This window comes from Jannaschia pohangensis, assembly GCF_900113875.1.
In the GTDB taxonomy this organism is placed as follows: Bacteria; Pseudomonadota; Alphaproteobacteria; order Rhodobacterales; family Rhodobacteraceae; genus Jannaschia; species Jannaschia pohangensis.
Genome location: NZ_FORA01000001.1, coordinates 112,361 through 226,806 on the forward strand (window position 1 = coordinate 112,361; position 114,446 = coordinate 226,806).

Genomic DNA, 114,446 nt, shown 5'->3' on the forward strand with positions numbered 1-114,446 from the left:
GTCTCGGGCACGGGCTCAAGCGTCCGGCCCTGCATTTCTGCGGCGGCCAGACGCCCGGCCAGCAGGCCCATGGCAGCGGATTCGACATAGCCCTCCACGCCCGTGATCTGCCCGGCAAAGCGGATATGGGGCTTCGATTTCAGCCGCATCTGATCGTCGAGCAGCGTGGGCGAGTTGATGAAGGTGTTGCGGTGGATGCCGCCCAGACGGGCGAAAGACGCCTCCTGCAAACCGGGAATCATCTTGAAAACAGAGGTTTGCGCGCTGTACTTCATCTTGGTCTGAAATCCGACGATGTTGTAGAGCGTGCCCAGCTTGTTGTCCCGGCGCAGCTGCACCACGGCATAGGCCTTGTTGGTCGGGTCGTGCGGGTTGGTCAGGCCGACGGGCTTCATCGGGCCGAAGCGCAGCGTCTCCCGGCCCCGCTCGGCCATCACTTCGATCGGCAGGCAGCCGTCGAAATAGCCAGCGGTCTCGCCCGGCTTGAACTCGGTCTTCTCTGCCGCGAGCAGGGCGTCGATAAAGGCCTCGTATTGGTCGCGGGTCATCGGACAGTTGATATAGGCGGTCCGCTCTTCCTCGGTCTCGCCCTTGTCATAGCGCGACTGCATCCAGGCGATGTCCATGTCGATGCTGTCGTAATGCACGATGGGGGCGATGGCGTCGAAGAAAGCCAGGCTGTCCTGACCGGCCTCGTCGGCGATGGCCTGCGCCAGCGCGCTGCCGGTGAGGGGGCCGGTGGCGACGATCCAGTGCCCGCTGTCGGGCAGGGCGGTCACCTCTTCGTCCACCACCTCGATCAGGGGATGGGAGCGCAGGCGCGCGGTGACGGCCTCGGCAAAGGGGTCGCGGTCGACGGCCAGCGCGCCCCCCGCCGGCAGGCGGTGCTTATGGGCCATTTCCATGATCAGGCCGCCAGCCGCCCGCATTTCCCAATGCAGAAGGCCCACGGCGTTCTGTTCGTCGTCATCCGACCGGAACGAGTTGGAGCAGACCATCTCGGCCAGCGACCCGGTGCGATGCGCAAAGGTCCCGACCCGGGGCCGCATTTCGTGGATGGTCACGGGAACACCCGCCTCTGCCGCCTGCCAGGCCGCTTCGGATCCGGCCATTCCGCCGCCGATGATGTGCAATCTGTCCGTCATGGGGCTGACATAAGCCGCAAGGTCGCGCGGGGGAAGCCCATACGAAAAAAGCCGCCCTGAAGGCGACTGCGACAAAGGGGCGAGACCCTTCGGATGTCCGCTCGACTGTCCGCAAGATGCTCCCCCGGCGGGGGCGTTGGTCGCCCTTCGGAGGATCGGGTGGCATCCATCCTGCTGCCCGACTTGGTCTTGCCACTCTGTCCGGCCTAGACTGTTGCAGACGCCGAATGCCAGTTCGATTTGTGCAAAGCCGGGATTGGCCGCGTCACTCGCTCGCCAGCTGCAAATGGTGCGGGCGCGGGGTGCAGAACCAGTCGACCACCGCCCGCAACGTCGCATCCGAATGCCGCGTCTCATGGTAGGTGATCCAGAGTTCGCCCGGGATGTCGTTCCCCGGCAGATCGGCCAGCACGAGGTTGTCGCCCGGACTGACCATGTAGTCGGCCAGCAGCCCGGGCAGTCCGGTGGCCCGCACCATGTCGAGCGCCATCGGCATCTCCTCGACCCGGAAGCGTGGCTTCGGGGCGGCCTCGGCATAGATATCGCGCAGGACATCGGCGTCGGGATAGCGGTGCGACAGGCCGATCCACTCGCCGTTCATGACGTGATCGCGCCCGTGATATACGCGCAAGGAGAAGTCCCGGAACTTGCGCGCCTTGAGCCGCCCGCCCTCGGGGCGGCCGACGCGCACCTGGATATCCGCCTCGCCAAGTCCTTGGGAATAGGCCTTGTCCGTCAGGGTCAACATGACCTGCGGCAGATATTCAGAGAGTTCGCCCGTGCGCGGCAGAACGAAATGGCTATGAACGGCGGGCGGGGCCGAGATCTCGATGGCGACCTGCTGGTTGGCCTGGCCCGCGTGCATGTTCACCAGTTCGGCGCGCAGCTTCTGGTCCAGTTCGTCGGCGATGCCGGCCAGCGCGGTAGCCACCTCGGTCGCGACGAATCCGGTACCGCGCTTTTCGAAAAGCGGCATCGACAGGTCCTGGCTCAGACGCTCGAGACGCCGCGACACCGTCGCGACGTTGGTATTCAGATAGCGCGCAGCCGCAGACATCGTGCCATGCCGCGTCATCGCCAGAACGAATTTCAGATCGTCCCAATTGTCCAGATTCATCGACGCCTCCGAGAAGTCCCACCCCTCGTAACTGCGTTGTGTCGTCCTTCTAATGCAGAACAAGTGTAAATTGATATAGCGGATTTGCGTTTGCTCAGTGACCCAAGGTCACCCCCGGATCACTCCGCGCCGTCTTGCACCTCATCCTCGGACTGGTCGGCCACGCGCGCGACCGACACGACCTTTTCGCCCTTGCGGGTGTCGAAGACCTTGACCCCGCCCGCCGACCGCGATCGGAAGCTGATGCCGTCCACCGGGCAGCGGATCGATTGGCCGGTGGATGTGGCCAGCATGATCTGATCGTCCATGTCCACGGGGAAGGATGCGGCGATCGGGCCGCCGCGCGCGGCCTTGTCCTGCGCGCTGACCCCCATGCCGCCGCGTCCGCGCACCGGATAGTCGTGGCTGGACGACAGCTTGCCCGCCCCGCCTTCGGTGATCGTCAGGATCAGATCCTCGGCTGCCGACATCTCGGCATAGCGGTCCGGGCTGATGGTGGCGTTGGCATCCGCCTCCTCATCGACCTCGACCTCTGCATCGTCGGCCAGACCCGCCATGGCGCGGCGCATCTTGAGGTAGGCGGCGCGCTCGTCGCTGGTGGCGTCGAAGTGACGGATCACCGCCATCGAAACCACGGCATCGTTCTTGCCCAGCCTGATCCCCCGCACACCGGTCGAGGCGCGCGAGTTGAACACCCGAACGTCCGTCGCCGGGAAGCGGATGGCCCGGCCCGACCGCGTGACCAGCATCACATCGTCGTCGTTCGAAGCGATCCGCGCATTGATCAGAGACCAACCCTCGCTCTCGCCCTCGAACTTCATCGCGATCTTGCCGTTGCGCATGACATTGGCGAAATCCGACAGCTTGTTGCGCCGCACCGTGCCGTGGTCGGTGCAGAAGACGACCTGCAATTCGTCCCAGTGATCCTCGTCCCGGTCGATGGGCATGATCGCGGCGATGCCCGTGCCCGGCTCGATCGGCAGCAGGTTGACCAGCGCCTTGCCCTTGGCCGTGCGCCCGCCCTGCGGCAGGCGCCAGGTCTTGAGCTTGTAGACCATTCCGTCCGTCGTGAAGAACAAAAGCGGTGTATGCGTGTTGGCCACGAACAGCGTGGTGACCACATCCTCGTCCTTGGTGGCCATACCCGCCGTGCCCTTGCCGCCGCGCTTCTGGCTGCGGAACTCGGCCAGCGGGGTGCGCTTTGCATAGCCCGTCTCGGTGATCGTGACGACCATGTCCTCGCGCTCGATCAGGTCCTCGTCGTCCATGTCGCCGGACCAGTCGGTGATCTCGGTGCGGCGCGGCACGGCGAACTGATCGCGCACTTCGCGCAATTCGTCCGAGATAATCGACAGGATGCGCGCGCGCGACCCCAGAATTTCGAGGTATTCCTTGATCTTGGCCGACAGCGCCTCCAGCTCGTCGGTCACCTCGCTCACACCCAGCTGGGTCAGACGCTGCAACCGCAGATCCAGAATGGCCCGCGCCTGAATCTCCGACAGGTTATAGGTCCCGTCTTCGTTCGGCTTGTGGGTCGGATCGTCGATCAGCTTGATATAGGGCAGGATCTCGCCCGCGGGCCAGCGCCGCTCCATCAGCTTGGCCCGTGCCTCGGCGGCATCGGCGGACGCCCGGATCGCGCGGACCACCTCGTCCACATTCGACACGGCCACGGCCAGACCGCACAGAACGTGACTCCGCTCACGCGCCTTGTTCAACTCGAAGGCCGTGCGGCGCGCGATGACTTCTTCGCGGAACGACAGGAAGTTCGTCATGAACGCCCGCAGCGTCAACTGCTCGGGCCGTCCGCCATTCAGCGCCAGCATGTTGCAGGCGAAACTCGTCTGCATCGGCGTGAAGCGGAACAACTGGTTGAGCACCACCTCCGCCGTGGCATCGCGCTTCAACTCGACGACCACGCGCACGCCGACCCGGTCGGATTCGTCCTGCACGTGGGAAATGCCCTCGATCCGCCTGTCCTTGGCGGCTTCGGCGATGCGTTCGATCATCGTGGCCTTGTTCACCTGATAGGGGATCTGATCGATGATGATGGCCCAGCGATCCTTGCGGATCTCCTCGACCCGGGTGCGGGCGCGCATGATGACGCTGCCCCGACCTTCCAGATAGGCTTTGCGGATGCCGCTGCGCCCCAGGATTATGCCGCCGGTCGGAAAGTCCGGGCCCGGCACGTATTCGATCAGCTCTTCGGACGACAGGTCCGGGTTTTCGATTAGGGCAAGGCAGGCGTCGATCACTTCGCCCAGATTGTGCGGCGGGATGTTCGTCGCCATGCCGACCGCAATGCCGCCGGCCCCGTTGACCAGCATGTTCGGAAAGCGCGCCGGCAGGACCGACGGCTCCATGTCCTTGCCGTCATAATTTGGCACCATGTCGACGGTGTCTTTTTCGATATCGGCCAGCAGGAAGGCGGCGGGCTTGTCCATCCGAACCTCGGTATAGCGCATGGCCGCCGCGTTATCCCCATCCATCGACCCGAAGTTGCCCTGACCATCGAGCAGGGGCAGCGACATGGAGAAATCCTGCGCCATACGCACCAGCGCCTCATAGATCGCGCTGTCGCCATGCGGGTGGTATTTGCCCATCACGTCGCCCACCGGACGGGCCGACTTGCGATAAGATTTGTCGTGGGTATTCCCGGTTTCGTACATCGCATAGAGGATGCGGCGATGGACCGGCTTCAACCCGTCGCGCAGGTCGGGAATCGCTCGGCTGATGATGACTGACATCGCGTAGTCGAGGAACGAGGTGCGCATCTCGCTGACGATGCTGACCTGAGGGCCATCGTGATGCATCACGCTCCGCGCTGGCTCTTCGTCTTCGTTTTCAGGGGTTTGCGGGTCGTCGTTCATGCGATTCCTGGCCTTCGGCTCGATCCATATCTTGTTGTCGGTCCTTCTATCATCCCCTGCATATGGGCTCAACGCCCTGTTGCCGCCTTGCCATTGCAGCCGCGGAAGCCGAGTGCCAACAAACTGATTTCATTGACTGTTAATATGTTGGTGGCAGGTTGTCTTCAGGGGGGGTAAATCAGAGGTGATCCATGACGCCTGAACCGACCGAAACCGAACTGATGCTCAAGGGTTATGGCCTGACCACGGCCCAGATGTTCTATCACATGCCCGACCATCCCCATGTCCTCAATACCTTCATCTGGCAGGATTATGATCTCGCGCCCGATCATGCGCGGCTGTTCAAGTTCATCGAGTACTGGGGGCAGGAGATCGACGGCCCGCTCCATTCCGTCCGCTTCAGCCATCGCAAGCTGATCGCGCCCGGCGAATGGCGCAACGTCGTCGGAGAGTTTACCATTCATTAGGAAAAGTTAATCAAAATAAACGGTTACCCGTGGGTAACCCGGCGTGTTGCCGCCAGCACCCAGATTCCGGCCAGGGCCAGCGACAGCACGCCGTTCCAGCCCGCCATCGTCAGGCCAAGCTGCCAGACGATGTCGTCGCACATCACGATGGTATCCGCGATCTCGGTCGACAGCAGGTCCGCGGCACTCAGGGAACTGAGGTCGCCGCCGCCGGTGCAACTGCTCGGCCCGTCCCACCACTTCTGTTCGACGCCTGCGTGGAAGAACCCGATCCCGCTGGTGATCAGCGCCGCAACCCCCGCCAGCGCCGCCATCGCGCGCGGCGCCACCCCGGCCAGGGCCGCAACCCCGAGCAGGATCGCCGCCGCATGGGGCCAGCGCTGCCACAGGCACATGGCACAGGGCGCATAGCCCGCCAGCTGAAACAGGAAGGCGCCGCCCAGAAGGCCGATGTGGCCGGACGTCGCCAGCGCGATGAGACGGGTCATAGGAACCTCAATAGCAGGAACGCCCCGAACAGCAGGACCATGAACAGCGTGAACATAAGGCCCAGACGCCGTTCGATGAAGTCCCGGATCGGCGCGCCGAATTTCCAAAGTAGCGCCGCCACCAGGAAGAACCGCAGACCGCGCGCGACGATGCTGGCGAAGATGAACACCGACAACGACAGGCCGGTCGCCCCCGACAGGATCGTGATGACCTTGTAGGGAAAGGGCGTGATCCCCGCCATCAGCACCGCCCATGCGCCCCAGTCATTATAGTGGGTGCGGAAGGCCTCGAAGCTGTCGGCCTTGCCAAGCGCGGTCAGGATCGGCTCGCCCAGAGTCTCGAAGGCGTAAAAGCCGATGCCGTATCCCAGGACGCCCCCCAGAACGCTGGCCACCGTGCAGACCCCCGCGATCAGCCAGGCGCGATGCGGCGCGGCGAGGATCATCGGGATCAGCAGGATGTCCGGCGGGATCGGAAAGACCGAGCTTTCGACGAAGCTGACGATGGCGAGAACCCACAATGCATGCGGGTGCGCGGCCCAGGCCAAGGTCCAGTCATAGAGGCGGCGGATCATGGGTTGCCGGTTTCACGGAACCATCGCAGGGTCAAGAACGATTGCTTGGACGACAGCGGGGGGACCGACATGCGGTGGCAAGGACGACGCGGAAGCAGCAACATCGAGGACCGCCGGGGCAGATCCCGGTCTGGCGGCGCAAGTGGCGGCGTCGGCGGGCTTGGCATCGGTGGCCTGCTTGTCGTGCTGGCGGTCGGTTACTTCTTCGGCATCGACGTCTCGCCCCTGTTGCAGGGTGGCGGGGGCGGAACGGTTCAGACCTCGGCCCCCAGTCGCGCGCCGAGCGCCGCCGAACAGCAGGAAGCGCAGTTCGCCTCGGTCGTGCTTGCCGATACGGAGGAAGTCTGGGCCGACGTGTTCCGGCGTCAGTTGGGCGAAGCCTACCGCCCGCCGACCCTCGTTCTTTACTCGGGCGTAACCAGCAGCCCCTGTGGCGGCGCTTCGGGGGCGACGGGTCCGTTCTATTGTCCGGCTGACCGCAAGGCGTATCTGGACACAGCCTTCTTCCAGACGATGGAGCGTCAGCTTGGCGCGCGGGGCGATTTCGCGGCGGCCTATGTGATCGCCCACGAGGTCGCCCATCACGTGCAGAACGAATTGGGCATCCTGGGCCAGGCGAACACGATCCGCGCCCAGTCGAGCGAGGCGCGGGCCAATCAGATTTCCGTCCGGATCGAGCTTCAGGCCGATTGCCTGTCGGGCATCTGGGCGCGCGAGGCGCAGGCGCAGTTCGGCTCGCTCGAGCGTGGCGACATCGAAGAGGCCGTGAACGCCGCGCGCCAGATCGGGGACGACACCTTGCAACGCAACGCCGGGCGGGTGCCGATGCCGCATACCTTCACGCATGGCACCTCCGAACAGCGCGCGCAGTGGTTCGCCACCGGCTTCCGCAGCGGGGCGATCACGGACTGCGACACCTTCTCGGCCAGCCGTCTCTGAGCCGGTCCGGACGATCTTAACCAAGAGTTTGTTGACCTTCCCGGGCGCCGGGATTAGGGGATCCGGGCGTTGCCCGTGTGGCGGAATTGGTAGACGCAGCGGATTCAAAATCCGCCGCCGCGAGGCTTGCCGGTTCGAGTCCGGCCACGGGTACCACATCACGATTCTCGCCCCCTGATACGGGGGGCGAATCGTCGTTTCTTTCGAAACCGTTTCAATTCCCGCCTAATTGCTGCCCCAATTCAGTTGCTGCGGCGGAAACACTCCATTTTTCAGGCATCGCAATTCCGCCTTATTTGGTTTCCACAGGGGAAACAGTTCATGGCGGAGCGGACGCGCGCGCGGCGGGCGAAAAAGTCGGTATGCTACTGCTTACGATGGGGAAATGCGGGGCTCGGTTCGTCGCAACTGTCGAATCAAATGGCCTCCCCAAGGCCGGGATCGTTGCTTTGGTGGCGACACAAAAAGGGCGCGGTTGCCACATTATGGTTAACATTGCCCCAAACTTGGCTTTATCCCGGTTCAAAGTGGCGGTTTTTTGCCGCAATCCTCTTTCGCGTGGCCCTTCAATCGGTTAAAAATCTGTTACGCCCATCACTGGGGGGCGATGTCTGCTGGTCACGGGGGCGGCCGCACTTTTGGAGCACCGGAGAGGTGTGTTGATGACGTGCGGGTGCATGGCTTGGGGGTCGTGCACGGGGGTCTGCCGACCCAAGCGCGAAACCTTCGACACAGTTCACCCGATCTGGCCAAACGTGCGTCCGCCTGAAGGGCACATATTTTAGCAGCGCATCGTTCCGCATTGGGCCCGTGTAACCGGACCGAATGGAGATGCCGTCATGACGACGACGCCCGCGAGCAAGCACCAGAAGGGTGCCGTCACCGAGACAGTCTCGGTCCTGGATCAGTTTAATCTCTGCCGATCTGCCGCGCGGCCTGCGCGCCACGGCGCGGCATAAGGAGCCATTACAATGACCAATCGTACCACGATCGATTTCAACAATCTGAGCACCGGCACCATTGTGAACGGCCAGTATTCGGGTCAGGGCGTCACCATTTCCAGTGGGAACCCGCACAATCCGGTGATGATCTTCAATACCGCGCATCCGACGGGCGGCGACACTGATCTGGCCACGTCGAACCTGGGCAAGGTCCTGATCCTGTCGGAAGACCGCGATTCCAGCGACCCCGACGACAACGCCGGTGGCGGAACGTTCCGGTTCGACTTCGAGGACGAGGTCACGGTGCATTCGCTGACGGTTCTGGACGTCGAGGAAGGCGCCTGGATCAAGGTTTACGACGAAGACGGAAAGCTTCTGAAGCAGATCGACGTGCGGACCGCGAACGGTGCACAGAAGAACGTTCACATCAACGTCGAGGGCGCGGCCTACATGACGGTCGAGCTTGGTGGATCGGGTGCGGTCGACAACCTGTCGTTCACGCCTGCGCCGCAGCCGGACGGTGTCGTCAACGGCACCGCCGCGGGCGAGCTGATCGATCTGACCTATGTGGACGCCGAGGGCGACCGCATCGACAACAACGACGCCCTTGGTGTCGAAGGCACTACCGGCGATGCCGATCTGGTGCTGGCCGGTGATGGCAACGACACCGTCTATGCCGGCGTGGGCAATGACATCGTGCGCGGCGAAGGCGGGAACGACCTTCTGTTCGGCGAAGATGGCAACGACACCATCGACGGCGGCGACGGCAACGACGTGATCGATGGCGGTGCGGGCAGGGACCTTCTTCTGGGCGGGGCTGGCAACGATTCCATCTATGGCGGCGACGGATCGGATACGATCAAGGGCGGCGCTGGCGATGACCGTATGGAGGGTCGCAACGGCGGCGACCGGATCGAGGGCGGCGACGGCAACGACCTGATCGTCGGCTATGACGCCGTGTCGGTGAACACCGGCAACGTCGCGGTCGAGGAAGACGACGGTGCCAGCGACACCCTGTTCGGCGGGGCCGGCAACGATTCCATCTATGGCGGGGGCGGCAACGACGAGATCTGGGCCGGGTCGGACGACGATCTGGTCGAGGGCGGCGATGGCGATGACTGGGTGCATGGCGAGGACGGCAACGACACGCTGAACGGCGGTTCGGGCAATGACATGCTGTTCGGCGACAAGGGCAACGACCTTCTGAATGGCGGGTCGGGCGACGATGCGCTGAAGGGCGGCGCCGGCAATGACACCGTGAACGGCGATGCCGGCAACGACACCATCATGGGCGAGAGCGGTGCCGACCGCCTGTCGGGTGGTGACGGCAACGACCTGATCGATGGCGGCAGTGACAACGACACGATCTTTGGCGGGGCTGGCAACGACACGGGTCTCGGCGGCGGCGGAAACGACGAAATCTGGATGGGGTCGGGCGACGACAGCGCCGATGGCGGTGACGGCAACGACTGGATCCACGGCGAAGCCGGTGACGACACCCTGAACGGGGGTGCCGGTAACGACATGCTGTTCGGCGAGGGCGATGACGACCTTCTGAATGGCGGCGACGGCAATGACACCCTTGAGGGTGGCACCGGCAACGACACGCTGGTCGGCGGTGCGGGCGCGGACATGATGGGTGGCGGCGACGACCGCGACACCTTTGTCGGCGTGACCGCAGGCGACATGATCGACGGTGGCGAGGGCGGCGACGACTTCGACACGCTGGACCTGACCGGGGCCAATGCGGCGGTCGAGTTCGATCCGACGAACCCCGAGAACGGGACGATCTTCTTCCTCGATGACGACGGCAACCGGACCGGTGAGACGGCGAAGTTCGTCAACATCGAGAACGTGATCGGCGCGGTCGATGAACGCGACGGCATCGTGTCGGGGACGGACGGCGGTGATCTGATCGACGTCAACTACACCGGTGACCCCGATGGCGACCGCGTGGATGCGAATGACGCGATCCTGCCGGGCGAGACGGGCGACGACGACATCATCGAAGCGGGTGCCGGCGACGACACCATCCTGGCCGGTGAAGGCGATGACGAGATCGACGCAGGCGACGGCAACGACAGCGTTCTGGCCGGAAACGGCGACGACCTGGTCGAAGGCGGCGAAGGCAACGACACCATCTTCGGCGAGAACGGCAATGACACGCTGAACGGCGGGGCCGGTGACGACCTGATCCAGGGCGGCCGCGATGCGGACCTGATCTCGGGCGGTGACGGCAACGACACCATCCGCGGCGACGGCGGCAACGACACCCTCGATGGTGGCGACGGCGACGACAGCGTCAGCGGCTCGGCCAACGACGACGTCATGTTCGGCGGGGCAGGCAACGACACGCTGTCCGGTTCGGGCGGCAACGATGTCGGCAACGGCGGTGACGGCGACGACGACATCCGCGGCGGCAACGGCGACGATACCGTCAGCGGAGATGCGGGCAACGACACCATCAGCGGTGGCGAAGGCGACGACATCGTCAACGGCGGCACGGGCAACGACGTTCTGAGTGGCGGCGACGGAGCCGACATGATCGACGGCGGCGACGACCGCGACCTGGTCATCGGTGCGACCGCAGGCGACATGATCGACGGTGGCGAGGGCGGCGACGACTTCGACACGCTGGACCTGACCGGGGCCAATGCGGCGGTCGAGTTCGATCCGACGAACCCCGAGAACGGCACGATCTTCTTCCTGGACGACGACGGCAACCGGACCGGTGAGACGGCGAAGTTCGTCAACATCGAGAACGTGATCGGCGCCGCGGATGAGCGGGACGGTATCGTGTCGGGCACCGACGGCGACGACAAGATCATCGGCGGCTTTGTCGATGCGAACGGCGACGCGGTCGACGGTGGCGACGCGCTCCTGCCGGGTGAAGTCGGCGACGACGACATCATCGAGGCGGGTGCCGGCGACGACATGATCGAAGCGGGCGCAGGCAACGACGAAGTCGACGCGGGCACCGGCGACGACATGGCTGACGGCGGCGCTGGCGACGATTTCATCGACGGCGGCGACGGCAACGACACGCTGACCGGCGGCACCGGCTCCGACACGATCGAGGGCGGCACCGGCGACGACAGCATCAGCGGCGGCGAAGGTGCCGACGTCCTGTCCGGTGGCGACGATGCGGATGTGTTCTTCGGGATTACCCCGGGCGACGTCATCGACGGTGGCGAAGGCGGCAACGATGTCGACACGCTGGACCTGACCGGCCTGAACGTGGTGGTCGAGCTGGACCCCGATAACCCCGAGAACGGAACGATCTTCTTCCTCGACGACGACGGCAACCCGACCGGTGAGACGGCGAAGTTCGTCAACATCGAGACCGTTTCCGGCGCCCCCATCCGGGACGGCATCGTGTCGGGCACCGACGGCGATGACAAGATCATCGGCGGCTTTGTCGACGCCGATGGCGACGCGGTCGACGGCAATGACGCGATCCTGCCCGGTGAATTCGGCGACGACGACATCATCGAGGCGGGTGCCGGCGACGACATGATCGAAGCGGGCGCGGGCAACGACGAAGTCGACGCGGGCACCGGCAACGACATGGCCGACGGCGGCGCGGGCAATGATTTCATCGACGGCGGCGAGGGCAACGATACCCTCGGCGGCGGGTCGGGCAATGACACGCTGGACGGCGGGGTCGGCGACGACTCGGTCTCGGGCGGCGAGGGCGACGATGTTGTCCTTGGCGGCGACGGCGAGGACACGCTTGTCGGCGGGTCGGGCAACGACTCCCTCGATGGCGGTGCCGATGACGACAATCTGACCGCAGGGTCGGGGAACGATACGGTTCTTGGCGGTGACGGGAACGACACCATCAACTCGGGCCCGCGTGGAACATCGGATCTGGGCTATCCCGGTCTGATCACCCCCGATGCCAACCCCGAAGACGATCGCGACTTTGTCGACGGTGGTGCGGGCGACGACGTCATCTTTACCGGCGACGACCGCGATACGGTCATCGGCGGAACCGGCAACGACACGATCGATGCGGGCAAGGATGCCGACGAGGTCACCGGCGGTGAGGGAGACGACCTGATCACCGGGGGCGAGGGGTCCGACACGATCGACGCGGGCGACGGCGACGACACCGTCTTTGGCGGCCTTGGCCCGACCTTCCCCGACGAGATCAACATCCGCGATGACGAGGGCGACCTGGTCACCGACAATGGTCGCGACCTGATCGACGGTGGGGCCGGCAACGACCTCATCTTCGGCGAGGACGATGACGACACGTTGATCGGTGGCACCGGCAACGACACGCTGGATGGCGGCATCGACGATGACCTGCTTGACGGTGGCGAAGGCGACGACAGCCTGATCGGTGGTCAGGGCGACGACACCATCACCGGCGGCACCGGCAACGACACCGTCATCGGTGGCGACGGCATGGACATGATCGACAGCGGCGACGACCGGGATGTCATCCTGGGCGCCACCACCGGCGACATGATCGATGGCGGATCGGGCGGCGACGACTTCGACACGCTGGACCTGACCGGGTCGGACGTCGATTTCATCACCTACACCTCGGACGACCTTGAGGATGGCATCATCACCTTCAACGACGGCACCACTGCCAAGTTCGAAGATATCGAAGCTGTCATCCCCTGCTTCACCCCCGGCACGCTGATCGCGACGCCGAAGGGCGAGGTTCCGGTCGAAAGCCTGCAGGTCGGCGACCGGGTCATCACCCGCGACAACGGCATCCAGGTGATCCGGTGGGTCGGGTCGCGCGAGCTGCTCGCCTCGGACCTGGAGGTGAACGGAGCCTTCCGCGCGGTGAAGATCGGCCAGGGTGCCCTGGGCCACGGTCTGCCCGAGCGCGACATGATCGTTTCGCCGCAGCACCGGGTGCTGATCGCCAATGACGAAACCATGCTCTACTTCGACGAGCGTGAGGTTCTGGTGGCGGCCAAGCATCTGGTCGGTCGGCCCGGCGTGGAGCGGATGGCGGCGGCGGATGTGACCTACATCCACGTCATGTTCGACAACCACGAGGTCATCCTGTCGGATGGCGCCTGGACCGAGAGCTTCCAGCCCGGCGATCACTCGCTCAAGGGTCTGGGCCGGGCGCAGCGCGAGGAGATCTATGCGATTTTCCCCGAACTGCGCGATCAGGAAGGCCGTGACGGATACACGGCCGCCCGCCGGATGCTCAAGCGGAAGGAAGCGGAGCTTCTCGTCAAGTAATATGCAGCAACGGTTTTGCCGTCCCGCACCAGCGGGTCGGCGTCTCCGGCGAGGGGGGACGCAGGGTAACCTGTGTCCCCTTATCGTTTGTGGTGCGCGTCAATCGTGCTAAAGGCCTGAAAACAACGACACACGCGGGGAGGGATCATGCGGCGTCTGCATTTCTATGTGATGGGGGCGATCGCCCTTCTGTTCGGTCTGGCGAGCATCGCGGAGTACGTGATGGTGTCTTACGGCCTCCGGCTCGGCTGGCTCGCGTCCTATCCGCCCGAACAGATCGAATGGTTGTCGTCGCTACCGGCCTGGGTGCACGGGGTCTGGGGCGCGCAGGCGTTGCTGGCCTTGGTGGGGGCGCTCTGCCTTCTGGCGCATCTTCGACCGGCGGTCTGGATGCTGGCATTTTCGTTCCTCAGCCTCGCGGTGCTGGCGCTTTGGGCCGTGGCCTTTGCGCAACCGGGGCTGATTTCGGTGACCGGCGGCGGGACGACGCCCTGGATCGTCATCGGCTGCGTGCTTCTGCTGAACCTGTTGCTTTATGTCTATGCGCGTCAGGAAAAGCAGCGCGGCGAGGTTCTCTGAGGCCGGGTTTACGGGCCGGGGATGGGCTGATAGTCCATCCCGACAGGAACACTCGGGTATCGCATAACCATGACGGCACGCCTTCAGATCGACGGCCTCTCGCGGCATCTGGGCGGGCGCAACGTGGTGGATGGGATCGATCTGTCCGTCGCGGCGGGGCAGGTGACCTGTCTTCTGGGGCCATCGGGCTGCGGCAAGTCGACGACGCTCCGGATCATTGCGGGCGTTGATCGCCAGGACAGCGGGCGTGTGACGCTGAATGGTCGGGTCGTGGCGGATGACCAGATTCACATGCCCCCCGAGCATCGCGGCGTCGGGCTGATGTTCCAGGATTTCGCGCTTTTCCCGCATCTGTCGGTCGCGGCGAACATCGGCTTTGGCCTGCCCCGGGATGCGGCGTCCGATGCGCGGGTGACCGAGCTTCTGACGCGGATCGACCTTGTGGGATACGGGGCCAAGCATCCGCACGAGCTGTCAGGGGGCGAGCAGCAGCGCGTGGCACTGGCCCGTGCGTTGGCGCCCCGGCCCAAGGTGATGCTGATGGACGAGCCGTTTTCCGGCCTCGACAACCGGCTGCGCGACGAGATCCGGGATGCGACGCTGTCGGTCCTGAAGGAGGAGGGGACGGCGGTCCTTCTGGTAACCCATGAGCCAGACGAGGCGATGCGGATGGCCGACGAGATCGCCTTGATGCGCGACGGGCGGATCGTCCAGCGCGCGGCGCCCTACAACATCTACAACGCGCCGGCGGACCGTGCCGCGGCAGCGTTTTTCTCGGATATCAATACGTTGACGGGACGGGTGAACGGTGCGTTGACCCAGACGCCCTTCGGTCAGTTCCTGGCCCCGGGCCTGCCCGAGGGGACGGAGGTCGACATCGTCTTTCGGCCCCAACATGTCAGGCTTGATTTCGACCGGGGCGGGCGTGGTCCGAACCCGACCGCCTCGGAGGGCACGCCCGCGCGCGGCACGGTGGAGCGCGCGCGCTTCATGGGCAAGGAAAGCCTCGTGGAATTCGTGATGGACGATGGCACATCGCGGGTGACGGCAACGGTGCCCGCGGTGTTCCTGCCCAAGGCCGGAACCGTCATGTGGCTGTCGATTCGGCGCGACCGCTGTTTCGTCTTCCCCCACGACTGATCACATGTGCTGACCGGAAACGTGCGAAAACCGCCCGGGGGCAATCGGGCGGTTCACAAGGTCGGCCATTTGGTCGGAAAGGCTGTCAGCCGCCCCAGGTGCGGACAGAACCGCAATCGACATGGGTGAAGTTCGAGCCGGAGTAGCGGCCCACGCCACCGCCGCCACAGGATGCCGCGGCACGGGCCACCTGAGAAACCGAGCGGGAGTTGAGACGGATATCCGCAGCTTGACCCTGCATGTGAAGGGAGTTGCGCGCCACACCGCCCGAACGGGACCGCAGCGCCGCGTTGGTCGCGGGCGACCGATAGCCGGACAACAGCATGAAGGGGTCATTGGCATCGACCAGACGGTGGGTCGCGGCGATGATGTCGATGGTGCGGTTGTCGATGGCAGCCACTTCGTTCCGGCGCCAGTCGCGGAAGAAGAAGTTCACCTCGCGCAGGGCTTCGCGGACATAGTCGCCCTCGACCCAGTAGATCGTGTCCATGCTTTCGCCGGTCCGGGCGTTGTACATCTTGATGCGGCGAATATCGCCACCACCCCGAAGGAAACCCGCCGCATTGGCATAGGTCGGTGCCGCCGCCACTGCGGTCGCCGCGAAAGCCGAGAGAAGTCCGCGCCGGGTAAGCCCCGGCGTTGTGCCCGTTTTATTGAGATCAGTCACGTTTTGCCCCGTTCACTGTCATTGGACCGTCTTTGCGGCCTCAGTTGCCTCATCCCCATGTGACTTGATTGATGTGGCATAACTTTGGCGATTCTCTAATCAATGGCCGTTTTTGCGGCGGTTTGGGCAGATTTCCGCCCATGCAACGGCAGGGTGGAACCTTTCGCGAAGTTGTTGCGCCCGTGTCTACAAGAAGAATCTTTGGAAATCGTGAATGGACAGCCCGGCCCGTGTTGTTACCGTCACTCCGAAGATTCTTTGAAGGGTTTCCCATGCGTTGGACGTCGTCGTTTGTTCTTGCCACCTTGCTGTCGTTCACCGCCCCGTTGGCATCGACGGCGCTGGCCGCACCCCTGGTCACCCCCCTGCAACAGGCCGTCGCCCAGGCCGCGTCCGAGGACGAGGCGATTGCCGCGTTCTATCGCAGCCGCAACTTCGCGCCGATCTGGATGGGCGACGGGGCCGAACATCGCCGGGCGGCATTCCTCTGGGCACTCGATCAGGCCGACGATCACGGATTGCCGACCAGCCGCTATGACGCCACCACCATCCGCGCCGATTTTGCCGCCGCGACCGACGCCGCGCGCCGGGGTGCGCTGGAAGTGGAGATGACGAAGCGGTTCCTTCGCTATGCGCAGGACGTGAGCTCCGGCGTGCTGGAGCCCAAGCGGATCGACCCGACCATCGTGCTCGAGGTGCCCAAGCGCGATTGGCTGGAGCAGATCACGGCCTTCACCGACGGCGATCCCTATGCCTTCGTGCAAGGCCTCTGGCCGACGTCGCCGAACTACACGCGCCTGCTCCGGGAAAAGCTGCGACTGGAAGAAATGCAGCTTGCCGGTGGTTGGGGCGCGACGGTTCCCACCGGGACGCTGGCCCCCGGGTCCGAGGGCGATGCCGTCGTCAGTCTGCGCAACCGCCTGATCCGGATGGGATATCTGCGCCGTTCGGCGGTTGTCGCCTATGACGCAGAGATGGAAGCGGCCGTCCGCGCCTTTCAGATCGACCATGGGCTGACGCCCGATGGCGAAGCCGGCGCCTCGACCATCGCGGCCGTCAATGTCCCGCTCGAAGACCGGATGGGGCAGATCCTGGTGAACCTGGAGCGTCAGCGGTGGATGAACAAGCCGTTGGAGTCGCGCCATATCCTTGTGAACCTGGCCGAGCAGCATGCCTATGTCTATGACGAGGGCAAGGTCACATTCGACACGGTGACCGTGGTCGGGGCCAATACGCCCGACCGCCGCACGCCCGAGTTCAGCCACACGATGACGCATATGGTCATCAACCCGAGTTGGTACGTGCCCCGGTCGATCACGGTGAACGAATACCTGCCCGCGCTCAAGCGGGGCGGGGCGCGTCATCTGGAAATCTCGGGGCGCAATGGCCGCGTCAATCCCGCGAATATCGATTTCAGCCAATACAATGCGCGCAACTTCCCCTTCAGCCTGCGTCAGCCGCCGGGGCCGCGAAACGCCCTTGGTCGCGTGAAGTTCATGTTCCCGAACCAGTGGAACATCTATCTGCACGACACGCCCGCGCGCGATCTGTTCAGCCGCGACCAGCGCACGTTCAGCCACGGATGTGTGCGGATCGGACGCCCGCTGGAGCTGGCCTATCACCTGCTGGCCCCGCAGTCGGACACCCCCAAGGCGGATTTCGACCGTATCCTGGCCACCGGGCGTGAGGCGCGGGTGAACCTTGAGAATCCGATCGGGGTGCATCTGGTCTATTGGTCCGCCTGGGTCACGCCGACGGGGCGCGCCAACTATCGCGGCGATCCCTATGATCGCGATGGCCGGGTGTTGCAGGCGCTCCGCGATGCCGGGGTGGAATTGACCGGCTCGCGGAGTTAAGTCGCTGGCCGGGGGCAGATCCGTCCCCGGAGGTCCGCCCGTGTTCACACTCGCCGAGATTGCCGAAAGCCTGGGCCATCCCGTTGTCGGGGACGCCTCTGTCGTGCTGCGGCGCGTGGCCGAACCGCAGGCGGCGGGGCCCGACGATCTGGCGCTTGCGATGTCGCCTGCCTATGGCCCCGCGCTGAGCGCCGGTGCGGCGCGGGCGGCGATCCTGTGGGACGGGGCCGATTGGCAGTCTTTCGGGTTGGCGGGCGCGATTCTGGTGCCCCGGGCGCGCTTGGCGATGGCGGGGATCACGGCGGCGCTGGACGCCGGGCCGCGCGTGAAGATCGGCGTGCATCCCTCTGCAATCATTGAAGACGGTGCAGAGATCGGTCCCGACTGCGCGATTGGTCCCCATGTGGTGATCGGGGCGAATGCCCGGGTCGGCGCGCGCGCGCGGATCGGTGCGTCGGTGACGATTGCCGAGGATGCGGTGATCGGCGATGACGCCCTGATCTATCCGGGCGTGCACATCGGCGCGCGGGTCCGAATTGGCGACCGCTTCGTGGCGCAACCGGGCGCGGTGATCGGTGGCGACGGGTTCAGCTTCGTGACGCCCGAGGAATCGGGGGTGGAGCGTGTGCGTAAGACCCTGGGCGATCAGGGCGAGCTGCGCGCACAAAGCTGGCAACGCATTCATTCGCTCGGCGCGGTGACCATCGGTGACGACGTGGAGATCGGGGCGAATACGACCATCGACCGGGGCACCGTGGCCGACACGACCATCGGGCGGGGCACCAAGATCGATAACCTCGTCCACATCGGCCACAACAACCGGATCGGCGCCGATTGCCTGATCTGCGGTCAGGTCGGCATGGCCGGCGGATCGACCGTGGGCGACCGCGTGGTTCTGGGCGGGCAATGCGGCGTCACCGACAATATCACCATCGGCAACGATGTGGTGGCGGGCGGCGCGACCAAGATATTCACCCGCGTGCGCGACGGCGAAGTCATTCTGGGCAGTCCGGCGGTCAAGATGGAAACCAACATGGCGATGTACCGGGCGTTGCGCCGCCTGCCACGTGCGTTGGAGCAATTGTCGGACCTTCGCAAGATTGTCATGGGCGGGGTGCAGGGAAAGCGCGATGACGACTGACACGCGCACCCGTATCCACCAGATCATCGCGGAGCAGGCGATGATCGACGTCTCGGACGTATCCGATGACGCGGTGCCCGCCGACCTCGGGATCGATTCCATGGGCGTGGTCGAGGCGATCTTCGCCATCGAGGAAGCCTTCGACATCCAGGTGCCCTTCAACGCCAATGCGCCCGACAAGACGGCCTTCGACCTGTCCAGCGTGGGCAGTATCGTCGCGGCGGTGGAGCGGCTGGTGGCCGAGCAGCGGGGTTGATGCGCCGTGTCGTGATTACCGGGGCCGGGACGGTCAACGCCCTGGGGCGGGATGTGCCCGCCACCCTGGCGGCCATGCGCGGGGGGGTCTGCGGCATCGGCCCTCTCGACATTCGGGACGTCGACCGGCTGGCCATCCGGATCGGGGCGCAGGTGCGCGACTATGACGAAAGCGCCCATTTCAACCGCCAGCAGATCGCGCTTTTTGACCGCTACACCCAGTTTGCCGTCCTTGCCGCGCGCGAGGCTTTGGCACAGTCGGGGCTGGAAGTTTCGGGCGATCTGGCGGCGCGCGCGGGTGTCATTCTGGGCACCTCGGGCGGCGGTCTGAACACCCAGGACGAAAATTACCGCGCCGTCTATGAGGAAGGGAAAAACCGCGTCCATCCCTTCGTCGTGCCCAAGCTGATGAACAACGCGGCGGCGGCGCATCTGAGCATGGAATACGACCTCCGGGGGCCGTCGTTCACAGTCGCCACCGCCTGCGCCAGCAGCAATCACGCCATCGGGCAAGCGTTCCAGTTCGTGCGCGCCGGATTGGCCGATGTCATGGTGACCGGAGGGTCCGAGGCGATGCTCTGTTTCGGCGGGGTGAAGGCCTGGGAAGGATTGCGTGTCATGTCGCGCGACACCTGTCGCCCGTTCTGTGCCACGCGGTCGGGCATGGTGCAGGGCGAGGGCGCGGGGATTTTCGTCCTGGAAAGCTATGACCATGCGCGACGCCGCGGGGCCGACATTCTGGCCGAAGTGGCGGGGATGGCCATGACCTCGGACGCGGCCGACATCGTCATGCCATCGCGCCAGGGGGCGGAGCGGGCCATGTCGGGTGCCTTGCGCGATGCGAGGCTGAACCCCGAAGACATCGGCTATATCAACGCGCATGGCACGGGCACGGCTGCCAACGACAAGACCGAAAGCGCCGCCGTCGCCCATGTCTTCGGCACCCATGCGGACCGTCTGGCCATGTCGTCGACCAAGTCGATGCACGGGCATTGCATCGGGGCGACCGGGGCGATCGAGCTGCTGGCCTGCATCATGGCGCTGCGCGACGGGGTGATCGCGCCGACGGCCAACTGGCAGGAGCCGGACCCGGAATGCGCGCTCGACATCGTGCCCAATGTGGCGCGGGACGCGAAGGTGACGGCGGTTTTGTCGAACGCCTTCGCCTTCGGCGGCATGAATGCGGTTCTGGCGCTGAAATCGGTGTGAGCGAACGAAAAAGGCCCCGGCGCGAACCGGGGCCCGAATGCAGTCTGGGCCGAAGACCTATTCGGCGACTTCGACGGCGGCCAGACCGGCGGTGAACCCGACCAGCGACATGGTGACCTCGGCTCGCTGATCGGGGGCCAGGGCCGGAACAACGACCAGGGTCGCCTTGGCGCCCCGTTTGAAGGCGGCGATGTCTTCGGCGTTGAAGCCCATCCGGCTGTAGCAGCCCGACGTGTCACAGAAGCTGAAGGGATAGCGACGCGGCTGGCCACCGTCGATGGTCATGGTGACCTGAGCGGTCAGCAGCGTTTGCAGCGGCGTCAGGACCGTGGCCCCGGCCACGATTTCCCCACCATCCGGCACGTCGAAGAAGTTGACGTCGGCGGTCGGATTGCCCTGCTGGTCGGCCAGACGCTGATAGAGCTGGCACGGGTCGACCTGGCCTTCGGGCGCGCGCAGGCAGCGGACTTCCCAGTCGCCATGCTCTTCGCGGACGTAGATTTCGGGTCCGCCACCCTGGGCGCCGCCAATGGCCTCGCCGGTCGACAGGTCGCCGCCGGGGGTCACCGGGGCGGGGGCGGGCGCTTCGGTTTCGGGCGCCGCCTCGGATGTGGGGGCTTCGGTCGGTGTTGCGGTATCCTGCGCCCAGACGGGGGCGGCCATCGCGATGGCGGCGGCAAGAATGGCCGCGATGCGGGTCGAGGCGCGGGCAGTGGTCGTGGTCAAGGTCGCTCTCCTGAACAAATACTCGCGACGCGTTTAGCATGGCTTCGCGGCGAGGTGCAGGGGGGATCGTCGTTTCGGCGTATGTCCTCCGTCCGGGCCTAACCGGATGGATGAAGAACGCCTCGCAAGGTTGCGCCGACAATAAGAAAAAGGGCCCGGTTAGAGGCCCTTTCCCAATTATTTTTTTCTCTCCCCGTCGGACTGGCCGACTTGATGTGGCAGACCCTAAGCAGCGCATCTGGGTCCGTCAACAGGGATTTCCGCCGACTTGAACCTTTCCGGTCCGGGATCCTGGCCACGAAAAAAGACCGCGCAGAGGGAGGTCCGCGCGGCCAGTTCGACAGGGAGGTGAGCCGCCGACCGCGCATTGTGCGGGGCGGCTCGGGACTGGTATGGCATGCGGAGGTTAATTCGGAATGAACGGAGACGTCATGGACGAGATGGAGGGCCGCATTTTTCTGGGCGGCGGCGGCGAAGGCTACGGCACGCCGCAGGGGTTGCGTCTGGATTATGCCAACCGACACGGGTTGATCGCGGGCGCGACGGGCACCGGCAAGACCGTGACGTTGCAGGTTCTGGCCCAGGGGTTCGCGGATGCGGGCGTGCCGGTCTTCCTGTCGGATGTGAAGGGCGACCTGTCCGGTCTGGCCCGGCCCGGGTCCGACACCCACAAGCTGCACGGCCCCTTCACCGAGCGGGCGGCGACCATCGGGCTTGACCTGACCTATGCGGCGGCGCCCGTCACCTTCTGGGATCTCTGGGGCAAGGCGGGCCATCCGGTCCGCACCACCGTGTCCGAGATGGGGCCGTTGTTGCTGGCCCGGCTTCTGGACCTGACGGAGGTGCAGGAGGGCGTTCTCAATATCGCGTTCCGCGTCGCCGACGAGGAAGGCCTGGCCCTTCTCGATCTCAAGGACCTGCAATCCCTGCTGATCTGGGTGGGGCAGAACGCCGATACCCTGTCGCTGCGCTATGGCAATGTCGCGTCGTCGTCGGTCGGGGCGATCCAGCGGTCGTTGCTGATCCTTGAAGGGCAGGGCGGTGATCTGTTGTTCGGGGAACCGGCGCTGGAATTGTCCGACCTGATGCGCATCGCGCCGGACGGGCGCGGCTATATCAACATCCTGGCCGCCGACCGCCTGATGGGGGCGCCGCGCCTTTATCCGACGTTCCTTTTGTGGTTGCTTGCCGAACTTTTCGAGCAGCTGCCCGAAGTGGGCGACCCCGAAAAGCCCAAGCTCGTGTTCTTCTTCGACGAGGCGCATCTGTTGTTCGACGGCGCGCCCAAGGCCTTGGTCGACAAGGTGGAGCAGGTCGCGCGGCTGATCCGGTCCAAAGGCGTCGGCGTCTATTTCGTCACCCAGAACCCCGAGGACATCCCCGAGGACATCCTCGGCCAATTGGGCAACCGGGTGCAGCACGCCCTGCGCGCCTTTACGGCCAAGGACCGCAAGGCGCTCCAACAGGCGGCACAGAACTACCGCGACAACCCGCGTTTCGACATCGAAGATGCGATCCGCGAGGTCGGCGTGGGCGAGGCTGTGACCTCGCTTCTGGAGCGCAAGGGCATTCCGGGAATGGCCGAGCGCACGCTGATCCGGCCGCCCGCGTCGCAACTGGGCCCGATCACCGAGGCGGAACGCGCCGCCGTCATGGCCACGTCGCCAGTGGCGGGTCGCTATGACGTGGCCGTGGACCGCGACAGCGCTTTCGAGGTACTCGCCCGCCGTGCCGACGAAGCCGCCAAGGCCGCCGAAGCGGCAGAGGCCGCCGAGGACAAGGCCGACGCGGAGGAACGGGAGCACAAGGCCGGCCGCCGCTATTCGGGCACGTCGGTCGGCAAGTCCACCACCCGCAGCCGCAGCAGCCGGGGCGACAGTGTCGGCACCGCATTCGCCAAGTCCTTCGCCCGTTCCATCGGATCGCGGGCGGGGCGGACGCTGGTGCGCGGGGTGCTCGGCAGCCTGTTCCGGGGGCGCTGATGTTTCCGGGGTTTCAGGAGCAGCGGATCGCCACGCCCGAGGGCGAGATTTTTGCCCGTATCGGCGGGTCGGGGCCGCCCCTTCTGCTGCTGCACGGCTATCCCCAGACCTCGGCCATGTGGCATCTGGTGGCCCCGGACCTGGCGCGCGACTACACCGTGGTGGCCGCCGATCTGCGCGGCTATGGGCGCAGCTTTGTCCCGGCGGCGCAGGACGATCACGCCCAGATGTCCAAGCGCGCGATGGCCGCCGACATGGCGGCGGCGATGGCGGCGCTTGGCCACGACCGCTTCCGCATGGTCGCCCACGACCGGGGGGGGCGGGTGGCGCACCGGCTGGCCGCCGACCATCCGGACCGCGTGCAAAGCCTGACCGTTCTGGACATCGCCCCCACGCGCGAGATGTATCGCGATGGCGGCTTTGCCTTCGCCCAGACCTATTGGCACTGGTACTGGCTGACCCAACCCGCGCCGATGCCCGAGCATCTGATCGGGGCGGACCCGGCATGGTACTGGAAGATGAAGTGCAAGGCCCTTGGCGCGTCGATCTTCGCCCCCGAGGCGGAGGCGGAGTATCTGGCCGCCTGGACGCCCGAGGTGATTGGCGCGTCCTGCGAAGACTACCGCGCGGCGGCTACCATCGATCTGACCCATGACGATGCGGATGTCGCGGCGGGCCGCAGGCTGGCGATGCCGGTGCAGGCCCTCTGGGGTCTTCGCGGCGCGATCGAGCGGCATTTCGACTGTCTGGCCCTTTGGCGCGAACGGGCGGACGACGTGCAGGGACAGGCGCTGCCGGGCGGGCACTACCTGGCCGAGGAACATCCCGAGGACCTGCTGGCGGCCTTGCGTCCCTTTCTGGCGGCGGCCCCCGCATGATCCTGCGCCCCCCGCGTCCGCGCGACGCCGCCGAGATCACGGCCATCCAATCCGAAGGGCTGGCCACCGGCCATGCGTCGTTTCGGGAGATGCCGCTGGATTGGGACAGCTTTCATGACGGATATCCGCTGGCCGTCGTGGCCGAGGATCAGGGCATCGTCGTCGGCTGGTCGGCGCTGTCGGCCACGTCGACGCGCGACGTCTATGCCGGTGTGGGCGAGGTCAGCACCTATGTCAGCGCGCGCGGGCAGGGGCGGGGCCTGGGCCGCGCATTGCTGCACCGTCTGGTGACCGAGAGCGAGGCGCAGGGGTGGTGGACGCTGATTGCGCAGATCTTCCCCGAGAACGTGGCGAGCCTTGCCCTGCACCGGGCCTGCGGCTTTGCGCCTCTGGGGGTGCGGCGGGGTCTGGGGCGGATGTCCTATGGTCCGATGTCGGGGACCTGGCGCGATGTCGCCTTTCTGGAGCGGCGAAGCGCGGTGGCGGGGCAGTGACGGCGCCCGGTGGTGACGCCGCCCGCCGGGCCCGGGCGGTTCACTCCCATTCGATGGTTCCGGGCGGCTTGGACGTGATGTCGTAGGTCACCCGGTTGATACCCTGCACCTCGTTGATGATGCGGGTCGCCGTTTCGCCGAGAAATTCGTGGCTGAACGGGTAGTAGTCCGCCGTCATGCCGTCGACCGAAGTCACCGCGCGCAAAGCGCAGGCGAAATCATAGGTGCGCCCGTCGCCCATCACGCCGACCGTTCGCACGGGCAGGATCGCGACGAAGGCCTGCCAGATGGCGTCATAGAGGCCATGGCGGCGGATCTGGTCGATATAGATGGCATCGGCCTGGCGCAGGATCTCCAGCTTTTCGCGGGTGATCTCGCCGGGGCAGCGAATGGCAAGGCCGGGGCCTGGGAAGGGATGGCGCGCGATGAAATGGTCGGGCAGACCCAGTTCGCGGCCCAATGCGCGCACCTCGTCCTTGAAGAGCTCGCGCAGCGGCTCCACCAGTTTCAGGCCCATCTTTTCCGGCAGGCCGCCAACGTTGTGGTGCGACTTGATGGTGGCCGACGGGCCGCCCGAAAAGCTGACCGATTCGATGACGTCGGGGTAGAGTGTTCCCTGGGCCAGGAATTCCGCGCCATCGATCTGGTTGGCATATTTCTGGAAGACGTCGATGAAGAGGCGGCCGATGATCTTGCGCTTGGTCTCGGGGTCGCTGACGCCCTCGAGCTCGCCCAGGAACAGCTCCGATTCGTCGGCGTGGATCACCGACAGGTTCATGTGGTCGCGGAACATGCCCACGACTTCCTCGGCCTCGTGAAGGCGCAGAAGGCCGTGATCGACGAAGACGCAGGTCAACTGGTCGCCGATTGCCTCGTGCAGAAGGGCGGCGGCCACCGAACTGTCGACACCGCCCGAAAGCGCGCAGATGACGTTCTTGTCGCCCACCTGATCGCGGATCGCGGCGATGGCCTGTTCGCGGTAGCCGGCCATGGTCCAGTCACCGGTGAAGCCCGCCAGTTTGACGAAATTCTCGTAGAGCTTTGCGCCCTTCGGGGTGTGATGCACTTCGGGGTGGAACTGGACGGCAAAGAAGTTGCGCGACAGGTCGCCCGTGATGGCGAAGGGCGCATTGGGAGAGGTGCCGAAGACCTCGAACCCCGGGGCGATGCGGCTGACGTGATCGCCGTGCGACATCCAGACCTGTTCGCGATTCCCGGCCTCGAACCAGCCATCCAGAAGCGGCAAGCTGCCTTTGGGTACGACAAAGGCGCGCCCGAATTCCGCAGTGCCGCCCCCGCCCGAGATCTTGCCGCCCTCGACCTTGCCGCCGAGCATTTCCATCATGACCTGCTGGCCGTAGCAAATGCCCAGAACCGGCACCCCAAGCTCGAACACAGCGTCGGGCGGGCGAGGGGAATTGGCGTGGACCACGCTTGCCGGCCCCCCCGACAGGATCACCGCCAGCGGGGCGAAGTCGCGCAGGAAGGCGTCGGTCACCTGCTGGAACGGGTGGATTTCGCAATAGACGTTCAGCTCTCTCAGGCGGCGGGCGATAAGCTGCGTGACCTGGCTGCCGAAGTCGACGATCAGAAGGCGTTGATGGGCGGGTGTATCCATAGCGGCGGGATAGGCTCCGGCGCGGGGCGTGGCAAGACCCGTCACGGGGCGCGCGCGGGGCATATGTCGCCTTTGGCCGCTTCGGGCCGCAAACGTGCGCTTTCCGGATGCGGCGGGGGGCTATCTGATCGCCACGGGCATCGGAAAAGGGGACCCTCATGGAGGACGGTGTAGCGACACGTGGACGGCGGGGCGGCGGCGGTGCTGCGCGTCGGGCCGAACGGACAAGCGGCAAGATCACCCAGGCGGGGTTCATCACTCGCAACATCCCCGATTACGAGCCATTGACCGAAGAGGCGCTGGAGATCATCGAGGCGAATGCCGAAGTGATCCTGGAAGAGGTCGGCGTCTGCTTCCCCGAGAACGAGGCGGCCCTGGCGCTGTGGCGCGAGGCGGGGGCCGACGTCGACGGCGACCGCGTCCGCCTGCCGCGCGGGTTGGCGCGCAACCTGTGCAAGACCGCCCCGAGCCAGTTCACGCAGATCGCCCGCAACCCCGAACGCAACGTCGAGATCGGGGGGCGCAACCTGGTGCTGGCCCCGGTCTATGGCCCGCCCTTCGTGCGCGACGCGGGCGGCCGGCGCTATGCCACGATGGCCGATTTCGAGAAGTTCGTCCGCCTGGGCCACATGTCCAAATGGCTGCACCATTCCGGCGGCACCGTCTGCGAGCCGACGGATGTCGCGGTCAACAAGCGCCACTATGACATGCTGATGGCGCATATGACGCTGACCGACAAACCCTTCATGGGGTCGGTGACCGAGCCGTCGCGCGCCCGCGATTCGATCGAGATGTGCGACATCCTGTTCGGCGGGCTGAACGACCGGACGGCGATGGTCAGCCTGATCAACATCAACTCTCCGCTGACGTTCGATTCGATCATGATGGGCGCACTCGAGGAGTACTCCCGGGCCAATCAGGCCTGCATCATTTCGCCGTTCATCGTGGGCGGGGCGATGGCGCCGGTGTCGGTCATCGGCACCCTGACGCAGGTTCTGGCCGAAGTCATGGTCGGCGTCGCCTATAGCCAGCTGATCCGCAAGGGGGCGCCGGTGATCTTCGGGGCCTTCGTGACCTCGATCGACATGAACTCCGGTGCGCCCACCTTCGGCACGCCCGAAGCCGCGCAGATCACCTATGGCGCGGGTCAGTTGGCCCGTCGCATGGGTCTGCCGTATCGCAGCGCGGGGTCGTTCAACGGCTCCAAGCTGCCCGATGCGCAGGCGGCCTACGAGACGGCGAATTCGCTGAATGCAGGGCTTTTGGCGGGGGTGAACTTCATGCTGCACGCCTGTGGCTGGCTTGAGGGGGGTCTGGTCGCCGATTTCGAGAAATTCGTGATGGATGCCGATCAGCTTGGCACGTTGCACAAGATGGCCGAAGGCATCGCCATCGACGAGAATGCGCAGGCCATGGGGGCGATCCACGAAGTCGGGCCGGGCGGTCACTACCTGGGCTGCGCCCATACGCAGGCGAACTTCAAGCAGGCTTTCTGGAAGACGGACCTGTTTGATTACAAGCCCTTCGAGACCTGGGCCGATGAGGGTGAGCGCGACACGCGCGCGCTGGCCTCCGTCCGGATCGAGAAGATGCTGGCCAATTACGAGCAGCCCTATCTCGACCCGGCGGTGCGTGAGGCCTTGATGGACTATGTCGCGCGCAAGAAGGCGTCGATGCCTGACGCATTCATGTAAGGCGGCGGGTCACGCCTGGCGGAAGGCCCGCGCCTCGGCCAGGAGCGCCACCAGAATATCGACGTGCCGGGCAAAGCTGTAGGTCTTGTCGGCGGTCTGGCGGCGGCGTTCCAGCGCGGCTTCGATCGGGATCAGCTTTTCAAGCGCGGCCCGAGGCGTGGCCGGGATCGCCGCGCGCAACATGCGCCGCAGATCGCGGCGGCGTTCGTATTGCATGGCTCCGTGGGCGGCGGCATCCACCAACAGGCCGGGGCGGCGCAGGGCGGCAAGTTCCTTCGAGACTGTGCACATCGGGGCAGACTTTCTTGCGTTTCGGAATGCCCGACCATCGCTCGATTTCGACCCGTGTTGCGCAACTTCCCGGAGGAGAGAACGCTGTGTCTCAGCCGTTTACACTTTGGAAACATTTGTTGCCAGAACGTGGATGATTAACTTCTTGGTAACCAATCCAAGCGACTTCTGATCGAGTTTTCCACAGGATGAATCCCCGGAGTTCTCGATGACCGCCCGCTTTGATGTCACTTCCGCTCGTTTGCCGGGATGGGTCCCCCCATCCGTCCGTGCCTATGTGGCGCATACGTGTGAAGGACGACCCCTCAGAGACGTGGCCGAAGAGTCAGGCTGTGCTGCCTCGACGGTCCTTCGGCAGGTGCGGCGCATCGAGGCGCGCCGGGATGATCCGATGGTGGACGATTTGATGGAGCAGCTCGCAGAGGCCGCCATCGAAGGTACGCATTCCCCTGACGCGAAGGACCGCCCCCCAATGTCTATGATGCCTCAACGTTCGACACTGATTGACGATGATACGCTGAATCACGAAGCGAAGCGCGTGTTGCGTCGCCTGTGCGAAGGCGACGCCTTTCTTGCCGTTGGCCAAGGGATGCCCCAGGCGGCGGTCCTGCGCGACACCGGCGAGACGCCGACCCGCACCGCGACCTTGCCCAAATCCGTGGCCCAGGCCTTCATCCTCAAGGATTGGGTGTCGTGCTACAAGGCGGGCCGGGTCACCCAGTACCGCATCACCGAAGCGGGTCGTGCCGCCCTCAAGCGGTTGCTCAGCGACAGCCTGTCTGCCCGGGTCGAAGCCCGCGGCATGGCCGAATCGCCCAGTCCCTTCCTGACGCAGCACATGGAAATGGGCGAGCGGGTCTTCACGGCGCGCAGCGGTGACCAGACGTTACGCGTGAACCTGTCGGAATCCCCGCTCGGCAGTCTGGCCCGCAAGAAGGACCGCGACGGCAAGCCGTTTCTGTCGATGGATCTGGTCGTCGCGGGCGAACGTCTGCGCGAAGATTTCGAAAGCGCCCAGATGGGCCCGCGTGTCGGCCAGAACTGGGAGCGGTTCCTGACGCCCGGCGGTCGCGGCCAGATGCAGCCGGGCAGCCCCTGCTCGGGCCCCGAGGAGGCGCGGACCCGCGTCTCGGATGCGCTGCGCGATCTGGGGCCGGGCTTGGCCGACGTAGTGTTGCGCGTCTGCTGTTTCCTCGAAGGTTTGGAAGCCTGTGAAAAGCGCCTTGGTTGGGCGGCCCGGTCCGGCAAGATCGTGCTGCGGATCGCGCTTCAGCGGTTGGCGGCCCATTATGACGGGCGGCACCGCTAAACCATCAACTCCGCAAGCAGCCGGGCCTCGCGCCCGCGCAGGGCCGGTCTTGCATCGGGCCCGAACGACGTATGCCGTAGACGCGGGAAGAGGGTCATGACTTCTTCCCGCGCGGCCTCGTCCAGTGACGAAAGCGCCACGACACCGGGATGGAAGCTTTCGGAGGGGATGCCCTCGGACAACACGATCTCGTGAGCGTCGAACAGGATGTGGATGTAGTCGACCATTCCCCCTGTCTGCCGCGTGACGCCCGGACAATCCGAGAGCGACAGGGCAGGGGCCAGCACCTCGTCCAGACCAAACAGGACTTCGGCCAGACCGGACGTCAGCAGCAGCCGGTGCTGCGGGCTGACGGTCAGGGGGCGACGATTGCCAAGCGCGCCGGTGTCGATGCGCACGGGGGCGAGGGGCCCTAGCGCCGACACCCGGGTGCGGCCGATCCAGCGGATGGGTTGCAGCCCGTGGTCCAGCGTCATCACCCGCGCACCGACGCGCAGCGCCTCGATGGGGCGTTTGCCCGCCGCCGTGACGATCAACGTCCCAGGCGTGAAACAGGTTACCACCTCGAACCCGGTGAACCGGGTGGAGGTGCCGTCGTCCCAACTGATGATCCCGTCACCGCCCCCCTCGTGGACGATGTCGCCGTTCTCGACCATCAGCCGGTCATGGCCCCCGCCGCCGTCGATACGGATGACCCCCGGTCCGGCAATCCGGGCCACGTCATCGCCGTCGCCGAGCGATATGTCGGACACGGTTGCCTCGGGGCCGATGGTCACCTGATCCGCACCGTCACCCGTCTCGATCGCTCCGGCGTCCGCATGACCGGCAAGCGTGACGCGATCGTCGCCCGCACCGGTGTCGATGGTGCCCTCGACGCGCGCCTGGGCCGAGATCGAGATCCGGTCGGCCCCGTCACCGCCAAGGATGTCGCCCTCGACGCGCCCCGAAGTCATCGTCAGCCGGTCGTTCCCGTCCCCCAGATCGACATTTCCCGCGACCGCCGAGCCACCGCGCAACAACACGTCGTCATCGCCGCTCGCGGTGGTCACATCGCCCGCGATGTCGAGGCGGCTCAGGTCGAGGGTGTCGGCGGCGTCCGTGCCAGTGATCTGCAACGCTTCGGTCAGGACGCGCGTCTCGATCAGGAAGGGGTTTTCCTGAAGGCTGTCGATGTCCGTATTGCGCAGGATCACGTCATCGAGGCTGGAGGCGCGGACCTCGGCGATGATGTCTTCGCCGAGGTCCGGCGACAATTGCCCGAAGGTCTCGTCCGCCGAGGCCGTGCGGAGGAACTGATCGCTGATGATGAAGGTGAAGAGCGGGCCCATCAGGGTGCCGTCGACGTTGTCTTCGGCAAGGCCCCCGACCCAGAGGTCGACACTGTGGACGGTGCCATAGACCGCGGCCAGTTGCGCCTGCAACTCCGGGTCGGAGGTGATGATCGAGAAATCGGTGGGGTCCAGCGTCTCGGGATCGATGTCGCCCAGAAGGGCCGCGCGGACGTCGACATAGCTGCCCATGCCATGGTCGCCCGCGCGCATCAGGTTCAACGCGGGCAGGGAAAACCCCGATACCCCCGCCGGGGTCGCCAGAAAGAAGTTCAGATCGTCGATGACCTGGGTGTCGAGTTCCTCGGCCGATTGCCCGGCCTGACCGCGCAGAATCGCGTCGATTCCCTGTTCGCGCACGATCCCGACGTTGAAGAACGAGTCCATCAGGCCCAGGTGCCCGCCGTCGGCCTCTGTCCCGTCTTCGTTCAACCGCTCCAACCGGGAGGCGACCATGGTGTGCCCGAAGCGGAAAGCAGCGGTCGAGAATTCGAGCGCGACCTGACCGTTGGCGTCGGGGTCGTGGTCGATGTCGTCGGGCAGCGTCTCTCCGATCAGGAGGGGGAGCCATTCTTGATAGGTGATCTGCTGGATGGTGAACTCGACGATTTCGCGGGCACCCTGGTAGAGCTGCTCGTCGGTCCAGTCGGGGTGTTCCTCGGCCAGCCGCTCGGCCCAATAGTTGTGTTCGCGCACGAACAGCGTGTGCAGCGACAAAAGGTTCGGGTTTTCGTTGGCGCGGATGTCCCCGGCCAGATAGACCGCGTCCGGCCCCTCGGTGTCGCCCGCCATGACGGTTTCCGGCGTCGCCTGGAGCAGCAGATCGTGGTCGGAGCCCGGATCATCCGTGACGCGCATCCGCCCGCCCTCGAACTCCCGCAGGTCCGCCTCGCGCCCGGCGTTGGAGCCATAGACCATGCTGGCGTCCATCTGCCAGGTGACGGCATTGCCGAATTCGCGCGGACCATCTTCGCCGGTGCCGTCCATCACTTCGGAGCGCCCGACACCGTGCGGGAAGGCCGCGTTCTCCATGATCTCGTCATGGCCTTCGGGGGTCAGGCTCAGGTCGTGGTCGATGAACTGGCCCCAGGTCGTAAACAGGGCACTGACGTTCATGTCGTTCGGGATCGATCCGTCCTGATCGAAGATGCGTTGCGCGACTTCCATCGGATCGACGCCGCTGACCACCTCGCCTGCCCCATCGGCATAGCGGGCCTCGGTCAGGCGGGGCAGTTGCTCGAGCTGTGCCAGAAATGGACAACGCGCGACCAACGCGGTCGCATCATCTGATGCCGACATACCCGAAACCCCATACACACGTGCCCCCACGCGCGATGCAAACCTAGCAGATCACGGGTTCGTGATGAAGGTTCCAGTCTGGAAACGGTCGGTTTCCCGCACACGCAAACGCCGCCCGGTGGGGCGGCGTTCAGGCTTGTCTTGGTGGCAGTCGTCAGCGGTTTTCGACGTCCACGTAATCACGCTGCGTCTCGCCGGTATAAAGCTGGCGGGGGCGACCGATCTTGAGGGCCGGATCGCTCAGCTGTTCCTTCCACTGCGAAATCCACCCGACCGTCCGCGACAGGGCGAAGATCGGGGTGAACATCGACGTGGGAAAGCCCATGGCCTCGAGGATGATGCCCGAATAGAAATCGACGTTCGGGAAGAGCTTCTTCTCGGCGAAATACGGATCAGCGAGGGCCTGTTTTTCAAGCTCCTTGGCGACTTGCAGGATCGGATTGTTCTCGACGCCCAGAAGGTCCAGCACCTCGTCCGCGCTCTCCTTCATCACGGTCGCGCGCGGGTCGAAGTTCTTGTAGACCCGGTGCCCGAATCCCATCAGGCGGAACGGATCGTCCTTGTCCTTTGCGCGGGCGATGTATTCGGGGATGCGGTCCACGGTGCCGATTTCGTTGAGCATCTCGAGGCAGGCCTGATTGGCGCCGCCATGTGCCGGACCCCAGAGACAGGCGATGCCGGCGGCGATGCAGGCGAAGGGGTTCGCCCCGGACGACGACGCCAGACGCACCGTCGAGGTGGAGGCGTTTTGCTCGTGGTCGGCATGCAGCGTGAAGATGCGGTCCATCGCCCGGCTCAGGATCGGATCGACGACATAGTCTTCGGCCGGGACCGAGAAGCACATGCGCAGGAAGTTCGACGCATAGTCGAGATCGTTGCGCGGATAGACGAAAGGCTGCCCGATCGAATACTTGTAGGCCATCGCGGCGATCGTCGGCATCTTGGCGATCAGGCGGATCGAGGCGACCTCGCGCTGCCAGGCGTCATTGATGTCGGTGCTGTCGTGATAGAAGGCGGACATCGCGCCCACAACGCCGACCATGGTCGCCATCGGGTGGGCGTCGCGGCGGAACCCGCGGAAGAAGTTGTGCATCTGCTCGTGGATCATCGTGTGCTGCGTCACACGGTTCTCGAAATCCTCCAGCTCCGCGGCAGAGGGAAGATCGCCGTAGAGCAGCAGGTAGCAGACCTCCAGATAGTGGGACTTCGCGGCGAGCTGGTCGATGGGATAGCCGCGGTGCAGCAAGACGCCTTCGTCCCCGTCGATGAAGGTGATCGCGCTCTCGCAAGCGGCGGTGGAGGTGAAGCCCGGGTCATAGGTGAACACACCCGCCGAGCCATAGAGTTTGCGGATATCGATGACGTCCGGACCCACGGTCGGGGAATGCACCGGCAGGTCATAGGTCTTGCCATCAAGCGTCAGCGTTGCCGTCTTCTTCGAGTCTGCCATGTCAGTCCTTTCGCATCGGCCCTTCGGTCGAGACCGACCTACAACCTGTTGAATTCGTGCAGGATACCCTGCGCATATCGGGCGCCTGGCCCGTCAGTGTCCCGTGTCAGTCCCCAGAGGATGGCGCGGCAGCATCTTCGAGCCTTGCCAGCGTTTCCTCTCGTCCAAGGACCAGCATCATGTCGAAGACACTCGGGGTGGCTGTGCGCCCGGCAAGGGCGGCGCGCAGGGGGGCCGCAAGCTTGCCAAGACCCAGGTCCTTTGCCCGGGCCAGATCACCCACGACGGTCTCCAATACGTCGCGTGTCCAGCTAGCATTTCGCAGGTGCGGCGTCAATTCGTGCAGTATGCCACGGGATACCGAATCCAGCGATTTCGCGGCATTGTCATCGGGCGTGACGGGACGGTCGCGCAGCACGAAGGCCGCGCGCTCGACGACCTGAGGCAAGGTCCGGCAGGCGTCCTTGACCACCGGGACAGCGCGGGCCAGCCGCTCTGCGTCTAGAGGCGCGCCACCCACGCGGTCGTTCCACTCCAGCGTGGCGGCCACGACATCCGCATCGGCCATGGCGCTGATGTGCTGGCCCGACAGGTTCTCCAGCTTCTTGAGGTCGAGCCGCGCGGGCGCCCGCCCGATCCCCTCCAGATCGAACCACTCCCGCGCCTGCGCATCGGTGAAGAATTCGTCGTCCCCATGGCTCCACCCAAGCCGGGCCAGGTAGTTGCGCAGCGCCTGCGCCGGAAAGCCCATTTCGGCGTATTCCTCGACGCCCGTGGCCCCGTGCCGTTTGGACAGCTTCTTGCCATCGGCTCCGTGAATCAGCGGGATATGCGCCCAGACCGGTTGCGCCCACCCCATTCCGTCGAAGATCTGTGCCTGACGGGCAGCATTGTTGAGATGATCGTCGCCGCGGATCACATGGGTCACGCCCATGTCGTGATCATCGACCACCACGGCCAGCATATAGGTCGGCGTCCCGTCCGAGCGCAGCAGGACCATGTCGTCCAGTTGATCGTTGCGGAAGGTCACATTGCCCTGCACCGCGTCCGCGATGACGGTCTGCCCTTCCCGGGGGGCCTTGAGGCGGATGACGGACGGCGCGTCGGGATGGTCGGCCTCGGGCACATCGCGCCAGGGCGACTGGAACAGGGTCGACCGCCCCTCGGCCCGCGCGGCCTCCCGGAAGGCCTCGATCTCGGACTGGGACGAGAAACACCTGTAGGCGTGGCCGGATGCCAGCATCGCATGGGCGACCTCGGCATGGCGGGGCGCGTTGTCGAACTGGCTGACGACGTCGCCGTCATGGTCCAGACCCAGCCATTCAAGACCCGCCAGAATGGTCTGCGTCGCCTCGGGGGTGGAGCGTTCGCGGTCCGTGTCCTCCACCCGGAGCAGGAACCGGCCGCTGTGGCGGCGGGCGAACAGCCAGTTGAAAAGCGCGGTCCGCGCGGTGCCGATGTGCATCGTTCCAGTCGGCGATGGGGCGATGCGGGTCACGACGGGTTGGGTCATCAGGCGTCCTTGGCTTGGCTCATGTCAGTCGCAGGAGTTGGTTAACGATTTGTAAACCGGAGAGCCTGCATGATCATCCGGGGTGATAGGCACCCCGGTCAGAGAGGGCAAGGATGCACCCCAGTGACGTCGCACCGCCTGCGCCGCCAAGCCTGTGGCTGCGGGCGGTCGAGCTTTGCCATGGTCTGCGCGGGCACCGCCTGCCGTGGGCGGCCTTGGCTTTCGGCACGGGCGTCGGTCTCTACTTTGCCCTGCCGGTCGAGCCGGGTCCGGGGACGGTCGCGGCCCTCTCGGCTTCGGCGCTCGCGCTTGTCCTGCTCGGCTGGCTCACGCGCGCGTCCGTCGGCCTTCTGGCCCTGATGGCGGCCGTGGTCCTGGCCGGGGTGCTTGTGGCGCAGTTCCGCACCCAGATGGTCGCGGGGCCGGTCCTGTCCTTCCGCTACTACGGGGCTGTCGAGGGCCGGATCGTCATGATCGACCGCTCCGCCTCGGGCGCGCCGCGCCTGACGCTGGACCAGGTGCGCCTCGACCGCTTCGCGCCCGATGAGACGCCGCGCCGCGTCCGCATCTCGCTCCAATCGGACAGCGCGATCCCGAAACCCGGCACCCGTGTGATGACCACCGCGCATCTGTCGCCGCCTTCGGGTCCGACCGAACCGGGTGGTTTCGACTTCCAGCGGCACGCGTTCTTCCTGCAACTCGGCGCTGTCGGCTATAGCCGCGTGCCGCTCCTGCGGGCCGAGGCGCCGACCCCCAGTCTTGCGATGTGGGTGGAACAGGTCCGCAAGTTCATCGGGGACGGGTTGCGCGCCCGGATGCCGGGCCAGGTCGGAGAGGTCGCCGCCGCCATCACCACGGGCGACCGCGCGGGCCTGTCCGACGATGTGACGGTGGATCTGCGCGCCTCGAACCTGGCGCATCTTCTGGCAATTTCCGGTCTGCACATGGGGCTTCTGGTGGGCTTTGTCTTCTGGTCCGTCCGGGGCGGTCTGGCCCTGTTTCCGCGCATCGCGTTGGTCCATCCGACGCGGGCCTGGGCGGCGGCGACGGCCCTGCCGTTTGCCACCGCCTATCTGTTTCTGTCCGGCGGGTCGGTCGCGACACAGCGCGCCTTCGTCATGGCCGCCGTCATGCTCGGCGCGATCCTGATCGGGCGGCGGGCGCTGTCCATCCGAAGCGTGGCCATGGCCGCCATTCTGATCCTGCTGTGGCATCCCGAAAGCCTCGTCGGCCCCGGATTCCAGATGTCCTTCGCCGCGACAGGCGCCCTGGTTCTGGCCTTCGGGGCCATCGCGCGGTCGGACCGGGCCCACTGGATGCGGGGCTGGCGCGGCGCGGTCATGGCGCTGCTTGTCTCGTCCATCGTCGCGGGCCTTGCCACCGCACCGATTGCGGCGCTGCATTTCAACCGCCTTGGGCAATTCGGCGTGCTGGCCAATGTATTGGCCGTGCCGATGATGGGCATCCTGGTGATGCCATTGCTGCTCGTCGGATTGCTCCTGTGGCCAATCGGCCTCGAAACGATACCGCTGAAGGTGGCGGGATGGGGCATCGAGTGGATCCTTTGGGTCGCGGATTTCGTGGCGGAATTGCCCGGCGCGGTGACAACCGTCCCGGCACCTGTCTGGCAGGTGTTGCCCCTTCTGGGCCTGGCCCTCGGTGTCTTGGGCGCGGCGCGCAGTCATGTCGGGCGCGGCATCGGCGTCGCCGTCATGGGAGCTGCCTTCGTCGTCTGGGCCCAGAGCGACCGGCCCGACCTGCTGATTTCCGACGATGGACGCCTGATCGGCGTGGCGACGCCTGAGGGGCGCTGGCTGAATCGGGACAGCGGAGTCGGCTATGTGGCTGGTGCCTGGTTGGAGAATGACGGGGATCCGGGGTCGCAACCCCTTGCCGCAGCTCGCGATCAACTGTGGCCCGTTGCCTGGCCGCCCATCCATGCCGCCGCGACACCGGGCCAGGCAGAGCGCGCGGTCGAGGCCTGCCGCCGTGCGCCGGGCCTGCTCATTCTGCCTGACAAGTTGGGTGCGCCGGTCCCGTCCTGCGACGTCTATGACATCGACAGGTTGCGCCAGACCGGGGCCGTTGCCATCCGGTTTTCCGACATGGGTCCGCAGGTCGTGACCGCGCGGGAGATGCAGGGGCAAAGGCCCTGGAGCACGCCTTGACAACACCGGGTACGAAAAAACGGGCGAAGTCACCTTCGCCCGCGTCTTCGTTCCTGACTTGAGCCGGTCAGTAGCTGCGGATCAGACCGACCAAACGGCCCTGCACCCGCACCTGATCTTCCTTGAGGAGGCGCGTTTCATAGGCGGGGTTCGCGGCTTCGAGGGCGATCATCCCCTTGACGCGGCGATACCGCTTGAGCGTCGCCTCGTGACCTTCGACCAGGGCGACGACGATGTCACCATTGTCGGCCACGTTCTGCTCCCGGATCACGACGACGTCGCCATCGTTGATCCCGGCCTCGATCATCGAGTCACCCTTGACCTCCAGCGCGTAATGCGCGCCACCCCGACCCAGCATCTGACCGGGAACGGCCACGTGGTGCGAGACTTCACTGATGGCTTCGATCGGGACACCGGCGGCGATCCGGCCCATGACCGGCAATTCGGTCGCATCGACCTGAACCGGCATCGCCCGTGTTGGCGCGGGGACGGATGCACCGCCGTCGCCGTCGATCACACGCGGAACGAACCCTGCCGCCCCCAGATCGTCGGGCAGGCGCGTGATCTCGATCGCGCGGGCCCGATGTGCCAGCCGCCGAATGAAGCCCCGCTCCTCCAGCGCCGTGATCAGTCGATGAATCCCGGACTTGGAGCGCAGGTCCAGCGCATCCTTCATTTCGTCGAACGAGGGCGGCACACCGTCCCGCTGCATCCGTTTGTGAATGAATTCAAGAAGATCGCGCTGTTTCCGAGTGAGCATTTGTCCTGTCCCATCTGGCAGCCGGTCCGGCCGGTCACCCTCCGTTCTAGTTAGGTTCCTGTTTTGTGTCAACAAAAACAGAACATCGGGGAACATGCGTCAGGATAGGATCAATCGGGGAGGTCGATCACGGCTTGCAGGAACCCCGTCTCGCGCGACGGATCGTTCGGCGGTCGGACGATCAGGCAATCGGCGCTCGCCAGCCGCGACAGAAGGGCGCTGTCCTGCGACGTGACGGCCCGGCAAGCCCCGGCCTCGACCCGGGCGCGCATATAGTGTTGGCGCGGTCCGTTCGCCGTCAGCGGCGCGCCAAGAGGCATCAGCCTCGTGACAGGATCGGGCGCGAGGCCCAGCATCTTGCGCAGCATAGGCAGGATGAAGATCACGCCGCAAACCATTGCGGAAACGGGATTTCCGGGCAGGCCGACAAAGGCCTGTTCGCCAAGCCTGCCCGCCAGAAGTGGCTTGCCGGGCCGCATTGCGACCTTGTGGAACGCGAGGTCCAGGCCCGCGTCGCCCGCGACCTGCGCGACAAGATCGTGGTCCCCGACAGATGCGCCGCCGATGGTGATGACAAGGTCCGCGCCGCCCGCCAGCCGCAGGGCCATCGCAAGGCTCTGCACCGTATCGCGCGCAAGCGGCAAAAGGCGGACTTCCGCGCCCTCGGCCTCCAGCATCGCGGCGAGGCCATAGCCATTGGACGCCGTGATCTGACCCGGGTCCAGCGCCTCTCCGGGGTTGCGCAATTCGTCACCGGTCATCAGGATCGCAACCGTGGGGCGGCGGACGACGGGTAGGGTGCCATGCCCCATGGCGGCCAACAGAGCGATGTCGCGGCTGCCAAGACGGCGCGGTGCCGCGAAGGCCTCCCCCTTGGCGAAATCGCCCGCTGCCGGTCGGATATTCGACCCGGACCCAAGGTTTCCGGACAGGGTGATCCGGTCGCCGTCGCGACTGACATCTTCCTGGATCACAACGGTTTTCGTGCCTTCGGGCGCAATAGCCCCGGTAAAGATCCGGACCGCCTCGCCCTCGGTCACCGGAGCGGAGAACGGTCGACCTGCCGCCGACTCGCCGATGACGCGAAAGATATCGCCGGGCGCTGGCTTGGCGGAAGACACGGCATAGCCATCCATGGCCGAAGCGTCGAAGGGCGGCTGGTCGTGCCGGGCTTGGACAGCCTGTGCCAGAACGCGACCGGCCGCGTGTCGCAGGCCCACGTCTTCTGCGGACAGGGGGTCGACCAGGTCGAGCAGATGCGCCGTCGCCTGTTCGACCGTGATCACGGAGCCGGGGCCTTCCAGTCGCCGGACTTGCCGCCCGTCTTCGACAACAGCCGCAAACCCCCGATTTCCATGTCTTTCTGCACGGCCTTGGCCATGTCATAGACGGTAAGACAGGCGGTGCTGACGGCGGTCAGCGCCTCCATCTCGACGCCGGTCTTGCCGGTCGTCGCGACTGTTGCCGTGACGCGCAGGCCCGGCAGAGCGTCATCCGCCTCAAGCTCCACAGCGACCTTGGCAATTGGGAGGGGGTGGCACAGCGGGATCAGGTCAGAGGTTCGCTTTGCCCCCATGATCCCCGCCAATCGGGCCACACCGATGACATCGCCCTTTGCGGCCGTCCCGCTTTCAATGATTGCAAGGGTTTCCGTGGACATCTTCACCCAACCGGTGGCCACGGCAACGCGCTTGCTGTCGGCCTTGGCCGACACGTCGACCATATGCGCGGCACCTTCCGCATCGAAATGCGTGAGCCCGGTCATCGATTGGCCACAAGCGGATTCGACAGCAGGGCGCGCGTGGCGGTGGCCACGTCGTCTTGCCGCATCAGACTTTCGCCGATCAGGAAGCAGCGGGCTCCGTGCCGGGCCATGTCGGCCAGGTCGTCGGGCGTGTTCAGGCCGCTTTCGGACACCAGAAGCCTGTCTTCGGGCGCGCGTCTTGCAAGGGTGCGGGTGACTTGAAGGTCGGTCACAAAGGTATTGAGATCGCGATTGTTGATCCCCAGAAGGCGGGATTTGAGCCGCGATGCGCGGTCCAGTTCCTCGACGTTGTGGACCTCGATCAGGGCATCCATGCCCCATTCCGTCGCCGCCGCTTCCAACTCGGCGGCCTGCGGGTCCGACACGCTTGCCATGATGATCAGGATGCAATCGGCGCCAAGGCTCCGGCTTTCGGCGACCTGCCAAGGGTCATAGAGAAAATCCTTGCGCAACACCGGCAGGTCGACCTCGGCACGGGCGGCGACCAGATAGGCATCGTCCCCCTGAAACGACGGCCCATCGGTCAGGATCGACAGGCAGGCGGCCCCACCCTCGGAATAGGCGCGGGCCAGGGCGGGCGGGTCGAAATCGGCCCGGATCAACCCCTTGGACGGGCTGGCCTTCTTGATCTCCGCGATCAACCCATAGCCCTCGATGCTGGCCTTTTGCAGCGTGTCACCGAAGGGCCGGACGGGCGGCGCGGCGCGGGCGGCATCTTCGATGTCGGCTTGACTGCGCTCGGCCTTGCGGGCCGCGACGTCTTCCAGTTTGTAGGCCTTGATGCGCTCAAGGATCGTCGGCGTGCTCATGCTGCGGCCTCCTGGGTCAGGCGGGCAAGGGCCTGGACCTTGCCCAGGGCCGCGCCGGTGTCGATGGATCTGGCGGCAAGGTCGACGCCTTCGGGCAGGGTGGTGGCCCGGCCCGCGATGACAAGGGCGGCGGCGGAATTCAGAAGCACCGCATCGCGGTAGCCGCTGGCCACCCCGTCCAGCAACGTGCGGAACGCCTTGCCATTGGCCGCGGGCTCCCCGCCCATGATCGCCTCGAACGGGTGGGTCGGAAGGCCCGCGTCGTCGGGTGTGATCAGGCGTTCGGTCACCGCGCCGTCCTGCAGGATCGCGACCGAAGTCGGCCCGGCGATGGAAATCTCGTCGGTGCCGTCGTGCCCGTGGACAAGCCAGGCCGTGTCGGACCCGAGCGCGCCCAGAACCTCGGCCATGGGGCGGATGAGGTCGGCGGAGAATGCGCCGGTCAATTGACGAGTGACCCCTGCGGGGTTGGTCAGCGGGCCGAGAATGTTGAACACGGTCCGCGTGCCCAGTTCGCTGCGCACGGGCATCACGTGGCGGGTGGCCGGGTGGTGCATCGGCGCCATCATGAAGCAGATGCCGACCTCGGCCAGCGCGCGTTCGGCGACATCCGCGCCGAGCATCACTTCGATGCCCATCTGGGTCAGCACATCCGCCGCGCCCGATTTGGACGACAGGTTGCGGTTGCCGTGTTTGGCCACCGGGACGCCCGCGCCCGCGACCACAAAGGCCGTGGCGGTCGAGATGTTGAGCGTGCCCTTGCCGTCGCCGCCCGTGCCCACGATGTCGATCGCGCCGGCGGGGGCGGTCACCCGGTTGCACCGGGCGCGCATGGCCGCGGCGGCGGCGGTGATCTCCTCGACCGTCTCGCCCCGGGTGCGAAGCGCCATCAACAGGCCCGCGACTTGGGCCGGCGTGGCGTCGCCGTCGAACAGCGTGGCGAAGGCGGCCTCGGCCTCGGCCGGGGTCAGGGGGCGGTCGGGTGCGACATTCAGGATGGATTTCAGGTCAGTCATGCGGCCACGGGCATCAGATCGATGAAGTTGCGGATCAGCGCGTGACCGTGTTCGGACGCGATGCTCTCGGGGTGGAACTGAACGCCGTGGATCGGCAGGTCGCGGTGGCGCAGACCCATGATCATCCCGCTTTGCAGCTCGGCATTGACGATCAGGTCATCGGGCAGGCCATCACGCTCGACGGTCAGGGAATGATAGCGCGTCGCATTGAACGCGGACGGCAGGCCCTTGAAGACGCCGGTGCCGTCGTTCTGCATCCGGCCAAGCTTGCCGTGCACGATTTCACCGGCGCGGACGACCTTGCCGCCGAACGCCTGGCCGATGGCCTGATGCCCCAGACACACGCCGAACAGGGGCGTGCGGGTCTCCGCGCAGGCCTGCACCATGGCAAGGCAGATCCCGGCCTGATCCGGGTCGCAGGGCCCGGGCGACAACAGAACCGCCGCCGGATTGAGCGCCATGGCCGCCTGCACATCCATCGCATCGTTGCGCACGACCTTCACCTCGGGGCCCAGTTCGGCGACATAGTGGACAAGGTTCCAGGTGAAACTGTCGTAATTGTCGATCAGCAGCAGCATGCCAGTCCTCGCATCCCCATAAGATATATTGCGCCTCGCCCCGGCTTCCGGGTTATACAGGACCAAAGGCCCGGCGAAAGGGTCAAGGCAGAGGCGTCCGAGGGGTTTTGCGATGTTCAAGGGTCTGTTGCTTGGATCGGTGAGTGGTTTGGCATTGTCAGGCCTGTTTTTGGCGGCCGTCTCGCTTGTCGCGCCGCCTCCGGCGCAATTCCCGCAACGCCCCTTGGCCGCACTTCCCGAAGCACCCACCCTGCGCAACCAGGCCGAGGCAACGCCCGTTGTGCCCGAACCCCTGCCGCAACGTGTCGCCGCCGTTCCCGCGCCCGCGCGTGACCCCGCGCCGCGCGGCGCGCAGATCGCCGAGGCCGCCGTGCCCGAAAGCGTGGCCATTCCCCAGGCCAGCCAGTTCAACCGCCCGCGCGAGGATGGGGCCTTCGTTACCCCCACCACCGACAGTCAGCCAAGCAGCGTGGCGCGCGCCGCCCTTGCCCGACCGGTCGCTGTGTCGGTCGCCATCGACGGGCCTGCGCCGCAAACCCGAAGCGCCGATCAGCCGTCATTCGGCACGGTCGCAACGCTGGCCGCCGCCCCCGAAGCCGGAACCGCGCCCAACCTTCCGTCGCCACTGACCGGAGCCGCGCCCAAGACCTTTGCCGAAATCGCCGCGCCCGATCCGGAAACGGACGCCATCCCGGTGCCCCAGCCCGCCGAGGCGTTCGTCGACCCCGTGAAGGCCGCCGAAGTCCTGGCGCTTGAGGATGCCAAGGAGGCGGCGGGGCCGGTGCTGGACCTGGCGCAGGCCCTCGTCCCCGAGCGGCTCCAATTGTCCACCTTGCCCACCGACGTCTCTCCCACGCAGTCGAACGGCGTGCGGCTTGTGACCGGCGACGAGGTGGTGCGGGTGCAACCCGGATCGTCGGGCGTGACCGAATCCGCCGAACTTCCGGCCGAAACGGCGGCGCAAGGCGCCCAGATCACCATCGGCGAGCCGCGCCGCATCATTCTGGACAGCGAACGTCGGGCACAGGAAAGTGCGGCGGACGAAAGCGGGGCCATTGCCGCCGCCGTCACCGCGAGCGGCGCGCCGAACGCCCTGCGCGACAATGCCGCCGATTTCGATGCCAGCGACGAACGCCCTCGGTTTGCGCTGATCCTGATCGATGATCCGGCCGGCGGAGTGGACCGCAAGGCGCTGGCGGCGCTCGACATGCCGGTCACCTTTGCCGTCGATCCGACGCGTGCGGATGCGGCGGCCGTTGCCCGCGTGTATCGGGACGCGGGGCACGAGGTCGTGCTTCTGGCGGATTCGCTCGTGCTTTTCGGCACACCCCAGGATGTGCAGATCGCCGTGACCGGGGCCATGGCCGCCGTGCCGCAGGCCATTGGTGTCCTCGACAGCGCGGATGGCGGGTTCTCGGGAGATCGTGAGGCGCTGGCCAGCATCCTGCCGTCCCTGTCCGAAGCTGGCATGGGCTTTGTGGCCTTTCCCAGTGGCCTGAACTCCGGCGTGACGACCGCCGCCAAGGAAGGCGTGCCGACCGCGACCGTCTATCGCGCCATCGACGACGAAGACGAGACTGCGCCGCGCATCACCCGATTCCTCGACCGCGCGACGTTCGAGGCGGTGCAGGACGGCAGTGTGATCGTCGTCGGCCGGACCCGCCCGGATACGCTGGCTGCGGTTCAAAGCTGGCGGCTTGGCAATCGCGCCGAAAGCGTCGTGGCCGCCCCCCTGTCAGCAGTCCTGACCGCCGAAGACTAGGGTCGTAGACCGCGGCGGCTCAGCTCGCCGTTTCCGGCAGGTCGATGCGCGCCACCTGTTCGGCGATCGGTTCGACCGACAAGGGATGGGTTTCGTCGGCATGGTCCGCCGGATCCCCGAGCGGTTGCCAGACCCGGTTCTTGAAAATCTCGAGCGCCGCGAAATGTGCTTTGTAGCCCATCTTGGGCGACCCGGGCACCCAATAGCCCAGATAGACATAGGGCAGCTTGGCTTCCTCGGCGATGGCGACATGGTCGAGGATGATATGCGTGCCCAGACTGTCGTGGGTCATGTCCGGGTCATAGAACGAATAGACCATCGACAGCCCGTCATCGAGCACATCGGTCAGGCACACGGCCCGCAGGATCGGGGTGCCGCCGGTTTCGCGCGGGCGGTCGTCCCAATACTCGATGACGCGCGTGCGGATCGGCGTCTCTTCGATCATGGCGGCGAATTCGAAGATATCCATGTCCGCCATGCCGCCGTCGGCATGACGTGCGGTCAGGTAGCGGCGGAACAGGGCGAACTGCGCCTCGGTCGCCCAGGGCGACGTGATCTCGCGGCGCAGATGCGCGTTGCGGTTCAACGTCTTTCTCTGGGACCGGTTCGGCTTGAAATCGGCGACCCGCAACCGCGCGGACAGGCAGGCGGTGCAATCGGCGCAGGACGGGCGATAGAGCACGTTCTGACTGCGCCGGAATCCCTGTTTGGAGAGCTTGTCGTTGAGCGCTGCGGCACCCGATCCCTGCAATGCCGTGAACAGCTTACGCTCGCGCCGACCCTCGATGTAAGGACAGGTCTGCGGCGCCGTCACGTAGAACTGCGGCGTCAGCGGTAGGCTGTGGCGCATGGGTTGGGAAACTTTCGCAGCTGCTGTCTTGGGGGAGCCTAGACGAGCGGCCCGGGGCGTCAACGAAAAACACCGTTTCGCCCCGGGGTCGGCTGCTGTCGTCAGAGATCGGCGGGCCGGTTGATGGCTGCGGTGCCCAGGACGAGGTCGGTCAGGCTCTGGCGACGACCGGTCGCAAACATCGCGACGACCGAGGCCAGCATCGGCAGGATGAACACCATCGATGCGTAATAGCCCGCAACGTGCAGGACCGCGTCCCTTGTGTCGAAGCGGAACCCGTCATGGCCGCGAAATTCGATTCCCATCAGGCGCATGCCCCAGGTGGCGGAGCGGTTCGACAGGGTGGCGGTGCGGTAGACAAAGCCGATGGCGACAAAGACGATCGGCCACAGAAAGAACGCGAGGGTGAGCGTGAAGATGCCCGCGAGGATCGTGAAGAATGTGATCAACGCCACATCGACCACCCAGGCGAGAAAGCGCTTGGACAGGATGCCGCGATAGAATTCGGCCTCGTCTACGGGATCAGGCAGTGACGTGGTGGAGATGGCGTAAGTCATTGTTCCAGCTTGTCCTTGAAGGGAAGGGCCCCGCCCGGTTGCGCGGGCGGGGCTTTGGGGTCAGGCGTCGGACGAACGCTCGTCCGTGTTCTTGGCGCGGTCTTCCATGAACTGGTCGAATTCGGCCTTGTCCTTGGCTTCGCGCAGACGTTGCAGGAAGGACTCGAAGGCCTCCTGTTCGTCTTCGAGGCGGCGCAGCATGTCAGCCTTGTAGCTGTCGAAGGCGGCGTTGCCGCTGGTGCGGAAGCGGGCGGGTGTCATACGCCGGGTGTTGCAGGACATCATGGATTTGTTGCCGGAAAACATGCGTTTGCTCCAGATCATATAGGCGACAAGGGCGAGGCCGACGGGCCAGAAGAAGATGAAGGACAGGACCGTCAGGGCAATCCACGCGCCCTTGCCGCGCGCATCGAGCCAGGCCTCGGTCTTCGACAGCCAGTTCCCCGAGGGGGCGGCGGTGGCGTAGGCGGGTGAAGGGGTCATGGGTCTCTCCGTTGTGACGAACCAATGTGAATGTCTTTCACATGAACAGAGATGGGAGCCGCAAACCCCTGCTGCAAGGGCTGTCGGGCCAAAAAGTTAACAGGCTTCACATGTTTTTCGGATTGTTTCGGAAAATCAGTGAATTAGGCGATTCGAACGGGCTTCGTGTCCGATGCGAAAACATGTCACCCGGCGTACACCCCCTGTACACCCCCCGTACAGACGGGGGGTTTTTGCCCCGGCCCGTTAACCTGCGTTTCAATTCGTCACGACAGTCGGAGCAGGGGGCGGGTCAAGTCCGAGCGGCGTCGGTGCGCAAGGCCGGAAGGAGCGGGGCCACCAATACCGCGTAGAAGGCCAGGTTGCCGACGATGTTGAGCGGCGCGCCCGCCATCACCGAGGCCGTGCTGTCCAGAATGAGCCAGGCAGTGAAGCCGGTCATGGCCGCACCGACCACGGCGCGGGGGGCGGCCCGGAGTGCGGCGCCCGACAATTGCCAGAGCGTCACGGCCCAGCCGCAGGTGATGCCCCCCGCGATGGCCAGCACCAGCCGACCCTCGGGCGTGACCAGACCTCCGGCGCCGTTGCGGGGCCAGGTGACGATATCGACAAACAGATGGATCAGCCCGGACAGGGCGGGCAGGGCGGCGAGGGCGGTCAGAACCCCGAACCCCCCGATAATCGCGGCCGAAATGCGCAGGCGGGTCGAAAGCGTGAGAGATGACATGGAAACCTCCGTCGGTTGGGTGGATGGCCCCGGACTCGCCCAGGCCGGGTCAGCGGCGCAATTCCCTCGGAGGTAAGCGACAGGCGGTGCGCTTCGCGGTAAAGAGGGCGCATGAACGATTTCGGACCCGAATTGCGCCGCTGGCGTGACCTGCGGCGGTTGAGCCAGCTGGAGCTGGCGATGGATTGCGGCGTGTCGCCCCGTCACCTGTCGTTTCTGGAAACCGGGCGGGCGAACCCGAGCCGGGACATGATCGAACGACTGGGCGGCGCGCTGGATGTGCCTCTGGAGGGGCGCAACGCGATGTTGCAGGCGGCGGGCTTTGCGGCGCGCCACCCGGTGTCGGACCTGTCGGCGGATCACATGGCGCGGGTGCGCGAGGCCACGCTTCGGATCGTGGACCGGCACGCGCCCTATCCGGGGATGGCGTTCGACGCGGATTGGCGGCTGGTGCGGATCAACGCCGGAGCCGCGCCGATGCTGGCCCCGCTGGGTGTGGGCGAGGGGGACAGCCTGCTGGCGCCGCTGCTGCGGCCCGGGCTTGCGGCGGCGTTCATCGAGAATTGGGACGCCGTGGGCGCGCATCTGCTGCACCGTCTGCGGGCCGAAGTGCGCAGCGGCGGGCCGCGTCCCGCCCTGACCAAAGCGATGGCCGCGCTGGAGGCGGACCCGGTGGTACAGCGCGGGGCGTCACAGGTGACGGACGTCGATCCGGTGATGCCCACGATCTATCGCGCGGGCGACATGCGCCTGGCGTTCTTTTCGACCCTGCTCACCTTTCTGGGTGCGCAGGATGTGGCGGTGCAATCGCTGCGGATCGAATTGCTGTTCCCGGCGGATGCGGAGACCGAGGCGACCTATGGTTGGGCCCGCGGGACGGATCAGTAGCCGCGCCAGATCCAGCCGCCGCCAAAGACGCGCGTCCCATCGAGGTCGTAGAAGACGCAGGCCTGCCCCGGAGAGACGCCTTCCTCGGGGGTGAGGAGTTCGACTTCGGCGAATCCGTCGGCCTTGGGGCGCAGAATCGCCTCGCGCGGGGGGCGGGTGGAGCGGACCTTGACCCCGATGTGCCATTCCTGACGCGACGTCAGCGGTTCGTCCCCCAGCCAGTTGATTTCTTTGAGGGGCACAAGGCGCGTGGCCAGTTCCGATTTCGGACCGACGATGACCTGCCGCGCCTCGGGGTCGAGCCGGACGACATAGAGCGGGTCGGTCAGACCCCCGATGCCCAGGCCCCGACGCTGGCCGATGGTATAGTGGATGACGCCGTTGTGGCGGCTGAGTTCGCGGCCCGTCATATCGACGATAGCCCCGGGTTCACCCGCCCCCGGGCGCAGTTTTTCGATCACCGCGGCATAGTCGCCGTTGGGCACGAAGCAGATATCCTGACTGTCGGGTTTGTCGGCCACCGGCAGGCCGTAGCGCGCCGCCAGCGCCCGCGTCGCCGCCTTGTCGGGCAGATGCCCGAGCGGAAAACGCAGAAAATCCAACTGATCTTCGGTGGTCGAGAACAGGAAATACGACTGGTCGCGGATGGGGTCGGCGGCGCGGTGAAGTTCGGCCTTGGCGCCCATCTTGCGCTGGATGTAGTGGCCCGTCGCCATGCAATCGGCGTCGAGGTCGCGGGCGGTTTCCAGCAGGTCGCGGAACTTGACCCGTTCGTTGCAGCGGATGCAGGGCACGGGGGTCGCGCCGCCCAGGTAGGCGTCGGCGAATTCGTCGATCACCGCCTCGCGGAAGGTGTTTTCGTAATCGAGCACATAATGCGGAAAACCCATGGTTTCCGCGACCCTGCGGGCATCGTGGATGTCGCGGCCGGCGCAGCAGGCCCCCTTTTTCGCGAGGGCCGCGCCATGGTCGTAGAGCTGGAGCGTGACGCCCACGACGTCATAGCCTTCCTCGGCCAGTTGGGCGGCCACGACCGAGCTGTCGACGCCGCCGGACATGGCGACGACGACGCGGGTATCTGCGGGGGCCTTGGCGATCCCGAGGCTGTTGACTTGGGTGTCGAGGGACATGGGTTTCTCCGGCGGAGGTCGCGGTCAGATATAGGAAAATCCGAACTATTCACAAGGCAAGGCTTCACCCGCGCTTAACCGATTGCCGCCAAGACCGCCTCAGATTGAACGGCAAGCCGAATGGAGGGCGCCATGTATCTGAGGAAAGGGCCCGGTCCCCGCATCGTCACGCTGCCCGATGGGACGCAGATGACGCGCGCCGATCTGCCACCCGATGGCACGACGCGTTGGGTCGCCCGTCGCAAGGAAGCGGTGGTGCGCGGGGTGCAGGCCGGGCTTCTGACGCGGGAGGAAGCGATAGAGCGCTATGAGTTGTCGGACGAGGAATTCGACAGTTGGGAACAGGCGATGAATTCGCATGGGACGAACGGGTTGAAGACGACACTGCTTCAGCATTTCCGACAATCTTAATTTGTAAGTTTTTCACGCCCCGTTCATAGTAACGATAAGTTAACCATTTGGGCGAATGCTTGGCGAAGTCCCTGAGACCCTCCCGGAGAGAGCCATGAGAATCCTGCTCGTCGAAGACGACCCCACGACCTCCAAGAGCATTGAAATGATGCTTGGTACTGCGAATTTGAACGTCTATTCCACCGATATGGGGGAAGAGGGGATCGATCTTGCGAAGCTTTACGATTACGACCTGATCCTGCTTGATCTTAATCTCCCCGACATGAACGGGCACGAGGTGCTCAAACAGTTGCGGATGAGCCGGATCGAGACGCCGATCCTGATCCTGTCGGGGTCCGACGATACCGAGAACAAGATTCGCGGCTTCGGGTTCGGTGCCGACGACTACATGACCAAGCCCTTCCACCGCGACGAGCTGATCGCCCGCATCCACGCGATCGTGCGGCGGTCCAAGGGTCATTCGCAGTCGGTGATCCGCACGGGCAGCGTGGCGGTGAACCTGGACGCGAAATCGGTCGAGGTTGACGGCAAGTCGGTTCACCTGACCGGCAAGGAGTACCAGATGCTGGAACTTCTGAGCCTGCGGAAGGGGACGACCCTGACGAAAGAGATGTTCCTGAACCATCTTTACGGCGGCATGGACGAGCCGGAACTCAAGATCATCGACGTTTTCATCTGCAAGCTGCGCAAGAAGCTGGCCGAGGCGACGGGCGGTGAGAACCATATCGAGACGGTCTGGGGCCGGGGCTATGTGCTGCGCGACCCCGAGGAGACGTCTGGCGCAAAGCGACTCGTGAGCGCCTGACGGCAATCAGGACGGGTCGACCAGCCCGGGCGTTCCATACAGAATACGATCGACAAGGCGTGCCGCCGGGACAATGCTCCGGGCGGCACGTTTGTTTTTGCGGATGTCGGTTTTGCGGATCGCCGCGCGCCAGACCTGCGAATCGGTGGAAAGCGCGGCGTGCGGGTCCTATCACGAGGCATCGAGAGTGGGGGACCGGCCATTGGCAGAGCAGCATCAGAAACCCGGTGGCCCGACCGACCCGGTCGATACGCTCGACGAAGCCACGGCGAAGGCGGAACTCGACCGGCTGGCCGCTGAACTGGCCCGGGCCAATGACGCCTATCACCAGGCGGATGCGCCCATCATCGACGATGCGACCTATGATGCGCTCAAGCGGCGCAATGCGGCAATCGAGGCGCGCTTCCCCGACCTCAAACGCGACGACAGTGCGACCGATCAGGTCGGCGCGGCCCCGGCGGATGGCTTCGGCAAGGTCCGGCACGCCATTCGCATGCTGTCGCTCGGCAATGCCTTCGAGGATGCGGACGTGCTGGATTTCGATGCGCGCATCCGCCGGTTCCTCGACCTGGGGCCGGACACGCCGCTGGCCTATACGGCCGAGCCCAAGATCGACGGGCTGAGCCTCTCGCTGCGCTATGAAGGTGGCGATCTGGTCCATGCGGCAACGCGGGGCGATGGCGCGGTGGGCGAGGACGTGACCGCCAACGCCCGCACCATCGCCGACATTCCGACCCGTGTCGCGAATGCGCCCGACGTTCTGGAGGTGCGCGGCGAGGTCTATATGTCCCATGCCGATTTCGCCGCCCTGAACGCGTCACAGGAGCAGAAGGGCGGCAAGGTTTTCGCCAACCCGCGCAATGCCGCCGCGGGCAGCCTGCGCCAGCTCGATGCCGAGATCACGCGGGCGCGCCCGCTTCGGTTTTTCGCTTACGCCTGGGGCGAGCTTTCGATGCCGCTGGCCGAGACGCAGTCGGGCGCCCTCGCGCGGCTGGCGGACCTGGGCTTCGTGACCAACCCCGAGACGGCGCTGTGCGGTGACACGGGCGAGATGCTGGACCGCTACCGCGATATCGCGGCGCGGCGGGCGGAATTGGGCTATGACATCGACGGCGTCGTCTACAAGGTCGACGACCTGGCGTTGCAGGCGCGGCTCGGCTTTCGGTCGACCACGCCGCGCTGGGCGATTGCCCATAAATTCCCGGCCGAAACCGCCTGGACGCGCCTGCTTGGCATCGACATTCAGGTGGGCCGCACCGGCGCTCTGTCGCCCGTCGCACGGCTGGAGCCGGTCACGGTGGGCGGCGTCGTCGTGTCGAACGCGACGCTGCACAACGAGGACTACATCGGCGGGCGCGATTCGAGCGGCGAGGCGCTGCGTGGTGGCATCGACCTGCGGGTCGGGGACCGGGTCGAGATCTATCGCGCGGGTGACGTGATCCCCAAGGTGCGCGATGTCGATCTGTCGGCGCGACCCGAGGGTGCGACCGCTTTCGACTTTCCGCACCTCTGCCCGGAATGCGGCAGCCCGGCCCTGCGCGAACCGGGCGAAAGCGTGCGCCGCTGTTCGGGTGGCCTGATCTGTCCGGCGCAGCGGGTCGCGCGGCTCAAGCATTTCGTGGCCCGGGGGGCGATGGATATCGAGGGTCTGGGCGACAAGGAGATCGAGCGGTTTCACGACCTCGGCTGGGTTCAGGCGCCGGCCGATATCTTCACCCTGCGGGCCCGCCATGGCACCGGGTTGCAGACCGTCGCCAATCTGGAAGGCTGGGGCGAAACCTCGGCCAGCAAACTGTTCGCGGCGATCGACGCGGCCCGGTCGCAGGAATTGTCGCGTGTTCTCTTTGGCTTGGGCATCCGGCACCTGGGCGAAGTGGCCGGGCGCGACCTGGCGCGGCACTTCGGGTCGTGGGAGGCCTTTGTCGCCGCCGTCGACGGGGCCGACCCCGCTGCCCGGGCGTATCGCGCCGCCGAAGAGGCGGTGATCGAAGAACGTCAGGCCGCCGAGGCCGAAGGGCGGCGCGCGAAACTGGCCGACGTCCGCGCGCCGATCTGGGCAGAGGTTCCCGACGACGCGCGCGCCGCCTGGGACGATCTGACCGGGATCGACGGGGTCGGCGCGACGCTGGCGCTGGCCATCTGCGATGCCCTGTCGGCCCCGGCAGAGCGCGCGGCCATCGACGCCCTGCTGCGGGAATTGACGCCCAAGGCCCCCGACGCCATCGCCACCAGCAGCCCGGTCGCGGGCAAGACCGTCGTTTTCACCGGCACGCTGGAAAAGATGACGCGCAGCGAGGCCAAGGCCCGTGCCGAGGCTCTGGGCGCTAAGGTGTCGGGGTCGGTGTCGGCCAAGACCGACATCCTGGTCGCGGGGCCCGGGGCCGGGTCGAAGGCGACCAAGGCCGCCGAGCTGGGGATCGAGACGCTGGACGAAGATGGCTGGCTCGCCCTGATCGACGGCGCATGAGCAGTCGGCCCGAGCTGCTGTTCCCGCTGTTCGCCGGGCTGGAAACCCTGCCCGGTGTCGGGCCGAAGACCGCCAAGTTGTTGGCGAACCTGCACATTGCGACACCGAAGGACCTGTTGTTCACGCTGCCGACGGGGGGCGTGGACCGCGCGCCGGTCGCATCGGTCCGTGATGTCGTGCTGCCGGGGATGGTGACCGTGCCGGTCACGGTCGGGCGGCACAATCCGCCGGCCCGGCGCGGGCTCCCGTACCGGGTCGAGGTCGAGGACGCGAAAACCACGTTTCAGGTGGTGTATTTTCGCGGCTCGGCGGATCTGCATGCGCGCGTCTTGCCGACAGGGCAGAGGCGGATCCTGTCGGGCAAGGTGGAGCTTTATGACGGCGTGGCACAGATGGCGCATCCGGATCATGTTCTGGTGGAGGGGGAGCGTTTGCCCGCGTTCGAGCCGGTCTATCCGCTGACGCAGGGGGTCACGGGCAAGGTCATGGGCAAGGCTGTGGCGGCGGCGCTGATGCGGTTGCCCGATATGGCGGAATGGATCGACGGGGCATTGATGACGGAAAAGGGCTGGCCCGCGTTCGGCGATGCCCTGCGTCAGGCGCATCATCCGGAAGACCCCCGGGACCTGTCCGCCGGGACGGTGGCGCGGCAGCGGTTGGCCTATGACGAGCTCTTTGCGCATCAGTTGACGCTGGCCTTGGCCCGGGCGTCGGATCGGGCGCGGCCCGGGGTCGCGACCGAGGGGGATGGCCGGTTTCGGGCGCGGGTCCTGAAGGCGTTGCCCTATCGGCCGACGAACGCGCAGACGCGCAGCATCGAGGAGATTGCCGCCGACATGGGGCAGGCGCGGCGGATGAACCGGTTGCTGCAGGGGGATGTCGGGTCGGGCAAGACGCTGGTGGCCTTGATGGCGCTTCTGACGGCGGTCGAGGCGGGCGGGCAGGGCGTGATGATGGCCCCGACCGAGATCCTGGCCCGGCAACATGCCGAGGGGTTGCGGCCGCTGGCCGATGCGGCGGGCGTGGTGCTGGAGCTGCTGACCGGGCGCGACAAGGGGCGGGAGCGGCAGGCCAAGCTGGACGCGCTGGCCGCCGGGGACATTCACATCCTGGTCGGCACCCATGCGGTGTTTCAGCGTGATGTGGTTTTTGCCGATCTGCGGCTGGCTGTGATCGACGAACAACACCGCTTCGGCGTGCGACAGCGAATGCTTCTGGGTGACAAGAATGCGGCCTGCGATGTGCTGGTGATGACGGCGACGCCGATCCCGCGGTCGCTGGCGCTGACGCAATATGGCGACATGGACCTGAGCGTGCTGGACGAAAAGCCGCCGGGGCGGACGCCGGTCGTCACCTCGACGGTGCCGGTCACGCGGATGGATGACGTCGTGGCGCGGTTGCGATCGGCGGTGGCGGACGGGCGGCAGGCCTATTGGGTCTGCCCGCTGGTCGAAGAGTCGGAGGTCGTCGACACGACGTCGGCGGAGGAGCGGTTCCGGTCCCTGCGCGCGGCCTTGGGCGAAGGGGTCGTCGGGCTGGTGCACGGGCAGATGGCGCCCGCCGACAAGGATGCGGCGATGGCGGCCTTTGTGGCGGGGCGGACGAGCGTTCTGGTCGCCACCACGGTGATCGAGGTGGGGGTGAACGTACCGAATGCGTCGATCATGGTGATCGAGCGGGCGGAGACCTTCGGGTTGGCACAGTTGCATCAGCTGCGCGGTCGGGTCGGGCGGGGGGCCGCGGCCTCCACCTGCCTGCTGCTGTACAAGCCGCCCTTGGGTGAGACGGCGGAGGCGCGCTTGCGCATCCTGCGCGAGAGCGAGGACGGGTTCCGGATTTCCGAGGAAGATCTGGTGCTGCGCGGGGCGGGGGATGTCATCGGGACGGCGCAGTCGGGCTTGCCACGGTTCCGTGTGGCCGATCTGGAACGGCAGGCCGGGCTCATGGAATTGGCCAGCCGGGATGCCCGCGCGCTTCTGGCGTCGGACCCGGGGCTGGAGGGGGCGCGGGGCAAGGCCGCGCGGATGCTGCTGTGGCTGACCGAACAGGACCGCGCCTTGCGACTTTTGTCCGTTGGTTGAGGACGATAAGCGGAACAAATGCAGTTTGTTCGCTAATGTTCTTAAAAAGTTCTTTACTTCGGAAAGCCGGTGTGAGAACAAAGTGACAACAGAGCAGCAAGCAAGGAGGTCAAAATGGCCCGCAAGTTCAAGAACACCTGGACCCGCATCGAGCGTGATCCGATCACCGACGTCCTTGGTGGGATCTGGCTCGTGACCTTGCTGCTGAGTCTTCCCTATCTACCGGGCTTTTTGGCCTGACACCCCCGTTTTCTGCCCGCATCCCTTCGCTTTCGGATTGATCCCAGGTCTCCCCATTCCCCAGATCAGTCCGCGGTCGTCGAACTCCCCCGTGCGATGACCGCGATGCCGAGACGATTTCTGCCCCGAAATCCGGCCACTGCCCGAGCGTTTTCCGGGATGCAACTTCACCCGCCGCCTCCGACATTCGGAGTGCGGCGGTTTTTTTTCAGGTCCGATAGCCGAGGCGCAGGCCACCCCAATGGCGGCCGCGCACCATGATCGGGACCGAGATATCCTTCATCATCACCATGCCTTCGGCGCCCATGTCCCGGCGGTAGACCTGCATCAGGAAGGGCGCGCGGTTGGCACCGGCCCTTTGGCCCGTCCGGTCGTTGAAGATGCGACGGTTGCGCGAATTGGCCGCGTTCCACGCCGGGTCGCTTGTCTGCGGTTTCGAGAAGCGGGCATTGTGCGTCGCGATGTAGCCGTGACGATCACAGGGCGCGCAGAACGTGGTTCGTTCGTCGTAGTTCAATGCCTCTTCGATGATCTGCGGGACGACGCGGTCGGTAAAGGCGGTGTGCGGGGCCATGTGCTGCTGCGGATTGGTCCCGGGGATCGGATCGTGCCGCAGATCGAAGAGCGCAGCCGCCGTGATGCTGCCATCCGACAACCCCGCCTCGAAGGCGGCTGAAATCCGGGCCGCGACCGACTTTGCATGGTCGATGAATCCCCCGTCTGCCTTTGACGGCTCGACCTCGGCGGCCCGTTGCAGAAGGGATTCGCAACTGTCCATCATCTGCCCGGCCCGGTTTCGCGCCTCGCTCACGTTGGTGGCCATCTGGCGGGCGCTCGATTCGATGATGTCGCTGCTGGCGCGCGCCTCTCCTTCGGATTTCACGAGGCGGGTGACCGTCGCGTCCATGTCTTCGATCCGGGCGCGGGCGGCGGTCATGTCGGCGGCGATCCCCTCGACCGAGGTCCTGGTCTGTGCAGCAATCGCCATGCCCGCGGTGAACTCGGGCGCCATCGCCTCGCTCTCCTGGCGCATGTCGCGGGTCCAGTCCTCGAGCGAAGCAATCGATGTGGCGATTCCCGAAGCCGCGACGGCGGTCTTGCGCGACAGGTCGTTGACCGCCTCGGCCACGACGGCAAAACCACGTCCGGCCGCCCCCGCGCGCGCCGCCTCGATCGACGCATTGACGGCAAGAATGTTCACCTGTCGGGCGATGCGGGCAATTTCGCGGTTGCTCGCCACGATCTCGCGCAGGACCTGGTCCAGTTTTTCGGTGCGCGGCGCGATGCTGGCCCCCCATTCGGACAGCCGACTGTAGCGCGCGCCATTGGCAGTAATCGCCTCCAACCGCTCCTGCGCCGCCTTTTCCGTGGCCTGCGCGGTGCCGTGCAATCCGACGAAGCCCGTCTTGAGGGTGTCGATGGCCGCCTCGACCGCTTGCCCGGCACTGCGCAACGTCTCGAGCTGGACGAGGTTTGCCTGGGCGGTCTGATCGATACCGTCGATGAACGCATTGAGATCGCTGACCAGATAGCCGAGCGGCGCGATCTGGTCGGTAAGACTGCTGTTGTCGGCCAGCTCTGGGCGCGCGATTCGGGTGACGGTCTGTTGCATGAAACCTCCGGCTTTCCGGCGGCGTATCAGTCACGTCTTACTGCGCAGTTAATGTGCGCCCGGACATTTCGGTCAAACCTTCGACCGCAGCCTCGAGCGCGAGCAGGATCGAGGCGTGCCGATTGCGATAGTCGCGCGCCGGGAGCAATACCTCGAGGCCCTCGAAGGGCGCGTCTGGCACCGGGCCGTCCGACTGCAGCATCGCGCGCAGCTGATCGCGCGCGGCGACCACATTGTCCAATGTCTGCCCGACGATCACGCGGCCCACAACCGACGCCGCCGCCTGACCAAGGGCGCAGGCCTTCACGTCCTGCGAATAGCCGGTGATGCGGTCGCCGTCGGTCGTCAGCGATACGGTGACGGTCGACCCACAAAGCGGCGCCCGCCTGCGCACCGTGGCATCGGGATTCGCCAGAGGCTCGGTCGCGGGCATGTCGGCGGCCAGCGCCAGAATGCGCCCCGAATAGAGCTTGATGAGGTCGACGTCGGACATCGGGCTTTCCCTGCGTGGCCAGGACCCTTAGGTAGCGGTCCGGTCCCCGTTTGCAAAGGTGCGCCCCATGACCTTCGACCCTGCGACCCTGCGGTATGATGACCGCGGCCTGATTCCCGCCATCGCCCAGGATCACGCGACGGGCGAGGTTCTGATGATGGCCTGGATGAATGCCGATGCCGTCGCCCGGACGCTTTCGACGGGGCGCGTCACCTATTGGTCGCGGTCGCGGCAGGCGTTCTGGGTCAAGGGTGAGACGTCCGGACATGTGCAGCGGCTGGTGGAATTGCGCCTCGATTGCGACCGCGATTGCCTCCTGCTCAAGGTCGATCAGACGGGGCCTGCCTGTCACACGAACCGCCGGGTGTGTTTCTACATCCGGGTGCAGGACGGCCAGGAAGTGGAGTTGATGGCGCCCGAGGCCTAGAGAGCCTTCCGAAAACCCCAGAAGGTCGGGGCGTTGAAGGCGTAACCCGCTGCGACATATGCGGATTTCGCGGTTTCGTTTCCCACGTGCGCGCCGATGACCATATAGCTGCATCCCCGGGCGCGTGCGCTCGCTTCGGCGGCGGCAATCAGGCGTCGGGCATGGCCCTGGCGGCGGAACCGGGGATCGACGAACAAGTGGTGCAGGTCGGCACCTCGTTCGCCGTCTTGCGCCTTGGCGTGCCGCTGCACGAGGGCGTAGCCGACCAGGGGCGCGCCGACCCCGACCCCCCAGAACCAGTCGTCGTCAAGATCGCGGGACAAGGTCGCGACCGTGGCCCCGGACACGTCCCCGTGGTGGGCGGCAAGGCCCTGAACCAGCGGCAGCAGTTCGGCGGCGTCCAGAGGGGTCAGGGGGCGAGGCGTCATTCCGCAGGAAGGCCATTCGCCGCATCCGAATACAAGAATATTGACTTGAACCGTTAGCGCTAACGGTGCATTTGATCAGGTAGGAGGATCAGCCATGCCACTCGACAGCCGCCTCGAAGCCATTACCGACCGGATCCGCGAACGATCCCGCGACAGCCGCGAAGGCTATCTCAGACGGATGCGCAATCAGGCGCAGAAGGGCCCGCGTCGGGCGCATCTGACCTGTGGCAATCAGGCCCATGCCTATGCCGCCATGGGCGACCAGAAGGATGATCTGGTGGCCGAACGGATGCCCAACATCGGGATCGTGACGGCCTACAACGACATGCTGTCCGCCCATCAGCCCTATGCCGACTATCCCGACCGGATCAAGGCCGCCGCCCGCGCCGCCGGGGCCACGGCGCAGGTCGCGGGCGGGGTGCCCGCCATGTGTGACGGCGTGACCCAGGGCCAGCAGGGGATGGAGCTTTCGCTGTTTTCCCGCGATGTCATCGCGCTGGCCGCCGGCGTGGCGCTGTCACACAACACTTTCGATTCCGCGCTCTATCTGGGCATCTGCGACAAGATCGTGCCGGGTCTGGTCATCGCCGCCGCCACCTTCGGCTATCTTCCCGGTCTTTTCGTGCCGGCCGGTCCCATGGTTTCGGGAATGCCCAACGAAGAGAAATCCCAGGTGCGCCGCGACTTTGCCGAGGGCAAGGTGGGGCGCGAAGCCCTGATGGCCGCCGAGATGGCGTCGTACCACGGGCCCGGTACCTGCACCTTCTACGGCACCGCGAACACCAACCAGATGTTGATGGAGTTCATGGGGTTGCACCTTCCCGGTGCGTCCTTCGTCAACCCCGGCACACCGCTGCGCGATGCGCTGACCGACGCCGCCGTCAAACGCGCCGCCGCCATGACCGGGCTTGGCAACGACTACACCCCGGTCTGCGACGTGCTGGACGAGAGGGCCTATGTAAACGGCCTTGTCGGGCTGATGGCCACGGGCGGGTCCACGAACCTCGTGTTGCATCTGGTCGCCATGGCCCGCGCGTCGGGGGTGCAGCTGACCTGCGGCGACTTCGATGCCGTGTCCGAGATCACGCCGCTCATGGCGCGCGTCTATCCCAACGGGCTGGCCGACGTGAACCATTTCCATGCGGCGGGCGGGCTGCCCTTCATGATCGGGCGGCTGCTCGATGCGGGGCTCCTGCACGAGGACGTGCAGACCTCGGCGGGCAAGGGGCTTTCGGCCTATGCGCAGGATCCCAAGCTGTCGGGTGACCGCCTGACCTGGGAACCCGGCCCGCGCGACAGCCTCAACGACAAGATCCTGCGCACCCCGACCGAGCCCTTCGCGGCCTCCGGTGGTCTGAAGCAGGTTCATGGAAATCTTGGCCTCGGTGTCATGAAAATCAGTGCGGTAGCGCCCGAACTTCATGTGGTCGAAGCCCCGGCCCGGGTGTTTCACACCCAGGATGCCGTCAAGGAAGCCTTCAAGGCCGGAACCCTCGACGGCGATCACGTCATCGTCGTCCGCTATCAGGGGCCGCGCGCCAACGGCATGCCTGAACTGCACGGCCTGACTCCGATCCTGACCGTCCTTCTGCAACGGGGCCACAAGGTCGCGCTGGTGACCGACGGGCGGATGTCGGGCGCCTCGGGCAAGGTGCCGGCTGCGATCCACGTCGCGCCCGAAGCACTCGACGGTGGTCTCATCGCCAAGGTCGAGGATGGCGACATCATTCGCGTCGACGCTGCGGGCGGTCGTCTTGACGTTCTGACCGAGGGGGTCGCCGACCGCACGCCGGTGCAACCCGATCTGTCGGGCAACGAGTTCGGCTTGGGTCGCGAGCTGTTCAGCATCTTCCGGTCCACCGCCGGACGCTCCGACACCGGGGCAGGTGTGGTCATCTGATCTTCTCTGCTTCACAAATACTCAAATCCGACGCCAGCCAGAGGCCCGCCCATGACCCCGCAAGACCAATCGAAAGCCGCCCGCGACATCGCCGGGCGCGCGCCCGTCATACCCGTTCTGGTGCTGGACGATGCCGCCCATGCGCGCCCCCTGGCCGAGGCGCTGGTCGCGGGCGGATTGCCGGCCTTGGAGGTGACGCTGCGCACGCCTGCGGCCCTCGACTGCATCCGCGCCATGGCCGAGGTGCCGGGCGGCATGGTCGGTGCGGGCACGCTGCTGACCCCGGCGGACGTCCGGGCGGCCAAGGCGGCGGGGGCGACCTTCGGCGTGTCGCCCGGTGCGACCGACATCCTGCTCCAGGCCTGCATCGACGAAGATCTGCCGCTTCTGCCAGGTGCTGCCACCGCGACCGAAGCCATGGTCCTGCTGGAAAAGGGCTTCGACATGCTGAAGTTCTTCCCTGCCGAGGCCTCCGGCGGCGCGCCCGCGCTCAAGGCCATCGGCGCCCCCATTCCCCAGATCACCTGGTGCCCCACGGGCGGTGTGAGCCTGGCCAACAAGGCGGGCTATCTTGGTCTGTCAAATGTCATCTGCGTCGGCGGCTCTTGGGTGGCGCCGGCCGACAAGATGGCCTCGGGCGACTGGGCCGGGATCGAGACGCTGGCCCGCGAGGCCCGCGCCTAGTCCACCCCTAGACCAGCAAGGGAAACCGGGCGCGCAGCGCCGCCTTCAGGTCGGCGGGGAAATCGGCGGGGTTCGGCCCTGCCATGATCTCTTCCCGCCGGGCCCGGGCCCGCGCCACCAGATCGGGCCGCCCGGCTTCCGCCCATTCCTTCGGGCTGCGCCGACAGCCGAGCGTGGGATAGACGTATTCGCTCTGCATCACAGACAGGGTCGATTGCGTGCCAAGGTAGTGCCCCGGCCCGCCAATGCAGACCTGCCGCATCGCGTCGAGCGACAGGCTTTCCTCCGTCACCTCCACGCCCCGCACACAGCGCAACGCCGCGCCGATCATGTCGTCCCCGAGGATCAGGCTTTCGGGGCAGAACCCCATGAGCGAGCCGTGCATTCCCGCCGCCTCATAGACCATGTTGAGGCCCGCAAGCCCCGCCATGACGTCCGACATCCCCTGTTCCCACCCCGCCTGCATGTCCGGCAGCTTCGCGTCCGCCATCCCGGCCGCCGCTCCGCCGGGCAGGCCATAGAATCGCGCCATCTGCGCACAGGCGGCGGTCAGCAGGGCCTGTTCGCCCGACCCGCCCGACATCGCCCCGGTGCGCAGGTCCGACACGAAGGGCCAGGTGCCGAAGATCGCCGGATGCCCGGGCCGCAGGGCGTTCACATAGACCACCCCGGCCAGGCATTCCGCCACCGCCTGCATCACCGCGCCCGCCAGCGGGGCCGGTGCCGTGGCCCCCGCCTGTCCCGCCGACAGAAGGAGGACGGGAAGGCCGCCGTGGATGCAGGCCTCCATCACCTGACAGCTCTCGAAGGCGAACCGCATCGGCGGGACCACGAAGCAGTTGGAATTGCTGACGAAGGGGCGCGCGCGGAACGCCGCCTCGCCGCCCGCCGCGGCATAGAGGTAGTCGAGGCACATCGGCACAGTCTCGGCGCTGCAAAAACTGGTGCCGACGTGCTTGGTCGTCCCGGTCAGGCAGGCGTTCAGCGTGTTCAGGTCCAGACACTGATCGTTGGGCATGTCGCGCGCGACCATGGGCCGTTGCAGGAAGTGGATGTTGTCGAGCGCCTGGACCAGCCGCGCCGCCTCGTGCAGGTCGGCAAGGCTGCTGTCGCGGTAATCGCCGGTCAGGGCATCGACCACGCTGACCGCGGCCCCCGCCGTGCCGAAATGGACGCGCGTTCCCGACAGGGTCAGGTCGTGGGCCGGGTCACGGGCGGCCAGCGTGATGTCCCGGGCGGCGAGCGCCAGCATCTCTTCGACCACGTGGCGCGGGAACCGCAGCCGACCGTCATCGCCCAGAATGGCCCCGACCCGCGTCATGGCGGCGACGCCCGTGGGCGGGGCACCGGACAGGCCTATCTCCTCCAGCGCCGCCAGGGCGGTTTCGTGGATGCGGGTCACCTGCGCTTCGGTCAGCGGGGCATAGCGCCCGCCCGAAAGCCCGGGTCGCACGGGCCGCAGATCGTCGGGCAGGGCGGCGGCCCGCGCGGCCTGTCGCGCGGCACGTCCACCGGACCGATGGGGTTTGTTCATTGGGCTCTCCGTGGGATCAGGGCAGGGGCGAACTCAATCGCCCGCTGGCCGACCCCGGGCCGCACGACCCCGCCGCGCTCCGATGATGCGCAGGACAAGAAGATATGCAGTCGCGGTTTCCATGGTCGAAGGATGTCGCGGGCGGGCCTCCCCGTCGCGCCCGTTTGCGACGCGCGCGGGGTTCACAACAGGTCGCGAATGACCTCTGCCGTAGCCATCACGTCGTCGCGCGTGCAATCCCAGGTGCCACAGGTGAAGCGGATGACGAACCGCCCGGCATGGCGCGTCTGGGTCAGATAGATGCGCCCGTCCGCGTTGATCCGCGTCAGCAGCGCCTCGGTTGCCGCATCGCCCTGGGTCAGCGCGAAACTGAACAGGGCAAGGCGCGGGTCGGTCACCACCTCGACCCCCGGAATCTGCGCCAGAACTCCGGCCAGCTCTTCGGTCCAGGCGACGTGGTTGCGCAGCCGCGTCCGCAGGCCGTCCAACCCATAGGCCCGCAGCACGAACCACAGTTTCAGCGCCCGGAACCGCCGCCCGAGCGGCAGGGTCCATTCGTTGAAATTGGGCGCGCCTTCGCCCTCCAGCGTCTGAAGGTAGTCGGGGCGCAGCCCAAGGGTGTTGATCTGGGCCACCGGGTCGCGCAGGAACTGCACCGCGCAATCGAACTGCGCGCCCAGCCATTTGTGCGGGTTGAAGACGATGCTGTCGCACCCCTCGGCCCCCGCCCAGAGGGGCCGGAACTCGCGGCAGATCATCGCGGACCCGGCCCAGGCCGCGTCGACATGGGTGTAAAGGTCGTGGTCGCGCGCCACCGCCAGACCGGCGGCGATGTCGTCGAAGGCCCCGACACCCGTCCCGCCCGAACAGAAGACGACCCCGATGGGCAGGCGCCCCGCCGCCTTGTCCGCCTCGATTGCCTGGCGCAGGGCCTCCGGGTCCATCGACAGGTCGTCGCGGGTCGCGATCTTGACGAGGTTGTTCTGGCCGATTCCCGCCAGTCGCGCGGCCTTGTCCACCGACGAATGGGTCTGCGCGCTGGCATAGAGGCGCATCACCGGCGCGCCCGACAACCCCTCGGTCAGCCCGCGAAAGCCAAGCGCGCGTTCCCGCATCGTCAGCACGGCACAGAAGGTCGCCGTGGTCGCGCTGTCGTGGATCGTGCCGGTGAAATCCTCCGGCAGGGCAAGGGCGCGGCGCAGCCAGACCATCATCGCCTGTTCCAGCTCGGTCGCGGCGGGCGAGGTCTGCCACAGCATCCCCTGCGCCCCGATCCCCGCGATCAGCTGTTCGGCCAGCATCGACGCGGGCGAGGCATTGGCCGGGAAATAGGCGAAGAACCGGGGATGCTGCCAATGGGTCAGCGCATCGGGGATCAGCCGCGCGAAATCGTCCCAAATGGTCTCCATCCCCTCGGGCGTCTCGGGCGGCGTGTCGGGCAATTGCGCCAGAAGGTCACCGGGCCGGATCTGTGCCCGCACGGGCCGGTCGCGCAGGCCCGCGTGGTAATCGCGCACCCAAAGGGCGGCGCGCGCGGCCCAGTCGGGCAGGACGTCGTGGTTCATTTCGCCTTGCCGCCCGCCGCCAGATAGCCGTCGACCTCGCCACTGCCGATCCCGCCCAGATTGCTGAAATCGCCGACCCCGAACATCGACCGTCCGGCGTCGCGGATCACCTGATGCGTGGCCCGCGCCAGCGCGGAGCCGAGCGAGATGCGTGCCACCCCTGCCTCTGCGAATTCCGCCTGCGTCACTTTTGTCCAGGGTCCCGCCGCCAAGGCGTTGACCGGGGCCGTGACGGCGGCGGTGATGGCGCGCAGGTCGGCCATCTCGCCTGGCATCGGGCAATAAAGCACATCGACGCCAACCGCCTCGAAGGCCTGCAACCGGCGGATCGCCTCCTTCAGATCATAGGCGCCGTGCATCACCCCGTCGGCCCGGGCGCAGAACATGAAATCGCGCGGCGCGGCCTCGGCCGCCGCCTGCATCCGCTCCACCGACAGGTTGAAATCATAGGGTGTGCCGTCTCCCGCCACATCCTCGATGCAGCAGCCCGCCAGCCCCGCCGCCACCGTCCGCCGCACCGTTTCGGCGCAATCGGCGGGCAAGGGGCCGAACCCGTCCTCCAGATCCGCCGACACCGGCACGGGCACATGGGCCGCAAGGTCGACCGCATGGGCGATCGCCTCGTCCCGCCCGACCCTGCCGCCATCGGGCAGCCCGCGCGTGAAGGCATAGCCCGCCGATGAGGTGGCAATCGCCTGCGCCCCCAGGGCGACCAACATGCGCGCCGACCCCACGTCCCAGGCGTTGGCCAGGATGAAGGGCGCGCCGGGTTGGTGCAGATTGCGGAAAGATGTCATCGGGAAAGCTCCTGAGCAAAGGTGAGAAGGGTGTCGAGCGCGGCCAGCAGATCGTCATCGGGCAGGGTCAGCGCCAGCCGCACATGACCCGCCGCCGCCGCGCCGAAACTCTCGCCCGGCATGACGGCCACATGTTTCGTTTCAAGAAGTTGCAGGGCGAAGTTCACGCCGCTCAACCCGGTCGCGCGCACGTCCAGCATCAGATACATCGCCCCGCCCGACGGAATGACGCCGACCGCCTGCTGCCCCGCGATCCGCGCCAGGCACAGGTCGCGCCGCCTGCGGAAGGGTGCGGCCACCCCGGCCTCGAACCCCTCGCCAAGGGTCAGCGCATGGAGCGTCGCGTCCTGGATGTATCCCGGCGGGCCATAGGTGGTGGTATTGGCCAGCGCCGAAACCCCGGCGATCACCGCCTCGGGCCCGATCAGCCAGCCGATCCGACTGCCCGTCATCGCGTGGCTCTTGGACATGGACCCCGCGACCAGAACGCGCTCCGCCATCCCCGGAACGCTGCGAAGGCTGCGGTGCGGGCCGGTCCAGCATTGGGTGTCGTAAACCTCGTCCGACACCACCCACAGGTCGCGGTCACGGGCGACCCTCGCAATCCCCTCCAGAACCGCGTCCGAATAGACCGCGCCCGTCGGATTGTTGGGCGAATTGATCAGGAGCGCGCGCGCCGCCCCGGTGCAGGCCACCAGAAGATCGGCGGCGCGCGGTTGAAACCCGTCTTCGGGCCGCGCGGGCACCGGCACGGGCCGCCCGCCCGCCGAACGCACGGTGCCCGGATAGCTGGTGTAATAGGGGTCGGGGAACAAAACATCGTCCCCCGGATCGATCCCGGCCATCAGCGCTGCGAACAGCGCGAATTGCCCGCCCGGCACCACGGCCACATTGTCGCGCGTCGTCGGCACGCCGGTCCGCGCTGCCACCCGCGCGGCAATCGTATCGCGCAGGGCCGGGCTGCCGGTCAGATGGGCATAGCCGGTGTTGCCGCCCCGGGCCGAGGCGTCCATGACCTCCAGAATGGCAGGGTCGGTGCGGCGGTCGTGTTCGCCGATGGTCAAATCCAGCACGGGCACCCCCGCCGCCTTCATCTCGCGCGCACGGTAATAGACCGCCCAGCCGTTCCCGCCGGCGGTCAAGGTCTGGATGCGCGTGGAAAGCCGTGTCATGGCCGCCACCCGACACCCGGTGCGCGGCGGTGTCAAACCCTTGGCAGACGGATCGCCGCGTGCTAGGCGGCGCGGATGGGCCACTGCTTCTGCATCATTTGCATTTCGACCGCCCGCTGAGGATTTCGGCGGGCATGGGTGCCCGCGTGTCCGTCCCGGCCCATTTCCGCACCACTTGAGGAGAGGCCCGGATGACACGGACCGACAGCATTCCGACCCTGCGCCTGCGCAATTCCCTGACCCGGCGGGTCGAGGATTTCGTGCCCATCGACCCGTCGAATGTGCGCCTCTACCTCTGCGGGCCGACGGTCTATGACCGCGCCCACCTAGGGAATGCGCGCAACGTGATCCTGTTCGATCTGCTGACGCGGCTTCTGCGCCACGACTACGGCGCGGACGCCGTCACCTACGTGCGCAACGTCACCGACGTCGAGGACAAGATCAACGAGCGCGCCGCCGAAACGGGCCGCGAGATCCGCGACATCACCGACGAGACGCTTGGCTGGTTCCACGACGACATGGGCGCGCTCGGCAACCTGCCCCCCGATCACGAGCCGCGCGCCACCGACTACATCGGCGAGATGGTCGAGATGATCGAGGGGCTGATCGCCTCCGGCCACGCCTATGCCGCCGAGGGACATGTGCTGTTTTCGGTCGGCTCCTACGAGGGCTATGGCAAGCTGTCGGGCCGCTCGCTCGACGACATGATCGCGGGCGCGCGGGTCGAGGTCGCGCCCTACAAACGCGACCCGATGGACTTCGTCCTCTGGAAACCCTCCGCCGATGACGAACCGGGGTGGGAGACGTCGATCGGCTACGGCCGCCCCGGCTGGCACATCGAATGCTCGGCCATGTCGAAGGCCCTTCTGGGGCCGTCCTTCGACATCCACGGCGGCGGCAACGACCTGATGTTCCCGCATCACGAGAACGAGCGCGCGCAATCCTGCTGCGCTGATCCCGGCGCGGGCTTTGCACGGGTCTGGCTGCACAACGAGATGCTGCTGGTCGAGGGCAAGAAGATGTCCAAGTCCTTGGGCAACTTCTTCACCGTGCGCGACCTGCTGGACAAGGGCGTCCCCGGCGAGGTGATCCGCTTCGTTTTCCTGTCGACGCATTACTCCAAGCCGATGGACTGGACCGATGCCAAGGCCCGGGAGGCGGAGGCGACCCTTCGCAAATGGCGCGCCCTGACCGAAGAGGGCGGCACGCCGGATGAGGCGGCGCTGGCCCATCTGCGCGACGACCTGAACACGCCCGGCGCCATCGCCGAACTCCACCGCCTGGCCAAATCCGGGGAGGGGGCAACGCTCGCGGCGACAGCGGCCGTGCTTGGGCTTCTCGGCGACGACATGGGGGCATGGGTCGGCGGTGGCGACGATGCCACGGTCGAGGCCATCCTCGCCGCTCGCCTCGCCGCCCGCGCCGACCGCGATTGGGCCCGCGCCGACGCTCTGCGTGACGCGCTCGTGGCGGCAGGGGTGGTGGTGACCGATGGCAAGGGCAAGGGGTGGGAAGCCGGTCCCGGTTTCGACCCCGCCAAGCTGGAGGGCGTCTTGTGATCACAAACACGTCCGACGTAGATCACCCGTGGATCACCCGTTCTGAATACCTGGATCGGAGGCCCCGATGACCGAACGTCTCTACCTCTACGACACCACGCTGCGCGACGGGCAGCAGACGCAGGGCGTGCAGTTCTCGGCCTCCGAAAAGCAGGAGATCGCGTTGATGCTCGACGCTCTCGGCCTCGATTACGTCGAAGGCGGATGGCCCGGCGCGAACCCCACCGACAGCGAGTTTTTCGACGCCCCGCCCACCCTTAAGGCCAAGCTCACCGCTTTCGGCATGACCAAACGCGCAGGCCGGTCTGCGGACAATGACGACGTTCTGGCCGCCGTCCTGAACGCAGGCACGGGGTCGATCTGTCTGGTCGGAAAAACCCATCCGTTTCACGTCAGGACGGCCCTTGGCATCACGCTGGAGGAGAATCTGGAGGCCATCCGCGATTCCATCGCTCACCTCGTAAGCAACGGACGCGAAGCGCTTTTCGACGCCGAGCATTTCTTCGACGGCTATGCCGACGATCCCGCCTATGCCACCGATTGCCTGCGCGCCGCGCTTGACGCCGGGGCCCGTTGGGTCGTGCTGTGTGACACCAACGGCGGCACCATGCCCGACCGGATCGCCGAAGTCGTCCGCGAGGTCATCGCGGCGGGCATCCCCGGCGACCGGCTCGGCATCCACACCCACAACGACACCGAACAGGCCGTCGCCGGATCGCTTGCCGCCGTGCAGGCCGGCGCGCGCCAGATCCAGGGCACGCTCAACGGTCTGGGCGAACGCTGCGGCAACGCCAACCTGACCAGCCTCATTCCCACGCTCCTGCTCAAGGCCCCCTATGCCGAGGCTTTCGCCATCGGCGTCACCCGCGAAAACCTGCCGCGCCTGATGACGGCCTCCCGCCGTCTCGACGACATCCTGAACCGCGTCCCCCGCCGCGAGGCGGCCTATGTCGGCGCCTCGGCCTTTGCACACAAGGCCGGGCTGCACGCCAGCGCGATCCTGAAGGACCCGACGACCTATGAACACGTCCCGCCCGAGACCGTCGGCAACCAGCGGATCGTGCCCATGTCCAATCAGGCGGGCCTGTCCAACCTGCGGTCCCGTCTGGCCGAGGCGGGGCTGACCGGCGACGACACCCAGATGCGCCGCATTCTGGAGCGGGTGAAGGCGCGCGAGGACGAGGGCTATTCCTATGACGTGGCCCCCGCCAGTTTCGAGATCATCGCGCGCGAAGAGCTTGGGCTGATGCCCGACTTCTTCGAGGTCAAGCGCTACCGCGTCATCGTGGAACGGCGGAAGAACAAGCACAACAAGATGGTCACCGTGTCCGAGGCCGTCGTGGTGGTGAAGGTCGACGGCGAAAAGCGGCTGTCGGTGTCCGAAAGCATGGATGCCACCGGGTCCGACCGTGGCCCCGTCAACGCGCTGTCCAAGGCGCTGGCCAAGGACCTCGGCCCCCTTCAGGACCGGATCGTCGACATGCGCCTCAAGGACTTCCGCGTCCGCATCATGCAGGGCGGGACCGAGGCCGTGACCCGCGTCATCATCGATCACGAGGACAGCGCGGGCCGCCGCTGGTCTACCGTCGGCGTGTCGCCCAACATCGTCGACGCCAGTTTCGAGGCGCTGCTGGACGCCGTGCGCTGGAAGCTGTGTCAGGGGTGATGAGCGCCTTCTGGACCATCCACACCGGCCTTTTGCGCGAGGGGCCGGGGACGCCCGCCGAGGTGGCCTGGGCCTGCGGTCACGCCGATATCCCGCTTGCGGGGCGCATCTGCGACGTGGGTTGCGGCCCGGGCGCGGACCTGGCCACCCTCCGTCGCGCCGTGCCCGAAGGGTCCGTTCTGGGCCTGGACCGCCATCTGCCCTTCGTCGTGGACGCCGCGCTGCGCCACCGCGACGATCCGGGCATCGCCGTCAAACGCGGGCTTCTGGTGGCGCGCGACGGCCTGCCTGATCCTGCATCCGAGGGGCCGTTCGACCTGATCTGGTGCGCGGGCGCGATCTATTTCGAGGGGGTCACGGCGGCGCTGCAGGCCTGGGGTCCGGCGTTGACTGCGCGGGGCTGCGTCGCCTTTTCCACCCCTGTTGTCGCTGACCCTGACGATGCGGAGGCCGTCGCCTTCTGGGGCGGCGACCTCTGGGATACCGACGCGACACTGGACGCCGCGATTGCCGAGGCGGGCTTTGAGACGATCGCCCTGGGGCAGGTCGACGATACCGGGTGGGAGGCGTATTATGCCGCCACCGAAGCCCGCTGCGCCGAGCTCGACGCCGTGGCTGACGCCGAGCTGCGCGCCGCCGTGGCAGAGACGCGGGCCGAAGCATCCGATTGGCGACGCCTGCGCGGGCGGCTTGGCTATGCCCTGCGCGTGGTGCGGCCCGCATGAGCGGCGCGGATGACCTGACGGCCTGCGCGGGCCTTGTCGCGCGCGGCGACCCGGTGCGGTTCCGCGCGACGATGGCCGCGCCGGTTGCGCTGCGCCGGATGCTCTTCCCGCTTTATGCCTTTAATCTGGAAGTGGCGCGCGCGCCCCGCGTCACGCAGGAGCCGCTGATCGCCCAGATGCGCCTGCAATGGTGGGCCGATGCGCTGGAAGAGATCGCGGCAGGCGGCAAGGTGCGCCGACACGAGGTGGTGACGCCGCTGGCCGATGTCCTCGACTCGCGGGCGGCCGACGCGTTGCAAGCGGTCGTGACCGCGCGCCAGGCCGATGTGGAGCGTGATGTGCCGGTCGACCTGTCCGACGTTCTGACCTATGTGGACGGCACCGCCGGGGTTCTGATGCGGGTGGCCGCGCGTCTGGCGGGTGAGCCGCGAGAGGAGGCCGCGGCCGCAGCAGGCCGGGCCCAGGGGATTGCAGCGCTTCTGCTTGCCGTGCCGACCTTGGCCGCCGAGGGGCGGCACCCCCTGCCGCACGGTGACCCGTCCGACTTTGCCGCCCGTCTGGCGCGGGAGGGGCGGGACGGCATCTACCTCGCGCGGACGATCCCCGTCGCACCCGCTGCGCGGCCCGTGTTCCTTGGCCTGACCGAAGCGGAGGCGACCTTGCGCCGGTTTCAGGCCGACCCAAGTCTGGTGCTGGAAGACAGACCCCGCGAGCCGGGGTTCGGCGTCCGGGCCGGGATGGCGATGCGCGCCCTGCTCAACCGCGTCTGATCAGGCCTTTTCGGTGCGCAGATAGCTGCGCATCCCGTAGATCAGGGGCGACCCTTCCTCGGACGCGCGCACCGCGCGCACGGCGCCGATGATGACGTAATGGGTGCCGATGGGATCGACCGCCTGGATCTCGCAATCGAACCCCGCCAACCCGTCCAGAACCGGCGCGCCAGTCTTCAGGGTGTCGAACGCCAACCCGGTGAACCGATCCGCGCCCGTCGCGTCACCGCGCCCGGCGAAGACGTCGGCGATGGCCTGTTGCCCGGTGTGCAGGACGTTGACGGCAAAGCACTTGTTTTCAAGGATCGCCGGGGCGGCCGACGCCGTCCGGTTGACGCAGATCAGGATGGTGGGCGCATCGCCGTCTGCCGACACGCTGGTCATGGCCGACACCGTCACACCCGCGCGCCCCGCCGGACCGTCGGTCGTCACCACGCTCACCGTGGCGGCGGCGCGGGACATGGCGTGGACGAATTCGTCGCGCAGCGCGCGCGGAGCATCTGACTGTGTCATGGCGTTCACTTAACCCATGGGGACCGGGAGTCGAGATGCGCGGGGGCTTTTCCTTGTGCCATCGCTCCGGCTAGGTGGAAATGCACCAGACGGAGGAACCCCATGGCCCTGCAAGACGCCCGCGATCAAGTGGACAACGCCTTTCGACGCGACGACCCCCGGGGCCTGAGCTTCGAGAATGCCTTCGGCGGCGCGACCTCGGCATTCCGGCGCAAATACACGCGGGACCTGACCGGCTATGACCTCGCCATCACCGGCGTACCCTTCGATCAGGCGGTAACGCATCGCCCCGGCACGCGGTTCGGCCCCCGTGCCATCCGCGAGGCAAGCACTCTGCAACCCTTCGATCCGCCATACTACTGGGATTACTCGCCCCTGGATGAATTGGCCGTGGCAGACTTTGGCGACCTCGGCTTCGACTACGCCAAGGTCGCGGAATTCCCCGAGGCACTGCGCCAGCATATCCGCGGCATCCTGGGGCAGGGGGCGGGCTGCATCTCCATGGGTGGGGACCACTACGTCAGTTTCCCGATCCTTCAGGCCCACGCAGAGGTGCACGGGCCCCTCTCCCTCATCCAGTTCGACGCCCATTCCGACACCTGGCCCGACGACGACATGACGCGGATCGATCACGGCACGATGTTCTACAAGGCGGTCAAGACCGGTGTCATCGACCCCGCGACCAGTGTGCAGGTCGGCATCCGGACGGTGAACCCCGACACCCTGGGCGTCACCACCATCGACGCGCGCGCGGTGCACGAAGCCGCCCCGGGCGAGGTCGCGGCCCGCATCAAGGCGGTGGTGGGGGATCGGCCGACCTATCTGACCTTCGACATCGACTGCCTCGATCCGGCCTTCGCACCGGGAACGGGCACGCCCGTCTGGGGCGGGCTGTCGAGCGGTCAGGTCGCCGCGATCCTGCGCGATCTGGCAGGCATCAACCTGGTCGGCGGGGATGTGGTCGAGGTGTCGCCGCCCTATGACACCACCGGGGCGACGGCGATTGCCGGGGCGCATATCGTGATGGAACTGATGTGCCTCTGGGGCTGGACACGGCGCAAATAGGCGCCCGTCAGACGCTCGGGGTCGCGGGACAGGCGCGGAAGGTGGCGACGGGTCCGGCGGCCTCTGCAAGGTCGATGCGCACGGAGACATCGCCCACGGTAGCGGTCGCGGTCGTATTCGCCTCCAGCCCCGACAGGACGTTCCCGAACCCGCTGTCGGTCACCACAATCCGCGTGCCCTCCACCCGGTGCCGGTCGGTGGAAATGGTGAGCGGGGACGCCCCGTCGAAACGGATGGCGAAGACGGGGGCCTCTGGCCAGCCCTGCGGGCGCGTCAGCGTCAGGGTATAGAGGCCCTGCGAGGGGTCGAAGGTCACCTGTGTGTCCAACCCGAAGGCCGCCTGCGACAGGGTGCAGATCGGGGTCGGCGCAAAGCTCCAGGCCTGCGCGCCACCCGGCAGGACGATCAGAGAGGCGAGGGCGAGCGACAATCGCATGCTGCCCACGGTATCCCCACGTCCACGCCCTGCCAAGCGCCGCAAACGCACTTCAAAAAATCCTGCTTCTCTGCTTCACAAATACTCACGGCGCCGCCCCCCGTGCGCCGCGCCACTCGGGTCGGCGCGCCCAAGCCAACGCGCCCGCACAATCCGGCCATGCGCGGCTGCGACCGCCGGGCCACTGGCGCGGGCGGATCGGTTGCCCTAGATGTCACCACAACACCCGATCCGGAGACGCAAGATGCCCCGCGACCTGAAAATTCCCGCCGAACGCCACCCCGAAAAGGCGCGCAGGCCCGACAATCCGCAGCCCAGGAAGCCGTCCTGGATTCGCGTCAAGGCCCCCGTGGGCGAAGGGTATCGCAAGACCGCCGCGATCATGCGCGAGCACAAGCTGGTCACCGTCTGCGAAGAGGCGGGCTGTCCGAATGTCGGCGAATGCTGGTCGCAGGGTCACGCCACGATGATGATCATGGGTGAGGTCTGCACCCGCGCCTGCACCTTCTGCAACATCGCCACCGGCAAGCCGCCCGAGGCGCTGGATGTGTTCGAACCCGGTCGGGTGGCGGATGCGGTGGCCAAGCTCGGCCTGAACCATGTGGTGGTCACCTCGGTCGACCGTGACGATGTGGAGGACGGGGGCGCCGAGCATTTCGCCCAGACCATCCGCGCCATCCGCAAGCGCGCGCCGGGCACCACGATCGAGATCCTGACCCCCGATTTCATCCGCTGCGACCCCTCCGCGCTGGAGGTCGTGGTCGCGGCGCGGCCCGATGTGTTCAACCACAACCTCGAAACCGTGCCGGGCCTATACCCCGAGGTTCGGCCGGGCGCGCGGTACTTCCACTCCCTGCGCCTGCTCCAGCGCGTCAAGGAGTTGGACCCGTCGATGTTCACCAAGTCGGGCATCATGGTCGGCCTGGGCGAGGATCGTCAGGCTGTGTTGCAGGTCATGGACGACATGCGCGCCGCCAACATCGATTTCCTGACCATCGGGCAGTATCTGCAACCGACGCCCAAGCACCACGCCGTTGACCGGTTCGTCACGCCCGAGGAGTTCGCGGGCTACGAAAAGGCGGCCTGGGGCAAGGGGTTCCTGATGGTGTCGGCCACGCCGCTGACCCGGTCGTCCTATCATGCGGGCGATGACTTCGCCCGGCTGCGGGCGGCGCGGGAAAAGGCGCTCGGCAAGGCCTGATCGCCGCGCCCGTCCGGGGCTGCCCCCGGACGGCAAGTTGGCCTCAGCTGGGTGAGGGGTAGGCCTGTTCGCCGTGGATGGCGAGGTCCAGGCCCTCCTGCTCGGTGTCCTTGCTGACGCGGATCGGGAAGATTGCCTTGACCGCGAAGACGATGACCAGCGTCACCACGGTCGTGAACGCGCCCACAACGGCGATGCCGCCCAGTTGCGCGGCCCAGGTTCCGGCCCCGAAGACCGCGATCATGATCGTTCCGAAGATGCCGCCGACCCCGTGGACGGCAAAGACATCCAGCGTGTCGTCGATCTTGAGCAGGTTGCGGATCAGGTTGACCGCCTCCTGGCACAGGACGCCCGCGACCGCCCCGATGATCAGCGCCTCGATGGGTCCGACGAAGCCCGAAGCGGGCGTGATGGAGGCCAGGCCCGCGATGGTGCCGGTGACGATCCCGACCAGCGACGCCTTGCCGTATTTCATCCGCTCCCACAGGGCCCAGCTGAGCGAGGCGGTCGCTGCCGAGATATGCGTCACCGTCAGCGCCAGGGCCGCGCCCCCATCGGCGGCAAGCTGCGAGCCGCCGTTGAAGCCGAACCAGCCGACCCAGAGCATTGCCGCCCCGATCATGACGAAGCCGGGGTTGTGCGGCGGCTTCGACTTGTCGAGGCGCGGACCCAGGACCACCGCGACGATCAACGCCGCCAGACCCGCCGTTTCGTGCACGACCAGACCGCCCGCGAAATCCCGCACGCCCGTCTCACCGAACAGACCACCATCCGCCAGCAGGCCGCCGCCCCAGATCCAATGGGCCACGGGCGCATAGCAGAGCAGCATCCAGAGCGCCGAAAAGGTCAGGACAAAGCCGAAGCCGACCCGCTCCACATAGGCGCCGACGATCAGCGCGGGGGTGATGATTGCGAAGGTCATCTGGAACGCGAAGAACAGGACCTCGGGGATGGTGCCGAACAGGGTGTCGCCGTCGATCTCCAGAAGGAACGCCTTGCCCAGTCCGCCCCAATAGGCGTTGCCGTCGCCAAAGGCGATGGAATAGCCAACGGCGAGCCACAGCACGCTCATCAAACAGGCGATGGCGTAGCAATGCATGAAGACGCTGAGAACGTTGCGCGAGCGGACGAGGCCCCCGTAAAACAGCGCGAGGCCCGGCAACGTCATGAACAGCACCAGTGCTGTCGCGACGATTATCCAGGCGGTGTCGGCTCCGACCATGTTCGTGTCTCCCTCGGATATGTTTCGGGGAGGGGTGATGGGTTCGGTTCGCCGGATAAAGCGGCACTGTGCGTCAGACCTGCCTTAATATGCGGCATTTCACGGAATGACTGAATTTTGGACGTTTCTGATGATGAAGCGGCGAAAAAACAGGCGAAATGGAATCACGCTATTCGATCGGAGCCTGCGCCTTGAGGTAGGCCGCGATTGCCCCCCGGTCGTCGTCTGACAGGCGCGACAGATTGGCCACGACAGATACCATGTGGCCCCCCACGCTGTCGAAATCGGGGGTGAAGCCATCCTTGAGGTATTGGGCGATCTCGCTTTCCGACCAGGTCAGCCTGGCGGGAGTGATGTTCGGGATATTGCCCTGACCCGAAGGGTTGGGCGCACCGGCGAGCCAGCGCGTCCGGTCCAGCCCGCCGAGCGCGTCACGCGGGGTGTGGCATTCGGCGCAATGGCCCAAGGCTTCGGACAGGTAGCGGCCCCGGATCTGCGCCTCGGTCTCGGCGACGCCGGTAAACCCAGCCCCGGCATAGAGGAACTTCCAGCCCCCGACGCTGCGGCGGATCGAGAAGGGGAAGGCCAGGTCATGGGGCTGGCTGGCGGAGCCATCGGCGGGCAGGGTTTGCCAGAAGGCCCAGAGGTCGGCCATGTCCTGCGAAGTGGCAAGGGCATAACCCGCATAGGGGAAGGCCGGATAGTAGTGTGACCCTTGGGGCGAGACGCCGCGCTGCGTGGCATTGGCGAATTCGGCCAGCGTCCAGGCGCCGATCCCGGCCTCGGGGTGCATCGAGATATTGGGCGCGCGGAAGGTGCCGAAGTCGGACGGAAAGGCCTGCCCGCCCGACAGGATCAGCCGCGCTTCGCCCTCGGATCCCTCGGCGGCATGGCAGGAGGCGCAACCCCCGGCCCAGAACACGGACTCGCCCGCGACCGGATCGCCGGTCAGCGCGGCAAGTTCGGCAAGCGCGTCATCCGGGAGCGGCACGGGCCGCGTCACCCAGGCCGCGACGGCCAGGGCCGCGACCGCAACGGCCGCGACCCGGATCAGCGCCTTGCGCATCGCTTATTGCGGTTTGCGGTAGGTATCGTGGCAGGCCCCGCAGGACTTGCCCAGATCGGCCAGCGCTGCCTGCATCGGCTCCAGCCCGTCGCCCGCGACCGCCTGAAGCGCGACACCGGCGGCGGCGAAATCGTTCCACTTCTGGTCGAAGTCCGCACGGTCTTCCCAGATCTTGGCCAGCGCGCGACCGCCCTCCACGTCGTCCGAAGACGAGCCTTCGGGCCACAGCAGGCCCGTGCCGACCATCCCCAGACCGGCCAGCGCGTTGGCGGCGGATTGTGCGGCGGCGGCGTCGTATTCGGTGTTGCCACGCGCCATGTCGCCCACCACGGACGAATTGAGGGCCATGGCCGTCATGATGCCATTGCGCGCCTCGATCTGGCGGGAATTGTCGGCATGTCCGGCGGCCAGGACGACACCACCAAAGGCGATGGCGGCAACCGAGCCGAGAGCGAGTTTCATTCGTGTCATTTCATTGATCTCCCTGCGATCTGTCGTCAGCGTGACGCAGGGTCAGCCTTCCGTCAATCAAAAGAAGGTCGCGGGAATCATCGCCCCGTTCTTGCGCGCCACTCTGCCCAGTCCTCGGGCGTGTCGAGGTCGGTCAAGGCCGCGCGGCCCGGCAGGGTGACGATCTCTACCGCGTTCTGGCGCAGCAGATCGCGCGCCCCGGTATCGCCCGACAGACGCGTCAGCGCCTCGAAATGGCATCGGTCGAAGACGACGGGTTGTCCCAGTTGCCCGTCCGCCGTCGCCGCGCGCAGGATCGTGGCCTTCCCCTCCCGCCAGGCGGCGACCATGCGGGCCAGTTCTGGCGCGCCGATTTCGGGCATGTCGGCCAGATGGATGAGCAGGGCCGGGGCGCGACAGGCGATGACGCCTGCGCGGATCGAGGCGGACATCTCGCGATCCGGCACCTCAAGCAAGGTTGCGGGGCTGTCGCCAAGCCAGGCGCGCCGGGCGGAATTCGGGGGCAGGGCGACGATCACTTCGGAAACTGTCGCGCAGGCCGCCCGCACCGCCCGCAGGATCAGGGGCGTGCCGTCCACCGGCTCCTGCAACTTGTCTCCCCCCCGCATCCGCGACGAGGCCCCGGCGGCAAGGATCAGGATGGCGGGGGCGGGGCGTGTCATCAACTGGACCTGTCGGATTGCGCGGGATGGCGTGTCTTGCGGGACCGGACAGCCTGCCGTCAAGCGCGGCGGTTCACGCAGCTGTGAGGCCTTTTTCCGCCGTGCGACCGGCGGACGCGGTCGGCAGGGCCGCAAATGGTCCTATATCATTCCAGAGTCGTGGCCGCGCCTTGCAACAGGCCGGTCACCTGCAACCGATAGGAGACTTCCGGATGACCGATTTTTCCCCAATCCGCCGGGCCCTTGTCGTTTCCGCGAGCGCTGCGGCGGCGACCGGTCTGTCCGGCCTTCTTGTGCCCGCTTTCGCCCAGGGTCTGGCACCTACCCCGACGATGCGGGGCGGGGCCAACAACTACCGTCCCGGCGCGCCCATCGTGGAGCGGATCGGCGGTGGCGGCTTCTGGATGACCGGCACGGTTCGGCGCGCGGGCGACGGTGCTCCGCTGCCCGGTCAGCGCATCCAGATCTGGGCGCATACCACCGAAGGCCACGAGCGGGATCCGCAAAGCCACGGCGCGACGCTCACCGATGCGACCGGCGCCTTCCGCCTTGAGATGCCGCAGATCGTGCCCGCCTTTGGTCAACCCCACGGGCACCTGGCCTATGACGATCCGGAGTTCGAGACGGTGTTCCTGCGCCCCGTCATGGCCAGTGCGCGCGACACCAGCTTGCATGTGGATTTCGTCCTGAAGCCGGTCTGATCGGGCATGGTGCGTGCGGCGGCGATCTGGGCGGGCTTCGTCACGTTGTTGGTCGTGCCCGCTTGGGTCGCGGCCACAAGCCCGCTTCTGGCCTGGCGAGAGCCGGTCTATGTCGCCGCGGGCTTCGCCGGGGTCATCGCGCTGATGCTGCTGCTGGTACAGCCGTTGCTGGCGCGGGGCGACTTGCCAGGCGTGGCACTGGCGCGCGGGCGGCGGGTGCATCGCTGGACGGGGGCGGCCCTTGTCGCGGCGGTCCTGATCCATGTGGGCGGCCTCTGGCTGACCAGCCCGCCCGATGTCATCGACGCCCTGACTTTCAATTCGCCCACGCCGTTCTCCGTCTGGGGGGTCATCGCCATGTGGGCGATATTCGCCACTGCGGTTCTGGCCCTTTTGCGCCGCAAGATCGGTCTGCGTCTCTGGCGCAGGGGGCACAGGGCTTTGGCCTTGATAATCGTCGCGGGAACCGTCCTCCACGCCATCCTGATCGAGGGGACGATGGGCACGTTCTCGAAGGCGGTGCTCTGCCTTGCGGTTGTTGCGGTCACCTTGCCGGCCGTGATCACCTTCAGGGGGTGGGCGGCGTGGGTGCGATCTGCGACCACCTCCGGTTCCGACTGACCGGGCAGCTTGGCGACCCCGGGCGCGTGCAGGGCGGGTTGGCGGTTCGCGACGGTCACGGACCGGGGCTCCCGGTGTCAGCTTGCTTTGCGTCGCTCCGGTCCGGACCGGCCTGCCGGACGGCCTTGCACGTCAGGTCAGATCGGCCCCTGACCGGCTTTCACAAACCTCGTTCAGAATGCCCAGAAACGCATCGCGGGCCCTGTGGGGACGATTGGTTTCCGAGACGAAGTAGCCAAGTTCGATCTGGACGCGCGGACGCCATTGACGGATCGCGATGCCGCGCTCGTCGTCGGGGCTGACCGTGATGGCGTCGGTGAACGTGAACCCGATGCCCGCTTTCACCAGGCGGCAGGCGGCCAGACTTGTGGACATTTCGTGCGTGACCTCCAGATGCTGGTCGGCTTTGGCCAACTCCCGGTCCAGCAGGCTGCGCATGTTCGTGGTGTCTTCCAGCGCGACATAGGAAAGTCCCGCAACATCGGCGGGGGTCAGAACCTCCCTGGCCGCCAAGGGGTGCGCGGCCGGCAGGGCCACCAGCATGTCGGTGCGGGCCAGAAAGCGCGGCGTGGGGTTGCGGTCGGGCAACGGCAAGGTCGCGATACCCACGTCGAACAACCCGTGCAGGATGCGGCGGCCAAGGTAGCGGCGGGGATGAACCTCCAGCTTTACCTTGACGGACGGGTCGCGCCTGACCAGCTCGGCCATCGCCGGAACGATCAGGCCTTCCACCAGCCGGGGGTGACAGATGACGCGCAGGGGCGGGGCCGCATCCTTGGCGATCTGTTCGAACATCCCCGGCAGATCGTCGATCGACGCGAGGATGCGCAGGGCTTCGGGATAGAAGGCCTCGCCCTCCTGGGTCGGGATCAGGCGCTTCTTCTCCCTGTTGAAAAGCTGGATGTCGAACTCGGCTTCGAGGATCTGGATCAGGCGGCTTGCGGCGGGCTGGCTTAGGTTGAGCTTCCGGCACGCCTGGGCGAGCGTCCCTTCTTCCATGATATTGACGAAGACCCGAAGGCTCTTGAGGTTCATCGCTGTCTCTCTCGCTCGGGCGGCACTGCTGGAACGTTCATCGCATAATTCGAACGTTCATTCCAAATATTCTGTTTTTTCGATGATCACTTGTGCCCTAGCGTCGGGGAACAACAATCCGGCCACGAAGCCGGAACACCCCAACAAGGAGATTTCCATGGACCGCAGGTCATTTCTGAACATCGCGCTTGCTGCTCCGGCGCTTGCTGCCCTGTCCGGCACGGCTGCCTTTGCCCAATGGGCACCGCGCCGCCCGATCAACCTGATCGTGCCCTACGGCGCGGGTGGCGGCACCGACAGTTTCGCCCGCGCTCTCGCCGCCGGGGCGGAAAGCGCCTTGCCCGTTCCGTTGGTCGTGGTGAACCGACCGGGGTCGTCCGGGATCACGGGTGCGACCGAAGCGGCAGGCGCGCGTCCGGACGGGACGACCTTCATGATGACATCGGGCGGATCTTTCCTTCTGACCTATCTGCTGCGCGACACGGATGTGAACCCTTTCGACAGCTTCGAGACCGTGGGCCAGATCGGCGATCTGACCACCTCGCTCATGGTGCCCGCGAACAGTCCGTATCAGAGCATCGACGACCTCGTGGCGGACGCCAAGGCCCGCCCCGGCGAGATCCGCTGGAACCACACCGGTCGCGGCAGTTTCCACCATATCGCGGGCCAGGGGTTCATGAACGCGGCAGGTCTGGACGCGGTGGATGTGCCCTTTGACGGCGGCGGTGCGACGCGCGCGGCGGTGATCGGTGGACAGGTCGATTTCGGCATGATCGGCATTCAGCAGGCCGCAGGGTTCGAATCCGAGCTTCGGGTCCTGGCGCTCGTCTCGGATGCGCGCGATCCGATCGCGACCGAGGTGCCGACCTTCGCGGAACTGGGATACGATGTGCCGATCATCTCCTCGCCGATTACCGTCTTCGCGCCGCTCGGGATGGATGCGGAGATCCTGTCCGGCATGGAAGCGGCGCTGGCCGACATCACCAGCCAGCCCGAATTCGCCACCGCCATGCGCGAACTCGGCAACACCCCGGCCTTCCTTGATGGCGCGGCGGCCCGCGCCCGGCTCGAAGCCATGCGCGACGCCGCGGCCCCCATCATCGCGGCGATGGAATAGGCGTGACCAGCACCGCCCCTCCGGAGCTTATGAACCAGACCACCATCGTGGGCGCGGTGCTGACTGTCTTCGGCATCGCGGCCCTGGTGGCCTGTTTCCAAATCGACCTTGACCGCGATGGCGGTTGGGGCGCGCGGATCTTTCCGCTTGCCGCGGCGGGGGCGCTTGTCGTGCTGGGCCTGGTCGAGCTGGCCAAGGGGCTGCGGGAGGGGCGCGCCATCCCGTTGCCCGCCTTCGATGGTTGGGCCGTTACGGGTCTGCTGATCCTTGCGCTCGGCTATGCCTGGGCCATCGGCCTGGTCGGATATCTTGTCAGCACGGCAATCGCCGCTCCGTTGGCGCTTTTGCTGTTCGGGATCCGCGACTGGCGCGGCCTGCTGGCGGCGGCGGTGCTGTGCCCGGTGATCTATCATCTGATCTTTTTCGTCGGGTTGGGGGTGTTCCCGCCCTATGGCCGCTGGTTCGATCTGCTCGACGTGATCCAGGGATACTGAGGCATGGACATCTTCCTCGCCCTCGGCAGCGTCCTGACCGATCCCGCCCTGATGGCCTGGGTTCTTGCCGCCGCCGTCGTCGGTATGATCGCGGGCGCGATTCCCGGCCTGACCGCCTCGGCGGCGATTGCGATGCTGCTGCCGCTGACCTTTTACATGGAGCCGATTTCGGCGCTCGCGTTTCTGTACGTGATCGGAAAATCGGGCCGCTACGGCGGGTCGATCTCTGCCATCCTCTTCAATACGCCCGGCACCGCCGCGTCGGCCGCGACTCAGATCGACGGCTATCCCCTGGCCCGGCGCGGCATGGCGTCGAAGGCGATGAAGGTGGCGACGATTTCGTCGGTGATCGGCGACTTCACGGGGGACATCCTGCTCATCGTAGGCGTCGGCGCGATTGCCGCCGTTGCGCTGAGCCTGGGTCCGCCGGAACTGTTCGCGATCTACTTCGCGGCCTTCGTCGTGATCGGATCGGTCATCGGCAAATCCATCACGCGCGGACTGGCCTCGGCGGCGCTTGGGGTTCTGGTCAACACGATCGGACTGGACCCGATTTCCGCCAAAGACCGGTTCACTTTCGGCCTGTTCGACCTGACCAATGGCGTGTCGCTGGTGCCCCTGATGATCGGCATTTTCGTCCTGGGCGAGGTCTTTTCCCAGATCGAGCAGCGCAACGCGCCCGTCAAAATCATCGAGGATGCGGACGGGCCCGAGGGAAAGGCCCGCAACCGTCTGACCTGGTCCGAATATCGCCCGTGCCTGCCGCATGTTGCCAGATCGTCGCTGATCGGGTCTTTCATCGGGGTTCTGCCCGGCCTCGGCTCGTCCATCGCGGCGTTCGTGGCCTATGGCGAGGGGAAGCGCCACGCGAAGAACCCCGGGGAATGGGGCCATGGCGCGCTGGAAGGTGTCGCAGCCCCCGAGGCCGCCAACAACGCCGTTTCCGGCCCGTCCATGGCGCCGCTTCTGACCCTGGGCATCCCGGGGTCGACCATCGGGGCGATCCTGATGGGCGTCTTCCTGATCCACGGCATCCAGATCGGCCCGACCCTCTTCATCACCTCGCGCGAGTTGATCTTCAGCCTGTTCGCCTGCGGCCTGATCGGCATCGCGATGTACGGCATCATCGGCTATTTCGGCGCGGCCTGGGTCGGGCGGTTCATCACCCGCATCCCGGTCAAGGTGCTGTATCCGATCATCTTCCTGACCGCCTTCATCGCCGCCTTCGCGTCGCGCGGGAACCTCTTTGACGTGCTGGTCATGGTCATCGCCGGGTTCGGCGGCTGGCTGATGAAGAAGTTCGACTTCAACCCGGCCGCCTTCGTCATCAGCTTCGTGCTGGCGGGCGGCGCAGAGGAGACGTTCCGCCAGTCGCTGCTGCTGTCGCAGAACGGCCTGCTGATCTTCGTGACGCGGCCGGTCGCGCTCCTGTTTCTCGTCGTCGGCGTTGCGGCCCTTGTCTTCCGGGCAAGGACGCTCAACCGGCAAGCAAAGGAGGCTTCGCTGAAAGATGCCTGATCATTCCTATCGCATGGACCTGATGGGTCACGCCGAACTGGTCGATGCCGCCCCGGTCGTGGCCGGGTCGATGACGCATTTCACGCTTGTCTATACGGCCGGCAAGTTCGGCATCGACGATCTGGGGGGCGTCCGCGTGGCGATGCGGACCCATTCGGACATGACGCCGCTGCAAACCACCGACCCCGAGGCGCCGGGCTACCTGACGGTCGAGGCGTCGAACGGTGCGCCGATCGAGTATCGCTTCGACTACAAGCGCAACATCCGCCCTTGGGGCAATTGCATCACGGTGCTCTGCAAGGGTTTCCTGCGGCCTGACGACACGCTGACCTTTCGCATCGGCGACACCCGTCAGGGCGGCCCCGGCGTGCGGATGCAGACCCATTGCGAAAGCGCGTTCCAGTTTCGAGTGACGGTCGATGCCTTTGCCTCGGTCGACTATACCCCGATCCTCGAAGAGCGTCAGCCGACCGTCGCCATCGTTCCCGGCCCCGCAGTGGTCTGGAAGGCGCTTCTGCCGACGCTGCGCCGCCCCGGAGAGCCGTTCCGCCTGATCGTGAAGGCCGAGGATCGGTGGGGTAATCCGAGCGATCAATTCGCCGGAACGCTCAACCTGACCGCGACCCCGCGGATCGACGGCCTGCCGTCCTCGGTCACGTTGGAACGCGGGCAATTCTCGGCCATCGTGAACGACCTTTCGCTGGACACGCCCGGGGACTACGCGGTCGAGGTGTCGGACGGCGACACCCTTCTGGCGACGTCGAACCCGCTGCGCATCGCCGACAGCCCCGTTGCGCATTTCTGGTCCGACATGCACGGGCAGTCCGGCGAAAGCATCGGGACGGGCACGGCGCGGGAATACTTCACATTCGCCCGTGACCGAAGTTTCGTCGACATCACCGGCCACCAGGCAAACGATTTCCAGGTGACGGACGCCTTCTGGGACGAGATCAATTCGCTGGCCGCCGAGTTCAACGTGGAAGGCGAGTTCCTGTGCCTGCCTGGCTACGAATGGTCGGGCAATACGGGTCTCGGCGGCGATCACAACATCTGGTACCGGAGCGAGGGGCGACCCATCTATCGCTCCAGCCGGGCGTTGATTTCGGACGAAAGCCGCCCGGAAACCGACTGCCACGACGTCAAGGACCTGTTCGAGGCGCTTCAGGGCGAGGACGTCATCGTCGTGCCCCACGTCGGGGGACGCTTTGCCGATGTGTCCTATGCCCATGATGCGCGGCTGGAGCCTTCGGTAGAGGTCCATTCCTCCTGGGGGACCTTCGACTGGATCGTCGAGCAAAGCCTGGAGAACGGCCACCGCATCGGCATCGTCGCGGGCAGCGACGGGCACAAGGGCCGCCCCGGTGCCAGCTATCCGGGCGACGCGAAGTTCGGCTCCTATGGCGGTCTGACCTGTCACCTCTTGCCGGAGCTGAGCCGCGATGCCCTGTTCGAGGCGTTTCGCCGCCGTCACCACTACGCCACCACCGGCGCGCGCCTGTTCCTGTCGACCCGTCTGGAGTTCGCAGCGCCCGCCCGCGTCTTCCACCGCAACCCCGATTTCGAGCCGGAGAGCTTCACCCACCAACCCACGGCCATCATGGGCGATATCGTTCGCACCGCAGAAGACACGGTACGGTTCGAGATGGAGGTTTCGGCCCCGTCGCCGGTCGAGAGGGTGGACCTGTTCGATGGCACCACGCTGACCGAGACGATCCGGCCCTTCACGGACGCCGATCTGGGCGCGCGGCTGCGGATCATCTGCAAGGGTCAGGAAACCCGCGGGCGTGGACGTCTGGTCAAGTGGACGGGGCAGGCGCGCCTGACCGGGGCCGAGGCATCCCGGATCGCGGCCGTGAACTACTACAACCCCGACAAGCAACCGCGATTGACGGCCCCCGATGTGATCGATTGGGTGACGGTCACGACAGGCGGTTTTTCCGCCATCGATGTCTGGCTTTCGCGCGAAGACGCGGGGGCCCGGATCGAGATCGAGACCAATCTCGGCACCCTTGCCCTGCCGCTTTCGGATATCGGTCTGGACCTTACCGTTCTGGAGTGCGGGGGCATCGACAAATCGCTTTCGGTCCAGCGGCTTCCGGTTGCCCTTGCCAAGAAGCACGTCACGGTCTCTCGCGAGATCGCGATCCCCGACACCGGGGAACGGGCGATCTTTGCACGCGTCGCGTTCGAAGACGGCCATGTCGCATGGTCCAGCCCGATCTATGTCGGAAAGGACAAGGCATGAGCAGCCCGCTGACCGGCGTCCGGGTGATCGACTTCACCCACGTTCTGGCCGGTCCAGCCTGCGCCTACTACCTTGGCCTTCTGGGCGCGGAGGTCATCAAGGTCGAACGCCCCCTGCGCGGCGACGCCATGCGCCACCGGGGCGGAACCGATCCCGCCCGCGCCGCCCGGGGCATGAGCACCGCCTATGTGACGCAGGCCGCGGGTAAAGCCGCGATCACCCTGGACCTGGAAAGCACGGAGGGCAGGGGGGCGATGCGGGACCTGCTCCGCTCTGCCGATGTGTTCGTGGAGAACCATCGCCCCGCCACGCTCCGCGCGCTCGACCTCGACGAAGGGCGCACGCTGGCGCTGAACCCCCGGCTGATCCATTGCGCGATGACGGGCTACGGGCGTGGCGGCCCGAACGAAGATGCGCCTGCCTATGACGTCAACATTCAGGCGACCTCGGGGATCATGACTCTGACCGGCACGAAGGACACCGGACCGCTGCGCACCGGCGCGCCGATCATGGATTATTCCGTCGCACTGGCCGCCGGTTTCGCCATCGCGGCGGCGCTGTTCGAGCGGGAGAAGACGGGCAAGGGCACCTTCATCGACGTGTCGATGCTCGACACGGCCTATACGCTGATGAGTTCGACGATCACCGACTTCGTGGCGACGGGAAACGTGCCCGCCGCCCGTGGAAACGCCGCCAACAGCCGCAGCCCCGGGGCCGGAAGCTTTCCCTGCAAGGAGGGTGTGCTGAGCCTTGGCGTCAACGAGGAGAGCCAGTTTCGCGCGCTGGCCATCGGGCTTGGCCGGGCCGAATGGCTCGACGATCAGCGGTTTGCGGACCGCCGCATCCGAAATCGGAACGCACCCGCCCTTGAGGAAGCCCTGATCGAGGTCCTGGCACAGCGGACCGCCGACGCGTGGGAAACCCATCTGCTGGCCTGTGGTGTGCCAGTCGCGAAGGTACGGACGTTGCCGGAAAGCCTGGAGACACCGCACAGCAAGGCGCGGGGCTATCTCTGGCAGGATGAGCAGAGCGGGTTGACCGTGCCGGGACTGCCGTTCCGGATCGGTCAGAGCGGTGCGCATCGCCCCCGCGGCACAATTCGGGACCTCGACGCCGATACGGAGACGATCCTCGCGCAGATCCGGCGGGGCGGATCGGAGGAGGGGGCTTCCTAGGCGGTATCTTTGCCGTCGACGGAAGCCATTGCATTGCCGTCGAAAACAGACCTGTCGCGGCGCGACGGTTTCAAGGCGTCGCTGGCCGCCCGCAGGACGACCTTCAGTTGAACCGAAGGGTCTCCAGCCGTGCCATCAGGACCGATTTGACCGATGCACCGACCAGCGCGCCGGTCTCGATCATTTGATTTCGGGCAAGCTCACCGCTGTCGTTGACGGCTTTCAGACCGTTCAGCAATTCTGAGGCATGGTCCTGAAATGCCTTGGCGCGAAAGAGAGCCGGCACCTCGAACTGCGAACCGATGCGGAACAACGGCGTTTCGGTGCTGTCGAAGACCGAGAAGATGTAGAGGAAGTTGTCGAACGCCTCACCGGATTTCCGATAGTTGCGGATCAGGACCTTCGTGTCCCGGTTTGCCGCGAAATCTCCGCGGATGGTGTTGCGCGACGATTTCTGCGTTTCCTTGCCCTGCATGAATCGGCAATTGGCCCCGAGCGCCTCTTTGGCGGAATACCCGCTCATCCGATAGAAGGCTTCGTTGGCCAGGATCAGCGGCTCGTTCGGAAGCCGGGGATCACTGAGCGTCAAGGGAATCTGCGATCCCGAAAAGAAGTCGAAAATAGCTTCGGGAATTTCCAGAGTCATCGGAAGGGGTCCAGCTGCAGGTCGTGAGATCGGCAGACCGGATCAGATACGGTCTGCCAAAGCGTTGTGGATCAGAGAGAGATCTTTTCTTCGGCCTTCTTGACCTGGACGCGGGCCATGCCGAGGTTGGCAGCCTTCTTGTCCAGGGCGACATAGAGGAACACCGTCGGCGTCTTGGCCAGCGGCCGGATCAGGTGGAACTGCTTGCCCAGCGTGATCAGGATGTCGTCGATGTGGTCGTCCAGACCCAGCATCTCGATCGCGGCCAGCTTGGCCTTCACGACTTCGGTGTTCGCAGCGCCGGCCGCGTCCAGGTCGAGCGTACCACCGCCCTCCGATGCCATCATCAGGCCGGTATCGCTGTCGACGAGACATGCACCGATGAAGCCAGCGATTTCGGTGAGGCTGGAAATATCCGTATTTGCCATTTTAGTATCTTCCTTGGTTTCAGGTTTTAGAGTGGGAACGTCCTGTGAATTGTCCTCTGAGACAACAGACCTTCCGATCAGGGTTTCAGTGATTTTGGTCCAATGCGAACCAAGCGCTTTCCGTGAAATCTTCAAGTTCTCTTTCCAACTGCACGATCACCGCATTGACTGGCGCATCGCCAGGCCGTCCCAGGAGCATCGAGCGGGCAAAGACTGCCCGATGATCTTCGGATACTTCTAAATCACTGAAAAACGTGGTGAAAAGATGGTTTAATGTGTCATTAAGATGCTCATTTGAGGATTTTTGTCCTTCATCCGTCCGCAATTCACGGAGGGAAGCGATCATTGATGACACACGCGTGCTAACCGACGTTTCGGATTTCGCGACAGTGGATTTGGTTTTTGCTCTTTTCGGTTTCGCCGTCGCCCTTGTCGTCGATCTGCCGCCCGGCTTTTTCCGGGTGGTTTTTTCGGGCGCTTTCTCCGCAGCGGGGTTGGCGGATTTCGGGGCCGTTTTGGTTTCTGTTTTCGCGGGCGTGACAATTGTCGGTTTAGGTACCTCGCGCAATTCACGGATATCGCAAGCGGTAATTGCCGTGGAAATCGATGCGTTCAATTCCGCAAGGAAAAGGTCGGCATGGCTTGCAACCCATCGATCCAGATCGAATGTCTTGCCATCGGCGGACCGCGCCGCCAGGGCCGACACCGTCGCGATCGGGACGACATCCCGAAAGAATTCACCGGCCTCGCTCCTGCACCGCTTCAGGACCTTTCGAAGTCCGTCAGAGCTTTTGAGCAGGTCGGAACGGGTCAGGGCCATCAGACTGTTCGCCTGCAATTGCGCGGGCATTGCCGTCCACATTGCCTTTTCCGACTGGCGCCAGGCCTGATTGGCCGCGCTGCACCAGATCGCGAAATCGAGGTAGCGGCTCAGAAAGCTGAGGGCCCCCGCGGCCAGTCGCGGGTCCGAAATGCCGGGCGTATCCACGATATCCGTCGTCTTGAGGATCTCGGCAGGCAGCGAAATTCGAAGCAGAAGAACGTTCTTCTCGCCCGCTTCCCGGAATTTGTCGATGTCGAATTCGGTCAGTTGTCCGTCGCGGGTCAGCGCTTGGCCCGTTCGGGTTTCACCATAGGTCAACCAGACCACGGGCATGTTCGTCGCCGTGACCTGGGTCGGCAGGAAATCGTTTCCCAACAACAGGTTCAGGAGAGTTGATTTGCCCGCGCTGTATTCTCCCATCAGGGCAAACACCGGCTTTTGACTGAACCAGGCTTCGAGAATCGAGCGGGTTTCGACGGGAAGTTCGCTCATGAGGTGGCAACCGACCCGGACCGCAGCATTTCCGGTTCGACCGATGGCTGGAACAGCGTTTCCAACTGCGCGACGACATTCTGCAATTCGGCAATGCGATGACGAACCTCGGTGTCGACGCCCAATTGCCGCATTACCTGAAGGCGCTGTGCCTCACCTCCCAACAAGGACAGGTTCTGCAAGGTCCGAATGTGTTCGGACAGGAATTCGAAAAGCTGTGTCCGAACCTCTTTGAGGAATTCGATGACGTAGACGTCTTCCATCTCCTTGAGGGTTCTCTTCATTTCGGTTCGGCTGATCGTTTCGAATTTCTTGATATAGCTGTCCTGATTGAACTTCTGGGCGAACCAGCTTTTGACCCAACCGGTCTGAAAGTCGATCTTCATCGTGCGCATCAGGGATACGGGGGTCTTGGGACTTGCGGATACAGGCGGCGCGACGGCAAAGAGCCTTGTGCTGTCTTCCAGCACCGTCGCGTATATTCTTTCGATTTTTGTGGCGGTCTCCGAGAATACCCTGTCGACCTGACGCGGGGCCGCTTTGACGAATTCGTCATGCGCCAAATTCAGGTCACGCCGCAGCTTGTCGCTGTCCGGACGCCATTCCTTGATGTCCTTGTTTTCGGCCAGATGCGCTTTCAGGCTAGCCTTGCCGGACAGCATGAAATCACGGAATGTCGAAGACATCAGGAACAGCACTTTTTCGGAAAGATCATGGGCGATGACATTGCAGGCCTCGTCCGCCTCTTTCATCGTGTTGTCGAGATCATCGATAAAGGCGTCGAAGTCGAGATCTGCGCGCAGGGACGACGTCGATTTGGCGGCCTGCTGCAAATAGATCAACGACTGCCGCGAGATATCGAGGGCGCGACTGCGAACGGAGTCCAGCTTTGGCCGCCCGACATTCGCGGCACTCTTCTCTGCGAGGATGGCCTGCAATTCATGGAGACCGGACAGATCGAATGTCTTGGTCGCGGCCATTTGTGCCGATCCCGGTTTTGCATCTTCCAGAAGCGTGACGCTGGAGCCGGCGATGCGGGTCGAGCGCGCCACCGCGAATTGGGCCAGGCGGTCTTCGTTTGCCGTATCGATCATCTCTGTCTGACCGGCGGAGGCCAGTTCCGCCCAGGCGGCACTTCCGAACACGATCGGCAATTCGCGCGGCAGGTCCTGCTCTGCCAGAAGGTCGCGGATAAAGGTGTCGATTTCGATGATCTGCCGGTCCGGATCCTCGAGTTCGTCTATGCGATTGACAAAAAGCACCAACTCTTTGTGCTTGAGCGCCAACAGGATACGCAGCAGACCGACATCCACCGTGCTGAACGCCTGGTGGGCGCTGAGAACGACCACGCAGATATCCGTTTCGCTCAGATTGGCGAGGGTCATTGCCTCGCGCAGGAGAAACGGATCATTGACGCCCGGAGTGTCATAAAGAACGGTCGGGAGAGTGTAGTTTTCGTTTTTGATATAGATCTGGGCCGAGCGCGTGACATCGGCATATCGGCCTTCGTTCTGGGCGTCGTCATCACCCAGACAGACGTATTTCTTGATCATCTCGGGCGAAAACCCGAGGAAACTGTGATATCCATCGAGCAGCATGCCGAAGTTGTGCCCAAGGCGCGCCTCTGTGCGGCGCTGCATTGCGGTGACCTGCGCGCGCAGTTCCGCCAGTTCGTCATCCTGGTTGGCACGCCCGGACTGCTCGCCCAATTCGCCATTGACGGTGATCAGGTTCTGCCATTCTTCCCTGGTGAAGAACTTGAATATCGCATTCTTGCCATGCGGCTGCGGGGTATTGATGTGGATCGACGTGATGACCGACGTCCAGGGGTTCACGTCCGACGGCAAGAGATCGGGAATGCCGATCAAGGCGTTGGTCAAAGCGGTCTTTCCGGCCTTGACCTGACCAATCAGGGAAATGCGCGCGGAAAACGCGGCCAGCTCGGATTTCAGGTTCTGGATCGTTGCGGCGGTGTCCGGGTTCGATAGCCGTTCCAGCCGATCCAGGGCGTCCGCAAGTTCCGCCTGGCAGTTCCGGACCAACTCAGCATCGGGGTAATTCACCTTGCCTTGCGGTTTGAGGAATTCTGAGAGTTCTTTGTTTTTGAGCATCACCAACGTTCCAGATTTCGCAAGAGCGCTGCGCCTAGACACATCGTCCTGACGCCGCCCCCAATTTCGGTGCCATCGAGGCGGTCTTCGCAAAGGTTGCACCCGGGGGAAGCAGCGCCTTGGCCCGTGGCCCGGAAGATCATTTCAGATTGAAGGACGCGTATCCTTCGGATGATGTGGTCCCGGTCAGGATGACCGAATTGCTGTCCGACAGGACGGAAATGGACGAGGTCTCCCGATTGCGCCCGAGGAGTCCCGCAGCGATCGCCGACAGGGCCTGCACGGTCGCGAAATCCGATCCGGCAGCCGACGCAAGCGGCCATCCGTCGGCATCGAAGACGAATTCGCCCGACCCCGACTCGTCCGTGACCTGCGCCAGCAAGTCCGACAACGTGAACGGCGGGGCGTCTTGCGGTCCGTCATCGTCGGCAAGGGTGTATCGCACGGCCTTCTTCCCGGTACAGGCCTTGCGCAGGGCCGCAACAAAGGTCGCCGGGTCCGTGAAATCCCCGTCAAACCGCAAGGACCCATCCGCGACGGAAATCGTCCCCTGCGCCTGCGCCAGTTCGAAGGCAAAGGTCCGGGGCAGGACCGATGCGTGAAGCCTGCTGACAACCGCCCAGAACGCTCGCCGGAAACGATCGTCGCTCGGCAATTTGAAAGATGTGCGATGGTCGGGTCGCGCAGGCGCGAGCGTCTTGCTCGATGCGCGCATCAGGCCGATGTTCAGCGTGTCCTGCGCCTCGACGATCAAACCGCCGGTCGCGGCCGCCAGATGCACGCGTCCGTCGGACTTCAGCATCATGATCGACGCCTTGCCGAGGCCTTGTGCGGCCGTCCAGAGGGCGAGCGTTTCCGCGGCGGCAGGGGCATGGTCTGACACGTCGTCCTGCCCGATGCAGGGGCGGAGTTCGTCATCGACGTAATGAAACGCCGCGATCACACCTTTGATGGGTGGAACAGGCCAAGAAGAGACATCGGGCACGTTGACCACCCGGAATGAACAAACGGCTACTGATCCGGTTATGATCGTCCAAAATGGCAGAAATATGCGAAATCATCCGCTAACTGGGGCAAGAATGTGACCGCAATCCCTGGCTGCGCTCGAATTCCCGTTGTGCCTGCAATGATGCCGCGAGACATTCGGCGGAAACCTGTGAGTTGGCAAAGCCGCCCAGTTCGCGGTCGCCGGAGCGTCCGAACCTGAGCGTTGCCCGTTCTGCCCCGGTGCAGGCCATCACGACGCAGGCCCCGCGCCGTGCATCCTCGCGAAAGGTCGCGACGCAGTGGCGCTGCGTCTTCCCTTCGCGCACTAGATCGCGGTCCGAGGTCAGTCGCGTGAAAACGTAGTCGCCGACGGTGACCGTATATGCGGGCGCCCATGTCCCGGAGTCGGCGTCATTGATGGCCAGGCTGACCGCCCGGCGATCGTGTTCACGCTTGAGCCGTTTCAGGCTCCACCCGTCGCGCGGCGCGCCCCCCATCTTGATCGTATCGCGATACAGCATCGACACCTGAAGAAACCTGCCGACGTCGGCCAGGCGCGCCGCATAGCGCGCCGTTGGCCAGTCGACCGCATTCCGGCAGGACCGCAGATGCGTCTGCGGCACGGTGACGATCTCGTCCCACGCCGCTCCCCCTTCGAACCGCAGCCAGATCAGGACCCGACGGAAATTCACGTCCTCGTCGGCATGGTGGAGCTTGCGCCAGACGTGTCTTCCCAACTGCGCCCGGATCTCGGCGACATCGACCCCCAGAGCCAGGATGATGGGGACAAGCTGCTCCAGCCCATCCCGCCGCGCGGCAAGCACCGCGTCATGGAGAAGGGATAGCCTGCCCGCGAAAAAGCTGCGGTGCTGCCCGCACAGGCGGGAATACCATTCGGGTGGCGACAGAGGCTGCTGCACCTCGACCCCACGCGTGTCGATCGGTCCTGTCATGTTCATCCCCCACAGATGATTGGCAAATCCTGCGACAGAAACCGACCTTTGGCAATGACGCGCCGATCCAGGGACCGTCGGTCCACGGCATCGACCCTGGGTTTGCCTCATTTTTGACCGCTCGCCCGATCCGCCCGGAACCGATCCACGGACACCGGACCCCGTGCCGCGGGGGAGGCGAGATCGGGTTTGCACTGTGCAAGTGGCGGGGGCGGTGGGATTCGAACCCACGAGACGCTTTCACGCCTGCCGGTTTTCAAGACCGGTGCCTTCGACCGCTCGGCCACACCCCCGACGCCCGCGCTCGCTACACCGCCGTGCCCGGCTTGGGAAGGGGGCGCGGGTCTGTCATGAAGCTGTTACGTCCCGGCCTTAGGCGCGGGCACAGGTGGACGGGGACGGACATGAAAGTATTTCTCAACGGTTTGGGGCGGATCGGAAAACTGGCCTTGCGCGATCTGCTCGAGACGCCGGGTCAGGTCGAAATCGTGGGCGTCAACGATGCCATGGGCGATGCCGAACAGCACGCGCTCCTGATGGAATTCGACAGCGTTCACGGACGCTGGAGTCGCGCCTGCCGGGCCGAGGACGACAGGCTGATCCTGGGGGACGACAGCATTCCCTTGACCACCAACAGGCGGATCGAGGATCTGCCGCTGGAGGGCGTCGATCTGGTCATCGACTGCACCGGCGTCTTCAAGACCGCCAGGACGATCGCCCCCTATTGGGACGCCGGTGTGTCCCGCGTCGTGGTGTCGGCGCCGGTCAAGGACGCGGATGCGCTGAACCTCGTCTACGGGGTCAATCATCACCTTTATGACGGGTCGCAGCGCCTTCTGACGGCGGCCAGTTGCACGACCAATTGTCTGGCCCCGGTGATCGCCGTCCTGCGCGAGGCGTTCGGCATAAGGCACGGCAGTTTCACGACTATTCACGATGTGACCAACACGCAGACCATGGTGGACCGGCCCCACAAGGATGCCCGCCGCGCGCGGTCTGCCCTCCTGAACCTTGTGCCGACGACGACAGGGTCGGCCAAGGCGATCATGGACATCTTTCCCGACCTCGAGGGCCGTCTGATGGGCCATGCGGTGCGGGTGCCCTTGCTCAATGCCTCGTTGACCGACTGTGCTTTCGAAATGGCACGCGAGGTCACCGTGGAAGAGGTCAACGCAGCTTTCCGCACCGCCGAGGCCGGGGCGATGGCGGGTATTCTGGGGCTGGAGGATCGGCCGCTTGTCTCGTCGGATTTCCTCAACGAGCGGCGGTCTGTGGTGGTCGACGGGCCGTCCACGCTGGTGGTGCAGGGCACGCATCTGAAGCTCTATGCCTGGTACGATAACGAGTTCGGATATGCCGCGCGACTGGCCGATATTTCACGTATGATCTGTGGGTGACCAACGGGTGATCCAAGGGTGATGCAGGCCGGACCATCTCTGCGCGGCTATGCGGCCGTCACGGGCGCCTATTGGGCGTTCATGCTGACCGACGGGGCGCTGCGGATGCTCGTCCTGTTGCAGTTCCACCGCCTCGGGTTCACGCCGGTCCAGCTGGCCGGGCTGTTCGTCCTCTACGAAGTCGCGGGGATCGTCACCAACCTGACGGCCGGCTGGCTGGCCGCGCGTTTCGGGCTGGCGGCGACGCTGATCGCGGGGCTGGTGTTGCAGGTCGCGGCGCTGGTCGCATTGGCGCAGTTCGACCCGGCCTGGGCGGTCGCCACCTCGGTCGCCTTCGTGATGCTGGTGCAGGGCGCGTCGGGGGTGGCCAAGGATCTGGCCAAGACGGCCTCGAAATCGGCGGTCAAGCTGCTGGCCCCGCCGGGGCAGGGGTTGTTCCGCTGGGTCGCCGCGCTGACCGGATCGAAGAACGCGGTCAAGGGCGCGGGGTTCTTCGTTGGCGCGGCGCTTCTGGGCGGAGTGGGCTTTGCGCCTGCGCTCTATCTCATGGCGTCGGGTCTTGCCCTCATCCTGGTCGCGATCGTCGCCTTCCTGCCTGCGGGCCTGTCGGTTCGCGACAAGGGCGCGCGGATCACCCAGGTCTTCAGCCGGGATGCCCGGATCAACTGGCTGGCGGCGGCGCGGCTGTTCCTGTTCGGGGCGCGCGATGTCTGGTTTGTGGTGGCCCTGCCGATCTGGCTTCAGGCGTCCCTGTCGGCGGGCATGCCGCCCGAACGCGCGTTCTTTTTCACCGGCGGGTTCATGGCGCTCTGGATCATCTTTTACGGCGCGGTGCAGGCGGGGGCACCGCGCGTCGTGCGCGGGGCGGCGACCTCGGCGCTGACCTGGGTGCTGATCCTTGCGCTTGTGACCGGGGCGCTGGCGATGACGGCGCTGCTGACGCCGGGCTGGACGCTGGTCATTCTGGGCGGGCTTCTGGTGTTTGGCGCGGTGTTCGCGGTCAACTCGTCGCTCCATTCGTTCCTGATCCTCGACTATGCGGGGGCAGGGCGGGTCACGATGGATGTGGGGTTCTACTACATGGCCAATGCCGGGGGGCGTCTGTTCGGGACGCTGATGTCAGGCGTGATGTATCAGCTTGGCGGCCTGCCTGCGGCGCTGGCGGCGGCGACCGCGATGCTGCTCCTGTCGGCGGGGGCGATGACCCGGCTCCGGGCCGCAGGCTGAGCGGCAAGCCGCCCAGGTCTCACAGTTTCGTGCCTTGCAGGACCGCGCCCGCTCAGGCACCCCGGGGCAGACGTCCGACCCGAGAGATGCGATGCTTGACGCCCGTGTTCGCCCCCTGATCGATCCGCCGTTGAATTGGCTGGGCCGCGCGCTGGCGCGCCGGGGCTGGACGGCGGACCGGGTGACGCTGGCGGGTCTGGCGCTCGGGCTGATCGCGGCGCTTGTGGTGGCCCTTGGCGCGCCGGAGTGGGCGCTGATCCCGTTGCTGGCCTCGCGGCTGATGGATGGGTTGGACGGGGCCGTGGCGCGGGCGACCTCCAAGACGGATTTCGGCGGCTACCTCGATATCTGGTGCGATTTCGTGTTCTACGGCGCGGTGCCCTTCGGTTTTGCCATCCTCGACCCGGACAATGCGATTGCGGCGGCCTTCCTGCTGCTGGCCTTCTATGTGAACGGGGCCAGTTTCCTGGGTCTCGCCATAATGGCCGAAAAGCGCGGGCTGGCCACGACCGCGCAGGGGCAGAAGTCGCTCTACTATTCCGCCGGCCTGCTGGAGGGGACGGAGACCATCGTCTTTTTCGTCCTCCTCTGCCTGTTTCCCGCGCATTTTGCCGCCCTCGCCTGGGTGTTCGGCGCGCTCTGCCTGTTGACGGCGGTGGCGCGGGTTGCCAATGCCCGACATCAATTGACCTGAAAGAAGACCCATGTCCCGATTTGCCCCGCTCGTTCTTGCCGCGCTTCTGGCGGCCCCCGCCTTCGCCGACCCCGATCCCGCCGATTGGCAGGCGGTGACCGAGGCCGCAAAGGGTCAGACCGTCTATTGGCACGCCTGGGGCGGATCGACGGCGACCAACGATTTCATCGCCTGGATCGGCGAACGTGCCGCCGAGCAGGGGGTGACGCTGGAGCATGTCAAGCTGTCGGACACCGCCGATGCCGTGGGCGCCGTCCTCACCGAACAACAGGCCGGGCGCGACACCGACGGGTCGGTCGACATGATCTGGATCAACGGGGCCAATTTCGCCTCCATGAAAGAGGCGGACCTGCTGTTCGGCCCCTTCGCCGAGCAATTGCCCAATTGGCGTTTCGTGGACGTGGAGGGCAAGACCGTGACCTCCGACTTCACGGTCCCGACCGAAGGCTACGAGAGCCCCTGGGCCATGGCGCAGCTGGTCGTCGTCTATGACAGCGCGCGGGTGAAATCGCCGCCCAAGTCCGCCGACGCGCTTCTGGAATGGGTGGGCGAGAATCCGGGGCGGTTCACCTATCCGCAGCCGCCCGACTTTCTGGGCACGACCTTCCTCAAGCAGATGCTGATCGAGCTGGTGCCCGATCCGGCCATCCTTCAGGACCCCGTGGGCGAGAGCTATGCCGACGACACCGCCATCCTCTGGGAGGTGCTGGACCAGATGCGCCCGGCCCTCTGGCGTCAGGGGCGGGCCTATCCCGAAAACGGGCCGCGGCAGTTCCAGCTGATCAATGACGGCGAAGTGGACCTTGCGTTCAGCTTCTCGCCCGGCGAGGCGACGACAGCCATCGCCAATTTCGAACTGCCCGACACGGTCCGGACCTATGTGCTGGAGGGCGGGACCATCGGTAACGCCAGCTTCGTGGCGATCCCCTACAATTCCTCTGCCAAGGAGGGGGCGATGGTCGTGGCCAATATCCTGCTGTCCCCCGAGGCGCAGCTGCGCGCGCAGACGCCCGACATTCTGGGCTATGGCACCGTTCTGGACATGGACAAGCTGAGCCCCGAGGATCGCGCCGCCTTCGACGCGCTGGACCTTGGTGTCGCGACCCTGTCGCCCGCCCAACTGGGCCAGGCCCTGCCCGAGCCGCACCCGAGCTGGGCCACCCGTCTGGCCGAAGACTGGGTCGCGCGCTACGGCGTCGCGCAATAGGTGCTGCGCCCGCTGCCGCTCCTGACGACGATGGTCCTTCTGGGGCCGGTCGCCTTCGGTCTGATCGGCACGGTCCTGCCCGCCTTCGGGTTCCTTGTGCCCGGGGCCGATGCGCCGCTGGCCCATGCGCTCGACTGGCCGGGGTTGCCCCGGGCGCTGGCCGTCTCGGTCCTGTCGGGGGTGCTGAGCACCTTGGGCGCGCTCATCGGGGCGACGCTGATCCTGGCGGGATGGCACGGGACGGCGGCCTTCGGATGGATGGAGCGGGTTCTGTCGCCGCTGTTGGCCGTGCCGCACGCGGCGGCGGCCCTTGGCCTTGCGTTCCTGATCGCGCCCTCGGGCTGGATCCTGCGGATCCCGGCGAACCTTCTGGGGTGGGATCAGGCGCCGGACCTGCTGATCCTGAACGACGCCTGGGGCCTGTCGCTGACCGCCGGGCTGATCGCCAAGGAGCTGCCGTTTCTCCTGCTGATGATGTTGGCCGCCTTGCCGCAGGCCGAGGTGGGCCCCCGCCTGCGCGTCGCGCGGTCGCTGGGGCAGGGGCGCATCGCGGGTTGGCTCAAGGCGGTCTTTCCTTCGGTCTATGCGCAGGTGCGCCTGCCGGTTCTGGTGGTGCTGGTCTTCGGCATGACGAACGTGGACGTGGCGGTCATCCTCGGCCCCTCCACCCCCGTCACCCTATCGGTGCAGGTGACCCGCTGGATGACGGACCCGGACCTGGCCTTTCGCGCGGTGGCGGCGGCGGGCGGGTTGATCCTGTTCGCCGCGACCGTCGCCGTGCTGGCGCTCTGGTGGGCGGGCGAGCGGTTGGCCGCCCGCCTTGGCCGCGCCTGGATCTGGTCGGGCCGGGGCCTGCCCGAAAGCCCGGCGCGCTTGGCGGGCCTTCTGCTGGCGGGCGGATCGGCGGCGATGGTGCTGGCGGGGCTTGGCGCGCTGGCGGTCTGGTCGGTCGCCGCCCTCTGGACCTTTCCCGACATGCTGCCCGATGCCCTGACGATGCGCAGCTGGTCGCGATTTGGCCCCGAGATGGGCGCGGTCGCCTTGCGCACCCTGACGCTGGCGGCAGGGGCGACGCTCGTCTCGGTCATCCTTGTCATCGGCTGCCTCGAGGCCGAACACCGCTTCGGCCTGACCCTGGGCCAGCGGGCGCTCTGGCTGCTCTACCTGCCGCTTCTGGTGCCGCAGGTGGCCTTCCTGCCGGGGTTGCAGCTTCTGCCCCTGTCGCTCGGGTTCGGGCCGTCGGTCTGGCTGGTGCTGGCGGGGCATGTAGTTTTTGTCCTGCCCTATGTGTTCCTGTCTCTGGCCGGACCGTTCCGGGCCTGGGACGTCCGACTGGCGCGGGTCGCATCCGGCCTCGGGGCCACGCCCAATCGCACCCTCTGGCGGCTGCGCCTGCCGATGTTGCTGGGCCCGCTCCTGACGGCGGTGGCCGTGGGCGTGGCCGTGTCGGTCGGCCAATACCTCGTGACGCTGCTTCTGGGCGGCGGACGGGTTCCGACGCTCGCGACCGAGGCGGTGGCCTTGTCGTCGGGCGGCGACCGGCGGGCCATCGGCGTCTGGGGCCTGGGGCAGGCGGGGGCGGCGCTGGTGCCCTTCATGCTGGCCCTGATCGTCCCGGCGGTCGTCTTCCGCAACCGGCGGGGGATGCTCCATGTCTGACGGGCTGTGCTTTGACGCCGTGACCATCGAAAAGGACGGCACGCGCCTGCTGTCGGTGTCGGCATCCGTCGCGCCGGGCGATGTGCTGACGCTGATGGGGCCGTCCGGGTCGGGCAAATCGACCTTGCTGAGCCTCGTGATGGGCGATCTGCCGCCCGCCTTCCGCACCTCGGGACGTGTCATCCTGAAGGGGCGCGACCTGGCCGGTCTGCCGCCCGAGGCGCGTCATATCGGCATCCTCTACCAGGATCCGCTGCTCTTCCCGCATCTGAGCGTGGCGGCCAACCTTGCCTTCGGTCTGCCCCGGGGCGAGAGCCGGGCGATGCGGCGCGACCTAGTGAAGACCGCGCTGGAAGATGTTGATCTTGCAGGTTTCGGCCCCCGCGACCCCGCCACCCTGTCGGGGGGTCAGGCGGCCCGCGTGGCCCTGATGCGGACGCTGTTGTCGCGGCCCGCGGCGCTTCTGCTGGATGAGCCGTTCTCCAAACTCGACACCGGCCTGCGCGACCAGATGCGCCGCCTTGTCTTTGATCGCGCCCGTGCCGCCCGCGTTCCCGTCCTGATGGTCACCCACGACGAAGCCGATGCCGAAGCGGCGGGGGGCGAGGTCATCCGCCTGTGATCAACGGCGACGACGCCCCCGGGCACGCCCCTCGGATGCGGTGTTGAAGTTCACGTCCGGCAGGGTGGGCAGATGCGGGAAAGGGGCCGTCGCATGGGGAATCGCGTTGGCCGCCACGAAATGCTCCTGAAAACGGGGGGCGACGGCGGTCTCGATCTTTTCGATCCGGCGGACCAGCGCTTCGATATGACCCCGCGCGGCTCGGTTGCAGAGCGCCATACGCGCGCCGTGGCCCGCCGCGTTCCCGGCACTCGTCACCTTGTCCAGCGCGGCGTCGGGGATCATCCCCAGAACCATCGCGTGGTGGGGCGAGATATGCGCGCCAAAGGCCCCGGCCAGCGTGATCTTCTCGACGCCGTCGACGCCCGCCTCATCCATCAGAAGCCGCGCACCTGCATAAAGCGCGGATTTCGCAAGCTGGATCGCGCGGATATCGCCTTGGGTCACCATGATCCGGCGGTCGTCGCCTTCCCAGAGAAGATAGCCATGGGTGCGCCCCGTCGGCTCGGATCGCGGTGTGCCGGTCTGTTCCGCGCTACCGATCAGGCCGTTGGCATCGACGATGCCCGCCGTGCGCATTTCGGCCACAGCCTCGATGATGCCCGATCCGCAGATGCCCGTGATGCCCGAGCCTTCGGTCGCCGCGGCGAAGCCCGGATCGTCCGACCACAGGTCGCTGCCGATGACGCGGAAGCGCGGCTCCTTGGTCACGGGGTCGATCTGCACCCGTTCGATGGCCCCGGGCGCGGCCCGCTGGCCCGAGCTGATTTGCGCGCCCTCGAACGCGGGGCCGGTTGGCGACGAACAGGCCAGAAGGCGGTCGCGGTTGCCCAGAATGATCTCGGCATTGGTGCCCACATCCACGATCAGGGTCAGCGCGTCGGCTTGATCCGGCGCTTCGGCCAGCGCGACGGCGGCGGCATCTGCGCCCACATGGCCCGCGATGCAGGGCAGGATGTAGACCCGCGCGGCGGGCGCGACGGCGCCCATGTCGATGTCGCGCGCCCCAAGGCGCAGCGCGTCGGACGTGGCCAGCGCGAAGGGCGATTGGCCCAATTCCACCGGGTCGATCCCCAGAAGCAGGTGGTGCATCACCGGGTTGCAGACGATCACCGCCTCGACGATGTCGGTCGCCGTGATCCCGGCCTCGGCCGCGAGTTCGGTGGCCAGCGTGTCGAGAGCGGCGCGCACGACCGTCGTCATCTCAACGTCGCCGCCGGGATTCATCATGGAATAGCTGACCCGGCTCATCAGGTCTTCGCCAAAGCGGATCTGCGGGTTCATGACACCGCCCGAAGCGCGGACTTCGCCCGTCGAGAGGTCGCACAAATGCGCCGCGATGGTGGTGGAGCCCAGATCGATCGCCAGACCGAAGAGCGGCGCATCCCGCAGGCCGGGATAGAGAGCGGTCACCGTGTTCTCGTCGTGGTTGACGGCCACGGTAACCTGCCATTTTCCTTGACGCAGAACGGGTTGCAGGCTGCGAAGCAAGGGCAGGGGCAGGGTGAGGTCGTGCAGGTCCCATTCGGTCGCCAGCGCGCCGCGTAACCGCTCCAGATCGCCGGTCGGGGCGTCCATGTCGGGCTCTTCGACGGTGACAAAATGCAGCCGCGTAGCCGGGTCCATCACGATGGGCTTGTCGCTGGCCGCCTTGCGCACGACCTGCCGGTGGACCTGGCTTTCGGGGGGCACATCAAGGACGACATCGCCCTGGATGCAGGCCTGACAGCCAAGCCGACGCCCGGGTTTCAGCCCACGCTTTTCGTCGTAGCGTTGCTCGACCGCGTTGAATTCGGACAGGGCGCCCGGCGCGACCGTCACCCCCAGTTTCGAGAAGGTGCCTTCGCCCGGCTGCACCTGGCATTTGGAGCAGATGCCCCGCCCGCCGCAGACGGAGTCGAGGTCGACGCCAAGTTGACGCGCCGCCGTCAGAACGGGGGTGCCCGGCGCGAAATGGCCGCGCTTGCCCGAGGGCATGAAGATGACGAGCGGGTTGGTCATGGATTACGCCCGGCGACGTCCACCGCGCCGTCCGCCCGTGCGCGCGCCAGCGGCGGCGGCGGCCTGTGCGGCTTCGGCAAAGGTCGCGCCTTCCTTGACGGCGTCGAGGACACGCGAAAAGCCGATCCAGGTGCCGCCGTTCGGGTCGTGGTTCATCAGCATGTTGGCCGCGTGAATGGCCTCCATCTCGACCGACCGGACGGGGTTCATGATCGCGCTCGTCATGCCGGCGCCGATGGCCATGGGCAGGAAGGCCGCGTTGATCCCGTGGCGGTTCGGCAGGCCGAAACTGATGTTGGACGCGCCGCAGGTCGTGTTCACGCCCAATTCGTCGCGCAACCGGCGGACCAGCGTGAAGACCTGATGTCCGGCCGTGGCCATCGCCCCGATGGGCATGACCAGCGGGTCGACCACGATGTCATGGGCGGGAATGCCGAAATCGGCGGCCCGCTCCACGATCTTCTTGGCGACGGCAAAGCGGACGTCCGGGTCTTCGGAAATGCCGGTGTCGTCGTTGGAGATGGCGACCACGGGCACATTGTATTTCTTGACCAGCGGCAGGACGAGTTCCAGCCGTTCCTCCTCGCCCGTGACCGAATTGAGAAGGGGACGGCCCTCGGCCATTTCCAGCCCGCGTTCCAGCGCGCCCGGGACCGAGCTGTCGATGCACAGCGGCACATCGACCAGCGCCTGTACCCGCGCGATCAGGTCGCTCATCAACTGCGGCTCGACGAAGTTGTTATCGGCATAGCGCGGGTCTTCGGCCATCTTGTTGGTGAACACCGCGCCGGAATTGACGTCCAGAACCATGGCGCCGCAGGCCACCTGCTCCAGCGCGTCACGCTCCACGGTCGAGAAGTCGCCCACCTCAAGCTCGGCGGCCAGCTTCTTGCGGCCCGTCGGATTGATCCGCTCGCCAATGACGCAGAACGGTTCGTCAAAGCCGATGACGACCGTCTTTGACTTTGATTCCAATACGGTGCGGGTCATTCTTCATCCTTCGAATGGGCGCTGAGCCAGGTGGCCGAACTGTTGATGCCACCCAGGGGGAAAACATGGACAGAGGCAATGTTGAAGTCGGGGTTGGCGGCCTTGTGCCGCGCCAGATCGGCGGTGAACTCGGTCGGCTCATAGGGCAGGAGCAGCTTGGTCACATCCGTCGCCCGCTTTTGCAGGACGCGCAGCGACGGGCCGACGCCACAGGCGATTGCGAACTTGATCAGCGTCTGCAACTTGGCCGGACCCGCCACACCGATATGCACCGGCAGGTCGATGCCCGCCGCCTTGATCGCGTTGGCCCATTCGATGACGGGCCCCGCCTCGAAACAGAACTGCGTGGCGATGGCCATCTGGGCATCGGTCCGCTCGGAAAACTTCTGTTTCCAAAGAAGGGCTTCGTCGACGTTCTTCATGCTGCCATCGGGGTCGATGTCGCGGCTGCCCTCGGGGTGGCCCGCAACGTGCAGGCGCTTGAAGCCGTCGAAGGCACCGGACCCGAGCAAGTCCATCGAAGTGGCCAATTCGCCCCGGGGTTCCGGCACGCCACCGGCCAGCAGCAGCGCCTGATCGACGCCGGCGGCATCGCGGTAGCGGGTGACCCAATCGGTCAGCATGGCGCGGTCGGCGATGATCCGGGCCGGGAAATGCGGCATCGGCTCCATGCCCTCGGCGCGCAGGCGCGCGGCGGTGGCGACCATGTCCTCGATCGGGGTACCGTCGATATGGGCGATATAGACGCGGGTGCCCCGGGGTAGGATGGCCGCGAAATCCTCGACCTTTTCGGCGGTGCGGGGCATCACCTCGATCGAGAAACCGGTCAGGAAGTCGGCCAGATCCGCATCCTTGGGCGCGGTGGCGGGTTTGGGCTTCAGGAACCCCAGAATGCTCATGCTTCGACCCCTCCGGCCAGTGCCACGGTTTTCAGACGCTCGGGCGTCCATTCGGCTTCAATGGCATCGGCGCGGGCGCGGGCGATGTCGGCATCGACCCCCTCGGCCTCACCGGACGGCACCTTGCGCCAGTCCGCCAGATAGGCGTCCGTCTCCGAAGCGCCCGATCGCATGGCGGCGCGGTCGATGGCCTGCTCGAACCGTTCGCTCAGCTGGACCTTCGCGGCGCGCCGACCGCTGCCCGCGATGACCTGCGCGGGGATGTCCCGCCAATAGACGATGGTGATCTGCGTCATGGAAACCCCTCCGGCGATTGGCACGAGATATACGCGCGTCGTTTCGGCGACGATGCTTGATGGCGACTTTCGCCCGTCCGATGGCGACACGACCCTGATATGTGACCCGGCCGCCGCGCACGAGGGGGTGCCGTCATCGAATCCTTCAAGTTGGACATGAAGAAAGCTTGTGTGAAATGCCATAGGAGCGCTAGGATACCAGCAACCATGTATACGGAGGCCTGGATGCCACCGGAAGATCCGGCCGAACGGCCCGGACCCGATGTCGGCGCGTCACGCGTCGCCGGGACCAGCGCGGTTCCTGGGCCGACTGCAAATGACCGGGCAGACCCGGCAGAGCTCTATGCAGCGCTCGATCTCGGCACGAATTCGTGCCGGATGCTGATCGCGCAACCCAAGGGCAGTCAGCTTCACGTCGTCGACAGCTTTTCCAAATCGGTGCAACTGGGCAATGGCCTCGAGGCGTCGGGGCGGCTGTCGCGGTCGTCCATGGCGCGCACCATCGGGGCGCTCAAGATCTGTCGGCGCAAGCTGGAAACCCATGACGTGCGCCGCATGCGGCTGGTCGCGACCGAGGCGTGCCGCCGGGCCATCAACTCCGCCGAGTTCATCGGCCTGGTCGAACGCGAAACACAGCTCCCCCTCGAAATCATCCAGCCCGAGGAGGAGGCGCGCCTGGCCGTCGTGTCCTGTGCGCCGCTGGTCTCGACCAAGACGGAACAGCTTCTGGTCGTCGATATCGGCGGCGGATCGACCGAGCTTGTCTGGATCGACCTGACCCGGGTGCCGCGCCACGACCGCTCCCGCGCGATCATGCGGCTCCATGCAGGGTTTCAGGGCGCGTCCGACGATCCGTTTCCCCGCGCCAAGGTGGTCGACTGGATCAGCATTCCTCTCGGCGTCGCCACCCTCAAGGATCAGTTCCGCGATGTGACGGACGATGCCGCGCGCTTTGCCCTCATGTCCTGGCATTTCGAGGAGTGCCTCGCGGAATTCAGCCCCTATGCCGACGCCGAAGGCCTCGTCGATCCGGGGTTCCAGATCATCGGCACTTCGGGCACCGTGACGACCGTGGCGGCGACCCACCTGAACCTGCGCCGCTATGACCGCAACAAGGTGGACGGCCTGCGCATGACCACCGAACAGATCGACCGTGTGATCCGGGGGTATCTGGCCATGGGGCCGGACGGGCGGCGCAACGATCCCCGGATCGGACGGGACCGCCACTCCCTCATCATGTCGGGTGCGGCGATCCTTCAGGCGCTGTTGCGGGTCTGGCCGACCGACCGGCTTTCGGTGGCCGACCGGGGCCTGCGCGAGGGGCTGCTCTATGCGCAGATGTCGGCGGACGGCGTGCTGGACGACGGACCCTACTGACACCCGGTGTCAGACGTCAGATGCCTTTGACTTACGCGTCACAAGCCGGACCCAGAACTGGAAAATCAGCAATGCAGTCCTTCGCACGGATCGCACCGAATGGCCGGTTCGAGCCCAAAATGTCGGATGCTTAGAAGCGTTAGGATGTCCGCTTCCGCGACCGGTGTCTAGTTCTCAAGCCGCATTTCCATATGGTGCTCTTTTCCGTTTGGGCCTTCGAATGCAGGTCCGCTATCGCTCATCCCAATAGCCCGATAGATTGCAATCGCTGGCGAGTTTTCGGCGTCAACAGCCAGCGTCAGAATTCGTGCTTCGGGCCATTCCGACTTCAAGTATCTGAAGGCGAGTAGAAACGCTTGGTGCCCGTAGCCGCGCCCTTGCCAAGGAATGGCGATTTTCAGCCCGTGTATAGAAACCTTGTGATCCAGAGGCGGTGAGTGCTTCCGAAATAAAGTCAATCCAACAGGCATTTCTTCAATGACAAAACATAGGCCCAACACGCGATCTTTTGGTTCGCTTTCCCAGTCTTCAATGGACTCAAGAAACGACTTGCCTAGGACTTCTTGCCGATCCGAGACTTTAAGCGTCCTAAGCGCCGCGAACTGTTTCTCGGTAAGCGCGCGAAAGTCGATAACTGAAATTTCCTGTGTCATAGCAGACCAGCCAATTTATTCGTTGGCCACCTTATAGCGGACATTTCGGTCGTCAGCACGAACGGCAGCTTCGTCCGGCACAGCAGACCTCGGCCTAGGCTTTGATCAAGGTCCGGTGTGGGTCAAGACTGTTTGACAATCGGGCCAATATTACATGATGCGTGGCGCTAATGGGATTGAGATCATCCGCTGCATCGGGGCAACGGCGCGTGAAACTCCACAACTAGCTGGGCGGCGCCAGCGCCAGATCGCCGGTGTTCGTGCGCCGCCGCGTCGGGATGTCGTGCCGGTCGATGCGCCCGTCGATGGTGTGGAACAGGTCGGTCATCATCACCGGATTGTCGAAATACCAGCTGTGCGGGCCTGCCGGCTGGCTGGCGCGGGTGTCCTCGAAATACTTGCCGCAATAGATGTCGACGGCCTTGGACGGCGCATCATCGGGCAGGCCGACGCGCCCGGCGCGCGGCGCGACCCCGACCCGTTTGATGTTCGACAGGCTCAGCACATCGTCGAAGTGGTTGTAATAATTCGTCAATCGCACACAGTGGCGATAGAGGGACGAACTCTTGGCGCTGCCTTCGGCCATGCCGCCCGCGGACACATCGGCAGCGATCAACATGATCTGGCTGACCGACCAGTTGGTCTGGGCGATGGCGGGACGGTCGTCGGCATCGTCGAAAGCCTCGCGCACCACGAAGGCCCCCATGGAATGCGCCACGATATGCAGGTTGATGCGGCAATCCGGGCGTTGCAGGGCGGCAAAGCTGCGAATGCCCTCATCCACCAGCCGGAATGCGGTCTGCTTGGCGTCGACCCGGTCCTCCAGATAGTTCAGCGCCGAATCTGCGCTCGGCCAGTCGAAGCTGACCACAATCCCCTGAAACCCGTTGGCCCGCAGCCCTTTGGCCAGCGCCCGGTGGCGCGACAGGACCGTGGCCGTGGAATTATTGAACCCGTGGACATAGAACACGATGTCGCCCCGGCCCACGTCGTCGCTGTCGTGCTTGCCCGCCTCGATCACCTGGCCGACCCATTTTGCCTTGGTGATCTTCTGGTCGGGGTCCAGATCATTCGCCGCCTCGGGCACGGCCAGAAAGCGCGACGCGGCGGGCTCGTTCGTGAAACGCCCGTTCCTCAGGCCGCGAACGGAAAACACGTAATCCATGATGAAACTTCCTTGAAACCCTGTGAACGGGTCAAGGCTAGGGCCGTCCGGGGCGCTCCCGTAAGTAAGGGTTTTACGCCTTGCGCCGTGAAATACCGGCGCATTCGGGCCATCGACCCTTCTCTCGGGCGGCGCGGCGGTCTATCTGGCCGTCATGGTCAAGAAACCCACAGGCTCCAAATCCGGCAACGCATCGGGACGCGGCTACCGCGACCTGACGGTCAAGGTGAAGACGGCGCGCGGTCGCAAGCTGTCGTCCAAGCTCTGGCTGGAGCGGCAGTTGAACGACCCCTATGTCGCCCGCGCCCGGGCCGAGGGGTATCGCGGGCGTGCGGCCTTCAAGATCATGGAACTGGACGACAAATACGGCTTTCTGGTCCCCGGCGCGCGGGTCGTGGACCTGGGCTGTGCGCCCGGTGGCTGGCTTCAGGTGGCGGTCCCGCGCCTCAATTCCGACGGGGCCAACCCCAAGAAGAAGCAGGGCCGCCTTATCGGTCTGGACTTGCAGGAGGTCGACCCGATCCCGGGCGCCGAAATCCATGTCCTCGATTTTCTGGCCGAGGGCGCAGATGTGACCATCAAGGGCTGGCTCGACGGCGAGGCGGATGTGGTCATGTCTGACATGGCCGCTTCCTCCTCTGGTCACAAGCAGACGGATCACCTGCGGATCATCGCGCTTTGCGAAGCGGCGGCGGAATTGGCCTTCGACGTGCTGTCGCCGGGCGGCACATTCGTGGCCAAGGTTTTGGCCGGCGGGGCCGAGGGCGACCTGCAAAAACGGCTGAAACAGAATTTCACCAAGGTTGCCAACGTCAAACCCGCGGCCAGCCGGGCCGACAGCTCCGAGAAATTCGTGGTGGCTCAAGGGTTCCGGGGCCGGGACACCGCGGACTGACGGCTCAGGACTTGGGCGGCGTTTTCAGACGGCGCAACCGTTGCTCGTCGATCGCGAAATCTTCGGATGGGCGACTCGGCTTGTCGTATTTGCCGCCCTCCTTTTCGGGCTTCGGCGTCGCGCCGGACGGGCCGAAGCCCTTGGTCGGGATGTCGTGGTGCGTGGTCTTACGGGGTGTGTCGGTCATCTGATCCTCTGACTGGTTCGGGGGATCAACGCGGGCGCAGGCCCAGGGTTCAAGGGGGGCGACGCATTGCCGCCCGCCCAGAGGTCTCAGCCGTTGACGAAGATCGCGCCGCCGACCGCGAGGACGCAGACCCAACCGGCCAGAAAGATCATGGGACGCACCGGAAACCGCGCCCACCCCGAGATCATACCGACCGCATGGGCGATTCGGAGGGCAAAGAACAGGCCGGTCGCCCAGACCGTCACCCCGTTCGAGATGCCCGCGACATGGGCGATCAGGACGACCGCCAGCATGGGCAGGAACTGCTCCAGCAGGTTCAGATGCGCGCGGTGCGCGCGGTGGACCCAGGGCCGGACATGGCGCAAATCGGCGGGCCGCACGAAGGGATCCTCGGCCCCCTCACGCGCGGGTTCCGTGTTGACGCCCACGATAAAGGGCACCCAGAGCGTCGCCGCCAGAAGTGCGGTCCAGGTCATCCACCAGAGTTCGGGCGTCATCAGCCTTGCCCTCCGATCCGCGTGGGCGTGCCCGTTTCGAGCCAGGTCTTGAGACCCGATACCAGCCGCTCCCACCCGTCGGCATAGCCTTCACCACCCTCGGGAATGTCATAATGCTCCAGCGTCAATTCACAGAAATCCGACTGCGGCGCGATCATCCAGACAAAGCGCGACACCGGGATGCCGGGTGCCCATTGCGGGGCGAACTCCGCCTCGATCCGGGTCTTGGGCGTCTTCGATGTTTCTCGGCAGATCAGCATGTTGCTCCCGTCGGGCAGCTTGTAGACGAGCGCATCACCGTCGCGCACCGCCTCGGGGGTGAACGGGTGATAATTGGCGGCGGCATCCGCCTGGGTGAGCGCGTCCCACAGCGCATCCTGGGTGCAGCGGATGAACGTCCGCAGGACATAGTCGGGTTTCGGGGTCATGGCAGTGCCCTCCAATCGAGCTTTCAGATCAAGCACCCCCAGGACGGCGGGTGCCACCGTGTAGGGTTCGATCCACCGCGCCATGGCTTCGGCCAGGGGAACGGCGTTGAGGTAGTGATGGGTGAACCGTCCCCGCTTCACCCGCGTCACCAGCCCCGCGTCCTCCAGCACCTTCAGATGCTTGGCCACCCCGAAGCGAGACTGGGGCAGGGCCACCTGAAGGTCGGACAACGTCTGTCCGTCCTTCTGGCGCAGGGCATCCAGAAGATCGCGCCGAGAGGGGTCGGCAAGGGCCTTGAAGACCGAATCCATGGACCAAGTGTTAGGTGACTGATCGGTCACATGTCAAGACATGTGACCATCGGGTCACCTGATGGCCGCTCTTGATCTCGGGTGGGGCAACGGGTGATCTGGGGGGCGACAAGGGAGTGACGCATGTCGGAACGGATAACGCGCAACGGTCGGACGCTGGCCTATAACCACACGCCGGGCACGGGGCCTGGGGTCGTGTTCTTGGGCGGCTTCGCGTCGGACATGCAGGGGACCAAGGCGCTCGCCCTCGAAGCCTGGGCCGGGGGGGCGGGCCGCGCGTTCCTGCGGCTCGACTATTCCGGCCACGGGGATTCCGAGGGGGCATTCACCGACGGTTGCATCGGCGACTGGTTCGCGGATGCGCTGGCCGTTATCGAAGGGGTGACGACCGGGCCGCAGATCCTCGTCGGCTCCTCCATGGGCGGGTGGATTTCCCTCCTGATCGCGCGCGAACGCCCCGATCTGGTCGCGGGCCTCGTCACCATCGCTGCGGCACCCGATTTCACCGAAGATGGCATGTGGCCGTCATTCTCGGACGCGCAGCGCCAGCAGATCATGACCGACGGACAGATTTCCGTGCCCTCGGACTACGGCGACCCCTATGTCATTACCCGCCGCCTGATCGAGGATGGGCGCGACCGCCTTGTCTTGCGCAGCCCGCTGCCGCTGCCGTTCCCCGTGCGGATGGTGCAGGGCACGGCGGATACGGCGGTGTCGACCGCGACCGCGCTGCGCCTGCTGGAGCACGCCGACGGCCCCGATATCCGCCTGACACTGGTGCGCGGGGCGGACCACCGGTTTTCGGAACCCGACGAGATCGCGCTCATCGAACGCAGCGTCGACGAGGTGCTGCACCGCCTCCGCGCTTGACGCCAGGGCCGCGACCGTCCCTGATCGCAGGCGGGAGGATCGGACATGGCACAGGTAATTCGCGGGCTTCTGTTTCTGGTGATCGGGCTTTTCGTGGCGGGGGCCGCGCTCTGGATCGTCGGCCCCTATGAGCCCGTGGACCGCACCATCGACTTCGACCCGAGCACGGTGCCCGATGACGTCGACGGCTGGCTTGCCGACCGTGAAGGGCGGGTCTCAGACCTGCGCCCCGACGCCGCGAAATATATCGACTGGGCCGGGGTGCCGGGCACCCGCACCGATATCGCCATCGTCTATGTCCACGGCTTTTCGGCGACCCTGTGGGAAATCCGCCCGGTCCCCGAGCGCGTGGGCGAGGCGCTTGGCGCCAACGTCTATTTCACCCGGCTGACGGGCCATGGCCGCACCGGCGACGCCATGGCCGAGGCGACGGCGGGCGACTGGATCGAGGACCTGGCCGAGGCGGTGGCCGTGGGCCGCAAACTGGGCAATCGCGTCGTCATCATGGGCACATCGACCGGGGCCACCCTGGCCGCCCTTCTGGCCGCCGATCCGGCGCTGGCCGACCTCAAGCGCGACGTGGCGGGAATGATCCTGATCTCGCCCAACTTCCGGGTGGCGAACCCGGCGGCGCGGCTTCTGTCGATGCCCGCCGCGCGCTATTGGGCCGGTCTGGTGGCGGGCGAACGCCGGTCGTTCCAGCCCGTGAATCAGCGCCACGGCGAGAACTGGCAGACCGAATATCCCACTGTCGCTCTTCTGCCGATGCAGGCCATGATCGACCATTCCGCGACGCTGGATTGGGCCGATGCCGACATACCGGCGCTCTTCTGGTTTTCGCCCGACGACAGCGTCGTCGACCATTCCGCGACCGAGGCCGTGGCCGCCGCCTGGGGTGGCCCCGTGACGGTCGAACGCATCGCCGTGCCCGAGGGCGACGACCCCTACGACCACGTCATCGCGGGCGATATCCTCAGCCCGAACGGCACGCCCGCGGCCATCGCCGCCATGACCGACTGGATCCGCGGGCTGTGATGTCCGGCAATCTTGCAATCGTATGCAGAATGCGGTTTCCCTAGGGTGACCCCGCCGCAATGCCCCCCGGAGAGACGACATGGCCCAGTATCTCAAGACCGCGAAATCCGACAGCCAGCGGGCCGAGGATGACGCCAGGGTCCGCGCATCGGTCGAGGCGACGCTGAAGGATATCGAGGCGCGGGGCGACGCCGCCGTGCGCGACCTGTCGGAGAAGTTCGACAATTATTCCCCCGAGAGTTTCCGCCTGACGCAAGGCCAGATCGACGCCCTCATCGCCGAGCTGTCCGAGCGGGAGCTGGCCGACATCAGGTTCGCCCAGGACCAGGTCCGCAACTTCGCCCGCATCCAGCGCGACTCGATGCAGGATGTGGAAGTCGAGACGCTGCCCGGGGTCATCCTGGGGCACCGCAACATCCCCGTTCAATCGGTCGGCTGCTATGTTCCGGGCGGCAAGTTTCCCATGGTCGCCAGCGCCCACATGTCCGTGGCGACGGCCAGCGTGGCGGGTGTGCCGCGCATCATCGCCTGCACCCCGCCGTTCAGGGGCCGCCCCAACCCCGCCGTGATCGCCGCCATCCACCTTGGCGGGGCGCATGAGATCTATGTCATGGGCGGCATCCAGGCGGTCGGCGCCATGGCCATCGGCACCCAGACCATCGATCCGGTCCACATGCTCGTCGGCCCCGGCAACGCCTATGTGGCCGAGGCCAAGCGGCAGCTTTACGGTCGCGTCGGCATCGACCTATTCGCGGGCCCGACCGAGACGATGGTGATCGCCGACGACACCGTCGACGAAGAGCTTTGCGCCACCGACCTTCTGGGACAGGCGGAGCATGGCTATAACTCCCCCGCTGTCCTGTTGACGACCTCGCGCAAGCTGGCCCAGGCGACCCTGGCCGAGATCGACCGCCTGCTCGCCATCCTGCCCACGGCCGAGACGGCGCGCGTCAGTTGGGAGGACTACGGCGAGGTGATCGTCTGTGACGACCATGACGAGATGCTGGCCCTCGCCAACGACATCGCGTCCGAACACGTCCAGGTCATGACCGACCGCGACGACTGGTATCTGGCGAACATGCATTCCTATGGCGCGCTGTTCCTGGGGGCCCGCACCAATGTCTCGAACGGCGACAAGGTCATCGGAACGAACCACACCCTGCCGACCCGGAAGGCGGGGCGCTATACCGGCGGTCTCTGGGTGGGCAAGTTCCTCAAGACGCACAGCTATCAGAAGATCACCACCGACGCGGCGGCGGTGATGATCGGCGAATACGGATCGCGGCTCTGCATGCTCGAAGGCTTCGTGGGCCATGCCGAGCAATGCAACGTCCGGGTGCGGCGCTATGGCGGGGTGAACGTGCCCTACGGCGAGGCCGCGCCCTATCGCGACGCCGCCGAGTGAATTGGCATCGACCCATTGGCATGGGCCGACCAATGCGAGAGGGCTTTGCCCCCTCGCGCTCCCCCAGGATATTTGAGCCGAGAAGAATGCCATGCTGGAGAGACTGACCGACTGCGATGCAAAGGCGATGGCCGAGGCGGTGACGGGGTTCGTCGCGGACGCGGCTGCCGTCCACCTGTGTCATCCCCTCGGCGATGTGACCGGCGGCGCGGGGTTCGTGGAAACCGCGTTCGACCCCCTCTGGCAGGCGATGCCGGATGTGGAGAGGCGGGTCGCGATCTCCCTGCGGGGGACCGACGCGTTCGGGCAGGACTGGCTGGGGCAGGCGGGCCATTATTCCGGACGCTTCGCGCAGGCTTTCCTCGGCATTCCGCCAACAGGCCGCCTTGCACATCTGCGATTTCACGAATTCTACCGGATCGAAGACGGGCGGGCGGTCGAGGTGCAGGCGATCTGGGATCTGCCGGACCTGATGCTGCAAGCCGGGGTCTGGCCCATGGGGCCACCCCTTGGGCAGACCGGGCTGGTGCCGGGGCCGATGACGCAGGACGGGCTGCGCATTTCGGGGGACGGCACGCGGGCCATGCGCATCGTGGGCGACATGCTCGACCACCTGCACCTGTCGCCCCAGGGCGAGGCGGCGATGCAATTGCCCCGCTTCTGGCATCCGCGGTGCAGCTGGTACGGACCGGGCGGCATCGGCACGGCGCGCGGCATCCGGGGGTTCCGCGATCACCACCAGATCCCGTTTCTCGACGCCATGCCCGACCGGCGCGGTCACGTGGACGAGGGGCACTTCTTTGGTCAGGGTGACTATGTCGGCTTCACCGCATGGCCCGGCATGTCGATGACGGTGACGGGGGGCGGCTGGCTTGGCATTGCGGGGGCCGGGCAGGCGATCACCATGCGCTCGCTCGACTTCTGGCGGGTTGAGGGCGACCTGATCCGCGAAAACTGGGTCTGCGTCGACCTTCTGCACGTCTGGGAACAGCTGGGCGTCGACGTGCTGGCCCGGATGCGCGAACTCTGCCGACCGTGACCTAGGGCCAGAGCGACCATACCGACACCAACGCCGCGACCCACACCGCCCAGGCCAACGCCATCAGGCGTCCGTCCCGCACCGTCAACGCCAGACCGAAAAGCACGATCGCCGCCATCGGGATGGAAGAAGCGAAGGGCACCAATTCGAGCACCGGCACCGTCAGGCAGAGCGCCAGGATGGCCAGGGCCGCGAAGCGGGGCGCGACCCCATCCACCAGAACCGTCAGATGACGCCCCAGATGCCGGTCCACCCATTGCGCCGCCGGATGCAATCGGCTGACGGCGGCGCAGAGCCGGTCGCGCCCGGTCGCCCGGTCGCCGATGAACGACGGCACCCACATGTGATCGCGTCCCATCAGGATCTGCACCGCAAACAGCGCCACGATCAGGGCCAGGAGACTCGGGACCCCCGGTACCCCGCCAAGCGGCGTCATCTCGAGCGCGGCGGGCACCACGAGCAAGGCGCCGGTGCCGCGATGTCCCAAGCTCTCGGTCAGGGCGGCCACGGTCACGGGCGCGTTGCCGTCGACCGCCTCTTCCAATGCATCCAGAATGTCCGTAGCCTTCGACACGCGCGTTCTCCGTTCCGGGGCCAATGCGCCACGTCGGACTTTGGTTCACGAGATATCTATTGATCCTCGCGCGCATCGGGTATTTGCATACCTATGCAAGCGACCGCCGCCGGAGTGACGGATGACCCTGCCAGAGACACCCAGTTTTCGCCTCGACGGGTTGCGCGCCTTCGTGCCCGGCGGGTCGCGCGGCATCGGTCTGGGCTGTGCCGCCGCGCTGGCGCAGGCCGGGGCCCATGTGGTCATCGCCGCACGGGGGCAGGCGGGCGTCGATCAGACCGTGGCCGCCTTCCGGGACGCGGGGCTCAGTGCGGATGGGGTGACCCTCGACGTGGCCAACCTTGCCGCGGTCGACGCCGTCCTGGCAGAGCACGGCCCCTTCGACATCCTGTGCAACGCGGCGGGCATCGCGCGCCATGCGCCCGCCGCATCGACGACGCCCGAAGACTTCGACGCGGTCATGGGCATCAACCTGCGCGGGGCGTATTTCCTGGCCCAGAAGGTCGCGGCGGGGATGGCGCGTGGCGGCTCCATCATCCAGATCTCCAGCCAGATGGGCCATGTGGGCGGCATCGACCGCGCCGTCTACTGCGCGACGAAACACGGGGTCGAGGGGATGACCAAGGCCATGGCCATCGAATGGGGCCCGCGCAATATCCGGGTCAACACCGTCTGCCCGACCTTCGTGCGCACGCCGCTGACCCAGGCCACATTCGACAACCCCGAACGGCGCGCCTGGATCGAAGAGAAGATCAAGCTGCCCCGTATCGCCGAGGTCGAGGATATCATGGGCGCGGTCCTGTTCCTGGCCGGGCGGGCCAGCGCCATGGTCACCGGCACCTCCCTTCTGGTCGACGGCGGCTGGACGGCGGACTGATGGCGAAGAAGGTCACCAGCCAGGACGTCGCCCGCCACGCCGGGGTCAGCCAATCCGCCGTCAGCCGCGTCTTCACCAAGGGCGCATCGGTCAGCCCCGAAATGGCCGCCCGGGTGCGCAAGTCGGCCGAGGCGCTCGGCT

Annotated in this window: 105 protein-coding genes and 2 tRNA genes (2 of these 107 running past the window's edge); 53 read left to right on the forward strand and 54 right to left on the reverse strand. The window is 66.0% G+C overall.

The window, feature by feature from the left end:
• The 3 genes from trmFO to gyrA form a co-directional block, all read right to left on the reverse strand.
• Positions 1–1,145, reverse strand: the 5' portion of a protein-coding gene (gene trmFO, locus BM002_RS00545; RefSeq protein ID WP_092776148.1) for a methylenetetrahydrofolate--tRNA-(uracil(54)-C(5))-methyltransferase (FADH(2)-oxidizing) TrmFO. Its footprint begins 205 nt before the window's first position; only the first 1,145 of its 1,350 coding nucleotides appear in the window; it begins with the start codon at positions 1,143–1,145; its stop codon lies off the left edge, out of view.
• A 265-nt stretch (positions 1,146–1,410) separates the two neighbouring features.
• Positions 1,411–2,262: a LysR family transcriptional regulator gene (locus tag BM002_RS00550; protein ID WP_092776153.1), complete on the reverse strand. Its 852-nt coding sequence runs from the start codon at positions 2,260–2,262 to the stop codon at positions 1,411–1,413.
• Between the two features lie 119 nt (positions 2,263–2,381).
• Positions 2,382–5,132: a DNA gyrase subunit A gene (gene gyrA, locus BM002_RS00555; RefSeq protein WP_092776156.1), complete on the reverse strand. Its 2,751-nt coding sequence runs from the start codon at positions 5,130–5,132 to the stop codon at positions 2,382–2,384.
• Between the two features lie 191 nt (positions 5,133–5,323).
• Here gyrA and BM002_RS00560 point away from each other — a divergent pair, with 191 nt between their 5' ends.
• A complete protein-coding gene (locus tag BM002_RS00560) occupies positions 5,324–5,599 on the forward strand; it encodes an usg protein (protein WP_092776159.1) in 276 nt (91 codons plus the stop codon).
• Between the two features lie 23 nt (positions 5,600–5,622).
• Here the strand turns inward: BM002_RS00560 and BM002_RS00565 are convergent, their stop codons facing one another.
• Both BM002_RS00565 and BM002_RS00570 read right to left on the reverse strand, forming a co-directional pair.
• Positions 5,623–6,087 (reverse strand): disulfide bond formation protein B, encoded by a 465-nt coding sequence (locus BM002_RS00565; RefSeq protein WP_092776162.1) that lies wholly within the window; start codon positions 6,085–6,087, stop codon positions 5,623–5,625.
• The gene (locus BM002_RS00570; protein ID WP_092776165.1) at positions 6,084–6,662 is read right to left on the reverse strand and encodes a YqaA family protein; all 579 of its coding nucleotides are present in this window, start codon (positions 6,660–6,662) and stop codon (positions 6,084–6,086) included. Before BM002_RS00570 ends, BM002_RS00565 begins: the two co-directional genes overlap by 4 nt.
• A gap of 69 nt (positions 6,663–6,731) precedes the next feature.
• On the opposite strand from BM002_RS00570, the gene ypfJ reads away from it, so the two are divergent.
• The 5 genes from ypfJ (at position 6,732) to BM002_RS00595 (ending at position 15,478) form a co-directional block, all read left to right on the forward strand.
• Entirely contained in the window at positions 6,732–7,601 is an 870-nt protein-coding gene (gene ypfJ, locus BM002_RS00575) for a KPN_02809 family neutral zinc metallopeptidase (protein WP_092778518.1), read from the forward strand.
• 71 nt (positions 7,602–7,672) lie between these two features.
• Positions 7,673–7,757, forward strand: a tRNA-Leu gene (locus tag BM002_RS00580).
• 815 nt (positions 7,758–8,572) lie between these two features.
• Entirely contained in the window at positions 8,573–13,759 is a 5,187-nt protein-coding gene (locus BM002_RS00585; RefSeq protein WP_092776168.1) for a Hint domain-containing protein, read from the forward strand.
• Between the two features lie 147 nt (positions 13,760–13,906).
• The gene (locus BM002_RS00590) at positions 13,907–14,338 is read left to right on the forward strand and encodes a hypothetical protein (protein WP_092776171.1); all 432 of its coding nucleotides are present in this window, start codon (positions 13,907–13,909) and stop codon (positions 14,336–14,338) included.
• A gap of 69 nt (positions 14,339–14,407) precedes the next feature.
• A complete protein-coding gene (locus BM002_RS00595) occupies positions 14,408–15,478 on the forward strand; it encodes an ABC transporter ATP-binding protein (protein WP_092776174.1) in 1,071 nt (356 codons plus the stop codon).
• An 85-nt stretch (positions 15,479–15,563) separates the two neighbouring features.
• Here BM002_RS00595 and mepK read toward each other — a convergent pair whose 3' ends face one another.
• Entirely contained in the window at positions 15,564–16,145 is a 582-nt protein-coding gene (mepK, locus tag BM002_RS00600; protein WP_092776177.1) for a peptidoglycan L,D-endopeptidase MepK, read from the reverse strand.
• Positions 16,146–16,417: 272 nt separating this feature from the next.
• Here mepK and BM002_RS00605 point away from each other — a divergent pair, with 272 nt between their 5' ends.
• The 4 genes from BM002_RS00605 to BM002_RS00620 are packed head-to-tail and all read left to right on the forward strand — an operon-like array spanning position 16,418 to position 20,606.
• Complete coding sequence (locus BM002_RS00605; RefSeq protein WP_092776180.1) at positions 16,418–18,001, forward strand: L,D-transpeptidase family protein; 1,584 nt, start codon at positions 16,418–16,420, stop codon at positions 17,999–18,001.
• 40 nt (positions 18,002–18,041) lie between these two features.
• The gene (gene lpxD, locus BM002_RS00610) at positions 18,042–19,142 is read left to right on the forward strand and encodes a UDP-3-O-(3-hydroxymyristoyl)glucosamine N-acyltransferase (protein ID WP_092776182.1); all 1,101 of its coding nucleotides are present in this window, start codon (positions 18,042–18,044) and stop codon (positions 19,140–19,142) included.
• Positions 19,132–19,398, forward strand: a complete 267-nt coding sequence (locus tag BM002_RS00615) for an acyl carrier protein (protein WP_092776184.1) — start codon at positions 19,132–19,134, stop codon at positions 19,396–19,398. Before lpxD ends, BM002_RS00615 begins: the two co-directional genes overlap by 11 nt.
• A complete protein-coding gene (locus BM002_RS00620; protein ID WP_092776186.1) occupies positions 19,398–20,606 on the forward strand; it encodes a beta-ketoacyl-[acyl-carrier-protein] synthase family protein in 1,209 nt (402 codons plus the stop codon). The genes BM002_RS00615 and BM002_RS00620 overlap by 1 nt, the downstream gene beginning before the upstream one ends.
• A gap of 57 nt (positions 20,607–20,663) precedes the next feature.
• On the opposite strand, the gene BM002_RS00625 is transcribed toward BM002_RS00620, so the two are convergent.
• Complete coding sequence (locus BM002_RS00625; RefSeq protein ID WP_245749080.1) at positions 20,664–21,332, reverse strand: invasion associated locus B family protein; 669 nt, start codon at positions 21,330–21,332, stop codon at positions 20,664–20,666.
• Between the two features lie 440 nt (positions 21,333–21,772).
• Here BM002_RS00625 and BM002_RS00630 point away from each other — a divergent pair, with 440 nt between their 5' ends.
• The 3 genes from BM002_RS00630 to BM002_RS00640 are packed head-to-tail and all read left to right on the forward strand — an operon-like array spanning position 21,773 to position 24,686.
• The gene (locus tag BM002_RS00630; protein WP_092778537.1) at positions 21,773–23,314 is read left to right on the forward strand and encodes a helicase HerA-like domain-containing protein; all 1,542 of its coding nucleotides are present in this window, start codon (positions 21,773–21,775) and stop codon (positions 23,312–23,314) included.
• Positions 23,314–24,192: an alpha/beta fold hydrolase gene (locus tag BM002_RS00635; protein ID WP_092776189.1), complete on the forward strand. Its 879-nt coding sequence runs from the start codon at positions 23,314–23,316 to the stop codon at positions 24,190–24,192. The genes BM002_RS00630 and BM002_RS00635 overlap by 1 nt, the downstream gene beginning before the upstream one ends.
• Positions 24,189–24,686, forward strand: coding sequence for a GNAT family N-acetyltransferase (locus BM002_RS00640; protein ID WP_092776191.1), 498 nt, complete (start codon positions 24,189–24,191; stop codon positions 24,684–24,686). The genes BM002_RS00635 and BM002_RS00640 overlap by 4 nt, the downstream gene beginning before the upstream one ends.
• A 40-nt stretch (positions 24,687–24,726) precedes the next feature.
• On the opposite strand, the gene guaA is transcribed toward BM002_RS00640, so the two are convergent.
• A complete protein-coding gene (gene guaA, locus BM002_RS00645; protein WP_092778539.1) occupies positions 24,727–26,304 on the reverse strand; it encodes a glutamine-hydrolyzing GMP synthase in 1,578 nt (525 codons plus the stop codon).
• Between the two features lie 158 nt (positions 26,305–26,462).
• Here guaA and BM002_RS00650 point away from each other — a divergent pair, with 158 nt between their 5' ends.
• Positions 26,463–27,998: a trimethylamine methyltransferase family protein gene (locus BM002_RS00650; RefSeq protein WP_092776194.1), complete on the forward strand. Its 1,536-nt coding sequence runs from the start codon at positions 26,463–26,465 to the stop codon at positions 27,996–27,998.
• 9 nt (positions 27,999–28,007) lie between these two features.
• Here the strand turns inward: BM002_RS00650 and BM002_RS00655 are convergent, their stop codons facing one another.
• Positions 28,008–28,289: a DUF6477 family protein gene (locus BM002_RS00655; protein WP_092776197.1), complete on the reverse strand. Its 282-nt coding sequence runs from the start codon at positions 28,287–28,289 to the stop codon at positions 28,008–28,010.
• A 538-nt stretch (positions 28,290–28,827) separates the two neighbouring features.
• Between BM002_RS00655 and BM002_RS00660 the strand changes: the two genes are divergently transcribed.
• Complete coding sequence (locus BM002_RS00660; RefSeq protein ID WP_342707287.1) at positions 28,828–29,598, forward strand: DUF6456 domain-containing protein; 771 nt, start codon at positions 28,828–28,830, stop codon at positions 29,596–29,598.
• Here BM002_RS00660 and BM002_RS00665 read toward each other — a convergent pair.
• From BM002_RS00665 to gltX, 3 genes are all read right to left on the reverse strand, one after another.
• Complete coding sequence (locus tag BM002_RS00665) at positions 29,595–32,225, reverse strand: peroxidase family protein (RefSeq protein ID WP_092776202.1); 2,631 nt, start codon at positions 32,223–32,225, stop codon at positions 29,595–29,597. The two genes, BM002_RS00660 and BM002_RS00665, sit on opposite strands and share 4 nt — an antisense overlap.
• A 154-nt stretch (positions 32,226–32,379) precedes the next feature.
• Complete coding sequence (gltA, locus tag BM002_RS00670) at positions 32,380–33,675, reverse strand: citrate synthase (RefSeq protein WP_092776206.1); 1,296 nt, start codon at positions 33,673–33,675, stop codon at positions 32,380–32,382.
• 106 nt (positions 33,676–33,781) lie between these two features.
• The gene (gene gltX / locus BM002_RS00675) at positions 33,782–35,188 is read right to left on the reverse strand and encodes a glutamate--tRNA ligase (RefSeq protein WP_092776209.1); all 1,407 of its coding nucleotides are present in this window, start codon (positions 35,186–35,188) and stop codon (positions 33,782–33,784) included.
• A 113-nt stretch (positions 35,189–35,301) separates the two neighbouring features.
• On the opposite strand from gltX, the gene BM002_RS00680 reads away from it, so the two are divergent.
• Positions 35,302–37,356 carry a ComEC/Rec2 family competence protein gene (locus BM002_RS00680; protein ID WP_092776211.1) on the forward strand — a complete coding sequence of 685 codons (2,055 nt, stop codon included), beginning with the start codon at positions 35,302–35,304 and terminating at the stop codon, positions 37,354–37,356.
• A gap of 67 nt (positions 37,357–37,423) precedes the next feature.
• Here the strand turns inward: BM002_RS00680 and lexA are convergent, their stop codons facing one another.
• From lexA to BM002_RS00710, 6 genes are all read right to left on the reverse strand, one after another.
• Complete coding sequence (lexA, locus tag BM002_RS00685; RefSeq protein WP_092776214.1) at positions 37,424–38,116, reverse strand: transcriptional repressor LexA; 693 nt, start codon at positions 38,114–38,116, stop codon at positions 37,424–37,426.
• Between the two features lie 110 nt (positions 38,117–38,226).
• Positions 38,227–39,402 carry a molybdopterin molybdotransferase MoeA gene (locus BM002_RS00690; RefSeq protein WP_092776217.1) on the reverse strand — a complete coding sequence of 392 codons (1,176 nt, stop codon included), beginning with the start codon at positions 39,400–39,402 and terminating at the stop codon, positions 38,227–38,229.
• Complete coding sequence (gene moaC / locus BM002_RS00695; protein WP_092776219.1) at positions 39,399–39,881, reverse strand: cyclic pyranopterin monophosphate synthase MoaC; 483 nt, start codon at positions 39,879–39,881, stop codon at positions 39,399–39,401. Before moaC ends, BM002_RS00690 begins: the two co-directional genes overlap by 4 nt.
• A complete protein-coding gene (gene trpC / locus BM002_RS00700; RefSeq protein WP_092776222.1) occupies positions 39,878–40,690 on the reverse strand; it encodes an indole-3-glycerol phosphate synthase TrpC in 813 nt (270 codons plus the stop codon). The genes moaC and trpC overlap by 4 nt, the downstream gene beginning before the upstream one ends.
• A complete protein-coding gene (gene trpD, locus BM002_RS00705) occupies positions 40,687–41,706 on the reverse strand; it encodes an anthranilate phosphoribosyltransferase (RefSeq protein ID WP_092776225.1) in 1,020 nt (339 codons plus the stop codon). Before trpD ends, trpC begins: the two co-directional genes overlap by 4 nt.
• Entirely contained in the window at positions 41,703–42,284 is a 582-nt protein-coding gene (locus BM002_RS00710) for an anthranilate synthase component II (protein ID WP_092776228.1), read from the reverse strand. The genes trpD and BM002_RS00710 overlap by 4 nt, the downstream gene beginning before the upstream one ends.
• Before the next feature lie 223 nt (positions 42,285–42,507).
• On the opposite strand from BM002_RS00710, the gene BM002_RS00715 reads away from it, so the two are divergent.
• A complete protein-coding gene (locus tag BM002_RS00715) occupies positions 42,508–44,046 on the forward strand; it encodes a polysaccharide deacteylase family 2 protein (protein WP_175484762.1) in 1,539 nt (512 codons plus the stop codon).
• A gap of 19 nt (positions 44,047–44,065) precedes the next feature.
• Here BM002_RS00715 and BM002_RS00720 read toward each other — a convergent pair whose 3' ends face one another.
• The 4 genes from BM002_RS00720 to BM002_RS00735 all read right to left on the reverse strand — a co-directional run bounded on the left by BM002_RS00720 (position 44,066) and on the right by BM002_RS00735 (position 46,663).
• A complete protein-coding gene (locus BM002_RS00720) occupies positions 44,066–44,896 on the reverse strand; it encodes an arginyltransferase (protein ID WP_092776234.1) in 831 nt (276 codons plus the stop codon).
• 101 nt (positions 44,897–44,997) lie between these two features.
• On the reverse strand, positions 44,998–45,453 hold the full coding sequence (locus BM002_RS00725) for an RDD family protein (RefSeq protein ID WP_092776237.1): 456 nt from the start codon (positions 45,451–45,453) through the stop codon (positions 44,998–45,000).
• Positions 45,454–45,513: 60 nt separating this feature from the next.
• Positions 45,514–45,936, reverse strand: a complete 423-nt coding sequence (locus BM002_RS00730; protein WP_092776240.1) for a DUF2852 domain-containing protein — start codon at positions 45,934–45,936, stop codon at positions 45,514–45,516.
• 292 nt (positions 45,937–46,228) lie between these two features.
• Positions 46,229–46,663: a hypothetical protein gene (locus BM002_RS00735; protein ID WP_092776243.1), complete on the reverse strand. Its 435-nt coding sequence runs from the start codon at positions 46,661–46,663 to the stop codon at positions 46,229–46,231.
• A 111-nt stretch (positions 46,664–46,774) separates the two neighbouring features.
• Here BM002_RS00735 and BM002_RS00740 point away from each other — a divergent pair, with 111 nt between their 5' ends.
• Positions 46,775–47,551: a helix-turn-helix domain-containing protein gene (locus tag BM002_RS00740; RefSeq protein ID WP_092776245.1), complete on the forward strand. Its 777-nt coding sequence runs from the start codon at positions 46,775–46,777 to the stop codon at positions 47,549–47,551.
• On the opposite strand, the gene mnmA is transcribed toward BM002_RS00740, so the two are convergent.
• Entirely contained in the window at positions 47,545–48,681 is a 1,137-nt protein-coding gene (gene mnmA, locus BM002_RS00745; protein WP_092776248.1) for a tRNA 2-thiouridine(34) synthase MnmA, read from the reverse strand. The genes BM002_RS00740 and mnmA overlap by 7 nt on opposite strands.
• Before the next feature lie 132 nt (positions 48,682–48,813).
• Between mnmA and sciP the strand changes: the two genes are divergently transcribed.
• From sciP to BM002_RS19590, 5 genes are all read left to right on the forward strand, one after another.
• Positions 48,814–49,092, forward strand: a complete 279-nt coding sequence (gene sciP / locus BM002_RS00750; protein WP_092778541.1) for a CtrA inhibitor SciP — start codon at positions 48,814–48,816, stop codon at positions 49,090–49,092.
• 94 nt (positions 49,093–49,186) lie between these two features.
• Entirely contained in the window at positions 49,187–49,897 is a 711-nt protein-coding gene (gene ctrA / locus BM002_RS00755) for a response regulator transcription factor CtrA (RefSeq protein WP_092776251.1), read from the forward strand.
• A gap of 202 nt (positions 49,898–50,099) precedes the next feature.
• Positions 50,100–52,364 (forward strand): NAD-dependent DNA ligase LigA, encoded by a 2,265-nt coding sequence (ligA, locus tag BM002_RS00760; RefSeq protein ID WP_245749081.1) that lies wholly within the window; start codon positions 50,100–50,102, stop codon positions 52,362–52,364.
• Positions 52,361–54,445 (forward strand): ATP-dependent DNA helicase RecG, encoded by a 2,085-nt coding sequence (gene recG, locus BM002_RS00765; protein ID WP_092776257.1) that lies wholly within the window; start codon positions 52,361–52,363, stop codon positions 54,443–54,445. Before ligA ends, recG begins: the two co-directional genes overlap by 4 nt.
• A gap of 114 nt (positions 54,446–54,559) precedes the next feature.
• Complete coding sequence (locus BM002_RS19590; RefSeq protein WP_281243782.1) at positions 54,560–54,685, forward strand: hypothetical protein; 126 nt, start codon at positions 54,560–54,562, stop codon at positions 54,683–54,685.
• A 208-nt stretch (positions 54,686–54,893) separates the two neighbouring features.
• On the opposite strand, the gene BM002_RS00770 is transcribed toward BM002_RS19590, so the two are convergent.
• Together BM002_RS00770 and BM002_RS00775 are read right to left on the reverse strand one after the other, a co-directional pair.
• Complete coding sequence (locus tag BM002_RS00770; RefSeq protein WP_092776260.1) at positions 54,894–56,297, reverse strand: methyl-accepting chemotaxis protein; 1,404 nt, start codon at positions 56,295–56,297, stop codon at positions 54,894–54,896.
• Between the two features lie 37 nt (positions 56,298–56,334).
• A complete protein-coding gene (locus BM002_RS00775) occupies positions 56,335–56,790 on the reverse strand; it encodes an iron-sulfur cluster assembly scaffold protein (RefSeq protein WP_092776263.1) in 456 nt (151 codons plus the stop codon).
• Between the two features lie 67 nt (positions 56,791–56,857).
• Between BM002_RS00775 and hisI the strand changes: the two genes are divergently transcribed.
• Positions 56,858–57,217 carry a phosphoribosyl-AMP cyclohydrolase gene (gene hisI, locus BM002_RS00780; RefSeq protein ID WP_092776267.1) on the forward strand — a complete coding sequence of 120 codons (360 nt, stop codon included), beginning with the start codon at positions 56,858–56,860 and terminating at the stop codon, positions 57,215–57,217.
• Here the strand turns inward: hisI and BM002_RS00785 are convergent.
• Positions 57,214–57,645, reverse strand: a complete 432-nt coding sequence (locus tag BM002_RS00785; RefSeq protein WP_092776270.1) for a GNAT family N-acetyltransferase — start codon at positions 57,643–57,645, stop codon at positions 57,214–57,216. The genes hisI and BM002_RS00785 overlap by 4 nt on opposite strands.
• Positions 57,646–57,739: 94 nt before the next feature.
• On the opposite strand from BM002_RS00785, the gene edd reads away from it, so the two are divergent.
• Entirely contained in the window at positions 57,740–59,545 is a 1,806-nt protein-coding gene (gene edd / locus BM002_RS00790) for a phosphogluconate dehydratase (protein ID WP_092776274.1), read from the forward strand.
• Positions 59,546–59,596: 51 nt separating this feature from the next.
• A complete protein-coding gene (eda, locus tag BM002_RS00795) occupies positions 59,597–60,229 on the forward strand; it encodes a bifunctional 4-hydroxy-2-oxoglutarate aldolase/2-dehydro-3-deoxy-phosphogluconate aldolase (protein ID WP_092776277.1) in 633 nt (210 codons plus the stop codon).
• Positions 60,230–60,236: 7 nt separating this feature from the next.
• Here the strand turns inward: eda and BM002_RS00800 are convergent, their stop codons facing one another.
• The 4 genes from BM002_RS00800 to BM002_RS00815 form a co-directional block, all read right to left on the reverse strand.
• On the reverse strand, positions 60,237–61,763 hold the full coding sequence (locus tag BM002_RS00800; protein ID WP_092776279.1) for a trimethylamine methyltransferase family protein: 1,527 nt from the start codon (positions 61,761–61,763) through the stop codon (positions 60,237–60,239).
• A 182-nt stretch (positions 61,764–61,945) separates the two neighbouring features.
• Complete coding sequence (locus tag BM002_RS00805) at positions 61,946–63,328, reverse strand: pyridoxal phosphate-dependent decarboxylase family protein (RefSeq protein ID WP_092776282.1); 1,383 nt, start codon at positions 63,326–63,328, stop codon at positions 61,946–61,948.
• Positions 63,325–64,125: an isocitrate lyase/PEP mutase family protein gene (locus BM002_RS00810; protein ID WP_092776284.1), complete on the reverse strand. Its 801-nt coding sequence runs from the start codon at positions 64,123–64,125 to the stop codon at positions 63,325–63,327. Before BM002_RS00810 ends, BM002_RS00805 begins: the two co-directional genes overlap by 4 nt.
• Positions 64,122–65,297: a pyridoxal phosphate-dependent aminotransferase gene (locus BM002_RS00815; protein ID WP_092776287.1), complete on the reverse strand. Its 1,176-nt coding sequence runs from the start codon at positions 65,295–65,297 to the stop codon at positions 64,122–64,124. Before BM002_RS00815 ends, BM002_RS00810 begins: the two co-directional genes overlap by 4 nt.
• A 191-nt stretch (positions 65,298–65,488) precedes the next feature.
• Between BM002_RS00815 and cysS the strand changes: the two genes are divergently transcribed.
• The 4 genes from cysS (at position 65,489) to BM002_RS00835 (ending at position 70,017) form a co-directional block, all read left to right on the forward strand.
• Positions 65,489–66,856, forward strand: a complete 1,368-nt coding sequence (gene cysS / locus BM002_RS00820) for a cysteine--tRNA ligase (protein ID WP_092776290.1) — start codon at positions 65,489–65,491, stop codon at positions 66,854–66,856.
• Between the two features lie 67 nt (positions 66,857–66,923).
• Complete coding sequence (gene cimA / locus BM002_RS00825; protein WP_092776293.1) at positions 66,924–68,522, forward strand: citramalate synthase; 1,599 nt, start codon at positions 66,924–66,926, stop codon at positions 68,520–68,522.
• A complete protein-coding gene (locus BM002_RS00830) occupies positions 68,522–69,247 on the forward strand; it encodes a class I SAM-dependent methyltransferase (RefSeq protein ID WP_092776296.1) in 726 nt (241 codons plus the stop codon). The genes cimA and BM002_RS00830 overlap by 1 nt, the downstream gene beginning before the upstream one ends.
• A complete protein-coding gene (locus BM002_RS00835) occupies positions 69,244–70,017 on the forward strand; it encodes a squalene/phytoene synthase family protein (protein ID WP_092776299.1) in 774 nt (257 codons plus the stop codon). The genes BM002_RS00830 and BM002_RS00835 overlap by 4 nt, the downstream gene beginning before the upstream one ends.
• Here BM002_RS00835 and BM002_RS00840 read toward each other — a convergent pair whose 3' ends face one another.
• Positions 70,018–70,530 (reverse strand): flavin reductase family protein, encoded by a 513-nt coding sequence (locus BM002_RS00840; RefSeq protein ID WP_092776302.1) that lies wholly within the window; start codon positions 70,528–70,530, stop codon positions 70,018–70,020. It abuts the gene before it with no gap.
• 102 nt (positions 70,531–70,632) lie between these two features.
• Here BM002_RS00840 and speB point away from each other — a divergent pair, with 102 nt between their 5' ends.
• Positions 70,633–71,595, forward strand: a complete 963-nt coding sequence (gene speB, locus BM002_RS00845) for an agmatinase (protein WP_092776306.1) — start codon at positions 70,633–70,635, stop codon at positions 71,593–71,595.
• A 7-nt stretch (positions 71,596–71,602) separates the two neighbouring features.
• Here speB and BM002_RS00850 read toward each other — a convergent pair whose 3' ends face one another.
• Entirely contained in the window at positions 71,603–72,031 is a 429-nt protein-coding gene (locus tag BM002_RS00850; protein WP_092776310.1) for a hypothetical protein, read from the reverse strand.
• A 244-nt stretch (positions 72,032–72,275) separates the two neighbouring features.
• Here BM002_RS00850 and lipA point away from each other — a divergent pair, with 244 nt between their 5' ends.
• The gene (lipA, locus tag BM002_RS00855) at positions 72,276–73,232 is read left to right on the forward strand and encodes a lipoyl synthase (RefSeq protein WP_092776313.1); all 957 of its coding nucleotides are present in this window, start codon (positions 72,276–72,278) and stop codon (positions 73,230–73,232) included.
• A 43-nt stretch (positions 73,233–73,275) separates the two neighbouring features.
• Here the strand turns inward: lipA and BM002_RS00860 are convergent, their stop codons facing one another.
• From BM002_RS00860 to BM002_RS00875, 4 genes are all read right to left on the reverse strand, one after another.
• Positions 73,276–74,454 (reverse strand): ammonium transporter, encoded by a 1,179-nt coding sequence (locus tag BM002_RS00860; RefSeq protein ID WP_092776316.1) that lies wholly within the window; start codon positions 74,452–74,454, stop codon positions 73,276–73,278.
• 169 nt (positions 74,455–74,623) lie between these two features.
• On the reverse strand, positions 74,624–75,520 hold the full coding sequence (locus BM002_RS00865; protein ID WP_092776319.1) for a c-type cytochrome: 897 nt from the start codon (positions 75,518–75,520) through the stop codon (positions 74,624–74,626).
• A 3-nt stretch (positions 75,521–75,523) separates the two neighbouring features.
• Positions 75,524–75,991 (reverse strand): c-type cytochrome, encoded by a 468-nt coding sequence (locus BM002_RS00870; protein ID WP_092776322.1) that lies wholly within the window; start codon positions 75,989–75,991, stop codon positions 75,524–75,526.
• Positions 75,992–76,068: 77 nt separating this feature from the next.
• On the reverse strand, positions 76,069–76,653 hold the full coding sequence (locus BM002_RS00875) for a nucleotidyltransferase family protein (RefSeq protein ID WP_092776325.1): 585 nt from the start codon (positions 76,651–76,653) through the stop codon (positions 76,069–76,071).
• A 212-nt stretch (positions 76,654–76,865) separates the two neighbouring features.
• Here BM002_RS00875 and BM002_RS00880 point away from each other — a divergent pair, with 212 nt between their 5' ends.
• Both BM002_RS00880 and BM002_RS00885 read left to right on the forward strand, forming a co-directional pair.
• A complete protein-coding gene (locus BM002_RS00880) occupies positions 76,866–77,354 on the forward strand; it encodes a peptidase associated/transthyretin-like domain-containing protein (protein WP_092776328.1) in 489 nt (162 codons plus the stop codon).
• 6 nt (positions 77,355–77,360) lie between these two features.
• Complete coding sequence (locus BM002_RS00885; protein WP_092776330.1) at positions 77,361–77,975, forward strand: ferric reductase-like transmembrane domain-containing protein; 615 nt, start codon at positions 77,361–77,363, stop codon at positions 77,973–77,975.
• A gap of 132 nt (positions 77,976–78,107) precedes the next feature.
• Here BM002_RS00885 and BM002_RS00890 read toward each other — a convergent pair whose 3' ends face one another.
• On the reverse strand, positions 78,108–79,010 hold the full coding sequence (locus tag BM002_RS00890) for a LysR family transcriptional regulator (protein ID WP_092776333.1): 903 nt from the start codon (positions 79,008–79,010) through the stop codon (positions 78,108–78,110).
• Between the two features lie 157 nt (positions 79,011–79,167).
• On the opposite strand from BM002_RS00890, the gene BM002_RS00895 reads away from it, so the two are divergent.
• From BM002_RS00895 to BM002_RS00915, 5 genes are read left to right on the forward strand one after another with little or no spacing between them, the layout of a single operon-like run.
• Positions 79,168–80,127 (forward strand): tripartite tricarboxylate transporter substrate binding protein, encoded by a 960-nt coding sequence (locus BM002_RS00895; RefSeq protein WP_092776336.1) that lies wholly within the window; start codon positions 79,168–79,170, stop codon positions 80,125–80,127.
• Positions 80,128–80,129: 2 nt separating this feature from the next.
• On the forward strand, positions 80,130–80,621 hold the full coding sequence (locus BM002_RS00900) for a tripartite tricarboxylate transporter TctB family protein (protein ID WP_245749082.1): 492 nt from the start codon (positions 80,130–80,132) through the stop codon (positions 80,619–80,621).
• A gap of 3 nt (positions 80,622–80,624) precedes the next feature.
• Positions 80,625–82,139, forward strand: coding sequence for a tripartite tricarboxylate transporter permease (locus BM002_RS00905; RefSeq protein ID WP_092776342.1), 1,515 nt, complete (start codon positions 80,625–80,627; stop codon positions 82,137–82,139).
• Entirely contained in the window at positions 82,132–84,384 is a 2,253-nt protein-coding gene (locus BM002_RS00910; protein ID WP_139212199.1) for a DUF3604 domain-containing protein, read from the forward strand. The genes BM002_RS00905 and BM002_RS00910 overlap by 8 nt, the downstream gene beginning before the upstream one ends.
• Positions 84,381–85,559, forward strand: coding sequence for a CaiB/BaiF CoA transferase family protein (locus BM002_RS00915; RefSeq protein ID WP_092776348.1), 1,179 nt, complete (start codon positions 84,381–84,383; stop codon positions 85,557–85,559). The genes BM002_RS00910 and BM002_RS00915 overlap by 4 nt, the downstream gene beginning before the upstream one ends.
• 103 nt (positions 85,560–85,662) lie before the next feature.
• On the opposite strand, the gene BM002_RS00920 is transcribed toward BM002_RS00915, so the two are convergent.
• From BM002_RS00920 to BM002_RS00950, 7 genes are all read right to left on the reverse strand, one after another.
• Positions 85,663–86,148: a PAS domain-containing protein gene (locus BM002_RS00920; RefSeq protein WP_175484763.1), complete on the reverse strand. Its 486-nt coding sequence runs from the start codon at positions 86,146–86,148 to the stop codon at positions 85,663–85,665.
• 128 nt (positions 86,149–86,276) lie between these two features.
• Positions 86,277–86,633, reverse strand: a complete 357-nt coding sequence (locus tag BM002_RS00925; protein ID WP_092776354.1) for a roadblock/LC7 domain-containing protein — start codon at positions 86,631–86,633, stop codon at positions 86,277–86,279.
• 85 nt (positions 86,634–86,718) lie between these two features.
• The gene (locus BM002_RS00930; protein WP_092776357.1) at positions 86,719–87,948 is read right to left on the reverse strand and encodes a dynamin family protein; all 1,230 of its coding nucleotides are present in this window, start codon (positions 87,946–87,948) and stop codon (positions 86,719–86,721) included.
• Positions 87,945–90,059, reverse strand: coding sequence for a dynamin family protein (locus BM002_RS00935; protein ID WP_139212201.1), 2,115 nt, complete (start codon positions 90,057–90,059; stop codon positions 87,945–87,947). Before BM002_RS00935 ends, BM002_RS00930 begins: the two co-directional genes overlap by 4 nt.
• Positions 90,060–90,198: 139 nt before the next feature.
• Positions 90,199–91,002: a hypothetical protein gene (locus tag BM002_RS00940; protein WP_092776363.1), complete on the reverse strand. Its 804-nt coding sequence runs from the start codon at positions 91,000–91,002 to the stop codon at positions 90,199–90,201.
• Between the two features lie 121 nt (positions 91,003–91,123).
• Positions 91,124–91,999, reverse strand: coding sequence for a PcfJ domain-containing protein (locus tag BM002_RS00945; RefSeq protein WP_175484764.1), 876 nt, complete (start codon positions 91,997–91,999; stop codon positions 91,124–91,126).
• Between the two features lie 203 nt (positions 92,000–92,202).
• A tRNA-Ser gene (locus BM002_RS00950) sits at positions 92,203–92,292 on the reverse strand.
• A 111-nt stretch (positions 92,293–92,403) separates the two neighbouring features.
• On the opposite strand from BM002_RS00950, the gene BM002_RS00955 reads away from it, so the two are divergent.
• The 6 genes from BM002_RS00955 to BM002_RS00980 all read left to right on the forward strand — a co-directional run bounded on the left by BM002_RS00955 (position 92,404) and on the right by BM002_RS00980 (position 98,805).
• Positions 92,404–93,396 carry an ArsJ-associated glyceraldehyde-3-phosphate dehydrogenase gene (locus BM002_RS00955; RefSeq protein WP_092776369.1) on the forward strand — a complete coding sequence of 331 codons (993 nt, stop codon included), beginning with the start codon at positions 92,404–92,406 and terminating at the stop codon, positions 93,394–93,396.
• Between the two features lie 21 nt (positions 93,397–93,417).
• Positions 93,418–94,623 carry an organoarsenical effux MFS transporter ArsJ gene (arsJ, locus tag BM002_RS00960; protein ID WP_092776372.1) on the forward strand — a complete coding sequence of 402 codons (1,206 nt, stop codon included), beginning with the start codon at positions 93,418–93,420 and terminating at the stop codon, positions 94,621–94,623.
• Between the two features lie 91 nt (positions 94,624–94,714).
• Positions 94,715–95,317: a CDP-alcohol phosphatidyltransferase family protein gene (locus BM002_RS00965; RefSeq protein ID WP_092776375.1), complete on the forward strand. Its 603-nt coding sequence runs from the start codon at positions 94,715–94,717 to the stop codon at positions 95,315–95,317.
• 10 nt (positions 95,318–95,327) lie between these two features.
• On the forward strand, positions 95,328–96,524 hold the full coding sequence (locus tag BM002_RS00970) for an ABC transporter substrate-binding protein (protein ID WP_092776378.1): 1,197 nt from the start codon (positions 95,328–95,330) through the stop codon (positions 96,522–96,524).
• Positions 96,525–98,183 (forward strand): ABC transporter permease, encoded by a 1,659-nt coding sequence (locus BM002_RS00975; protein WP_342707288.1) that lies wholly within the window; start codon positions 96,525–96,527, stop codon positions 98,181–98,183.
• Positions 98,176–98,805 (forward strand): ATP-binding cassette domain-containing protein, encoded by a 630-nt coding sequence (locus BM002_RS00980; RefSeq protein WP_092776381.1) that lies wholly within the window; start codon positions 98,176–98,178, stop codon positions 98,803–98,805. Before BM002_RS00975 ends, BM002_RS00980 begins: the two co-directional genes overlap by 8 nt.
• Here BM002_RS00980 and BM002_RS00985 read toward each other — a convergent pair whose 3' ends face one another.
• The 4 genes from BM002_RS00985 to BM002_RS01000 are packed head-to-tail and all read right to left on the reverse strand — an operon-like array spanning position 98,806 to position 102,991.
• Positions 98,806–100,806: an ASKHA domain-containing protein gene (locus BM002_RS00985; RefSeq protein WP_092776384.1), complete on the reverse strand. Its 2,001-nt coding sequence runs from the start codon at positions 100,804–100,806 to the stop codon at positions 98,806–98,808.
• Positions 100,807–100,809: 3 nt separating this feature from the next.
• On the reverse strand, positions 100,810–101,796 hold the full coding sequence (locus BM002_RS00990) for a methyltetrahydrofolate cobalamin methyltransferase (protein ID WP_092776387.1): 987 nt from the start codon (positions 101,794–101,796) through the stop codon (positions 100,810–100,812).
• Entirely contained in the window at positions 101,793–102,695 is a 903-nt protein-coding gene (locus BM002_RS00995; protein ID WP_092776390.1) for a methylenetetrahydrofolate reductase, read from the reverse strand. The genes BM002_RS00990 and BM002_RS00995 overlap by 4 nt, the downstream gene beginning before the upstream one ends.
• Entirely contained in the window at positions 102,692–102,991 is a 300-nt protein-coding gene (locus BM002_RS01000; RefSeq protein ID WP_092776394.1) for a virulence factor, read from the reverse strand. Before BM002_RS01000 ends, BM002_RS00995 begins: the two co-directional genes overlap by 4 nt.
• A gap of 225 nt (positions 102,992–103,216) precedes the next feature.
• Here BM002_RS01000 and BM002_RS01005 point away from each other — a divergent pair, with 225 nt between their 5' ends.
• The gene (locus BM002_RS01005; protein ID WP_092778549.1) at positions 103,217–104,368 is read left to right on the forward strand and encodes a Ppx/GppA phosphatase family protein; all 1,152 of its coding nucleotides are present in this window, start codon (positions 103,217–103,219) and stop codon (positions 104,366–104,368) included.
• Between the two features lie 167 nt (positions 104,369–104,535).
• On the opposite strand, the gene BM002_RS01010 is transcribed toward BM002_RS01005, so the two are convergent.
• A complete protein-coding gene (locus BM002_RS01010) occupies positions 104,536–105,021 on the reverse strand; it encodes a GNAT family N-acetyltransferase (RefSeq protein ID WP_092776397.1) in 486 nt (161 codons plus the stop codon).
• A 223-nt stretch (positions 105,022–105,244) separates the two neighbouring features.
• Complete coding sequence (locus tag BM002_RS01015) at positions 105,245–106,186, reverse strand: alpha/beta hydrolase (protein WP_092776400.1); 942 nt, start codon at positions 106,184–106,186, stop codon at positions 105,245–105,247.
• 154 nt (positions 106,187–106,340) lie between these two features.
• Here BM002_RS01015 and BM002_RS01020 point away from each other — a divergent pair, with 154 nt between their 5' ends.
• Positions 106,341–107,081 carry an RlmE family RNA methyltransferase gene (locus tag BM002_RS01020; RefSeq protein ID WP_092776403.1) on the forward strand — a complete coding sequence of 247 codons (741 nt, stop codon included), beginning with the start codon at positions 106,341–106,343 and terminating at the stop codon, positions 107,079–107,081.
• Positions 107,082–107,085: 4 nt separating this feature from the next.
• Here the strand turns inward: BM002_RS01020 and BM002_RS01025 are convergent, their stop codons facing one another.
• The 3 genes from BM002_RS01025 to BM002_RS01035 all read right to left on the reverse strand — a co-directional run bounded on the left by BM002_RS01025 (position 107,086) and on the right by BM002_RS01035 (position 108,505).
• Positions 107,086–107,268 (reverse strand): hypothetical protein, encoded by a 183-nt coding sequence (locus tag BM002_RS01025; RefSeq protein WP_092776406.1) that lies wholly within the window; start codon positions 107,266–107,268, stop codon positions 107,086–107,088.
• Between the two features lie 86 nt (positions 107,269–107,354).
• Positions 107,355–107,765 (reverse strand): MAPEG family protein, encoded by a 411-nt coding sequence (locus BM002_RS01030; RefSeq protein WP_092776409.1) that lies wholly within the window; start codon positions 107,763–107,765, stop codon positions 107,355–107,357.
• The gene (locus BM002_RS01035; RefSeq protein WP_092776412.1) at positions 107,765–108,505 is read right to left on the reverse strand and encodes an ArsR/SmtB family transcription factor; all 741 of its coding nucleotides are present in this window, start codon (positions 108,503–108,505) and stop codon (positions 107,765–107,767) included. Before BM002_RS01035 ends, BM002_RS01030 begins: the two co-directional genes overlap by 1 nt.
• A 123-nt stretch (positions 108,506–108,628) precedes the next feature.
• Between BM002_RS01035 and BM002_RS01040 the strand changes: the two genes are divergently transcribed.
• The 4 genes from BM002_RS01040 to BM002_RS01055 all read left to right on the forward strand — a co-directional run bounded on the left by BM002_RS01040 (position 108,629) and on the right by BM002_RS01055 (position 112,854).
• Positions 108,629–109,375: an alpha/beta hydrolase gene (locus BM002_RS01040; protein WP_092776415.1), complete on the forward strand. Its 747-nt coding sequence runs from the start codon at positions 108,629–108,631 to the stop codon at positions 109,373–109,375.
• A gap of 45 nt (positions 109,376–109,420) precedes the next feature.
• A complete protein-coding gene (locus BM002_RS01045) occupies positions 109,421–110,410 on the forward strand; it encodes an alpha/beta hydrolase (protein WP_092776418.1) in 990 nt (329 codons plus the stop codon).
• A gap of 79 nt (positions 110,411–110,489) precedes the next feature.
• On the forward strand, positions 110,490–111,815 hold the full coding sequence (hisD, locus tag BM002_RS01050) for a histidinol dehydrogenase (RefSeq protein ID WP_092776421.1): 1,326 nt from the start codon (positions 110,490–110,492) through the stop codon (positions 111,813–111,815).
• Positions 111,816–111,906: 91 nt separating this feature from the next.
• Entirely contained in the window at positions 111,907–112,854 is a 948-nt protein-coding gene (locus tag BM002_RS01055) for an ester cyclase (protein ID WP_092776424.1), read from the forward strand.
• 1 nt (position 112,855) lies between these two features.
• On the opposite strand, the gene BM002_RS01060 is transcribed toward BM002_RS01055, so the two are convergent.
• Positions 112,856–113,428, reverse strand: a complete 573-nt coding sequence (locus BM002_RS01060; protein ID WP_175484765.1) for an exopolysaccharide biosynthesis protein — start codon at positions 113,426–113,428, stop codon at positions 112,856–112,858.
• Between the two features lie 121 nt (positions 113,429–113,549).
• Between BM002_RS01060 and BM002_RS01065 the strand changes: the two genes are divergently transcribed.
• Together BM002_RS01065 and BM002_RS01070 are read left to right on the forward strand one after the other, a co-directional pair.
• Positions 113,550–114,305 carry an SDR family NAD(P)-dependent oxidoreductase gene (locus BM002_RS01065; RefSeq protein ID WP_092776430.1) on the forward strand — a complete coding sequence of 252 codons (756 nt, stop codon included), beginning with the start codon at positions 113,550–113,552 and terminating at the stop codon, positions 114,303–114,305.
• Positions 114,302–114,446: the beginning of a LacI family DNA-binding transcriptional regulator gene (locus BM002_RS01070; RefSeq protein WP_092778550.1), read on the forward strand. It continues 878 nt past the right edge of the window; the window shows 145 of its 1,023 coding nt (coding positions 1–145); its start codon is at positions 114,302–114,304; the stop codon falls past the right edge of the window. Before BM002_RS01065 ends, BM002_RS01070 begins: the two co-directional genes overlap by 4 nt.

Coding starts and splice junctions, on each gene's coding strand:
- BM002_RS00970 (WP_092776378.1), top strand. CDS start 95,328: ATGTCCCGATTTGCCCCGCTCGTTCTTGCCGCGCTTCTGGCGGCCCCC.
- BM002_RS00965 (WP_092776375.1), top strand. CDS start 94,715: ATGCTTGACGCCCGTGTTCGCCCCCTGATCGATCCGCCGTTGAATTGG.
- BM002_RS00640 (WP_092776191.1), top strand. CDS start 24,189: ATGATCCTGCGCCCCCCGCGTCCGCGCGACGCCGCCGAGATCACGGCC.
- BM002_RS00980 (WP_092776381.1), top strand. CDS start 98,176: ATGTCTGACGGGCTGTGCTTTGACGCCGTGACCATCGAAAAGGACGGC.
- BM002_RS00850 (WP_092776310.1), bottom strand. CDS start 72,031: ATGCGATTGTCGCTCGCCCTCGCCTCTCTGATCGTCCTGCCGGGTGGC.
- guaA (WP_092778539.1), bottom strand. CDS start 26,304: ATGGATACACCCGCCCATCAACGCCTTCTGATCGTCGACTTCGGCAGC.
- BM002_RS00680 (WP_092776211.1), top strand. CDS start 35,302: ATGCACCCCAGTGACGTCGCACCGCCTGCGCCGCCAAGCCTGTGGCTG.
- ctrA (WP_092776251.1), top strand. CDS start 49,187: ATGAGAATCCTGCTCGTCGAAGACGACCCCACGACCTCCAAGAGCATT.
- BM002_RS00875 (WP_092776325.1), bottom strand. CDS start 76,653: ATGACACGCCCCGCCCCCGCCATCCTGATCCTTGCCGCCGGGGCCTCG.
- BM002_RS00620 (WP_092776186.1), top strand. CDS start 19,398: ATGCGCCGTGTCGTGATTACCGGGGCCGGGACGGTCAACGCCCTGGGG.
- trpC (WP_092776222.1), bottom strand. CDS start 40,690: ATGAGCACGCCGACGATCCTTGAGCGCATCAAGGCCTACAAACTGGAA.
- BM002_RS00630 (WP_092778537.1), top strand. CDS start 21,773: ATGGAGGGCCGCATTTTTCTGGGCGGCGGCGGCGAAGGCTACGGCACG.
- BM002_RS00665 (WP_092776202.1), bottom strand. CDS start 32,225: ATGTCGGCATCAGATGATGCGACCGCGTTGGTCGCGCGTTGTCCATTT.
- BM002_RS01010 (WP_092776397.1), bottom strand. CDS start 105,021: ATGACACAGGAAATTTCAGTTATCGACTTTCGCGCGCTTACCGAGAAA.
- edd (WP_092776274.1), top strand. CDS start 57,740: ATGCCACTCGACAGCCGCCTCGAAGCCATTACCGACCGGATCCGCGAA.
- BM002_RS00560 (WP_092776159.1), top strand. CDS start 5,324: ATGACGCCTGAACCGACCGAAACCGAACTGATGCTCAAGGGTTATGGC.
- hisI (WP_092776267.1), top strand. CDS start 56,858: ATGACCTTCGACCCTGCGACCCTGCGGTATGATGACCGCGGCCTGATT.
- arsJ (WP_092776372.1), top strand. CDS start 93,418: ATGCAGGCCGGACCATCTCTGCGCGGCTATGCGGCCGTCACGGGCGCC.
- BM002_RS00800 (WP_092776279.1), bottom strand. CDS start 61,763: ATGAACAAACCCCATCGGTCCGGTGGACGTGCCGCGCGACAGGCCGCG.
- BM002_RS00905 (WP_092776342.1), top strand. CDS start 80,625: ATGGACATCTTCCTCGCCCTCGGCAGCGTCCTGACCGATCCCGCCCTG.
- BM002_RS01040 (WP_092776415.1), top strand. CDS start 108,629: ATGTCGGAACGGATAACGCGCAACGGTCGGACGCTGGCCTATAACCAC.
- BM002_RS00735 (WP_092776243.1), bottom strand. CDS start 46,663: ATGTCATCTCTCACGCTTTCGACCCGCCTGCGCATTTCGGCCGCGATT.
- lipA (WP_092776313.1), top strand. CDS start 72,276: ATGCCCCGCGACCTGAAAATTCCCGCCGAACGCCACCCCGAAAAGGCG.
- BM002_RS00925 (WP_092776354.1), bottom strand. CDS start 86,633: ATGGCAAATACGGATATTTCCAGCCTCACCGAAATCGCTGGCTTCATC.
- BM002_RS00650 (WP_092776194.1), top strand. CDS start 26,463: ATGGAGGACGGTGTAGCGACACGTGGACGGCGGGGCGGCGGCGGTGCT.
- speB (WP_092776306.1), top strand. CDS start 70,633: ATGGCCCTGCAAGACGCCCGCGATCAAGTGGACAACGCCTTTCGACGC.
- BM002_RS00775 (WP_092776263.1), bottom strand. CDS start 56,790: ATGTCCGACGTCGACCTCATCAAGCTCTATTCGGGGCGCATTCTGGCG.
- BM002_RS01065 (WP_092776430.1), top strand. CDS start 113,550: ATGACCCTGCCAGAGACACCCAGTTTTCGCCTCGACGGGTTGCGCGCC.
- BM002_RS00880 (WP_092776328.1), top strand. CDS start 76,866: ATGACCGATTTTTCCCCAATCCGCCGGGCCCTTGTCGTTTCCGCGAGC.
- BM002_RS00655 (WP_092776197.1), bottom strand. CDS start 28,289: ATGTGCACAGTCTCGAAGGAACTTGCCGCCCTGCGCCGCCCCGGCCTG.
- eda (WP_092776277.1), top strand. CDS start 59,597: ATGACCCCGCAAGACCAATCGAAAGCCGCCCGCGACATCGCCGGGCGC.
- mnmA (WP_092776248.1), bottom strand. CDS start 48,681: ATGTCCCTCGACACCCAAGTCAACAGCCTCGGGATCGCCAAGGCCCCC.
- BM002_RS00815 (WP_092776287.1), bottom strand. CDS start 65,297: ATGACACGGCTTTCCACGCGCATCCAGACCTTGACCGCCGGCGGGAAC.
- BM002_RS00635 (WP_092776189.1), top strand. CDS start 23,314: ATGTTTCCGGGGTTTCAGGAGCAGCGGATCGCCACGCCCGAGGGCGAG.
- trpD (WP_092776225.1), bottom strand. CDS start 41,706: ATGACTGACCTGAAATCCATCCTGAATGTCGCACCCGACCGCCCCCTG.
- BM002_RS00605 (WP_092776180.1), top strand. CDS start 16,418: ATGCGTTGGACGTCGTCGTTTGTTCTTGCCACCTTGCTGTCGTTCACC.
- moaC (WP_092776219.1), bottom strand. CDS start 39,881: ATGACCGGGCTCACGCATTTCGATGCGGAAGGTGCCGCGCATATGGTC.
- BM002_RS00935 (WP_139212201.1), bottom strand. CDS start 90,059: ATGCTCAAAAACAAAGAACTCTCAGAATTCCTCAAACCGCAAGGCAAG.
- BM002_RS00590 (WP_092776171.1), top strand. CDS start 13,907: ATGCGGCGTCTGCATTTCTATGTGATGGGGGCGATCGCCCTTCTGTTC.
- BM002_RS00805 (WP_092776282.1), bottom strand. CDS start 63,328: ATGAACCACGACGTCCTGCCCGACTGGGCCGCGCGCGCCGCCCTTTGG.
- BM002_RS00915 (WP_092776348.1), top strand. CDS start 84,381: ATGAGCAGCCCGCTGACCGGCGTCCGGGTGATCGACTTCACCCACGTT.
- BM002_RS00550 (WP_092776153.1), bottom strand. CDS start 2,262: ATGAATCTGGACAATTGGGACGATCTGAAATTCGTTCTGGCGATGACG.
- cysS (WP_092776290.1), top strand. CDS start 65,489: ATGACACGGACCGACAGCATTCCGACCCTGCGCCTGCGCAATTCCCTG.
- recG (WP_092776257.1), top strand. CDS start 52,361: ATGAGCAGTCGGCCCGAGCTGCTGTTCCCGCTGTTCGCCGGGCTGGAA.
- hisD (WP_092776421.1), top strand. CDS start 110,490: ATGGCCCAGTATCTCAAGACCGCGAAATCCGACAGCCAGCGGGCCGAG.
- BM002_RS00585 (WP_092776168.1), top strand. CDS start 8,573: ATGACCAATCGTACCACGATCGATTTCAACAATCTGAGCACCGGCACC.
- BM002_RS00730 (WP_092776240.1), bottom strand. CDS start 45,936: ATGACCCCTTCACCCGCCTACGCCACCGCCGCCCCCTCGGGGAACTGG.
- BM002_RS00595 (WP_092776174.1), top strand. CDS start 14,408: ATGACGGCACGCCTTCAGATCGACGGCCTCTCGCGGCATCTGGGCGGG.
- BM002_RS00885 (WP_092776330.1), top strand. CDS start 77,361: ATGGTGCGTGCGGCGGCGATCTGGGCGGGCTTCGTCACGTTGTTGGTC.
- BM002_RS00565 (WP_092776162.1), bottom strand. CDS start 6,087: ATGACCCGTCTCATCGCGCTGGCGACGTCCGGCCACATCGGCCTTCTG.
- BM002_RS00720 (WP_092776234.1), bottom strand. CDS start 44,896: ATGCGCCACAGCCTACCGCTGACGCCGCAGTTCTACGTGACGGCGCCG.
- BM002_RS00740 (WP_092776245.1), top strand. CDS start 46,775: ATGAACGATTTCGGACCCGAATTGCGCCGCTGGCGTGACCTGCGGCGG.
- BM002_RS00865 (WP_092776319.1), bottom strand. CDS start 75,520: ATGCGCAAGGCGCTGATCCGGGTCGCGGCCGTTGCGGTCGCGGCCCTG.
- BM002_RS01030 (WP_092776409.1), bottom strand. CDS start 107,765: ATGACGCCCGAACTCTGGTGGATGACCTGGACCGCACTTCTGGCGGCG.
- BM002_RS00985 (WP_092776384.1), bottom strand. CDS start 100,806: ATGACCAACCCGCTCGTCATCTTCATGCCCTCGGGCAAGCGCGGCCAT.
- BM002_RS00770 (WP_092776260.1), bottom strand. CDS start 56,297: ATGCAACAGACCGTCACCCGAATCGCGCGCCCAGAGCTGGCCGACAAC.
- BM002_RS00860 (WP_092776316.1), bottom strand. CDS start 74,454: ATGGTCGGAGCCGACACCGCCTGGATAATCGTCGCGACAGCACTGGTG.
- BM002_RS01020 (WP_092776403.1), top strand. CDS start 106,341: ATGGTCAAGAAACCCACAGGCTCCAAATCCGGCAACGCATCGGGACGC.
- BM002_RS00910 (WP_139212199.1), top strand. CDS start 82,132: ATGCCTGATCATTCCTATCGCATGGACCTGATGGGTCACGCCGAACTG.
- BM002_RS01035 (WP_092776412.1), bottom strand. CDS start 108,505: ATGGATTCGGTCTTCAAGGCCCTTGCCGACCCCTCTCGGCGCGATCTT.
- BM002_RS00710 (WP_092776228.1), bottom strand. CDS start 42,284: ATGCTGCTGCTGATCGACAATTACGACAGTTTCACCTGGAACCTTGTC.
- BM002_RS00870 (WP_092776322.1), bottom strand. CDS start 75,991: ATGACACGAATGAAACTCGCTCTCGGCTCGGTTGCCGCCATCGCCTTT.
- BM002_RS01045 (WP_092776418.1), top strand. CDS start 109,421: ATGGCACAGGTAATTCGCGGGCTTCTGTTTCTGGTGATCGGGCTTTTC.
- BM002_RS00895 (WP_092776336.1), top strand. CDS start 79,168: ATGGACCGCAGGTCATTTCTGAACATCGCGCTTGCTGCTCCGGCGCTT.
- BM002_RS00830 (WP_092776296.1), top strand. CDS start 68,522: ATGAGCGCCTTCTGGACCATCCACACCGGCCTTTTGCGCGAGGGGCCG.
- BM002_RS00810 (WP_092776284.1), bottom strand. CDS start 64,125: ATGACATCTTTCCGCAATCTGCACCAACCCGGCGCGCCCTTCATCCTG.
- BM002_RS01015 (WP_092776400.1), bottom strand. CDS start 106,186: ATGGATTACGTGTTTTCCGTTCGCGGCCTGAGGAACGGGCGTTTCACG.
- gyrA (WP_092776156.1), bottom strand. CDS start 5,132: ATGAACGACGACCCGCAAACCCCTGAAAACGAAGACGAAGAGCCAGCG.
- ypfJ (WP_092778518.1), top strand. CDS start 6,732: ATGCGGTGGCAAGGACGACGCGGAAGCAGCAACATCGAGGACCGCCGG.
- BM002_RS01005 (WP_092778549.1), top strand. CDS start 103,217: ATGCCACCGGAAGATCCGGCCGAACGGCCCGGACCCGATGTCGGCGCG.
- BM002_RS01025 (WP_092776406.1), bottom strand. CDS start 107,268: ATGACCGACACACCCCGTAAGACCACGCACCACGACATCCCGACCAAG.
- BM002_RS00615 (WP_092776184.1), top strand. CDS start 19,132: ATGACGACTGACACGCGCACCCGTATCCACCAGATCATCGCGGAGCAG.
- lexA (WP_092776214.1), bottom strand. CDS start 38,116: ATGCTCACTCGGAAACAGCGCGATCTTCTTGAATTCATTCACAAACGG.
- sciP (WP_092778541.1), top strand. CDS start 48,814: ATGTATCTGAGGAAAGGGCCCGGTCCCCGCATCGTCACGCTGCCCGAT.
- gltA (WP_092776206.1), bottom strand. CDS start 33,675: ATGGCAGACTCGAAGAAGACGGCAACGCTGACGCTTGATGGCAAGACC.
- BM002_RS01000 (WP_092776394.1), bottom strand. CDS start 102,991: ATGACGCAGATCACCATCGTCTATTGGCGGGACATCCCCGCGCAGGTC.
- BM002_RS00995 (WP_092776390.1), bottom strand. CDS start 102,695: ATGAGCATTCTGGGGTTCCTGAAGCCCAAACCCGCCACCGCGCCCAAG.
- BM002_RS01055 (WP_092776424.1), top strand. CDS start 111,907: ATGCTGGAGAGACTGACCGACTGCGATGCAAAGGCGATGGCCGAGGCG.
- BM002_RS00945 (WP_175484764.1), bottom strand. CDS start 91,999: ATGACAGGACCGATCGACACGCGTGGGGTCGAGGTGCAGCAGCCTCTG.
- cimA (WP_092776293.1), top strand. CDS start 66,924: ATGACCGAACGTCTCTACCTCTACGACACCACGCTGCGCGACGGGCAG.
- BM002_RS00955 (WP_092776369.1), top strand. CDS start 92,404: ATGAAAGTATTTCTCAACGGTTTGGGGCGGATCGGAAAACTGGCCTTG.
- gltX (WP_092776209.1), bottom strand. CDS start 35,188: ATGACCCAACCCGTCGTGACCCGCATCGCCCCATCGCCGACTGGAACG.
- BM002_RS00725 (WP_092776237.1), bottom strand. CDS start 45,453: ATGACTTACGCCATCTCCACCACGTCACTGCCTGATCCCGTAGACGAG.
- BM002_RS00570 (WP_092776165.1), bottom strand. CDS start 6,662: ATGATCCGCCGCCTCTATGACTGGACCTTGGCCTGGGCCGCGCACCCG.
- BM002_RS19590 (WP_281243782.1), top strand. CDS start 54,560: ATGGCCCGCAAGTTCAAGAACACCTGGACCCGCATCGAGCGTGATCCG.
- BM002_RS00840 (WP_092776302.1), bottom strand. CDS start 70,530: ATGACACAGTCAGATGCTCCGCGCGCGCTGCGCGACGAATTCGTCCAC.
- BM002_RS00835 (WP_092776299.1), top strand. CDS start 69,244: ATGAGCGGCGCGGATGACCTGACGGCCTGCGCGGGCCTTGTCGCGCGC.
- BM002_RS00930 (WP_092776357.1), bottom strand. CDS start 87,948: ATGAGCGAACTTCCCGTCGAAACCCGCTCGATTCTCGAAGCCTGGTTC.
- BM002_RS00890 (WP_092776333.1), bottom strand. CDS start 79,010: ATGAACCTCAAGAGCCTTCGGGTCTTCGTCAATATCATGGAAGAAGGG.
- BM002_RS00785 (WP_092776270.1), bottom strand. CDS start 57,645: ATGACGCCTCGCCCCCTGACCCCTCTGGACGCCGCCGAACTGCTGCCG.
- BM002_RS00990 (WP_092776387.1), bottom strand. CDS start 101,796: ATGACCCGCACCGTATTGGAATCAAAGTCAAAGACGGTCGTCATCGGC.